107 protein-coding genes and 3 pseudogenes (2 of these 110 cut by a window edge) are annotated in these 115343 nt (G+C 38.4%); 43 read left to right on the top strand and 67 right to left on the bottom strand.

Annotated elements, in window-relative coordinates; translation table 11 throughout:
• Nucleotides 1–1079, bottom strand: the 5' portion of a protein-coding gene (gene cfa, locus Q7657_RS04680; RefSeq protein ID WP_053989089.1) for a cyclopropane fatty acyl phospholipid synthase. Its footprint begins 64 nt before the window's first position; 1079 of the gene's 1143 nt are visible here — the first part of the coding sequence; it begins with the start codon at nucleotides 1077–1079; its stop codon lies beyond the left edge, outside the window.
• Nucleotides 1080–1592: 513 nt separating this feature from the next.
• Between cfa and Q7657_RS04675 the strand changes: the two genes are divergently transcribed.
• From Q7657_RS04675 to Q7657_RS04655, 5 genes are all read left to right on the top strand, one after another.
• Nucleotides 1593–2549, top strand: coding sequence for an NlpC/P60 family protein (locus tag Q7657_RS04675; RefSeq protein WP_181319830.1), 957 nt, complete (start codon nucleotides 1593–1595; stop codon nucleotides 2547–2549).
• Between the two features lie 444 nt (nucleotides 2550–2993).
• Entirely contained in the window at nucleotides 2994–4061 is a 1068-nt protein-coding gene (gene wecB / locus Q7657_RS04670; protein ID WP_107165802.1) for a non-hydrolyzing UDP-N-acetylglucosamine 2-epimerase, read from the top strand.
• A gap of 3 nt (nucleotides 4062–4064) precedes the next feature.
• The gene (locus tag Q7657_RS04665; RefSeq protein WP_107165801.1) at nucleotides 4065–6263 is read left to right on the top strand and encodes a glycosyl transferase family protein; all 2199 of its coding nucleotides are present in this window, start codon (nucleotides 4065–4067) and stop codon (nucleotides 6261–6263) included.
• Nucleotides 6260–9274: an NfrA family protein gene (locus tag Q7657_RS04660; protein ID WP_181319828.1), complete on the top strand. Its 3015-nt coding sequence runs from the start codon at nucleotides 6260–6262 to the stop codon at nucleotides 9272–9274. The genes Q7657_RS04665 and Q7657_RS04660 overlap by 4 nt, the downstream gene beginning before the upstream one ends.
• Nucleotides 9196–10119, top strand: a complete 924-nt coding sequence (locus Q7657_RS04655) for a DUF4434 domain-containing protein (protein ID WP_107165799.1) — start codon at nucleotides 9196–9198, stop codon at nucleotides 10117–10119. The genes Q7657_RS04660 and Q7657_RS04655 overlap by 79 nt, the downstream gene beginning before the upstream one ends.
• A 670-nt stretch (nucleotides 10120–10789) precedes the next feature.
• Here Q7657_RS04655 and Q7657_RS04650 read toward each other — a convergent pair.
• The 3 genes and pseudogenes from Q7657_RS04650 to Q7657_RS04640 all read right to left on the bottom strand — a co-directional run bounded on the left by Q7657_RS04650 (nucleotide 10790) and on the right by Q7657_RS04640 (nucleotide 13323).
• Nucleotides 10790–11677: a hypothetical protein gene (locus Q7657_RS04650; protein ID WP_107165798.1), complete on the bottom strand. Its 888-nt coding sequence runs from the start codon at nucleotides 11675–11677 to the stop codon at nucleotides 10790–10792.
• Between the two features lie 142 nt (nucleotides 11678–11819).
• A pseudogene (locus tag Q7657_RS04645) lies at nucleotides 11820–12044 on the bottom strand (hypothetical protein); the annotation flags it as partial.
• A 682-nt stretch (nucleotides 12045–12726) separates the two neighbouring features.
• The gene (locus Q7657_RS04640; RefSeq protein WP_107165796.1) at nucleotides 12727–13323 is read right to left on the bottom strand and encodes a hypothetical protein; all 597 of its coding nucleotides are present in this window, start codon (nucleotides 13321–13323) and stop codon (nucleotides 12727–12729) included.
• A gap of 337 nt (nucleotides 13324–13660) precedes the next feature.
• Between Q7657_RS04640 and Q7657_RS04635 the strand changes: the two genes are divergently transcribed.
• Entirely contained in the window at nucleotides 13661–13960 is a 300-nt protein-coding gene (locus Q7657_RS04635; RefSeq protein WP_107165795.1) for an excalibur calcium-binding domain-containing protein, read from the top strand.
• Nucleotides 13961–13998: 38 nt separating this feature from the next.
• Complete coding sequence (locus Q7657_RS04630; protein ID WP_146146402.1) at nucleotides 13999–14310, top strand: hypothetical protein; 312 nt, start codon at nucleotides 13999–14001, stop codon at nucleotides 14308–14310.
• Between the two features lie 32 nt (nucleotides 14311–14342).
• Here the strand turns inward: Q7657_RS04630 and Q7657_RS04625 are convergent, their stop codons facing one another.
• The 4 genes from Q7657_RS04625 to trhO form a co-directional block, all read right to left on the bottom strand.
• Nucleotides 14343–15644, bottom strand: a complete 1302-nt coding sequence (locus Q7657_RS04625) for a type II toxin-antitoxin system HipA family toxin (RefSeq protein ID WP_107165793.1) — start codon at nucleotides 15642–15644, stop codon at nucleotides 14343–14345.
• A gap of 2 nt (nucleotides 15645–15646) precedes the next feature.
• Nucleotides 15647–15907, bottom strand: a complete 261-nt coding sequence (locus Q7657_RS04620; RefSeq protein ID WP_107165792.1) for a helix-turn-helix domain-containing protein — start codon at nucleotides 15905–15907, stop codon at nucleotides 15647–15649.
• A gap of 138 nt (nucleotides 15908–16045) precedes the next feature.
• Nucleotides 16046–16585, bottom strand: coding sequence for a porin family protein (locus Q7657_RS04615; RefSeq protein ID WP_107165791.1), 540 nt, complete (start codon nucleotides 16583–16585; stop codon nucleotides 16046–16048).
• A gap of 337 nt (nucleotides 16586–16922) precedes the next feature.
• Nucleotides 16923–17906 (bottom strand): oxygen-dependent tRNA uridine(34) hydroxylase TrhO, encoded by a 984-nt coding sequence (gene trhO / locus Q7657_RS04610; RefSeq protein WP_107165790.1) that lies wholly within the window; start codon nucleotides 17904–17906, stop codon nucleotides 16923–16925.
• 326 nt (nucleotides 17907–18232) lie between these two features.
• On the opposite strand from trhO, the gene Q7657_RS04605 reads away from it, so the two are divergent.
• From Q7657_RS04605 to Q7657_RS04595, 3 genes are all read left to right on the top strand, one after another.
• Nucleotides 18233–18697 (top strand): hypothetical protein, encoded by a 465-nt coding sequence (locus Q7657_RS04605; RefSeq protein WP_107165789.1) that lies wholly within the window; start codon nucleotides 18233–18235, stop codon nucleotides 18695–18697.
• Between the two features lie 117 nt (nucleotides 18698–18814).
• Nucleotides 18815–19210, top strand: coding sequence for a hypothetical protein (locus Q7657_RS04600; protein ID WP_107165788.1), 396 nt, complete (start codon nucleotides 18815–18817; stop codon nucleotides 19208–19210).
• A 379-nt stretch (nucleotides 19211–19589) separates the two neighbouring features.
• On the top strand, nucleotides 19590–20705 hold the full coding sequence (locus tag Q7657_RS04595) for an alpha/beta hydrolase (RefSeq protein WP_107165787.1): 1116 nt from the start codon (nucleotides 19590–19592) through the stop codon (nucleotides 20703–20705).
• A 95-nt stretch (nucleotides 20706–20800) separates the two neighbouring features.
• Here Q7657_RS04595 and lepB read toward each other — a convergent pair whose 3' ends face one another.
• Together lepB and Q7657_RS04585 are read right to left on the bottom strand one after the other, a co-directional pair.
• Nucleotides 20801–21691 (bottom strand): signal peptidase I, encoded by an 891-nt coding sequence (gene lepB / locus Q7657_RS04590; RefSeq protein WP_107165786.1) that lies wholly within the window; start codon nucleotides 21689–21691, stop codon nucleotides 20801–20803.
• 135 nt (nucleotides 21692–21826) lie between these two features.
• Nucleotides 21827–22216: a hypothetical protein gene (locus Q7657_RS04585; protein WP_107165785.1), complete on the bottom strand. Its 390-nt coding sequence runs from the start codon at nucleotides 22214–22216 to the stop codon at nucleotides 21827–21829.
• A gap of 104 nt (nucleotides 22217–22320) precedes the next feature.
• Here Q7657_RS04585 and Q7657_RS04580 point away from each other — a divergent pair, with 104 nt between their 5' ends.
• Together Q7657_RS04580 and Q7657_RS04575 are read left to right on the top strand one after the other, a co-directional pair.
• Complete coding sequence (locus Q7657_RS04580) at nucleotides 22321–22743, top strand: hypothetical protein (RefSeq protein ID WP_107165784.1); 423 nt, start codon at nucleotides 22321–22323, stop codon at nucleotides 22741–22743.
• A gap of 537 nt (nucleotides 22744–23280) precedes the next feature.
• Complete coding sequence (locus Q7657_RS04575; protein ID WP_107165782.1) at nucleotides 23281–24219, top strand: Gfo/Idh/MocA family protein; 939 nt, start codon at nucleotides 23281–23283, stop codon at nucleotides 24217–24219.
• 55 nt (nucleotides 24220–24274) lie between these two features.
• On the opposite strand, the gene Q7657_RS04570 is transcribed toward Q7657_RS04575, so the two are convergent.
• The 3 genes and pseudogenes from Q7657_RS04570 to Q7657_RS04560 form a co-directional block, all read right to left on the bottom strand.
• Nucleotides 24275–25054, bottom strand: a complete 780-nt coding sequence (locus Q7657_RS04570; protein WP_107165781.1) for a helix-turn-helix transcriptional regulator — start codon at nucleotides 25052–25054, stop codon at nucleotides 24275–24277.
• A 63-nt stretch (nucleotides 25055–25117) separates the two neighbouring features.
• Nucleotides 25118–25597 (bottom strand): YbhB/YbcL family Raf kinase inhibitor-like protein, encoded by a 480-nt coding sequence (locus Q7657_RS04565; RefSeq protein WP_008989324.1) that lies wholly within the window; start codon nucleotides 25595–25597, stop codon nucleotides 25118–25120.
• Nucleotides 25598–25794: 197 nt separating this feature from the next.
• Nucleotides 25795–27226 (bottom strand): annotated as a pseudogene (locus Q7657_RS04560) (amidohydrolase).
• A 265-nt stretch (nucleotides 27227–27491) separates the two neighbouring features.
• Here Q7657_RS04560 and Q7657_RS04555 point away from each other — a divergent pair.
• On the top strand, nucleotides 27492–27740 hold the full coding sequence (locus tag Q7657_RS04555) for a DinI-like family protein (protein ID WP_107165780.1): 249 nt from the start codon (nucleotides 27492–27494) through the stop codon (nucleotides 27738–27740).
• Between the two features lie 135 nt (nucleotides 27741–27875).
• The gene (locus Q7657_RS04550) at nucleotides 27876–28253 is read left to right on the top strand and encodes a cupin domain-containing protein (protein ID WP_107165779.1); all 378 of its coding nucleotides are present in this window, start codon (nucleotides 27876–27878) and stop codon (nucleotides 28251–28253) included.
• A 93-nt stretch (nucleotides 28254–28346) separates the two neighbouring features.
• Here the strand turns inward: Q7657_RS04550 and Q7657_RS04545 are convergent, their stop codons facing one another.
• Both Q7657_RS04545 and Q7657_RS04540 read right to left on the bottom strand, forming a co-directional pair.
• Nucleotides 28347–28697, bottom strand: a complete 351-nt coding sequence (locus tag Q7657_RS04545; RefSeq protein WP_053989069.1) for a hypothetical protein — start codon at nucleotides 28695–28697, stop codon at nucleotides 28347–28349.
• Nucleotides 28698–28746: 49 nt separating this feature from the next.
• Nucleotides 28747–29487, bottom strand: coding sequence for a GIN domain-containing protein (locus tag Q7657_RS04540; RefSeq protein ID WP_107165778.1), 741 nt, complete (start codon nucleotides 29485–29487; stop codon nucleotides 28747–28749).
• A 297-nt stretch (nucleotides 29488–29784) separates the two neighbouring features.
• On the opposite strand from Q7657_RS04540, the gene Q7657_RS04535 reads away from it, so the two are divergent.
• The gene (locus Q7657_RS04535) at nucleotides 29785–31227 is read left to right on the top strand and encodes a tyrosine-type recombinase/integrase (RefSeq protein ID WP_107165777.1); all 1443 of its coding nucleotides are present in this window, start codon (nucleotides 29785–29787) and stop codon (nucleotides 31225–31227) included.
• Nucleotides 31228–31341: 114 nt separating this feature from the next.
• Nucleotides 31342–31602, top strand: a complete 261-nt coding sequence (locus tag Q7657_RS04530) for a hypothetical protein (RefSeq protein WP_498826165.1) — start codon at nucleotides 31342–31344, stop codon at nucleotides 31600–31602.
• Nucleotides 31603–31607: 5 nt separating this feature from the next.
• Here Q7657_RS04530 and Q7657_RS04525 read toward each other — a convergent pair whose 3' ends face one another.
• Complete coding sequence (locus Q7657_RS04525) at nucleotides 31608–32849, bottom strand: Nramp family divalent metal transporter (RefSeq protein ID WP_498826161.1); 1242 nt, start codon at nucleotides 32847–32849, stop codon at nucleotides 31608–31610.
• 439 nt (nucleotides 32850–33288) lie between these two features.
• Between Q7657_RS04525 and rpoS the strand changes: the two genes are divergently transcribed.
• On the top strand, nucleotides 33289–34164 hold the full coding sequence (rpoS, locus tag Q7657_RS04520) for an RNA polymerase sigma factor RpoS (RefSeq protein ID WP_053989065.1): 876 nt from the start codon (nucleotides 33289–33291) through the stop codon (nucleotides 34162–34164).
• 102 nt (nucleotides 34165–34266) lie between these two features.
• Nucleotides 34267–34812 (top strand): YceB family lipoprotein, encoded by a 546-nt coding sequence (locus tag Q7657_RS04515; protein WP_107165775.1) that lies wholly within the window; start codon nucleotides 34267–34269, stop codon nucleotides 34810–34812.
• 115 nt (nucleotides 34813–34927) lie between these two features.
• On the opposite strand, the gene Q7657_RS04510 is transcribed toward Q7657_RS04515, so the two are convergent.
• From Q7657_RS04510 to chrA, 3 genes are all read right to left on the bottom strand, one after another.
• Nucleotides 34928–35236, bottom strand: a complete 309-nt coding sequence (locus tag Q7657_RS04510) for a hypothetical protein (protein ID WP_107165774.1) — start codon at nucleotides 35234–35236, stop codon at nucleotides 34928–34930.
• 104 nt (nucleotides 35237–35340) lie between these two features.
• Nucleotides 35341–35847 (bottom strand): GNAT family N-acetyltransferase, encoded by a 507-nt coding sequence (locus Q7657_RS04505; RefSeq protein WP_107165773.1) that lies wholly within the window; start codon nucleotides 35845–35847, stop codon nucleotides 35341–35343.
• Between the two features lie 79 nt (nucleotides 35848–35926).
• Nucleotides 35927–37078 (bottom strand): chromate efflux transporter, encoded by a 1152-nt coding sequence (gene chrA / locus Q7657_RS04500; protein WP_107165772.1) that lies wholly within the window; start codon nucleotides 37076–37078, stop codon nucleotides 35927–35929.
• 183 nt (nucleotides 37079–37261) lie between these two features.
• Between chrA and Q7657_RS04495 the strand changes: the two genes are divergently transcribed.
• Together Q7657_RS04495 and Q7657_RS04490 are read left to right on the top strand one after the other, a co-directional pair.
• Entirely contained in the window at nucleotides 37262–38194 is a 933-nt protein-coding gene (locus Q7657_RS04495) for a LysR family transcriptional regulator (RefSeq protein WP_107165771.1), read from the top strand.
• A 97-nt stretch (nucleotides 38195–38291) separates the two neighbouring features.
• Nucleotides 38292–38834, top strand: a complete 543-nt coding sequence (locus Q7657_RS04490; protein WP_237458809.1) for an OmpA family protein — start codon at nucleotides 38292–38294, stop codon at nucleotides 38832–38834.
• A gap of 36 nt (nucleotides 38835–38870) precedes the next feature.
• Here Q7657_RS04490 and Q7657_RS04485 read toward each other — a convergent pair whose 3' ends face one another.
• Nucleotides 38871–39986 carry a 1-acyl-sn-glycerol-3-phosphate acyltransferase gene (locus Q7657_RS04485; RefSeq protein WP_053989442.1) on the bottom strand — a complete coding sequence of 372 codons (1116 nt, stop codon included), beginning with the start codon at nucleotides 39984–39986 and terminating at the stop codon, nucleotides 38871–38873.
• Between the two features lie 259 nt (nucleotides 39987–40245).
• On the opposite strand from Q7657_RS04485, the gene Q7657_RS04480 reads away from it, so the two are divergent.
• The gene (locus Q7657_RS04480; protein ID WP_053989058.1) at nucleotides 40246–40926 is read left to right on the top strand and encodes an AraC family ligand binding domain-containing protein; all 681 of its coding nucleotides are present in this window, start codon (nucleotides 40246–40248) and stop codon (nucleotides 40924–40926) included.
• 102 nt (nucleotides 40927–41028) lie between these two features.
• Here Q7657_RS04480 and Q7657_RS04475 read toward each other — a convergent pair whose 3' ends face one another.
• A complete protein-coding gene (locus tag Q7657_RS04475) occupies nucleotides 41029–41550 on the bottom strand; it encodes a hypothetical protein (protein WP_258178239.1) in 522 nt (173 codons plus the stop codon).
• Between the two features lie 20 nt (nucleotides 41551–41570).
• The gene (locus tag Q7657_RS04470) at nucleotides 41571–42092 is read right to left on the bottom strand and encodes a nicotinate-nicotinamide nucleotide adenylyltransferase (protein WP_107165769.1); all 522 of its coding nucleotides are present in this window, start codon (nucleotides 42090–42092) and stop codon (nucleotides 41571–41573) included.
• Nucleotides 42093–42326: 234 nt separating this feature from the next.
• Between Q7657_RS04470 and nadE the strand changes: the two genes are divergently transcribed.
• Entirely contained in the window at nucleotides 42327–43163 is an 837-nt protein-coding gene (gene nadE, locus Q7657_RS04465) for an NAD(+) synthase (protein ID WP_107165768.1), read from the top strand.
• Nucleotides 43164–43267: 104 nt separating this feature from the next.
• Here the strand turns inward: nadE and Q7657_RS04460 are convergent, their stop codons facing one another.
• The 9 genes from Q7657_RS04460 to Q7657_RS04420 all read right to left on the bottom strand — a co-directional run bounded on the left by Q7657_RS04460 (nucleotide 43268) and on the right by Q7657_RS04420 (nucleotide 52299).
• Complete coding sequence (locus Q7657_RS04460) at nucleotides 43268–43792, bottom strand: HD domain-containing protein (protein ID WP_107165767.1); 525 nt, start codon at nucleotides 43790–43792, stop codon at nucleotides 43268–43270.
• 123 nt (nucleotides 43793–43915) lie between these two features.
• Entirely contained in the window at nucleotides 43916–44101 is a 186-nt protein-coding gene (locus Q7657_RS04455) for a YoaH family protein (protein WP_008989304.1), read from the bottom strand.
• 101 nt (nucleotides 44102–44202) lie between these two features.
• Complete coding sequence (locus tag Q7657_RS04450) at nucleotides 44203–45402, bottom strand: NnrS family protein (RefSeq protein WP_053989054.1); 1200 nt, start codon at nucleotides 45400–45402, stop codon at nucleotides 44203–44205.
• Nucleotides 45403–45497: 95 nt separating this feature from the next.
• Complete coding sequence (locus Q7657_RS04445; RefSeq protein ID WP_498826128.1) at nucleotides 45498–46361, bottom strand: DUF2861 family protein; 864 nt, start codon at nucleotides 46359–46361, stop codon at nucleotides 45498–45500.
• Between the two features lie 14 nt (nucleotides 46362–46375).
• A complete protein-coding gene (locus Q7657_RS04440) occupies nucleotides 46376–47035 on the bottom strand; it encodes a response regulator transcription factor (RefSeq protein ID WP_053989052.1) in 660 nt (219 codons plus the stop codon).
• Nucleotides 47010–48449: a sensor histidine kinase VxrA gene (gene vxrA / locus Q7657_RS04435; RefSeq protein ID WP_107165765.1), complete on the bottom strand. Its 1440-nt coding sequence runs from the start codon at nucleotides 48447–48449 to the stop codon at nucleotides 47010–47012. Before vxrA ends, Q7657_RS04440 begins: the two co-directional genes overlap by 26 nt.
• Before the next feature lie 168 nt (nucleotides 48450–48617).
• On the bottom strand, nucleotides 48618–50003 hold the full coding sequence (gene pntB / locus Q7657_RS04430) for a Re/Si-specific NAD(P)(+) transhydrogenase subunit beta (protein WP_107165764.1): 1386 nt from the start codon (nucleotides 50001–50003) through the stop codon (nucleotides 48618–48620).
• A gap of 15 nt (nucleotides 50004–50018) precedes the next feature.
• On the bottom strand, nucleotides 50019–51569 hold the full coding sequence (gene pntA, locus Q7657_RS04425) for a Re/Si-specific NAD(P)(+) transhydrogenase subunit alpha (RefSeq protein ID WP_053989049.1): 1551 nt from the start codon (nucleotides 51567–51569) through the stop codon (nucleotides 50019–50021).
• A gap of 448 nt (nucleotides 51570–52017) precedes the next feature.
• A complete protein-coding gene (locus tag Q7657_RS04420; RefSeq protein WP_107165763.1) occupies nucleotides 52018–52299 on the bottom strand; it encodes an HlyU family transcriptional regulator in 282 nt (93 codons plus the stop codon).
• Nucleotides 52300–52930: 631 nt separating this feature from the next.
• Between Q7657_RS04420 and Q7657_RS04415 the strand changes: the two genes are divergently transcribed.
• Nucleotides 52931–53875 (top strand): hypothetical protein, encoded by a 945-nt coding sequence (locus Q7657_RS04415; RefSeq protein WP_107165762.1) that lies wholly within the window; start codon nucleotides 52931–52933, stop codon nucleotides 53873–53875.
• A 61-nt stretch (nucleotides 53876–53936) separates the two neighbouring features.
• Here Q7657_RS04415 and Q7657_RS04410 read toward each other — a convergent pair whose 3' ends face one another.
• Complete coding sequence (locus Q7657_RS04410) at nucleotides 53937–55697, bottom strand: bifunctional metallophosphatase/5'-nucleotidase (protein WP_107165761.1); 1761 nt, start codon at nucleotides 55695–55697, stop codon at nucleotides 53937–53939.
• 205 nt (nucleotides 55698–55902) lie between these two features.
• Nucleotides 55903–56298, bottom strand: coding sequence for a VOC family protein (locus Q7657_RS04405; RefSeq protein ID WP_107165760.1), 396 nt, complete (start codon nucleotides 56296–56298; stop codon nucleotides 55903–55905).
• A gap of 143 nt (nucleotides 56299–56441) precedes the next feature.
• Here Q7657_RS04405 and Q7657_RS04400 point away from each other — a divergent pair, with 143 nt between their 5' ends.
• Nucleotides 56442–58082, top strand: a complete 1641-nt coding sequence (locus tag Q7657_RS04400; protein WP_107165759.1) for a DUF2813 domain-containing protein — start codon at nucleotides 56442–56444, stop codon at nucleotides 58080–58082.
• 106 nt (nucleotides 58083–58188) lie between these two features.
• On the opposite strand, the gene Q7657_RS04395 is transcribed toward Q7657_RS04400, so the two are convergent.
• Nucleotides 58189–58707: a hypothetical protein gene (locus tag Q7657_RS04395; RefSeq protein ID WP_107165758.1), complete on the bottom strand. Its 519-nt coding sequence runs from the start codon at nucleotides 58705–58707 to the stop codon at nucleotides 58189–58191.
• Nucleotides 58708–59095: 388 nt separating this feature from the next.
• Here Q7657_RS04395 and Q7657_RS04390 point away from each other — a divergent pair, with 388 nt between their 5' ends.
• The gene (locus tag Q7657_RS04390) at nucleotides 59096–59587 is read left to right on the top strand and encodes a hypothetical protein (RefSeq protein ID WP_107165757.1); all 492 of its coding nucleotides are present in this window, start codon (nucleotides 59096–59098) and stop codon (nucleotides 59585–59587) included.
• A 153-nt stretch (nucleotides 59588–59740) separates the two neighbouring features.
• Here the strand turns inward: Q7657_RS04390 and Q7657_RS04385 are convergent, their stop codons facing one another.
• The 15 genes and pseudogenes from Q7657_RS04385 to Q7657_RS04315 all read right to left on the bottom strand — a co-directional run bounded on the left by Q7657_RS04385 (nucleotide 59741) and on the right by Q7657_RS04315 (nucleotide 73215).
• A complete protein-coding gene (locus tag Q7657_RS04385) occupies nucleotides 59741–60253 on the bottom strand; it encodes a DUF3833 domain-containing protein (RefSeq protein WP_107165756.1) in 513 nt (170 codons plus the stop codon).
• 28 nt (nucleotides 60254–60281) lie between these two features.
• Nucleotides 60282–60848 carry a chalcone isomerase family protein gene (locus Q7657_RS04380; RefSeq protein WP_107165755.1) on the bottom strand — a complete coding sequence of 189 codons (567 nt, stop codon included), beginning with the start codon at nucleotides 60846–60848 and terminating at the stop codon, nucleotides 60282–60284.
• Entirely contained in the window at nucleotides 60848–61399 is a 552-nt protein-coding gene (locus tag Q7657_RS04375) for a DUF2878 domain-containing protein (RefSeq protein ID WP_107165754.1), read from the bottom strand. Before Q7657_RS04375 ends, Q7657_RS04380 begins: the two co-directional genes overlap by 1 nt.
• On the bottom strand, nucleotides 61387–62625 hold the full coding sequence (locus Q7657_RS04370) for an SAM-dependent methyltransferase (RefSeq protein WP_107165753.1): 1239 nt from the start codon (nucleotides 62623–62625) through the stop codon (nucleotides 61387–61389). Before Q7657_RS04370 ends, Q7657_RS04375 begins: the two co-directional genes overlap by 13 nt.
• Nucleotides 62618–63487: a DUF1365 domain-containing protein gene (locus tag Q7657_RS04365; protein ID WP_107165923.1), complete on the bottom strand. Its 870-nt coding sequence runs from the start codon at nucleotides 63485–63487 to the stop codon at nucleotides 62618–62620. Before Q7657_RS04365 ends, Q7657_RS04370 begins: the two co-directional genes overlap by 8 nt.
• A 2-nt stretch (nucleotides 63488–63489) precedes the next feature.
• Nucleotides 63490–64833 (bottom strand): NAD(P)/FAD-dependent oxidoreductase, encoded by a 1344-nt coding sequence (locus tag Q7657_RS04360; RefSeq protein WP_107165752.1) that lies wholly within the window; start codon nucleotides 64831–64833, stop codon nucleotides 63490–63492.
• Between the two features lie 2 nt (nucleotides 64834–64835).
• Entirely contained in the window at nucleotides 64836–65561 is a 726-nt protein-coding gene (locus Q7657_RS04355) for an SDR family NAD(P)-dependent oxidoreductase (protein WP_107165751.1), read from the bottom strand.
• Entirely contained in the window at nucleotides 65558–65998 is a 441-nt protein-coding gene (locus Q7657_RS04350) for a nuclear transport factor 2 family protein (RefSeq protein WP_053989034.1), read from the bottom strand. The genes Q7657_RS04355 and Q7657_RS04350 overlap by 4 nt, the downstream gene beginning before the upstream one ends.
• Before the next feature lie 19 nt (nucleotides 65999–66017).
• A pseudogene (phrB, locus tag Q7657_RS04345) lies at nucleotides 66018–67489 on the bottom strand (deoxyribodipyrimidine photo-lyase).
• A gap of 86 nt (nucleotides 67490–67575) precedes the next feature.
• Nucleotides 67576–68379, bottom strand: coding sequence for a MerR family transcriptional regulator (locus Q7657_RS04340; protein WP_107165749.1), 804 nt, complete (start codon nucleotides 68377–68379; stop codon nucleotides 67576–67578).
• A gap of 22 nt (nucleotides 68380–68401) precedes the next feature.
• Nucleotides 68402–68617 carry a TIGR02450 family Trp-rich protein gene (locus Q7657_RS04335; RefSeq protein ID WP_053989031.1) on the bottom strand — a complete coding sequence of 72 codons (216 nt, stop codon included), beginning with the start codon at nucleotides 68615–68617 and terminating at the stop codon, nucleotides 68402–68404.
• 55 nt (nucleotides 68618–68672) lie between these two features.
• Entirely contained in the window at nucleotides 68673–69620 is a 948-nt protein-coding gene (locus tag Q7657_RS04330) for a YbgA family protein (protein ID WP_107165748.1), read from the bottom strand.
• Between the two features lie 203 nt (nucleotides 69621–69823).
• A complete protein-coding gene (gene rlmF / locus Q7657_RS04325) occupies nucleotides 69824–70825 on the bottom strand; it encodes a 23S rRNA (adenine(1618)-N(6))-methyltransferase RlmF (RefSeq protein WP_181319826.1) in 1002 nt (333 codons plus the stop codon).
• A gap of 117 nt (nucleotides 70826–70942) precedes the next feature.
• Nucleotides 70943–71755, bottom strand: a complete 813-nt coding sequence (locus tag Q7657_RS04320) for a slipin family protein (RefSeq protein WP_107165746.1) — start codon at nucleotides 71753–71755, stop codon at nucleotides 70943–70945.
• Nucleotides 71756–71793: 38 nt separating this feature from the next.
• The gene (locus Q7657_RS04315) at nucleotides 71794–73215 is read right to left on the bottom strand and encodes an NfeD family protein (protein WP_107165922.1); all 1422 of its coding nucleotides are present in this window, start codon (nucleotides 73213–73215) and stop codon (nucleotides 71794–71796) included.
• A gap of 203 nt (nucleotides 73216–73418) precedes the next feature.
• On the opposite strand from Q7657_RS04315, the gene Q7657_RS04310 reads away from it, so the two are divergent.
• The gene (locus tag Q7657_RS04310) at nucleotides 73419–74606 is read left to right on the top strand and encodes a transporter substrate-binding domain-containing protein (protein WP_181319824.1); all 1188 of its coding nucleotides are present in this window, start codon (nucleotides 73419–73421) and stop codon (nucleotides 74604–74606) included.
• 71 nt (nucleotides 74607–74677) lie between these two features.
• Here Q7657_RS04310 and viaA read toward each other — a convergent pair whose 3' ends face one another.
• Both viaA and Q7657_RS04300 read right to left on the bottom strand, forming a co-directional pair.
• The gene (gene viaA / locus Q7657_RS04305; protein WP_107165745.1) at nucleotides 74678–76135 is read right to left on the bottom strand and encodes an ATPase RavA stimulator ViaA; all 1458 of its coding nucleotides are present in this window, start codon (nucleotides 76133–76135) and stop codon (nucleotides 74678–74680) included.
• A 76-nt stretch (nucleotides 76136–76211) separates the two neighbouring features.
• Nucleotides 76212–77870: an ATPase RavA domain-containing protein gene (locus tag Q7657_RS04300; RefSeq protein WP_107165744.1), complete on the bottom strand. Its 1659-nt coding sequence runs from the start codon at nucleotides 77868–77870 to the stop codon at nucleotides 76212–76214.
• A 302-nt stretch (nucleotides 77871–78172) separates the two neighbouring features.
• On the opposite strand from Q7657_RS04300, the gene Q7657_RS04295 reads away from it, so the two are divergent.
• Nucleotides 78173–79003 (top strand): phosphate ABC transporter substrate-binding protein, encoded by an 831-nt coding sequence (locus Q7657_RS04295; RefSeq protein ID WP_107165743.1) that lies wholly within the window; start codon nucleotides 78173–78175, stop codon nucleotides 79001–79003.
• 88 nt (nucleotides 79004–79091) lie between these two features.
• Here the strand turns inward: Q7657_RS04295 and Q7657_RS04290 are convergent, their stop codons facing one another.
• Nucleotides 79092–79967: a sulfurtransferase gene (locus Q7657_RS04290; protein WP_107165742.1), complete on the bottom strand. Its 876-nt coding sequence runs from the start codon at nucleotides 79965–79967 to the stop codon at nucleotides 79092–79094.
• Nucleotides 79968–80014: 47 nt separating this feature from the next.
• Nucleotides 80015–80851: a DUF5718 family protein gene (locus Q7657_RS04285; protein WP_107165741.1), complete on the bottom strand. Its 837-nt coding sequence runs from the start codon at nucleotides 80849–80851 to the stop codon at nucleotides 80015–80017.
• 193 nt (nucleotides 80852–81044) lie between these two features.
• Here Q7657_RS04285 and Q7657_RS04280 point away from each other — a divergent pair, with 193 nt between their 5' ends.
• Both Q7657_RS04280 and Q7657_RS04275 read left to right on the top strand, forming a co-directional pair.
• Entirely contained in the window at nucleotides 81045–82166 is a 1122-nt protein-coding gene (locus Q7657_RS04280; RefSeq protein WP_107165740.1) for a S1 family peptidase, read from the top strand.
• 123 nt (nucleotides 82167–82289) lie between these two features.
• On the top strand, nucleotides 82290–83228 hold the full coding sequence (locus Q7657_RS04275; RefSeq protein ID WP_107165739.1) for a siroheme synthase: 939 nt from the start codon (nucleotides 82290–82292) through the stop codon (nucleotides 83226–83228).
• Between the two features lie 83 nt (nucleotides 83229–83311).
• Here the strand turns inward: Q7657_RS04275 and Q7657_RS04270 are convergent, their stop codons facing one another.
• The gene (locus Q7657_RS04270; RefSeq protein WP_107165738.1) at nucleotides 83312–83803 is read right to left on the bottom strand and encodes a DUF1097 domain-containing protein; all 492 of its coding nucleotides are present in this window, start codon (nucleotides 83801–83803) and stop codon (nucleotides 83312–83314) included.
• Nucleotides 83804–84095: 292 nt separating this feature from the next.
• On the opposite strand from Q7657_RS04270, the gene nagZ reads away from it, so the two are divergent.
• Nucleotides 84096–85100, top strand: coding sequence for a beta-N-acetylhexosaminidase (gene nagZ / locus Q7657_RS04265; protein WP_107165737.1), 1005 nt, complete (start codon nucleotides 84096–84098; stop codon nucleotides 85098–85100).
• Between the two features lie 266 nt (nucleotides 85101–85366).
• Here the strand turns inward: nagZ and Q7657_RS04260 are convergent, their stop codons facing one another.
• The 4 genes from Q7657_RS04260 to Q7657_RS04245 all read right to left on the bottom strand — a co-directional run bounded on the left by Q7657_RS04260 (nucleotide 85367) and on the right by Q7657_RS04245 (nucleotide 90310).
• Nucleotides 85367–86959 (bottom strand): EAL domain-containing protein, encoded by a 1593-nt coding sequence (locus Q7657_RS04260; protein WP_107165736.1) that lies wholly within the window; start codon nucleotides 86957–86959, stop codon nucleotides 85367–85369.
• 776 nt (nucleotides 86960–87735) lie between these two features.
• A complete protein-coding gene (locus Q7657_RS04255; RefSeq protein WP_107165735.1) occupies nucleotides 87736–88650 on the bottom strand; it encodes a cation diffusion facilitator family transporter in 915 nt (304 codons plus the stop codon).
• Between the two features lie 312 nt (nucleotides 88651–88962).
• Nucleotides 88963–89454, bottom strand: a complete 492-nt coding sequence (locus Q7657_RS04250) for a hypothetical protein (RefSeq protein WP_053989016.1) — start codon at nucleotides 89452–89454, stop codon at nucleotides 88963–88965.
• 169 nt (nucleotides 89455–89623) lie between these two features.
• On the bottom strand, nucleotides 89624–90310 hold the full coding sequence (locus tag Q7657_RS04245) for a VC0807 family protein (protein ID WP_053989015.1): 687 nt from the start codon (nucleotides 90308–90310) through the stop codon (nucleotides 89624–89626).
• Nucleotides 90311–90440: 130 nt separating this feature from the next.
• Here Q7657_RS04245 and Q7657_RS04240 point away from each other — a divergent pair, with 130 nt between their 5' ends.
• Nucleotides 90441–90986, top strand: a complete 546-nt coding sequence (locus tag Q7657_RS04240) for an isochorismatase family protein (RefSeq protein ID WP_107165734.1) — start codon at nucleotides 90441–90443, stop codon at nucleotides 90984–90986.
• An 81-nt stretch (nucleotides 90987–91067) separates the two neighbouring features.
• Here Q7657_RS04240 and Q7657_RS04235 read toward each other — a convergent pair whose 3' ends face one another.
• Together Q7657_RS04235 and Q7657_RS04230 are read right to left on the bottom strand one after the other, a co-directional pair.
• Nucleotides 91068–91826, bottom strand: a complete 759-nt coding sequence (locus tag Q7657_RS04235) for a DmsC/YnfH family molybdoenzyme membrane anchor subunit (protein WP_107165733.1) — start codon at nucleotides 91824–91826, stop codon at nucleotides 91068–91070.
• A 170-nt stretch (nucleotides 91827–91996) separates the two neighbouring features.
• Nucleotides 91997–93346: an MDR family MFS transporter gene (locus Q7657_RS04230; protein ID WP_107165732.1), complete on the bottom strand. Its 1350-nt coding sequence runs from the start codon at nucleotides 93344–93346 to the stop codon at nucleotides 91997–91999.
• A 381-nt stretch (nucleotides 93347–93727) separates the two neighbouring features.
• On the opposite strand from Q7657_RS04230, the gene nagA reads away from it, so the two are divergent.
• Nucleotides 93728–94861: an N-acetylglucosamine-6-phosphate deacetylase gene (gene nagA, locus Q7657_RS04225; protein ID WP_053989011.1), complete on the top strand. Its 1134-nt coding sequence runs from the start codon at nucleotides 93728–93730 to the stop codon at nucleotides 94859–94861.
• A gap of 137 nt (nucleotides 94862–94998) precedes the next feature.
• Here nagA and Q7657_RS04220 read toward each other — a convergent pair whose 3' ends face one another.
• Nucleotides 94999–95421 (bottom strand): NADH:ubiquinone oxidoreductase, encoded by a 423-nt coding sequence (locus Q7657_RS04220; protein ID WP_107165731.1) that lies wholly within the window; start codon nucleotides 95419–95421, stop codon nucleotides 94999–95001.
• 638 nt (nucleotides 95422–96059) lie between these two features.
• Here Q7657_RS04220 and Q7657_RS04215 point away from each other — a divergent pair.
• The 5 genes from Q7657_RS04215 (at nucleotide 96060) to Q7657_RS04195 (ending at nucleotide 100677) form a co-directional block, all read left to right on the top strand.
• Entirely contained in the window at nucleotides 96060–97004 is a 945-nt protein-coding gene (locus Q7657_RS04215; RefSeq protein ID WP_107165730.1) for a chemotaxis protein CheV, read from the top strand.
• 497 nt (nucleotides 97005–97501) lie between these two features.
• Complete coding sequence (locus Q7657_RS04210; RefSeq protein WP_107165729.1) at nucleotides 97502–98167, top strand: hypothetical protein; 666 nt, start codon at nucleotides 97502–97504, stop codon at nucleotides 98165–98167.
• A gap of 132 nt (nucleotides 98168–98299) precedes the next feature.
• A complete protein-coding gene (locus tag Q7657_RS04205) occupies nucleotides 98300–99220 on the top strand; it encodes a polyprenyl-phosphate transporter (protein ID WP_107165728.1) in 921 nt (306 codons plus the stop codon).
• Nucleotides 99221–99371: 151 nt separating this feature from the next.
• Nucleotides 99372–99968, top strand: a complete 597-nt coding sequence (locus Q7657_RS04200; RefSeq protein WP_107165727.1) for an SCO family protein — start codon at nucleotides 99372–99374, stop codon at nucleotides 99966–99968.
• 448 nt (nucleotides 99969–100416) lie between these two features.
• Nucleotides 100417–100677, top strand: coding sequence for an Lpp/OprI family alanine-zipper lipoprotein (locus Q7657_RS04195; protein WP_008989251.1), 261 nt, complete (start codon nucleotides 100417–100419; stop codon nucleotides 100675–100677).
• A 489-nt stretch (nucleotides 100678–101166) separates the two neighbouring features.
• Here Q7657_RS04195 and Q7657_RS04190 read toward each other — a convergent pair whose 3' ends face one another.
• From Q7657_RS04190 to Q7657_RS04180, 3 genes are all read right to left on the bottom strand, one after another.
• Nucleotides 101167–102069 carry a L,D-transpeptidase family protein gene (locus Q7657_RS04190; protein ID WP_053989005.1) on the bottom strand — a complete coding sequence of 301 codons (903 nt, stop codon included), beginning with the start codon at nucleotides 102067–102069 and terminating at the stop codon, nucleotides 101167–101169.
• Between the two features lie 367 nt (nucleotides 102070–102436).
• A complete protein-coding gene (locus tag Q7657_RS04185; RefSeq protein ID WP_107165726.1) occupies nucleotides 102437–103570 on the bottom strand; it encodes a fatty acid desaturase in 1134 nt (377 codons plus the stop codon).
• Between the two features lie 93 nt (nucleotides 103571–103663).
• Nucleotides 103664–104146: a hypothetical protein gene (locus tag Q7657_RS04180; RefSeq protein WP_258178238.1), complete on the bottom strand. Its 483-nt coding sequence runs from the start codon at nucleotides 104144–104146 to the stop codon at nucleotides 103664–103666.
• Between the two features lie 205 nt (nucleotides 104147–104351).
• Here Q7657_RS04180 and msrP point away from each other — a divergent pair, with 205 nt between their 5' ends.
• The 4 genes from msrP to Q7657_RS04160 all read left to right on the top strand — a co-directional run bounded on the left by msrP (nucleotide 104352) and on the right by Q7657_RS04160 (nucleotide 108337).
• Nucleotides 104352–105368: a protein-methionine-sulfoxide reductase catalytic subunit MsrP gene (gene msrP, locus Q7657_RS04175; protein ID WP_107165725.1), complete on the top strand. Its 1017-nt coding sequence runs from the start codon at nucleotides 104352–104354 to the stop codon at nucleotides 105366–105368.
• Entirely contained in the window at nucleotides 105368–106036 is a 669-nt protein-coding gene (msrQ, locus tag Q7657_RS04170; protein ID WP_107165724.1) for a protein-methionine-sulfoxide reductase heme-binding subunit MsrQ, read from the top strand. Before msrP ends, msrQ begins: the two co-directional genes overlap by 1 nt.
• 214 nt (nucleotides 106037–106250) lie before the next feature.
• Nucleotides 106251–106877 (top strand): hypothetical protein, encoded by a 627-nt coding sequence (locus tag Q7657_RS04165; protein ID WP_107165723.1) that lies wholly within the window; start codon nucleotides 106251–106253, stop codon nucleotides 106875–106877.
• A gap of 122 nt (nucleotides 106878–106999) precedes the next feature.
• On the top strand, nucleotides 107000–108337 hold the full coding sequence (locus Q7657_RS04160; protein ID WP_107165722.1) for an MATE family efflux transporter: 1338 nt from the start codon (nucleotides 107000–107002) through the stop codon (nucleotides 108335–108337).
• 70 nt (nucleotides 108338–108407) lie between these two features.
• Here the strand turns inward: Q7657_RS04160 and Q7657_RS04155 are convergent, their stop codons facing one another.
• The 3 genes from Q7657_RS04155 to Q7657_RS04145 form a co-directional block, all read right to left on the bottom strand.
• On the bottom strand, nucleotides 108408–109802 hold the full coding sequence (locus tag Q7657_RS04155; RefSeq protein ID WP_107165721.1) for a peptide MFS transporter: 1395 nt from the start codon (nucleotides 109800–109802) through the stop codon (nucleotides 108408–108410).
• Between the two features lie 411 nt (nucleotides 109803–110213).
• A complete protein-coding gene (locus Q7657_RS04150) occupies nucleotides 110214–111170 on the bottom strand; it encodes an electron transfer flavoprotein subunit alpha/FixB family protein (protein WP_107165720.1) in 957 nt (318 codons plus the stop codon).
• Nucleotides 111170–112003, bottom strand: a complete 834-nt coding sequence (locus tag Q7657_RS04145) for an electron transfer flavoprotein subunit beta/FixA family protein (RefSeq protein WP_107165919.1) — start codon at nucleotides 112001–112003, stop codon at nucleotides 111170–111172. The genes Q7657_RS04150 and Q7657_RS04145 overlap by 1 nt, the downstream gene beginning before the upstream one ends.
• A gap of 146 nt (nucleotides 112004–112149) precedes the next feature.
• Here Q7657_RS04145 and Q7657_RS04140 point away from each other — a divergent pair, with 146 nt between their 5' ends.
• On the top strand, nucleotides 112150–113856 hold the full coding sequence (locus Q7657_RS04140) for an electron transfer flavoprotein-ubiquinone oxidoreductase (protein WP_107165719.1): 1707 nt from the start codon (nucleotides 112150–112152) through the stop codon (nucleotides 113854–113856).
• A 382-nt stretch (nucleotides 113857–114238) separates the two neighbouring features.
• Nucleotides 114239–115343 carry the start of a formate C-acetyltransferase gene (pflB, locus tag Q7657_RS04135; protein ID WP_107165718.1) on the top strand. Its footprint extends 1193 nt past the window's final position, so only the first 1105 of its 2298 coding nucleotides appear in the window; the start codon lies at nucleotides 114239–114241; its stop codon lies off the right edge, out of view.

The following is a 115343-nucleotide window of genomic DNA, read 5'->3' as shown; positions in this document are numbered from 1 at the left end:
TTTAAATCACGAGCGCGGAAAGCACCGGCACAACTTAATAGATAATAGCGCCACATACGGTGAAAACGTTCGCTGTATTGGTCTGAAATTTTGTACCAATTTTTCTCGAAGTTTTCACACCATGCCATTAGAGTGAGATCATAATCAGGACCAAAGTTATGAATATCTTCAATGTTCATTTTTCCTTCAATAGCCTGACTTAATTGGGCGATAGAAGGAACGACACCGTTCGGGAAAATATATTTATTAATCCAAGGGTCTGTTTGGTTTACAGATATAGGGTTACCAATAGTGTGCAGTACAAAAATACCGTCATCTTTTAAAAATCGATCTGCACATTGGAAGAATTCGTCATAATTGTCAGGCCCAACATGTTCAATCATACCGATGGAAACAACACGGTCGTATTGTTCTTTTGGTTGGTATTCACGGTAGTCTTGAAGAATAATCGTGACAGGTAAGCCTTTTTCATCTGCCAATTGCTGACCAAGTTTCATTTGCTCTTTAGATAACGTTAAGCCATCACAAATAACGCCATACTTTTCAGCTGCATAATTCATAAAGCTAGACCAACCGCAACCAATATCCAATAAGCGCATACCCGGTTGTAAATCTAATTTACGGCAAATTAGGTCTAATTTATTTTCTTGTGCTTCATTGAGGTTTGATGCGTTTTTCCAGTAGCCACAAGTGTAAACCATACGTTTATCTAACATATTAGTATATAAATCATTACCAATATCGTAATGAAAAGGGACGTCTTCTTTTACTCGGGAAACGGATTGGTGGTTAATGAAATTTTTTAACTTAGAAACCCCAATTTTTGCTGCTAATTTAAATTTCTCGGCATTGGTTAATTTTTCTTCTATATGTGAACGTAATAACTTGGAAATTAATATATCGATACGTTCACAGTCCCAAAGGTTATCCATATAGCCTTCACCGAAAGCAATAGTACCTTTAGTTAAAATATTATCGAATAATTGGTCATCGTGAACGGTAATATCCCAAGAACGGTCACCATTAATCTTAACGTCAGCTTGTTCTAATAATTTGGAGAAAAATGCTTTGTTTGCCATAAAAACACTCTTTTAATTAATTGTTTATGTTTAATTCATTTGTTTTATTAATATGTTACTCAAAATTCGGTTTTATAAAATTTAAAACGAGTTAAATAGACGTTAAGAAAACCTAAACATATTGATATGTAAAAATATAAAACATTGGATTATTAATAACAGAAGGGGAAAATTTAACCTCGATAACTCATTAATTAGAGATGGTAATTATCTATATATAAGCCGTTATTCAGTGAGTTATCTCACTATGGTGGTTAGATATAAAGCATTAAAAAAGAAAAAGGAATAAATAACGCACAATATGAAATTGTTTGGTTAAAAATAGAGTTTATACTTTAAATTGAGAAAAGTTTCTTTTCATTTTTGGAAGGTTAGTAATGAAAAATTCTAGTTTGTAGAGTTCGGAATATTATATAGAATTCAAGCCACAATATTGCTTCAGTTGATAGAAATCACTACAGGGTTGTTAATTTTAGATTTCTATTCGATAAATAAAAAATAACTTTTATTAAAATGTCTTTTTCTTCTCGCCACAAATTAAAAACAACCATAAGAACAACGCTATTAATGTCGATGATGGCGTTACCTACAGTAGCTTCAGCTCATACACAGCATAAAGTTGAGCATCACGAGAAGCATTCAGTTAAAGAAACTCACCACCATAAACAACAACACGTTTCTGAACCGAAACATAAACACGTTGAAAAACACGAACATCATCAGGTTCAATCTCATAAAATTGTTGCTAAGGCTGCTCATCATACAAGTCATGCACATCATACAGCACGTGAGCATGAACATAAGCCTGAAACGGCACATCATGAAAATCATCAAAAGCACACTTCAGCATCGACTAAACATGATCACCATCGTGTTAAAGAAGCGAAACATCATGAATTAAAAGAATCCAAGCATCATGTAACGCATACCATTAAACATGTCTCTCACCATGATGCTCATAAACATGCAGTAAAGCATACTCACCACCACCAAGTACCACGAAAACACGTTGTTCCTGTTGATTACTACACAACAAAAGGGCATTACGGACATCACCGTTCGGTGTGGTCATCATTAATGCACTTTAGGCTTACAAGTCATTTTAAATCAAAGATTTGGCACTCTTATGAGCACTGGGCTCACACCCCATACCGTTATGGTGGTACAACTCATCGAGGGATTGATTGTTCAGCGTTTGTAGGGCGTGTTTTCTCAGAAGTTTTCCATATCCATCTACCGAGAACATCGCTAGAACAAGTTAAGCTTGGGTTTAAAGTGAAAAAAGAGAATGCTCACTACGGTGATTTGGTTTTCTTTAAAACGGACGGTGGGCATCACCATGTGGGAGTTTACCTAGATCATGGACGTTTTGTGAATGCCACCAGCTCTCGTGGGGTGGCGGTATCTAATATTAATCACCCATACTGGCGAAAACGCCTATGGCAAATTAGACGTTTAGTCGCCGCTTAACTAAAAACGCAGCTATATCGCTGCGTTTTTTATAATGAATTTTAATAAAGAAACTTAACAAAGACTTATATCTCTTTGAATTGAGAATTTAAATGTTTAAGTTATTTTGCGCTGTTATTTTTTATTGAGTATTTAATAGTAATTATTCACTAATGATATTTATTCTTATCTGATTATTAGTGAGAAAAATCACTTCTTATTAACAGTAATTTGAAATAAGCAAAGGAATAATCGGCTATTATGCGTGTTGCTTTAATCGAGCAATGTTATTTTTTCGTAAAAACAATAACTTATTAATGGGAATATAATTTTTTATTAAGATTATATTTCATTTTTATGGCTAATTAATAAAAAGTGCTTTTGATAAAATTTTAAAGTAAGTAATTATTTGTGCACAGATATAATGTCTGCTTGTTTTTCTGTGTGTAATAAAGGAGAAGTTAAATGCCTAAAAAAACACTTATTATCACAGGAACAAGACCTGAAATAATTAAAATGGCACCTGTATATAATCAGTTTAAACAACAGGGACAAGCGATAGAGTGGTGTCATACAGGTCAGCACGATACGCTTGCTGAACAAACCTTTGAAGTATTTGATATTAAGCCAGATTATGTTTTTCAACGTCCTGCAGGTAGCACGCTAACAGACTTATTATCTGGTTTAATGACAAATATCCAACCGTTATTACTGCAGAATGCTTATGATTGCGTATTGGTTCATGGTGATACTAGCTCAACATTAGCGGGCGCAATGACGGCTTTTTATGCTCAAGTACCTTGTATTGGCCATGTTGAAGCAGGCTTACGCTCTGGCAATTTACAGCACCCATTTCCTGAAGAATCGAATCGCACCTTAGTCGCTCGTATCGCTAACTTACATTTTGCGCCGACAGAAATGGCAAAACAGGCATTATTGTCTGAAGGGGTTAATCCTGAAAGCGTGATGGTTACGGGGAACACTGCTATTGATGCGCAGAAACTGCTACTTGATAAAGGCATATTAAATCCAGAAATCAACAATACAGTCTTAGTTACAGCCCATCGCCGAGAAAATTGGCAATCAATTCCAACGATATGCAAAGCGATCAAACAGCTATCAGCACTTAAACCTGAATTACATTTTATTGTCGCCGTTCATCCAAATCCGACAGTAAAACAAGCCGTTATCGATAACCTAAATGGGGTAGAACAAGTCACAATTGTTGAACCATTGGATTATTTAGCACTACAACAGGTTTTAGCGTCATCAGTGCTTACCATGACAGATTCCGGTGGCATTCAAGAAGAGGCACCAACCTACGGTACGCCTGTCGTGATTTTAAGAGAAACCACAGAACGCCCTGAAGCCTTAAATTTAGGTTTATCAGTATTAGCAGGCGCAGAAGACAGTAATCGTATTGTTGATGCTGCATTAACTTTATTAACACGTGGTAAATCAACACAGTGTGTAAACCCTTATGGTAAAGGCGATGCATCAGAAATGATTTGCCAGCGTGTAAAAGAGTATTAATCCATGGATATGTTTGATTTCTTTCTCTATTACCTCTACGGATTACGTGTCGTGCTGTTTGTCACCATGGTGACGCTTTGTGTCTGTGGTATCGATGACTTGTTTATTGATATCTATTACTGGGTACGTCATTTCTGGCGAAAAGGAACAGTATATAGAAAGTTCTCGCGTAAAAACGTTAACGATCTTTATCAGAAAGAAGAGCAGCCATTAGCGATCATGGTGCCAGCGTGGCAAGAGTTCGGTGTGATCGACAAAATGGCAGAGCTGGCTGCTTCACGTTTAGATTACGAGAATTACCAGATATTCGTAGGTACTTATCCTAACGATCCTGAAACGCAAAACGATGTTGATCGTGTTTGTGCGCGTTTTCCTAACGTACATAAAGTGGTATGCGCGCGACCAGGGCCAACCAGTAAAGCGGATTGTTTAAACAACATCATTGCTTCAATTGTTGAGTTTGAGAAAAAAGCCAAAATCGAATTTTCAGGCTTTATTCTTCATGATGCAGAAGACATCGTGTCGCCAATGGAACTTCGTCTTTACAACTACTTATTGCCTGATAAAGATCTGATCCAGCTTCCGGTTTATCCCTATACCCGTAAATGGTATCAAATGACCCCGGGTCACTATGCCGATGAATTTGCAGAATTACATGGTAAAGATGTTGTCGTTCGTGAAGCGATTGCAGGTCAGGTACCAAGTGCAGGTGTAGGTACTTGTTTTAGTCGTAAAGCGATTACTAAATTATTGGAAGAAGGTGAAGGTCTACCGTTTGATGTTCAATCACTTACTGAAGATTACGACATCGGTTTGCGCTTAAAACAGTGGGGAATGAATGAGATTTTTGTTCGTTTTCCAATCATTGAAAAAGATCAGCAAACACTAAAAGAAGACTCATTTGGGGTATCACTACACGACGGTAATGTTGTCTGTGTTCGCGAGTATTTCCCAACCACATTTTCAACAGCTGTGCGTCAAAAAAGCCGTTGGATCATAGGTATCGTATTCCAAGGCTTTAAAAATCAGAAGTGGACTAGCGATTGGAAGCTAAACTACTTCCTATGGCGTGATAGAAGAGGCTTTATTAACAATACAATTGGCTTCTTATCTATGCTTATCTTTCTACAATTAGTGGGCTTAAGTATTTATTCCTACTTGGTGAAAGATGGCTACCATTTTATGTCAATTATTGCCAATGACAGAATTACGCACATTATCCTTGTCGTTAATACCTTGTTGTTAATCAACCGGTTATTCCAACGTTTCTTCTTTGTTAGCCAATATTACGGTTACTTGGAAGGGGTATTATCACTACTGCGTTTATGCTGGGGTACCGTTATTAACTTTGCAGCAAATGTACGAGCTATTCATCAGGTGATCCAGCAGGGGGATGCACGTCGTGTTGCATGGGATAAAACCACCCACGATTTCCCATCTATTGCTGATGAAACAAACAAAAAACCGATCGGTGAAATTTTAAAGCAGAATAAGAAGATCTCAGAAGAGATGCTTAACAGTTTATTAGAAAATATGCCGAAAAACCGCTTGTTTGGCTCTTACCTTGTAGAGCAAGGCATTGTAACTAATGATGATTTAAGTAAAGCCATTGCTGAGCAATATGATGCTGAATTTGAACACTGTGATCCTTTTGAATTGGATCCTGAGTTGATTGATTTATTACCTAAAAAGCTCGCATTGAAATACTCAGTACTACCATTACGTAAAGATGGTGAAATGCTCATTTTAGGTAAAGAGATGCCACTTAGCCCCGTTGCATTGGCGACCATTACGCGTCGTTTGAAGTGTCCCGTTAAATGTGTGATCACAACCAATGGTGCGGTGACATTAGGTTTACGTTACTGGTATTTAGATCAGAAAAATATCAACCCTTACCAAATCATCGAAGATGAAATAGGTGATGATGCGAGTTCTCTAGATAACTATAAGAAATTGATTGATAGATATTTTGCTAGTCAAAGTCAGCTCGGTCAGTGCTTATTGTTAAGCAATAAAATTGAACCTGCGGTATTAAATCAGGCAATTTTAGCGTTTGAAAAAGAAGAAGATAAAAGCTTTGGTGCTTTTTTGATCAGCCATCACTATGTTACTCAAGATGCGGTTAATGAAGCGCTTGAATTACAAATGGCTCAACAAATGAATGCCAGTAACCTTATTAATGAATGCAGACAATACTCATGAATAAAATAAAAAAAACATCACTTGCTATCGCCTGCGCATTCATGAGTATCAATGTGCATGCCAATGATATCTATGCTCATTTATCAGATTCTGAGCATTTTCGCACATATCCGTATATTGATAGGGCTTACGAAGAACAAGCAAATAAGCAATATGCAGCAGCATTGGCTGAGGTTGATCACGCTTTGATCATCGCTCCCAAGCACATACCGTTTTTAAAGTTTGCATATCAGTTAGCGGTCAGTGCCCAAAAGCCTGTCAAAACACAGCTTAAGTATTTATCACAGATCCCAAAAGATCAGCGGGGTGATGACATTCTTAATATGTGGCTACAAGATGCTAAAAAAGGCAAGTTTTACACCAATTCGCAATTGAAAAATATCGCGGATACATTAACTGAAAAACAAATGCGCAGCTTGTTTCTCGATAACTTATATAACCTTAATAAGCACCATGGAACTACAAGTGCATTGAAATGGAGCGAAGGAAAGCCACTGCAATATAAGTCGCTAGCCGCATTACGTTTTGAGGCCTATAACCTTTACGCCCAAAAGCAATATGCTAAGGCACAATCGATCTTAGAAGCGCTTCATCATGGTTCTCACAACAATGAAACTGATCTTAAGTTTTTAGCCTTAAACACATTAGCAAATGGTCATGAAAATAAAGCATTAAGTTATGGTGCGAAACTGACATCGGTAAGTGATCAGCAAGCGTTTTACGGTCAATACATTGAGCATTTACTTGCCACCTATCAATACAGTAAAGCCAAAGTTGAGCTTAACCAGTTACACGCTAAAGATGCGTTACCTGAATCCCTAGCGAAACAGCGTGATTACTTAAACTCACTTGATAAGCAATCGCTAAATGCATTCTCGGCAATGACACCTTGCCTGAAAACCACATTAACTGAGATTGGCGAGAATAAAAAAGCTCAAGCGATTCGACAACTTAAACAGTGTGATCCTCAAACAGATTCAACCATGTGGATCAAATTAGCGAGTGAGCTAGGTTTATATCACCAGATCGAAGCGATTGACTTTAAGCATGCAAGTGCGAAAAAGCTGAAAACGATGGTGTTATTAAGCCACTATAAACAGCAAAAGGCGTGGTCGAAAGTTATTAACTTACTGCACGATGACTACCATTGGGAATCGTTGTCTCGTGAGTTGGCTTACGCGTATTCACAACAAAGACAATACAAAAAAGCCGCGCAAATCTTATTCCGTATCTACAAAATCGATCACCACAATAGCGACTTAAATCATGCCGTATTTAATGCGTTAAAATTGCCAAATGGGGATGAATTAGCAGCATCAATGATAAATTATGGATTAAAAACCCATAAGCGTAAGTTACTCACTGATCCTCACGTAGTACAAAACATTATTGATATCGCATTACGCAAAGTTGAGCTATTTTCTCCGCAAATAGTAGCGGACGCCAATAAGATAAAAGTGACATTGTCACCTGAAGTATGGCAAATGCAACATCAGTGTCAGGTATTACAAGAAGCTACACCGACAACAGACTTCTTAAAACAAGCCACAGCGTATTGCCTTGCTGACAGCGATCCACTGAAAGCTGCCCAACATTACAGGGCATCATTGAATGGTCAGCCAACACAGCAACAAGCGTTAACGTTAGCTCAATGGTTTGCTAAAGGAGAAGACTACAACACCAGCGCAATATATTGGCATAAAGCAGTACGTACTAATGACGATTTAAAAAAACTCACCCCGTATTCTCGTTATTTGTATATTCAGACACTTAATGAGACAGGGCAAACAAAGCTCGCCAATCAGCGTTGGTTAGCATCGGATTTTGATCCGCATAATGAACAATGGTGGCAGCTTGGTATTGAAATTGCGAAAAATATGGGTGATCAAAACCTATTAATATCACGCATAGAGCAGGGTGCAGATAATACCCAGTCGTCAGTATTAACCAAAGACTTCGCAAGATACATTGCTAAAAACAACGATAAAGCATTGGCAGATCAACTGTTTAAACAAGATAAAACCGGTAATGCCAGTGCATTCTTGGGGTATCAAACGTATCAAGAAGATCCAGCATTAGCGCAACGTGCATTTGCCAGTGCGTATCAACATCCGAAATATAAAAAAGATGTCAATATGATTGCGCAATATGCTGATATTGTGAATAAAAACGGCGATACAGTACTTGCATCTCAGTTATATAAAGCAGCCATTGATCAAGAGCTAACCAAACCAGCACCAGACAAGAAGTTGTTAACCTACTTACAAAGTTCACATAAAAACATCAACTTAGGTTGGAAATACAATGTTGCTGGTTGGATTGGGACAGATCAACAGCAAGCAATGCCAGGGGTATCTAACAGCACAGGTAATTACTTCTTATATGGTGAAGCGAAATACTATTTTGAGCATCCTTGGTTGCCACGTTCTGCCGTTTCCATTGCTACATTAAGTAATGGCGGATTTGCTGATTCATCGTCGGATAACACCACAGATTTAGATTTATCGTATCAAGTTCAGCCGATTGCGAACTATGATACTTATTTAAAAGCCGGTGTACGCCAACGACTTATCGGTGATGATCATAAAACACGACCTTATATACGTGTAAGTTCAAACGTACTTTCAAACGATAAATGGTCAAAAGAATGGAAGCCTGATCTCAATCATTGGTTATATCAGAACCTTTATGCCGATGGTCTGTTATACCTAGATAATATACATGACTATATTTTGTTTGGACGTTACGAAATTGGTCAAACATTCAAGATTAAAAATGATTACCAACAAAGACTTACGCCATATACATTCATACAATGGGCGGATGACAGTAACAACACATCTACCGTAACTGGCTTAGGCGCAAGTTGGAACTGGAAATCACATAACACCAAATATAATGGGTTAGACGTAGATTCAGAAGTAGGTCTCGAATGGCAACACACATTACAAAGTTCACAGGTAAACAAGTCAGACGATGCTGTCTTACTGCGTTTTTCTTTTTCCTTTTAACTGGCTGTGAGCAAACAGTAGATAGTCACGATCTTGGTATTTTCTATCAACCACTTAACCAAGATCGTGATATTCCATTACAGCAATGGCAACACTTTGGGACAGAAATAAAAAGCATTGGTATCAAAAATGTCGTGATTCAATGGACAAAATACGGCAATGAAGCGTTCGGAGAATCACATGGTTGGTTAGCAAAGCGAATGGAAGCACTGCAAGAGGATAATATAAAATTATGGGTAGGGTTATATTCCGATCCCAATTACTTCCGTCAAATACATAGTGATGCAGCAACACAAAAAGCGTATTTAAATGAGTACTTTGCACAGTTACATAAATCATACTTACAGTGGCAAACGTGGTTAAAGATACACGCAAGTAAAGTGCAAGGATTGTATTTGCCGTTAGAGTTAACTGACTATGATTTCAAAACGCCAGCACAAAGGGAACAACTGGCACAAATCTTAAAACAGCAAGTAAAACTGTACGATGAACCGCTAATGATCAGCCTTTACTTATCTGGTCAATTACCTGAAAACCAGATAAAACAATGGACAGAACAGCTGACAGGTTTAGGTTTAATTGTCTACGTACAAGATGGCGCAGGAACGCAAGCGTTAGCAACGGATGAGCGCCATGCATACTTAAATAACTTGGGTTGTAATGTCGGTGTTATTCGCGAAATCTTCGTGCAAGACAAAGATGCCAAAACTTTCAAAGCTGATCGTGTCAGTAAAGGCAAACTCGACAGTATTTTGAATGAACAAACGTGTCATCCAAACACCATGTTTTCTCTACGTTACTTACCAATCGCATCCAATCCTTTAAAACTGGTTGGTGAAAAGTAAACAAGCCGCCAAGCGTAATTAAAACAGCCTCAAATTCTTACCGAGTTTGAGGCTGTTTTGCTTTTGGGTAATTCCAAATAATCCTTGTTCAAGAATGCATAGCGTTCGCAGAGCAAGAATTATTAATGGTAATTACCTATTTTATGGTAAATCCGCAATACTGTTAAATGACCCTGTAACGAACTAAAAAGCATGATGAATCAGTAAAGTAGTGGGGATTATGTGACAGTTATAAGTCAGCTATAAATGATACTATTAATCCAGATATCGTATTTAACTTATATGAACTGAATGGGAAGTTCATGGTTAGCTGTGTTTGTTAACCCTTGTATTATAATAAATAATTGATACTATTGTCTTGTACCACCAATAGTAGGTTCATGAATCAGTGTTTATATAGCTATATGAGGTGTTTTTCCCAATTTTATTTCTCTATTACTTCATGAACTACATACTGCACTTGATAAAGGCTTAGGGTGAGGGATGAGGATTTAATAGTATTCAACATTTAGTTTATAGATGTGATTCTATTTGTATGTGCGGCTTCTTTTTTTAGAAATATTTACATCTAGATCTACCACTTTCTAAATTATCTATCACTTCAGAGCCAGAAGATTCCCCCTGATGTCTGTTAAACAAAAAGGGGAAGGTATAATTTTTTATTTAAATATTACTTTGAGAAATCCAAAAATTTTTGTTGATAATGTTCATACAGAGAAGACCAGACATCCTCATTGACAGAATGTAATGGAATGTACTCTTCAAAAATTACACCATTTTCATTTGGGTAAGCAAGTTCGGTGTATGCATGTATTGGGTTATCTGCACATAATGCAAGCCAGCACTCAAGGCATTCCTCTTTAAATAATGTTATTTCAATTGGTTCAGAGTAATCCTCAAGCAAATGACGTAAGTTTTGCATGTCAAAAAAATCGTGAAATTCACCAATATTATCAAAAAGGTAGCTAGAAAATAAAGCGATTGAACGTTTATCCCATAGCCTATATTTGTGGTATTTTTGAGTGTAAATTTCTTCTACTCTATCAAGAAGGTAATTTGTTGTTAAAGCATATAAATATCCACTGCCATTTGGTATAGGTTCTAGATCATAATAATGCCTATAATCAAATAAATAGCGTAGAGTGAGTTTTTCTGCAATTGATTTTACTGAACCTTTTAATGCAATATCATTATTAGCTAGCTTTTGGGAAGAATAAGCTATTGTATTTGCGAGATCTCTAGATATTTTATCAGCGGCTGATTTTTCGCATTCAAAAAGCTTTGCAATCAGATATTCTTTAGCTGAAATTTCGAAAGGATCTTTTTTTTCAGAGGGGAGGCGGCAATAGGATAAAATCGATTTAATGCTACATTCTAACGATTGAAGTACTGATTGTTGGTCTAAATTGAGGTTATGATTTTCACAAAATAAGGCTAATTCTTCTTCGAAACTTCTGAGGATTTCTTGCTTTACGCTTTCAACTTCACAGACTTCTTCGCTTGTTAAAATTTTATCATACGTACAATTAAAAGGTTCAAAGACTTTATAGTCTGGCATGTTTATATCCTCTAGTTTTATTCGTTAAAATTTAATCAACGTAGCTTGTTAAAAAATCACTGATAATTTAGATTTTATTAAGATCATATTTCAATACCCTTGTTATTCAATTAAGGTATTTATGCCTTAATTTTAATACATTTTAATTATGAATGTATTGTAAGTGAATATGTGTTTGAGTATCACCACTCTCTGAAACCATTAGTGCATCTTCAATTTCGACACCAAGGTATTCAATCCTGCTTTCGAGCTTAGCATGACCAAGAAGTAACTGAATAGCGCGAAGATTCTTGGTTTTGGCGTAGCTCAAAGAAGCTTTGGTACTGCGTAGGGAATCTGTATCATATTGGGCTTTATCTAACCCAATATAGGGACAAAAGTGAGTTATCTTCGCTTAATTTCTATATTTTCGGCCACTTCCATTGGTCTTGATATTGTTCATAATATCGGTCTTTAAGCCACTGTAAATCATCTTCCCAGTTACGAATAGGTACACTCATATCTACACTTTTTCGCTTAGCATTGCGAATTAAGGCAGCCAATGTTTCTGCCATTTTTTTTAGTCGTCCAGCAGAACTAGGTTTGGCCCATTGTGCGATATATTCCTCACTTTCCACGAGAGGAAGGTACTGCGTATATACGTTTTTCAGAATCTCAATGCGTTCATTTTTTTAAATGAATTAAGAAATCTTGATTTAAGAGCTATTGGTAATTAATACCTAACTTGAAGAACAAGGCAAATTAACTATTTGCTGAAGTATCTTAAAGAAGGGTGATAATTACCTATTTTATGGTAAATCACGATACTGTTAAATTGAAGTCATGAACTTAACGTACTCCCAGAAACACCAAGATATGAAGTTATACGCAACCCTAACTAAAATCATTCAGATCCTAAAGGAGGGAGCTAAACCATTGATTTAATACTACTCATGAACTTAAAGTAAAACCCGAGTTATTTAACATAAGGTACATAATGCGCACTAATGTCATTATAACCAAGGTGAAGTTTTTCTAATGCAAAGCTAGACTATATCCAACAAGTAAATTTAATCAAAACTAACCATCGCATTGCTCTTATTTGCCAAAGTATTTTGGATTTTTACAATAATAGGCATTGTTCTCTGCCTTAAAATCCCGACGGTTTCAAGATCATGACTAAAGTTACATTTATCACCTTTAATTCTTTTACTACATATATTTGCCATAAATTCATAGAACTCTTTCATTACAACTGAAAGTTCTCCATGTTCATCTTTCATTTCTGGTAGATATAAATTTACAATTAATCTTGCTTTACTATATATATCATCTGGTTTTTCAATATTATCACCTACAATACAGTGGAAATACTCAACCATAAACGTGGGTAGTTTATCAAGGTAGATGTAATATTCTTCTATCTTTTCTCTAATAAGTTTGTCTGCTTCTTGTTTTTTCCAAACTTGATGCTTTATATCTTCCTTAACTTGCTCTGTTGCTTCTGCTAAGGATACTTGTTGTTCCTTGATTTCATTTAGGTTATCGGATATTACTTGTATTTCTGCATCTTTTTGAGCATATGTTTTCCAATAAATAGCAAAAGCACCAAGTAAAGCACCACCAACAGCGCTTACTGAGTGGGTAATAATTTCTTCTAATGACATAGCTTCTTCAGATAAAAGATAAAACACTGATACTATTGCAACTTACGATAAGTTAACATGTTTAATATCAATAAAAACATGTTGATGGAATCATTTGATAAACTATTCAAGTAATAGGCAACCATGACACCCCTTCCATTTCATACTGATACATCAGCGTATTACATTGCTGCTTACGTCTAGGATTCGACACATTTAGTATTTGCACCCTATTGTGATCACTGTTGTGTGACGGTTCACACAAATGCTCATATTCATTGTTTTGTATATTAAATCACTTTGGGACAGCAAGGATTGCTGTGGTTGGTTTAATGCTCTTCAGTTAATAAGGAATGATATGAAGAAGCTTATTTTACTCGCTGTTATTGGTTATGCCGCTTGGCATTATTATGAAAATCAAGGTTTTGATTTACGAGATAAGATAGACGTTGAATTGTCCGATTTAAAAATTACGAAAAAGTATGCGAGTAAAAGTGATAGCTTCGATCAAGATTCAAACTTTACTTGTGATGGTCGTCAGTATTGTAGTCAAATGACATCACGTAAAGAGGCTGAATTTTTCCTAGAACATTGTCCAGATACCAAAATGGATGGTGATTTAGATGGTATTCCGTGTGAAAACGATTCTAGATTCTAGTTATCACGTTAGCAGTAAAGCTAAGTAGGATTAACAATATGGCTAAACATCAATGTCCGCACTGTCACTCACCTATTGCTTTGAGCTGGTTTTTCTTTAGTGGCTTAAAAACCAAGTATCGTTGTGTGACGTGTTCTTCACTCATGGGATGGAATAGCCGAAGAAAAATGGTTGGAATGTTTACCTCAGCTTTAATACCTATGCTGATTTTTTCTTTAAATACATTTACGCAAAATATGGTGTTGAGTGTGTATATCCCCTTGGTATTAGCGACTTTCGTTTTATGGCGAGTACCAAAGCAATATGATTTGCTAGATGATGATAAAGAGAAAACTAAACATAAGGCATGAAAATAGTCGCTCATGCCTTTGCTTTGTTTGTACTAATCTAATAAACGCCCTGCTTGTTTTAACACGCCATTAAATATCGATTCGCTAATATCTATAGGAAAGTCTTGGGGTAATTGCTGACGGACTTTTTCTATTACACTTGGCGCTTGGCTTTTCATCTCGCTCATCAATTCATTAGCACGTTGAGTCGAAAATCCAACTGTTTTAGCTGTACTTAAAAAATGACGAGGCTGAATGGTTTGCCATTTGTAATATTTCTTGGTACCCGTTAATGCCATCGCCATTTTCGCTTTCTGTTTGGGAATACTTTTCGAGTCCATTAATGGATAAGCTGAAATAATGTCGTATAACGGTGTCATGCGATAACGGCTTTCAGGCTCTAAATAGACACTGAAGTTTTTACCATGACCATCAATGGCTGCTAATAACCAAAATAAGATCTGTGCTTTAAAGAACACTTCTCGATCATGGTTAGAGGTTTGCGAACCAAGTAAAAACTGCATGATGCTGGCAATGTTTGGCCCACCGTCAGATTCATATTTTAATGCAGGTGCTACACCTAATGCTTGGCACATGTCTTCTTGTGGTAAACGCATCAGCCAGCTACCGTCTTGTGACCATCGACGATCAAAGCGTGTCAGTGCCAATGCTTTTATGTCTTCAACTTGAATAATGTTGGCATCATTAACATCAAAGCCAAAGGCTGATGCGATTTTTAAACATAGCCATTCGTTTTCACAACTATCACTTAAGTCTATGTTTTTATGCGGTAAGATCCCGATTGGCAATTTTAAAATATGGCTAGTTGGTGTTGAACCTTGTGGTAAATGCCATTGATTTTGATACCACAGCAAGCCGGTTTTCTCTTGTGCGCCCGCAATGGAGATACGAAAGTCATCCATATCATCTAGCATGCCGAGTGGTGCATCACTTTGATAACCACGTAATACCTGTGCCATACGTGATTCGGTTAAGGGCTCTGCCTGTATTTGCCTCACATCCTGTAGGCTATGTTGTGGTGAATATAGCTGAATAGCACCAACACAATCGCCACCTATTTTACTTAGTAGATCAAAGGGACGCTTGGTTGCAGCTTGAAAGCGAGATTGTATACGGCTGCGTATTTCTTCGTTATCAGGCAATAAGTTATCGAAGAAGTTGTAAGGAATATCACCATGATAAGCATCGTGGCGTAATGGCATGGAGAGTGATATTGCACGAGCACCTGGGCGAGATAACCAGCTAGGATCGTATTGAAATGAAACCGCACCAGAGTTGGCTTTGGTTAAGCTGCCGACTAAAATCCCATTCATTGCAACCGTTAACACGTCCATGGTTACCACTCCTCATTCCACTTCTGTTGTGCGGTGTGTGGCTCGGTGTTTGTGTTACGAGGCTGAACATGCAGTTCTAGATCTAACGCGGCGAGTAACTTAAAAAGCGTTTCTAGCTTGGTGCTTTCTGGGTTATTTTCAAACGCAGATACGGTGGTTTGTTTAATCCCCACCAGTTTTGCGGTATCACTTTGGGTTCTGCTTTGTGCTTTACGTTGGTCTCGCACTGCATTGGCAAGCATTTTAGCTGATGTGATTTGCATGGTTTCCACTTTAAATTATCCGCTATAAAGGATATTTAAAGTATATCCCCTATAACGGATATTTTCAATTTATCCGCTATAAAGGATATCCCGGTATTATCCTCTACAGCGGATAATACGTTACGCTAAGTGAGGTAATTAAAAACGGTAGCTTGTGCCAACATAGAAATTGTTCATAGTTAAAATTGAGCTGTCAGCAAACTGGTAACCTACGTTGATACCCATTCCGTTATGGAAGCGTTTTTCCCAACCCACTTGCAGGTCGGCACCAACCTTACTTTCATTATGTTTTACGTTATTCATTTTGTAATCAACATCGTGATAAGCAACACCAACTTTTGCGTACAATGCATTACCATGACTTAATGGATATTGCCCGTACAGTGATAAACGTGGTCCACCGTATGACGATACATCAGCTGATGACAGTAAGCTGGTAAAATCGCTAAAAATACCATCATAGCTTCGTGTGTAGCCGGCTTCTACCCCCATGTAATCGCTCAGCATATGACGATAATAGATATCAAATGCAACGGTATCTCCATCATTCGCATCATATTTTAGTTTAAAGTTTTGGGTGCCATAACCAATAGAACCGCCAATGATATTCTCGTTCGCTACTGCAGTTTGAGATAGCAAAGTAAGTGATAATAAAGTGAAAGCTGTTTTTAATCGCATGTTATCTCCTATCAGTAAATAGGCTTACGTTATAAGCTTATTTATTGATATTTATATATTTTTTATAGTTATATGAATAAGTAAAAGCAGACGGTTTATCTACTACTTGAGTGACGCTATTTGTTTAGGTCGGCAAGTATATGAATAGATTATGAATGGAAACTGAACAGTGAATGATTTGTATTTGTATAAGGAATGTATAATTGGGTGTGGATTGATTATGTGTATGTAACATTAGGTGAAATATCAACACATAAGCTGAGTTATAAAAAAGGAATAAGCATTGCTACCTATTCCTTTTATGTTTGTACTATTTAAAAACGGATATGGTTTGATTTTACTTTTTAGCTGTACGTTGCTGCTCTTTATGGGCAAGTTTGGCTTGTTTACGTTGTTCGATAAGTTGTGATGCATCACCACCAACATGGGTTTCACCACGCGCATTAGCTAATTGCACTTGTTTTTCACGTTCGCGGAAACGGGCTTTCTGCTCATCGCTGTGTTTATCAATACATTTTGGACAACTTACGCCTTGTTCAAAATGCTCTGATGCTTTGTCTTGTTCTGTGATTGGTAATCGACAGGCATTACACACATCGTAATGACTTTTTTCTAATTGATGATTAACCGCAACACGACCATCAAACACATAACAATCGCCTTCCCATAGGCTTTCTTCTTGCGGTACTTCTTCTAGATATTTAAGAATGCCACCTTCTAGGTGATAGACTTCTTCAAAGCCTTGCTCTTTCATGTAAGCGGTTGATTTTTCGCAGCGAATACCACCTGTACAGAACATCGCAACTTTTTTATGCTTAGTCGGATCAAGGTTTTCTTTCACATATTGCGGAAACTCGCGGAAGGTTTCAGTATTTGGGTTTACTGCGTTTTTAAACGTACCAATATCTACTTCGTAATCGTTACGAGTATCAACCAGTACGACATCGGGATCAGAGATCAGTGCATTCCACTCTTTTGGTTTTACATAAGTTCCCACTACATGGCGAGGATCAATCCCTTCCACACCCATGGTGACGATCTCTTTTTTGAGTTTTACCTTGGTGCGATTAAATGGCTGCTCTGCATTGTACGATTCTTTATAAACCACATCTGCTAAGCGTGGATCTTGCTTAAACCATTGCAGTAAAGCATTAATGGATTCTCGTTTTCCAGCGACGGTACCGTTGATCCCTTCACTCGCTAGTAGCAATGTGCCTCTGATGTTATTGGCTTCTAATAGATCTTTGAGTGGCTGTTGGATTTGTTGGTAATCATCAAGTGCAACAAACTTATAAAGTGCACATACGACGTATTGTGTCATTGTTCTTCCCTCTGCGAGCTGGATCGTAAATCCAGAGCGATATCCATAGTATTTATAACCATAGCTTTTTTAAAAGCGGTTGCAGTATAAACAACTCGCACAACGACAAAAACCAACTAAAAACAGGGAGATAACTCTTTATTCTCTGTTTTAAATCCCTGATTTTTTAAACTCTTTTCACATTAATATCAAAGATGGTCTTAACATATTGATTTTTATGTTATTTATTAATTATTGATAACAATCAAGATTGTTGATCATATTGATTAAGCTAATGAATACTAAAAACAGACATATTTACGATTAAAAGAGATTCAGTCATTAAGATGAAACAGAATACGAAGAAAGAAATAAAGCCGCTTTATCGTAAAGTGAATACCAGAACCCGAGGTGTTCGGCATCGTCATGGTAGCGATTATAGTAAAACTCGGCACAGAGATGATGTGTTAACAGGGATGCGAAAAGGCATTCAACGAGGATTGGATTACACGCCTTTATATAAATTTCTACTGTCCAAAATTGGTGGTTGTTGGAATACGATCTACAGCGAAGCTGTTTCAAGATTAGATAAACCAGATCCTATTTTTAAGATGGTTGCTAAGCGATATGAATTAGGCAATGACATAATGCTTGTAAGTGAAAGCACTTATTTTAGTGGCTTATATATTGATAAAGAAGGCACACTGCAAGTGGTTAACCCTGATATAAATGAAAATAGCTTAAAGCCATTATGCAAATGTTGCACACATACATTTAATGGTATCCCCTTTAGTCAAAAATATACTGATTAATAAATAGATAAATAAACTAAATTTGAAAAAAGTTTGATTTTGGTGTGGTTTTTATGAGTTTTTTAACTCACATGCTCATTATATTAATGTTTAACGATTACTAAATTGATATGAAAAATGAGTATTAAACGATTATGTTCAGCATTAGTGCTTGGACTATTATTAACTGGTTGTGCTGACAGTAATGTTTCTTCATCTAATGTGCCTGATTTACCTATTAGTCAGCAAACTAAAGGGCGGGTTTATATTGTTAAATCTGATTTACCAGCTAACGTAAAGTACGAAGAAGTAGGTAAAGTTAAAGCTAATGCCAGATATGGTTATGACAGTGTAGTGACCTTATATCCACTATTGGCAGATGAAGCGAGAAAAATTGGGGCAAATGCCGTTATTGATTTATATGGCGGTCATACGGTTACTGCTTTTTCTTGGGGCGCACCTTATACCGGCGGCACCGCTATTAAAGTCGAAGATCTAGAGCAAATAAAACAATCTGATGTAGAGATCTATTAATCTTATTTATTGATATTTTTTCTTTGCTGTTTCTCTTTTATTGTTTGCCTGTATTGATCCATCAGTACAGGCTTTTTTTATTCCTAAGATAGCTAATTACAAATATTATCCAGAACAAAAAAGTGACAGTGTAATGTGCTCTACGATAAATTAAGTGACATTGTAACTATTGGTAGTATTGCTGGATGTTAGAATCACTTGTTGTTTTTAAACTTACCCCCCCCCTTTTTATATTGAAATTATTTAATTTAATATCAAGTAGTTACTTAAGGTTTGATTTTGGTTTGGTTTTTATGTGGTGATGGTTTAGACGGTTTTTAACGAAATCTATAACCTTGCCTCCATCAACACCAAACACGTAAACATGATCGAGGTTTTAATGAAATATTATAAGCAATGGTTACTTGCCGCAGCATTTTCTATTCTTGCTGGCTGTAATTCTGGTTCGGGTTCTTCAGATACAAAAACAGTAACCAGAGTAAAACCTGCAGCAGATTATAATTTTAATGAGGATGAAATTGCGAAGCTTATAAATGATCGTGAAACGTACCTTAATAGTATTGATCTTTCTTTTGACGGTACGATTTATCATCACGTTAAGTTCGCACACCCAGTGAGTGACGACCTCATGATTGTGAAATTAGCTGATAATTACGATAATGATATTGATTTAATGATTGATTTTAGTGATGACGCAACATGTGTTATTTATAAAAAAGATATGTACAAAGAATTTTTTGATTGTGGTGAGTTTAATAAATCCATAACAGATGATTCGACATTTATTCAATCAACATCAATACCACAAATGAATAATGTCATGCTGACTTATGAAAACGATAAAATTGAATATTTACCTGCTATTGGTTCAACCTTATTAACAGTTGAATATTATAGCGATCAAATTGATATTTTAACTTCATTTGCATTTAAAGATTTCTATAACGAATTCTTAAAAGATAATCAGGATATTACAGAGCGTGACCTTAATCGTTCATCGTTAGGTTTAACAACTTATCAGCAGTTATCTGATATTGTTCAAGACTATTACGGTCAGAATATGCTATTGAAGTTTGATAATCATATTGGTGGTAGCATGGATGATGATATTAATATGTATACTGGCTTGATGATTCGAAATAATCATATGTTAACAATGGTTACTCGCAATGGTTCTGTGTTTTCTGGTGGTACAGATTTGTTCACTGCAGGTGAAAAGCGCATTCTACAACTAGCGCAGCCTGTTACTAACATTGAGCTAACGAAACAAGTGGGTGTTCATAGTTGGGCTGAAGATGATAAAACAGCAAAAGAATTCCCTTTTACAGATTTAAGCCATCGTAAACAAGCGACCTACTTTGCAAAAATGTTGGGTAATAAAGGCGTTGATTTCTACCTATACACTCTAGATTCAGCACCTGCATCAGGTGAGCATTGGGTAACAAACGACGAATCGGCTAAATATGGCTTAATCTCAGGGACTTATTACGAATAAAAACACATTATAACCAATAAAAAACCGACATGTTTTGGCATGTCGGTTTTTTTGTTTTAAGTTAGGTGTTCAATAATCCTTTTGGTGTTCATCGCTTAATGAATGGCACCAATACGGTTGAATCTCACCCCATTTGGTAACCAACTTGGCCATGATGAATCAGGATTATGATTAAAGGTGAAACTGATCCAAATGAATGTCGCCTTACCAACGAGGTTTTGCTCTGGCATAAAGCCCCAGTATCGGCTATCAAGGCTGTTATCACGGTTATCACCCATTGCAAAGTAATGACCTTTAGGTACAACCCACTCGCCTACAGGAGAGCCTGGTTGTTGGTAATAGCGGTTATACATTTCAGGTAGATTAGGATCACGTAAAATACGATGTTCGACGTTACCTAAATGTTCTTGGTATTCATCTAAATCAGTACCTAGCTCAGTAAATTTACTTACGCCAATATACTTTTTAGGTACTTCGTAAGTGGCTGGGCACTCTTTCTGACCGTTACAAGCAGGCTTAATATATAAGGTTTTGTCACGGTAAATAACGGTATCGCCTGGCAAACCAACAACACGTTTGATTAAATCAATCTTAGGGTTTTCAGGGTCGATAAATACCGTAATGTCACCACGCTGAGGCTTACCCGTTGGTATTAGTGTTTTATGGAAAACGGGATCACGTAAACCATAAGCAAACTTTTCTACGCCAATAAAATCACCCGGTAATAACGTTGGTTGCATAGAACCACTCGGAATTTGAAATGGTTCTATGATAAATGAGCGAATGATTAAGATAGCAAAAAGTACAGGAAACATTGAGCGAGCTTGTGCTACCCACCCTGTTTGTTCTTCATTGGTAACGCCCGTTTCTTTCTCTCTTTGAGGTTGCCAGCGGTACTTATCTAAAAAGAAGAAGATCCCTGTTATCAGGGTTGCTAGCGTAAGTATGAGCGAAAACAATTCCGCTGAGTTAATAAATGAAAGCATGTTTTATCCAAGGGCAATGTATTGTTCTAATAATAGTTCTAGCGTATTGAACATGAATAACTTATTAAAGAAAACGCCCTGAATTCGCAAACTTTGATCCCACTTGCGCGGTATTTGATAAATGACCTGTTGCGGTTAATCCTCTTGCTCATGTGGGTATAAAGTAAAAGCAAAACCTAAGCCTAAATCCGCTAACTGTTTAATCACACTTGGTTTAATTTGCTCAATAAAAGCACGATGTGTTGATGAGGTATTGTAACCAACATTCATCACTTTATGGGAAATGCTATTCCACTCTGCTTTGACGCTATCTGGCATACTTTTAAGCCAATTACAGTGGTTTTCCAAACAACTATTGGCAGAGTTATAGTCATCAAAAGAGAGATTGGTTATCCATTGTGGATCATAATTATCTGGCGGGTAGATTTCAGTGCCTGAATACTTTTTATTTATAAACTCAAGCAATGCATAAAATGGCTGCTCTGCATGAAGCTCTAAATCGACAGTAATATATGTTGTTTTCATGATAACTACCTATTTTTGTTTTCTTCAGGTGTTTTTACTCAGTAAATGGCATGATGACTGCGTTAAGATTAGTTTTGAAGAAACGTAACAATATAAGGATAACGATGACTTATCAACAATGGGCATTAATTGCAGATATTTATACGCCAGTGATCGCATTGGTGTGTTTTATTTCAATTCTACGGGTGATGTTAAAAGGTAACATGCAGCAAGGGTTAATACGGTTAGGATTGGTAATTCTGTCGACTATATTTATCTATACCATGATGTTCATTGATAATATCTTGCATATTTGGCCTGCATTTGGACTTGATTACAGTACCCACACAGCTATCGCGCTTGTCTTTGTTTCGTATTTCATTGTCTATAAATCGCGATTAATGCACCTGATGGTGATATCAATGATTAGCTATGCCCTGCTCATGGTTCATCAGCATTATCATAGTGTTGCTGATATCGTTACCACCGCAGTGGTTATTTTGCCCATAACGCTGTTAATTCAATCTCAAAGGTTTGTTAAGTGTTAATCATATATTTCGATTATTTTGAAATCGGATAAAAAATGAGAGCAAAATATTACCTAGCTGTCTATTTTTTGTGTTACTAGGTGTGCTTTTTATAAATTAATGCATTTTGTTCTGTTATTAACTCATTTTATTATGTTAAGTTTGATGCATAGATGTTGATGTGAATTAGAGTGTATATATGAGATTGATAAAATTAAGCTACAAGATGTTTTACTATGCATCGTTGGCCATTACGATCTTTTACACCTACCATTTTTTTTCATTGGCTTTTAATCGCTATTCTGTGCTGCCGCAATGCATTATTTTGTCTCTATTTAAATGTGTAGCGAGTGGTGTTATCACGCTTGTCGTGTTACGTGCTAGTTATCGTGAAGAAAATAAGCACTTAAGTAAACGCTTCGCAAAATATGATCAGCGAGCTATTAAGCGTGATTATATGGATTAGTTAAATATACTAAATAGCGATATCTTCAGCTTATCTTCAGCTTTGTTACGATATAAAGCCAAAAGGAAGTAAGCCTAAAATAAGGGTAATAAATGAGAATTGGGGTTATTGGCTTAGGTGATATTGCACAAAAGGCATATCTACCTATCATGACGCAACTGAACAATGTCGAGCTTGTTTTCTGTACTCGTGATGCCTCTGTACTGGCTGCATTGTCTGAAAAATACCGTATCAAACATTGTTATAGTGATTACCGTGAATTAACAAAGCAACATGTCGATGCGGTAATGATCCATGCCGCAACCAGTGTGCATTTTGATGTGGCATTTTGGTTTCTCACTCAAGGTATTCCTACTTTTGTTGATAAACCTCTCGTCGATAGCGGTGAGCAAGTTGAACTGCTTTATAACTTAGCTGAGAAATACCAAACCCCTCTTTATGTTGGCTTTAATCGTCGTCATATCCCGCTTTACAATAAACACCTCCCTGAATTAGCTTCCGGTAATGTTGGTGAATTACTTTCACTGCGTTGGGAAAAGAATCGTCATAATTTACCCGGTGATATTCATACCTTTATTTTTGATGATTTTATTCACGCTCTAGACAGCGTTAACTTAAATTGTAAATCCACTTTAGAAGATGTTTACCTCACCCACCAAATGAGCGGTAACCAACTTTCTCGTGTTGATGTGCAATGGCAAGCAGGACAGTGTTTACTTCATGCCTCAATGAATCGTTTAACGGGTATTACCAATGAAACGGTATCGGCGACTTACTACAATCAGTCATATCAATTTCCAGCATTTACCCGAGGTCAACGTTGGCTCAATAATGAAGAGCGTATTCTAACGAGTGAAGATTGGACGCCAATGTTAGCAACCAAAGGTTTTGAGGCGATGATCAAAGATTGGTTATATGTGGTGGAGGAAGGTTCAATGCCAATGCATACCATTGAGCGAAATATTTCTTCTCATCAATTAGCTGATGCAATTTCTCACCAATTACGCAGCATTTTTAAAACTGACGCGTAATTAGTATGTTATTTGGTGACGTTGTCACTAGAGTGAAATACCATTAACGTTATGGTTAATGGTATTCAAATGTCTTTTGATATTGTTTTAGCGTTAAGCCAAATTGATGCTGAAATCGCTGAGCAAAACGCAATTCTGATTTATAGCCACAAAGGTTTGCCAACTCTATTTGTGAGTATGGTTTGTTTTGCAATAAGCTAAGTGCATATCCCATTCTCAGCTGAGCTAACACCTCTCTAAATTGAGTGTTCTCTTCTTTTAAACGTCTAATCAACGTCGATTTACTCAAGCCAAAATGCTCACAAACCGATTCAATTGAATGGTTAGCTTGAGGATCTTCATTGAAATACTGCGTAAGTTTATCTCGCCAACTTAAGCTACGTACCGTAAAAAGTTGATGTAATTGCCCGTCATTCGCTAAGTGCTCAAACAATGCATTAACGATATGTTTTTGTACGTTTGGCTCAATATCTTTTGGCATGGTAATGATACTTTGCCATAGGTATTTCGCAGTGCCGTTAATGCTATATTCCGGTGTTTGTTCTGCTTGGTGATTTTCTAACGAACGCTCAATTAACGCATCACTTGGTCGGATCATAAAGCTCAATTGCGTTGAGAAAAACTGACTTTGGTTTGGGTTATTGATAAAGGTTAACGAAGTATTACCGTGCGATAATAACCAATTTTTACTATTGAAACTGATCCAATCATTTTGCCACTGCAACTGTTTCTCCCCTTGCTGGATCCAGAAAATCGAAGGGTAAATAATCGGTACATTGCGTAGACGTTGCGGCTGGCTACCGTTGTAATAGCTAAGCTTAATAATACTATTCATAGTCTATACAAAAGCCCTGTTTACCTAGTTGTTAAGGTAAACAGGGCTCTTACTCTATCTTAATTAACGAGTGTAAGTCGCTGTAATTGTAGATTTACCTAGAGAAGTCATGTTTAGCATGAAGCTAACAAGTGCGCATGATGCATCATCTGGTACTTCTAATTTTTCTACTGGTAATGCCCATACCGTGAATTGGTAACGGTGCATACCATGACCTTCTGGAGGACAAGCACCGCCGTAACCGTTGAAACCGTAGTCGTTACGCATTTCAAGACCAGCTGCTAATTTACCTGAAGCGCCCTGCTCTAATGATGTTGTTGATGCAGGAATGTTGATCACTTGCCAGTGCCAGAAACCACAACCTGTTGGAGCGTCTGGATCGAAACAAGTTACAGCGAAACTTTTTGTACCTTCAGGTGCATTTGCCCACTCTAGCTGTGGAGAAACGTTATCACCATCGTGACCGAAGCTATTGAATGAAAAACGTTTTTCTTTTGGTTGACCTTCAGCAAGGTCGTTACTGCGTAGTGTAAAGGCTGTCATTTTCGATGTCCTATTGTTTTCTTGTTGAGATAATAATAAGACGAATCGACCAAAGATACACATCCAAAAGTGTCAATTTTAGTTTTTATTCCTAATGTTTGATACTTTCTGTATTTTATTTGATTAATATGTTGTTTTAGTGGGGAAAAGTAGCGCTTATCACATTGATAAAGGGTAATAAACGCTACTGATAGGTATTACTTCATAAGGCTTGGTGATTTGATGGCGTCTTTTGCCAGCTCTTTAGCAAAGTCTTGAATGTCTGCTTCTATCTTATCGATTTCGTGATTGATAGATCCCACATTCACGGTCTTCATTTCACGTTTTTCCATCACTACCTTACCGTTAACAATGGTCGTGTCCACGTTGCTTGGGTTTGCTTGGTACACTAAGGTTGCATACGGATTGTAATTAGGACGCATATTTGCTGAATCTGTTTCAACAATAATGATATCGGCTTTCTTCCCTGCTTCTAACGAACCAATTTGATCATCCATATGTAACGCTTTAGCTCCACCAATGGTGGCTAACTCAATGACCTGCTCTGGGATCATAATAGTGCGATCATCATGCTTTAGACGTTGCATGTTAGCGGCATAACTTAAGGTACGCCATAGATCGACTTGGTTAGAGCTCATTGGTCCATCTGTACCTAAACCCATTGGAATGTCTTGTTGATACATTTCCCATGCCGGTGCAATACCCGTTGCTCCTTTGGCATTTGCCATTGGGTTGTAAGCAATACCTGCACCTGATTGTTTCACCAATGCAATGTCATCTTTGGTTAAATGAATGCTGTGTGCCAGCACCATACGATCGTTTAATACCCCGATTTTATTTAGCCATGCAACAGGGCTAAGTTTGTCGGTATTATCTTGAATGCGCTCTGCTTCATTGCCAAATTCACTTACGTGGATCAACACAGGTACATCTAATTTTTTAGATAATACATTGATTTCTTGTAATTTATCCTCTGCTACTGTGTATACCGCATGTGGCGCAAAAGCTGGCGTGATCAACGGATCGTTTTTGTATTCACTGATAAATTGCTTGGCATATTCAATTCCACCATGAGGCTCTTTCGCATCAACCACTGGGAACTTAATCACTGTTTCACCCAGTACAGCACGTAAGCCGATCTCTTTAGTTGCTTTGGCCATTTCATCCATGTGGTAATACATGTCAGCGTAGGTCGTGACACCACTTTGTGCTAAATCCAATGTGCCTAAACGGGTTGCTTGATAGATAAGATTACGGCTTAATTTCTCTTTTTCTAATGGGAAGAAATATGCAAACAAACGGTTCGCAATCCCTTCTTCACCTAAGCCACGAAACGCAATCATAGGTAAGTGATTATGCGTGTTGATCATACCCGGCATAACAATGCCATCTTGAGCATCAATCACTTTGGTCGCTGAATATTGCTTAAGTAATTCACTTGAGCCAATCGCAATAATTTGATCATCTTTAACAACAACGACACCCTGCTTAATGATGTCTTTATTGCCATTCATGGTTAACACTTGACCGTTCTTAATGATCAGAGTGGCGTTAAAGGTTTAGTTGTGAAGTTTGAGAACAGGCAGAAAGCAGGCTTACAGCCAACAGTGAAAGCGTGAGTTTTTTCATAAAAAAGGATAAGCACAGTAAAGAAAGTGGCGAAAGTATGCCGATTCCATCAAATCAAGTAAACGTTTGCGTAAAGGTGTTACATGAGTTTTGTGATCTATGCATTTTTTGAACTTGAATAAATATATTAATGGTCAAAATTAGTCCAATAACGCTGGGTATTAATAAAATCAGTTAATTACGACCATTTAAATCTTGAATTGATGTTCTAAACTACTGTTTATAAAATCACTGTTGTTATATACAGTTGGATGTAAGTAATACTATGCGTATTGAATTAATGATTAACAAACTTAACTTATCTGAAGCTCATTTTACTAAAATCGATGAAGAATTTACTCGTCGTATCAATGCCGTTTGGCCTGATGCAAATGTACGTGTTCGTCTTGGCGGCAACAATGATCTGAGTGTTTTAGGTTGTTTAGCTGATGATAAAGAACGTGTTGAAGTGCTTTTACAAGAAATGTTTGATGAAGCAGATGAGTGGTTATACAACGATATCGACATGTATTAACTATCCATGTAACAAAATTGCATAGTTCATGTAGCACGGTTATTTGGTTAATTAGCTTGCTAATTTGTCTATCTATAAAGCAGTTTTCATCGCCTATAATAAACACATATTCATCAAACAGTTATGTGGTTTACTATGAGTGATTTTATTTCTAAGAATATCTGGTCTGATTTTACTAAAGATCCTGAAATGCCAGGATTTAGCTTCCGCGATACAGATGAGAAAAACGAGAACTGTGTAACTGCACTACTTGAACGTTGGGATGCAGGCACTTACGAAGCACCACACCATCACCCAAACGACGATATGTCGATCATTGTTAAAGGTGAAGTTGCGATTCAGTTTTACATTAAGCAAGACGGTGAATTAGTAAAAGATGGTGAAGAAGTGATTCTGAGTGCGGGTCAAACTGGCTACATTCAAGCAAATCGTATTCACAGTGTGCTATACAAAACAGATTGCGATATGGTTTATATTCAAGATCGTGTATTCGGTTTTGAAGCTGACGAATAAGCAACTTATACCGCTATTGGTTTTAAAAAATAGTTTAAATAGATTTTTAAAACAAATACTTAAAACAGCCATTCAATGAGTGGCTGTTTTTATTTATAGCACTATCCATGGTTCGTGATGAACCAATTCAAATTGGATGTTTTCACCTTCAACGGTGAAATGCAGTTTTTCGTTATAGGTATCTATTTCATCTTGGTTGTTACAAGGCCAGAAAAAATGAATACCATAACTGACTGTTGCGTAACCACTTTTCAAATCAGATGACATTTCAACCATGTCTACATTCAAACTGCCCGTAGCAAACTGATAACGTAAATCTTGTTGATCATGTTTAGTGAATAAGGCTGGTGAAAACTCGCTCTCATGCCCTTGCACATATTCAATAATGTTTTCAGCGACTGAGACTTCTTTATTGATTGCAAAACTAACTGCTTGTGTCGTCATAATGCACTCCTTATCTATGGCATCATCATTACACATTTAGCATAAAACGTCAGTCTTCGTAGCAAAAATTGATTTTGCTATTATCGTTGGTGGTTATTTTAGTTTCTGCCTCTTTGTTTACAACGATGGATGAATCATCTTCCATCACGCCATTGATAGTACTTTTCGATGTATTACACATAGTGGCGATCGAACGTTCTTTCATATCAAGCTCGACTTGATTCACTCTTGCTGATAATTCAAAAAGTGAATCTGTCATCAATGATAAGTTAAGTTTCCCCAATGCTTTTTTGGCATCGACAGATGATGACTGAAATGCAGTGACCGTCATATTCTCTGCAACAACATTCACCTTTGCATGCGCATTATCGGTTAATGTTATATCTAAGTTTGTTGTTGAACCGTGTAACTCCGCATATGATTTTTCAACCAAACTAGCAGTAAATCGAGTTGAATCTATAGCGCAATCATCGATATCTACATTGGCATGATTTTCAATAAGCATTTTTACAAGCGGTTTAGCAACGGTCACATTAGCAACAATATTTGTTTTTGGGTTTTCTTCGGTTGCTGAATAAAGTTTTAATGTTGCGTTGTACACTTGTAATTTAACATTTTCTAACTCATCCCCTTCAAACGAAATAGACGGCAATTTTCCACAACTAACGTTCACTGTTAAGTTATTTATATTGCTATCAATTTCATTAAATTGTTTTAAGTAGATATTCGTTGCACTAGCACTGGTGGAACAAAAGCAACAAAGTAAGATCAGGCTCTTTAATCGTTTCATACCCACACATCCTTTTCCCCCTAATAGTCTAAGTATATGTAATTACAACTTACTTCAGCGTATCAAGTTTACAACTGCATGTGACACCGTAACACTTTAATTGTTTTATATATGACGAGTATTGCATCGGTAAATTTATCAAAAATGGAGATATTTGAGCTCGATTTTTAATCTAATATGGCATTGTAAGATCATAAAATACGATCATTAGTTTTTATGTAACTAACAGATTTATATAGTAATTTATTCTCAGTCTTATATAATATCTCTTATAGCAGATCTAAAATATCATTCGTAATGCCAAATAATGTTCCAATTGATCCACGTTCCTTCTCTCTTAGAGCCACTTCGTTACGTCAACAAACAGAGCTTGCACAACGTGTAAACCAGATCCAATACGCATCATCAAACCCTGCACTTTCTTATATTTACTCTTTAGCTGCAACGGATACTACTGGCGGACAAGCGAATGCTAGGTATACGTTAGAACGATTAGCGCGTTATGTTATGGGCGATAGTTTTCAACTAATTGATTGGAAAGTATTATTTTTAGATCAAATAAAGCTATTTGATGCAGTTAGGGCTTTCTTAATTCTTCGTGCGAAGCAAAAGGCAAAGATGAAGAATCAGTTCTTTTCTGCTGAATTACCTTTAAAAAACTTACAAGTTAAGCCCCTGCTGAATGCATTGATGGCGGTAGCTAAAATGCTGCATTCTGAAAAAATCCTTTCTCTATCGGAAGTTAGCGAACTTGAAGATCGTATTGCCAAATTTAAACTGAGTGATAGTAAAAAAGTAAGTTTGGAGCAAGGCTGGTTACAACCTAATCCCCCACAGTTTTATCAATTCGAATTGACGACTCAATCTCGTGTCATGTTAGAAGCATTTAGCTGTTTTTGTATTAGAAGTTGTATTGAAAGGTTTGATTGGCTCCCCCTTCTGTATGCACCAGTACTTCAATCAACGATGCAATCATTCTTAATGGATCGAATTGAAAATACATTAGGCGATCAAAAGAAATCTTATGCGCCAGCTACTGCTGATAATTTACTTCGAATGTTACGTGGCGTTGCACAACATGCATGGTTAGCAGAATTGATCTCAGTTGAAACATTAGAACGTATCAAAGCGATAAAACTACCTAGAGGTTCTCGCCAATCAAGTGGTCGATATTTAAGTTATCAAGAATTAGATCACATCTCAGCACTAACATTAGATCAAAAAAATAAAGCTAAGGCGTTGAGAGATAATGCTATTTTTTGGTTGATGTATGAAGCAGGTTTACGTCGAGCAGAAGTGGTGAGTTTAAATATCTACGATATTGATATGGAGCGTTGCCAACTTCGGGTACTTGGTAAAGGTAATAAAGAACGCTATGTGCCTTTTTCGACAAAGAGTGATCTTTATCAGTCGATGCAGCAATGGCTTTTTATTCGTCAACAAAATAGCCATTTAGATAAGCCTGCACTATTTTGTACTATCAACCGTTATCAAGCTTTAACTCACCAAAGACTCACTACACAGACATTGAATGATTTGTGTAAGGGGGTGAATAAGAAAGGATTTAATAGAATAGTCTCACCTCATGATTTTCGACATTCGGTGGCAACAAACTTACTTCGTTCGGGATTCGATCTACTTTTAGTCAGTAAATTTATGGGACATAGCAGCATTACGACAACGCAACGCTACGATAGACGTACAGACGATGATCTGAAAGGTGTGATTCCAGGGCGATAATGTAACTGATTAATTCATCGTATTTATAAAATCATGTACGAACTCTCAATTTTGGACATATTCAATTTAATGCTTTATTAAATATGAAATATAATATTCCAGATAAAGGAGTTCATGATGAAAATGTGTGTTATTGCTTCAATTATTTCGATTATTTTACTTATTTCTTTCCCATCAGGAGCACGTAGTTTCGAACAATATGTAGAACAGTATAATGTTTTGCCATGTGAAGGATTAAAAGTTAAACAGGAAAGTTTAAAAAAACGTGCACCAATGATAAAGAATGTGTCATCAAATAAAGAAATTAAAACATTTAAAAATCAACAAAAAGCAGTTAGCTATCTGATCAAGAAGAAGAAATGTTCTTCTTCTTAATCAATTTAGGAAAGTGTCACTAAAAGATAAGCATTTAGGGCTACAACCAAAGTAACAATCACAATACCTGCATAATTTACATAGCTATTATTTTTGAACTCCCCCATTAACTTTTTACTGTTGGTGAAAATCAGTAATGGGATAATAGCAAGTGCAATACCAAAGCTAAGCACGACTTGGCTCATCACTAGAATTTCTGTCGTATTAATAGCTAATGCAATAACAATAAATGACGGAACCATTGTTACAACACGGCGTAATAGCAAAGGTATTTTGAACTTAACAAAACCTTGCATAACCACATCACCAGCCATCGTTCCGACTACTGTTGATGATAAACCCGACGCAATTAGCGAGACTGCAAACAATGTTGATGCTGCTTTACCAACAAGTGGTGTTAATGTTTGATACGCTGTTTCTATCTCAGCAATATGTTGATTACCTGAATAGTGAAATACCGCTGCTGCCATTGCAACAATCGCAATATTTACAAAACCAGCAATAACCATAGCAATCAGTACATCTACACGTGTTGATTTTAAACGTCTTTTTTTACTTTCGCCGTAAGTGTTTTTAAATAGGGCTGAATGCAAGTAGATAACATGTGGCATTACTGTCGCACCTAAAATACCAGCGGCAAGATAGATTTGATGCGAATTATCCAATGTCGGAATAATAAGCCCCTTCACCATTTCGTGTGTTTGAGGCTGAGCAAACAATAATTCAACAACATATACCACCGCAACAAGCAGTAATAATGAACCGATAACAACTTCTAATGGTTTTTGGCTTTTATTGTTAAGCATAAGAATGGCCATTGTCACCACTGCAGTGATCATTGCACCTTCCATTAAACTAACACCAAACAACAATTGAAAACCTACTGAAGCACCGATAAATTCGGCAAGATCTGTTGCCATAGCAATAATTTCGGCTTGAATCCAGTAAGGACCAATTGCCCATTTCGGTAGGTGATCACGCAGGTGTTCTGCTAAGTTCTTCCCTGTCACTATGCCTAATTTAGCAGACAAGTATTGGATTAACATCGCCATTAAATTGGCCCATAAAACGACCCAAAGTAATTGATAACCAAAAGCCGAACCAGACTCAATATTGGTTGCAAAGTTACCTGGATCGATATAGCCAATAGCAGCAATAAATGCAGGGCCCAGTAATAAAAGTTTTTTCTTTAGCTTTAGGCTAAAGCTAGCCATTTCAGGCTTAATAGAAATTGATGAACAGGCCATAGCTAACTCCTTATTTAGACTAAGCTATACTATCAACCTGTAAATGATAATCAATATCATTTAATCTCAATTATCGGTATGTTAGTTTACGCAAATAGATAAAAGATAACTAATAGTTAAATACTATCTAAAGTTTGATATAGAAAAACGAAAGTATAAAACAGCGTTATGAATTGCTAGAGAATAAACGCTATATAAATATATTTATTATTAAACAGTTAGTTAGTCGTTATTTATTTTAAATAAAATTATCAATAAACCATAAAAACCACAATTTGATGTATATGTAATATCAATTTCAAAATGTGATCATATACAATAATTTTATTAACAATTTAATAAAATAGCTGTATATGATATTCCTTTATGGTAGTGTGACCTCCGTTGCTTATGGAAATTTATAAAAAAGTAATCGTAAAAGGCATACCGAGGACGTTGTATGGATGTTTACAAGAAAGAAGATCTAGTTTCACAGGGTGGAGATATTGTCCATTTATACCTAAAGGATATAGCGGAGAAAGATCTACTAAGCAAAGAGGATGAAATTCTTTATAGCCGAAAAAGTTTAGCTGGTGATAAAAATAGCAAAAAAGTGTTAATTGAAAGTAATTTAAGACTAGTTGTTAGCATCGCTAAAAAATATCGCGGCAGCACGATACATATTAGTGATTTAATTGATGAGGGTAATATTGGACTTATTACTGCAGTCGAAAAATTCGATCCTGAGAAAGGCTTTCGATTCTCAACTTATGCTACGTGGTGGATAAAACAAACCATTGAGCGTGCTATCCATAACCAAGGCAGAACCATTCGTCTACCTGTGCATGTTTCAAAAGAAATTAATACTATTGTTAGAGCACACAAACAGTTGGTTAAGAAAAATAATCAAGAACCAAGTGCTGAACAAGTTGCTGATGTTTTAAATAAATCGCTGGATGATGTATCGACAACCCTTTCGTATGACACCCCTATTATCTCTTACGATCAAACAGTGAATGGAGAAACCAATGCACAATCAATGGCCGCATTGATTGCTGATGAAACTATAGCCAAGCCAGATCAACATGTTGATGATTTAGCCATTGAAAAAATCACTACTAATGTGCTCAATTGCTTGAATAAACGCGATAAAGAAATTATCTGTCGCCGCTTTGGCTTGTTGGGCTACGAAGCACAAACTCTGCAAGAAGTAGCTGAAGAAGTTGGCTTAACACGTGAACGTATTCGTCAATTGCAAGTCACCTCACTATCAAAGCTTAAAAATTCACTAACTAGAGATAATTACGACTTATCAGTTTTGTTTGCTAACGGTTAAGTTTTTCATTTGTTTCAAGAAGCACGTAGGTTTACGTGCTTCTTTTGTTTATCATGAGCTATAAGTAATAGAATCATTATTCACTTGCTATTAAGGATTTATATGCGTTTTAGAGCTCTGATCATCGCAAGCTGTGCATTTATTTTTGCAGGCTGTAGTAGTTACGGTGTCACTGAAAGTGAAATGCAAAACTACATCAATAAAGAAACAAATGTTGAACGTTCCGTTGGGATTCAAGGTATCGCCTACGCCACTGGTCGTTTAGATAAAGTCAAAGTAGGTATCGGTCGTGTCGCTGATAATCGTGTAAACGTTGACGCTACTGCAACAGCAAAGTTAGAGTTAGCCGGTCAAGCACCACAAGATATTGTTTTGAATGCTAACTTTAGTGCTATTCCTTATTATAATCCTGATGAAGGTGCGATTTACTTACGCAGCTTAAATATTGAATCACTGAATATTAAACCAGAAAGATTCAATAATATGCTAACTAAACCAGTGGTTACACCTTTTGTCTCCATCATCGGTCAAGTGCTATCAACTCAACCTGTTTATAAACTCGACGAGTCAGAAATGAAGCAAGCTTTACTTAAATCTACTAAGCCTGATCTCATTATTAAGAATCATCAATTAGTACTTGATTGGTAATTTTTAATTACTCCACTATATAAAGTTATAGTGCATTAGTTATTATATGAACGAAAAAAGAGGTACAATCGCTACCTCTTTTTATTATCAAAATAAAATACATATACTAGATAATTTATTTTGATATATCTTTGATTTTTAAATCGATTTGCTGTTTACAACAAGTTTTGTTATCACCCTTTAGTGGGCAACTTCTCCAGCCTTTTGGACAAGGAAAAACATAATTTGATGTACAGGTCTTAATGCTACCACCTGTACATTTTAATTCTCTTTCTAACGGACTTGCTTGAATATGCTGCTGAGGCGTTTCATTGTCAGGCTCAGGTACTTTTGACATATTAGCGTAACTAAGTTGGCTCATAAGCACTAAAGAAAGCATGACAAACAAATAACTTATTTTTTGAATAACGAGTTGATAATTCATAACTATATCCATAGTGATAGTTTTACAATCAAAACCTCTCTTAAAGATAATAGAATCAATAACTCATTCCTGCGACTCAGCTCTCCCCTAGCATACCGCCATGATTAATCGCCAAATTGATAACGATTATTACTCAATCCGTAAAGTTCTATCTTACCGATATTCTCAAATCCTAATTTAATAAGTAGCTGATTAGATGGAATATTATCAGGATATGTCACAGCTTGGATCTTCGTTAAACCATAACGTTTCATTTCATCTGCAATAACTGCTTCAGCCGCTTCAAAAGCATAACCTTTACCACAATATTGGCTCAAAAATGCATAACCTAAATCAGGATATGTTAGCTCTGGTCGCTTTAACAAACCACACATCCCTATCGCTGTATTCGTCGACTTCAAAATAACCATGTTTAAGCCGAATCCATTAGCCTCATAACATGCCATTGGGCCTTGAGTTAAATAACGAATAGCATCTTCGTGGCTACGTACAGCTTTATCTGCGATATATCGAATAAATGACTCTTCATTAAGCAAACGAATGATAAAGTCAGTATCCGTTAGTTCAAATTTACGAATCACTAGCGCTTCTGTTTCACAGACAATATGCATATAGGCTTCCTAAAAGAAGAAAGGATCTGGCTATGCACAGATCCTCTAAAATAATCATGATGTTATACGCTTATCAGGATCAAATCACAATCATATAATTGGCAACAAAAAGCAATATCGCCAACAACCACACCGGACATTTGAACTGTTTAAAAGCAATGAATCCCACTACGACTAACACGATATCAAACCAGGATTTTATCCCGCTTGTCATAATTGGCGTCACAAATGCACTTGCTAACAAACCTACTACTGATGCATTCACTAATGTAATTGAGTGCTTTAAACGCTGATGAGCAAATAGTGCTTTCCATGCTGGAACAAATGCAAACAATAGCAGTGCCCCCGGTAAGAAAACGGCTATGGTTGCAATAAGACTACCCACAACAGGATGCAATGAATCAATTGATGCACCAAGATAGCTTGCCATGGTAAACATCGGTCCAGGTACAAGCTGGGCAGAAGCATAAGCATTGATAAACGTTGACTCGCTGACCAACCCTTCCATCATTGGTTGTAATAACGGAAGTACCACATGACCACCACCGAATACAAAACTGCCCGCTTGGTAGAATATGTTAAACAGATTCAAGCCTTGGCTATAGCTTGCGATTAATGGCAGTACAACTAATAGGATAATAAATGTACTCAATATTCCCATGTGCGGTTTAATGCTAACGGCTTGCTGTGTTTTTGTTGGCTCGACATTTTTGTATGAAAGACCATAACCAATCGCAGCAGCAATACAAATTGGTAAGATTTGCCCTAGTAGGCCTGTGCTGAAATATACCCAGATTGCCGTTATAAAAGCGATCGTAATGGTCAGTGCTGAAGTAAGATTCTTCTTAGCCATTCCCCATAATGCGTCAGCCACTACAATCACAGCCAATAGTTTGGCTGCTAAAATTAAACTTTCAACAACAGAGTTTTGCGTCACGCTACTGCTTGCAATGGCAAGTGCCGTAAGCAGCGCAAATGATGGTAAGGTAAAACCAATAAAAGCGGCAACAGCACCAAGGTACCCCGCTTTTTTAAAGCCAATATACATGCCTAATTGGCTACTTGCAGGCCCAGGCAAAAACTGACACAAAGCAACAGCATGGTTGAAATCATCATCGCTGATCCATTTCTTCTCTTGTACAAATGCACGTTGAAAAAAACCGATATGAGCAGCAGGTCCACCGAAACTATATAGGCCTAAAAGTAAAAAAGTCGTGAAAACGGTTAACATGGGTTCCTCCATAAACTATCGCGTTATCATAGCGTTAACCTCTTCATTATTAAAATCGTTTAAAATGATGTTATTTATTGTTTTTACTAATAGTTATATTGATGTTTAGTAGGTAAACAACAATAATGCCTTGGTTATATATCCTGATTTTATTTAATGTGACACTGTCACTTGGGTTTGTGAATGCTTGATAATCTACAGCAAATGGTCATCTTGGCAGCGGTTGGCCATGAACAGAATTTTACTCGTGCAGCCGAGCGTTTAGGCATTTCTAAATCGCAAGTAAGTAAGCAAATAAAGTGCTTAGAGGATCGACTCGGTTGTCAGTTAGTACAGCGCAGTACCCGTACCGTAGTGCTTACAGAAATTGGGCTTCAATATGCTGATTATGGTCAACAACTTATTGATACCGTAAGTGAAGCCGAAGCGATGGTTGCAGGGTATCGTAATGAAATCACAGGTGTTTTACGTATTGGTATTGCACAATCATTCGGTAATATTCATATCACCTCAGCGCTTGCTGAATTCCAAAAACAAAATCCTAATTTAGAGCTTGAGATCAGCTTGTTTGATCATCGCCCTAACCTATTAGAAGAAGGTTTTGATTGTTGGATCGCGATTCATGAGCATCCACCGGAAGGCATGGTGGCAAGAAAACTGGCCAAATGTGAATTTGTTGTGGTTGCCTCTCCTGACTATATTGAGCAGCACGGTATGCCTGAATCACCAAGTGATTTGCGTCAGCATAATTGCATTACTTACCAAAGTCGGGAACGTAAATACGTTAATTGGGAATTCTGCCGAGATGGGATCAAACAATCGATTCGTGTCAGTGGTAATTACCGTATTGATAATGCACCTGCTGTGTTAGATGCAGCCATGAGTGGTTTGGGGATAGCTTATCTATCAACCTATTTACTCACCGATGAAATTCAATCTAATAAACTTGTAACTCTACTACCTGAATGGAAAACAACAGTAGATTTGCCAATTTATGCTGTCTATCCACGTCGTAAGTACCTAGCACCTAAAGTACGATGTTTTATCGACTTTATGGCTGAAAGAATGGCTCTTCCGCCTTATAAGAACAGCAACCCTATTCTTTTTAATCAATAGTGTACTGTTGTTGGAATAGTCAAATAAGGTGTATATATCAAAATAAGTTAGCTCAATATACTAGACTTGATAATAAAGCCTGTATATTGAGTCTGCTATGTGGTTAATTCCTCGATATTTTAAGCGTTCCTTCTCCTGTAATAGCTACCTTGCCAGTATCCTTTTACTGTTCGTTCTATTTAACTCAAAAACATGTTTTGCCATTCATAGCTTTAGCCAAACACATCCTATCTCTCATCCTTTGATGACAAAGCTTGATCATTTTCCAGAGCAAGCAATGTTAGTGGAATTTCCAACCCACTATGACGTAATTTACTTTGAAAATAACAGCAGCCAATTAACGGCAAGAATTAAAAGTATTCTCGATGAACTCGGCTACTTATTAGAGACTTACAAAGAAACATTTATTGTTATTACTTTGCATACAACAGGCGATTTAGCACATCAACGTTTATATGGCGTTGCTGATTACATTGCTATGCAATTTGATATTGAAGAAGAAAGGATACAATTGCTTCAAACCAGTGAGGAAGAAACGGCTCACTATAAACAATACGAACAAAACTGGATAAATAGCACCGAACTGATCATGCCACAAACGATTATCGTGACTTATGATCCGGAATTAGGCATGTACTAAAAAGAAACGGCACACTCGGTGCCGTTTGATTTAATATTACGATAGCTGTTGTTTTTTCAACGCTGGCAATGCATACATCTGTTTCAAAATGTCATTCACGCCTTCATTGTGATTTTCAAACTTCTTGTTAAACAGCGACTTTTCATCTTCTGTCACCAGATCAGAATCCATACCTGCAGCAATGTAATTTGCTGGGAATAAATGGTAATTCTGAGTAATTTGACGATCGATTTCTAATGCTAATTCTTCTGGGGTTTCTGGAGCATGGGTGATCACATCACCAAAGCTAATATGAATATGGCGTTTTTCACCAACGATGCCTTGAACGATACTTTCAATATCTTCAAATTCACCTTTCTCATAACTGCCCGTTGTTGCCTTCTGATGTAATTCTTCAGCTTTAGCCACGTCACAAGGATCGTTTTCGTAAGAAATCGCTACAGGCACAATGTTTAAACCACTCATAAAGTCTTCAAATGATTGTTTACGTTTTCGACCTTCCATATAAAACATTTTTAAAATTGCAGGATCAGTTTTATCGTTGCCATCTTTAGCACGACCTTCTTTCTGTGCAATCCAAATGTTATTGCCTGTTTCTAGCGAGTGTGAAATATAGCTTGATAGCAAACCTAACGACTTCATTAACTCACGCGGGCCTTTAGCCGAACGTTTCACAATAAAGCTCTTGTTTAAGCGCATAAGCTCTGTCGCACAAGGTTTCTTTAAAAGGTTATCACCAATTGCAATTCTTACTGTGCCCATTTTCTCTTGATATAGACACCAGTTAACCATCGCAGGATCCATTGCAATATCACGGTGATTAGAAACAAATAAGTAAGCTTTGCTTGGATCAAGCTTATCAAGACCAGTATAAGTTACACCATCACATGAATGTTCAATCGTGCCATTCATGTATTTAGCCACTTGGTCTTGCACGTCTTTAACCGTTTTAATGCCAGACCATTTCTTGACAAGAAAACGCTTAATTAAAGGAATAAGTAACCATCCAAACATGCCCGATGCATGAGGGAATCGGTATTTTAAAATGGCATTGATAAAATCTTTATCATCAATGAGGCGTTGAATCGCACCACTAACTTCATCGTCGTTATATGGGCGGATTTCTTTATAAATATCGTTATCTACTTGCACAGTCATGCTTCATCTTGAAAAAACTGGTTTATTTTACTTATAAAAAAACATTAGCCAAACAACCAGTGTCAATAACCGTGATGGTTGGAGGTCATACCTCATTATTTAGGCGAATTTTTAAACGCTTATTCGGCATTTTGCCCTAATTTGATCACATGTTGAATGTTATCTACAGTATTTAGTTATTACATTCCCCTCTGAGTTGACGCTATCAGAAAAAAAAACGAAGATGTGCAGGCTTATGTGTTAGAGAGTCACTATGAAACAAGCTATTGAGTTTTCAAACAACGAACATCCTTTTCTTTTTGTTGGTTCACGTCGTAAAAGCCATTGTTCTTACTTCATTATTGTAACTGACGGCAGTGTGCTGATCCGTTTAGGTAAACATGAACACATGGTCACTAAAGGCCATGGCTTTTGGGTGCCATTTGACTGTTTGCACGCTATTACTGTGCTTCCAGGTACTCAATATTACAAAGTGGCGTTTTCCGTTCGAATGACACAACCATTGTGTACTGATGCAGGCTTTTTTGTTGTTTCTCCTTTGATCAGAGCGGTTCTTGATGAGCTATCAAAAACACCTGTAGAAAAACATCAATGGGAAGGTGCTGAAGGTAGATTATTACGTGTCATTGCAGATCAAACAGCAAACCTATCGGTATCGACCCAATCGCTATGCCCTGCAATTAATAAGCAATATCACAATTCATTAGCCTTAATGCTATCAGGTAACAAGATCACTGAAAAAGCGACCATCAGTAGCCTTGAAGCAGTCATGAATATGACGGTTAAAGAGTGCGAGGCCTGCATTATGATGCGTGAAGTACTGAAGCTGAGTCGTTCAGGTCGTAAATTGCCACAAATTGCAGCTCAGCTAAATACAACCGAGCAAATGATTGAAGCCTTATCACTGCCTATTCTGGGTGAAAGCTTAAAGTAACCGATTTAAATACGCAGCCTGTTCGCATATTCAGTAAACAGGTGAAGAAAAGAAGAATAAGTAAAACGCCCACAACGGGCGTTTTTTATTACTTGGAAAAGGCTAATTAATAGGAAAATGCAATTGCATCGACACACCATCTTCAACATGGCTATTGTTGTGCCAACGATAATCAAACCTCACCCTCGGCGTATGCCCTTTTGGATCACCAAATCCTAAACTCATTTGTAAGCCATGATTTAAGATCCAACTTTCAGCCCCAGCTACATTTGAAAAGTCTTCTTCATCATATTGCTCCGGCATCCAAAAGCCTAAACCATAAAATGTCGAGGCACTGTGATCCATTAAAACGGGAGAATCGGCAAAGTCATCATTCCAATGTAACCAAAACTTACTGCCATAGTTACTTTGATCTAATTTCCAAAGTGATGAATTATCCTTAGCTTCTATCTTCTTAAGATCATGGTCATATGAAGCTATAGAGCACATCGCACCATAATTCTTATTAAAGAGGCTATTGGCAGACCCTTCTATATAAGAATCATTACAATTGAACGCCAACACTGACGAAGAAAAAATAAACGAAAAGCTACATATAATTGATAACGGGATTGTTTTAAGCACGCTGACATAACCCCTGCAACTTAAAATTGAAAACGCCCATCTGTCATCAGCAACTTACAAACACTTGGAGTAGTAAGTTCAGAGACATTTTCTCCCTTAGCCAACTTGTCACGAATTAAGGTACTTCTGATCGGTGACGTTTCAGGACAAGCTAATACCTGCCAACGGCTAAGTATTTCTTTTGACATGTAAAACTTACTAAAGTTCAAGAAATTATCAGGACCAACCACAAAAGTAATTTGATATTCAGGGTAGCGCTTTTCTAACTCTTGAAGAACCGCGAAAGTCGTTACCGCTTCATCGTCAATGGCAATCTCTTGCTCTAAGGTTGATAGTTCCAAATTGCTCTGCGAAATATCATTAATAAACGCAGAAACGAGCTGACAACGGAGTGAATAATCCAGCATCGCTTTACCCCAAGCATGGCTATAACTTGGTAATAAAAGAACTTTGTCATAATGCGCTAAGCGTTCTAACACAGAGCGATGCCCTAAACTTGGCGGATTAAATGCGCTACCAAAGACGGCGAGTGTTTGTTTCATCCATCAGACCTATCAAACTGTTTTTTCGCAAAGATTTTCTAATGATGTAACTATTATTTAAGCATTTCCAAGAAAATTGCTGACTAATTTTAGTTAAATCTATCTTTAGCATTGATCATAGTTAAGAGTTATCGCATGATTTTGAAAAAGGTGTAATGGTTTAACTCTCATTTCTCCATTATACCGTTTCAAATGATTAATATTTGGGCTAACGCCCTTAAGGATTCATATACCATGGAACAGCTTATCCGCACTGAAATGCGTGTGTTACCTGAAATTGACGTTGATTTTGAAATCCAACGCCGTGTGGCATTTATTCAGAAAAAACTTAAACAATCAGGCTGTAAATCTCTTGTGCTAGGCATTAGTGGTGGCGTGGATTCAACAACCTGTGGTCGCCTTGCTCAATTAGCTATTGATGGTTTAAACGCAGAAACCAATACTAATGATTACCAATTTATCGCTGTACGCCTACCATACGGCGAGCAACAGGATGAAGATGAAGCCCAGCTAGCATTACGCTTCATTAAGCCTAGCCACTCGGTTAGCGTGAATATTAAAGATGGTGTTGATGGTACACATGCAAGTACCCTTTTTGCTATTGAAGGTACCGGCCTTATCCCTGCTGATGAAGCAAAGGTTGATTTCGTTAAAGGTAATGTAAAAGCACGAACTCGTATGATAGCTCAATACGAAATCGCAGGGCTTGTTGGTGGTTTAGTTTTAGGTACAGATCATTCAGCTGAAAACATTACTGGCTTCTACACCAAATTTGGTGATGGCGCTTGCGATCTTGCTCCTTTATTTGGCTTAAATAAACGCCAAGTACGTAAGATTGCTGCAAAGCTAGGTGCACCTGAGCAGTTAGTATTCAAAGTACCGACAGCTGATTTAGAAGAACTAGCACCACAAAAAGCAGATGAAGATGCACTTCAAGTTTCTTACGATCAAATCGATGATTTCCTTGAAGGCAAGCCTGTTGAAGATTTCGTACGTGATCGTTTAGTGTCTATCTACAAAGTCACTCAACACAAACGTCAGCCAATCCCTACTATTTACGACGAAGAATAATCTTCTTCATGTCTGCTGCGAGTTATTATCGCGGCAACAAAAAAGCCTTTGGTTTAGTCTACCTAAACACAAAGGCTTTCTTTTATCAGTTATCTAACCAAGAATTAATAGCAATTAACACAGTCTTTTGTATGTATTAGTAAGTCTAATTCTTGCCAGATCTCATCGCATAAACCAGGACGGTATACCGCATGTTTAAACGCTTCATGCTCAGCTTGATACATTAAATAATGACGACGTGAACTATTACTACTTGAACGTACATTCGCTAATCGATCGCAAGCTTTGACAATCAATGCTAAGCGAGCAGCATCTTCAGCAGGATTAAGCGAGAATAAACGTTGGTTGATCTCTAATTTGCGCTTCGCTCTATCTTCTAACTTAACATCTGTTACGTAATTCACTGCATCAGCAATGGTGTAACCAAATACATCAGCTAATTCGTCAAATGTTGTTTCTGTGTCTTCAATAACATCATGAAGTTGGGCAACAATCATCGCATCGGTACCGTAAGGGCTTGCTAGCTCTGCTACCGCGTCTAGATGAATGTAGTATGGGTAATCTCCATATTTTTGTTCACCATGGCGTTCCTTCGCAAATGCTTGTGCCTTTAAATAACGGTCATTCATATCATTACCCCAAAATGTAACTACTAATTTATCTTTTATAATAAAAATTAATAATTGAACAGCCTTTTATTTGGAATGCTAGAATTCAGATATAAAAAAAGAGCCGCTAAGCTCTTCTTTTAATTACTCTTCTTCATCACTGAAAGATTCACCCGCCGCCTGACGACGTTTAGCATCTTCTTCACGAATTTGGTTAGCTACGATCATGATAGCTTCACCACTACTAATACCTTGAGCCATCAACTCATGAATACGCTCTGCCGCTTTTTGCTGTTCTTCGTGAGTGAGCGTTGGGGTGTGATTGTACATAACTTTCTTCTTCTTGATGAACGAGGCATTATTTTAGAGTGATTAATCAATAATGTCACTGATTATCAATCCAGCTAAACGCCAATCAAACTTGATTAAAATTAGCCAGGATGACCATCTACTCGAGGCTGTGTAAGGATTGGATAATAAACAATAGCAAAAATTGCAAACGCTAATGCCCATAAGCAAGCTGATAACACATAACCATCAATAGTTATACTTGGAAGCACTAGGATCAACACTACTCTAGCTAACAGAGATGCAAATAAAGCAATAAAAGAAATTGGCATCAACATATTAACTTTAAGCTTTCTACCAGTATGACCAAGCGACACTCGTGAGATCATCGATAAAATCATACCTCCAATACCGCCAATAGCCATTATATGTATAGCAATAGATACACTGATGTAATTGCTAACATAACTCACGCCTAATGCAAATAAACCTATGATTAGCGATAAATATGCCAAATGTAATGTCCACAGCAATGGATTTGATAAGGTTGACAACGTACGCCAGCGACTAAAACGCACAAAGTTAGTTAACGCTGTAATGATTGCAAGTACACCTATCCAATTAGCAGGTATCAGATTTGATGGTATCAGTGTCGCGAATAACAACAACCAAATAGGAATTAGAGCTGCATATTCAATCACTTTAACTCGTGTAATTTGTTCTGTTTGAGTACCACGCCAAGTAAAGAATGGAATAACTCGACCACCAACGACCAATGTAATTAAACTAACAACAAGAACAATAGGTAACGTCAGTGTACTGATCGCTGTACTGAGCATTCCTAGAGCGACTAAATGAAACTTCACGTTCATCATGCCAAACAATGCAAGTACAGGTATAAAAAACAGATTACGCCATTGTTTTACCTTCACAATGGGTATAGCAAGATAGTACATCGCAAGGAAAATCCAAGCAGTATCTATCACCAACCAGACGATGCTCAATGGTGCAAACATTAAACCTAAGCGCGCAATTAACCATAAACTGAACACAAGCAATAATCGTGTACCTTTAATACCAGTCTGCCCTGTCCAGTTTTGAACTGCCGTTAAAAGAAAACCAATAATAATTGCACCTGAAAAGCCAAATAGCATTTCATGGCTATGCCACCAAATTGGATTAGCATACATAACGCCAGCGAGCTGTGACTGACCAGACCAAAACAGTGCCCAAATGAGCATTGCAAATACAGAAAATGTGCTAGCACCGAGAAAGAAAGGTCTAAATCCTAAACGTAAAATAGCAGGTATTTTGTCTTCTTTAGTCTTATCTACAATTTGCATTTGTTTGTCCCAACCTTAAAGATGTATTAATTATACATGTTTAAGGTTATAAAAAAACCACCGATTACAGTGGTTTTTCTAATTCACTCACATCATCATCCTAAATAGTCGATGGGACGCGTAATGCTTTGAACATCGAGGATAGACAATTCACCCTGCCATCGACTCTGAATTAACCCCACATCAAGCCAATAACGACCTTCAGGGATATGTAATTTAGGAAGCTTCGTTGGTAAATGCGTATCCACCTCTTCACTCCATAATGGTCGCCAATCTGTATCATTCAAATCATACATCTTGACCGACAATATCGGTGATGGGCAGGTAGTATTAAGCTCTTTTACCTGATCAATACGCCATGAGTTACTATCTTTCCAGCCAAGGGTTTGTTTAGCTGGAGGCTCATTTAGCACCACCCATTTATTCCAAACTGGTTTACCTTTAGCCACAATAGATAACTTATAAAGCCCAGCTTCAACCTTATGATCGAGCTTATTAGCTTCTACCGTAAAATAACCGCCATCATCAATAACAGGAGCTTCATCAATCAATGAATAATTGGGGTATTTTGTAAACGTGATTTGTTCAATTTTTACTCGAGTCAAACCAACTATTGATAGCTTTAATATTTGCTGATTCAGGTTTTGAACAACAGCACGCTCAATGGATAGCTTAGATAACCAAGTGGGTAAAACTGTTTTATCTAAGCTGTGACCACAATCTTCAGAGATCGCAAGATCGAGTAAATTATTTAGATTAGTCTGTTGATCAACACTTGGCGACTGCTGCCAAGCTTCAACGATGGCTTCAAAAGCTTGATCGGTTCTGTTCTCCAACAAGTACTTATGCGCTTCAGTAAAAGTACTTTGGTTGATGAACCAGTCAGCATTGGCACTCGCTGTAAAAAACAGTGAGTGCGCAATGCCCAAACCACATAAGAAAGACGTTATTTTTCTCATTTTAACGCCAATTCTTATGGCTTCATGCGATAGCCAACACCACGTAATGTTTCGATATCAATACCTGGTAGTTTTTGACGTAGCTGAAGAATATGCGTATCAACTGTACGAGTTGTTGGGTAATGGTTATAACCCCACACTTGATCAAGTAATTCGTCACGAGTAAATACACGACCTGCATTTTTAGATAAGAATACAAGTAATTCGAATTCTGTACGCGTCAGAGTAATATTTTCATCACCAAATAACACTTCGCGGCTTTCTTGGTTAATGATGATATCACCAACTTTAATGATGTTTGCTGCTGCAGTATCTTCATCATCACCACGAAGATGAACACGTACACGGGCTAATAGCTCTTCTTCAGCGAAAGGCTTCGTTAAGTAATCTTTTGCACCTGAATCGAGACCAACGACTTTATCGTTGATTGATACCATTGCTGTTAACAAGATCACAGGTAGGTGCTTTTTCTTAAGCCATGCACCTAGGTAATTTAATGAGTCACCTTCTGGAAGTTGGCGATCAAGTACTACAAGATCGGCTTCTTTCCATAAAGCATCAACTTTACTTGCACAATCTGCATATAAGCAATTGTATCCAGCTTGCTTCAAGCAATCGAGTAAACCATCAGCAAGGTTGCGGTCATCTTCAACCAGTAGCAGAGTTTGATTCACACGGTATCTCCAATATAAACGTTGTTGGTGGGCCAGAGAGCTTCAATGTCCCTCCCATTCTATTAATCATCGATTCTACAATCGTTAAACCTAGACCTAAACCTTTCTCAGTAACGAAAGGTTTTCTCAAGCGAGACCAATCTTTGGCCGTTAAAGGACCTTGATCTTGCACGATAATCTTAAGCTTTCCGTCTTTGTATGATGACGTTAATGTAACTGGTGCTACACCGTATTTATGGGCATTTGATAGTAAATTATTTAAACACGTTGTTAGCCAATAAACATTAATATGAACACTTCGATCTTCAGAAAGATGCAAAGTAACATCATATTCTTCTGCAAGGTAAGTTAGCCATTCATTTAATGACTCCACTTCTTGCGTACTTAGTTGTTGCTGGTTAGCTTGCAAATAATCTTTACTTGCTTCTGCTAATTGTCTTAGACGTCTTGAATCGTCAGTTAAACGTCTAAATTCATCATATAAGCCTTCTGGCAGCTCATCAAAATGACGTCTAAAACCTTCAACCGTCATTGATAAACTTGCAATCGGCGTTCTTAACTCATGGGTCAAAATCTGCAGAACGAGCATACGTTCTTGCATATCACGACGGCGGATACGGAAGCGGTAAATCCCCCATCCTATAAGTACTAATGCATTACTTACTAATAAGCTAATCAGTAAATAATACGTTAAGTGCGATTTATTCTCTTCGCGCCAACAAATATTGCCATTTTTTGCTAAACAGAAATCATTACGACTAAAGCGCTTTAAATGTAACCCATGTTGTTCAAGCACTTTTAACCATGTCGCCTGATTATAAATATTATATTCATTACCGTTTCTTACCCATAATTCACCATTAGAGATGAAGTACTGTGAGCCCGAAATTAACACTTTGATCTCATCACTACTCATACGCTGTAAACGACCAAGTAGTGTTGAACTAGACGCCATTGCACGTTCTTTAATATGTAAGAATTTCTTTAGCTCAGATACCTTATCAGGGTGTTTTTCCAAATAACGTATAGCATAACTACCGCCACCGGGATGAATATAGCCTGAACGTCTAAACCAAGCATTTGGTAAATTTGTTTTATTACAGATAGCGCGAGTGAAGACGACGGGTTGTGTCACTAAGGGACTAAACGGCCATGGGCCTTTACATGTTAGCGAATTTTGATAGAGCTGACGTAATGCCGGTAATGGATATTTATTTGTTTGAGGCAATAAACTTGATGGATATAACAAAGCTGATGGATATTCACTTTGAAATTTCCGAAAGTCATACGTCTTAACCGGTGTACTTTCCAATAACTCTGAACGCACAGCTGCAAGGCGCTCAGGTAAAGAAGGTCCTTCTGCATGACTAGCTGCAGAGAATGCTAGTGTAAATAAAAGTACATACGTTTTCATTTGGCCAGTTTAACATTGTTTTTATGAGATTTGTCAATGTATTGTCATGTAAAACTATGCATTCAATACAATCAAATGCAATCATTATCATAAACTTAGCGTAAAGAATATAAATACAACAAAAAAAGCCACTCAAATGAGTGGCTTTGTCTTAGCGGAGATTATTTGTTATAGATGCTCTAAAATCTTCAAACAAGTATCTTTTGCATCACCAAACAGCATATGACTGTTTTCTTTGAAGAATAATGGATTCTGAACACCAGCATAACCTGTATTCATCGAACGCTTAAAGACAACTACCTCTTTCGCATTCCAAACTTCAAGTACTGGCATACCTGCGATAGGACTATTTGGATCTTCCATTGCTGCCGGGTTAACTGTATCGTTCGCACCGATAACAAGAACAACATCTGTTTCTGGGAAATCATCGTTGATTTCATCCATTTCCAATACCACGTCATACGGTACTTTGGCTTCAGCAAGTAATACGTTCATGTGACCAGGTAGACGACCCGCTACAGGGTGAATACCAAAGCGAACATCAACGCCTTTTGCACGAAGTTTTTCCGTGATTTCATGCACTGGGTACTGAGCTTGCGCTACTGCCATACCGTATCCCGGAGTGATAATCACAGAACGTGCATCTTTCAACATTTCTGCCACTTCTTCAGCGAAGATTTCACGGTGTTCACCGTACTCAACATCTGAAGAAACAGATATTTCTTGACCAAAACCACCGGCAATAACACTCACAAATGAACGGTTCATCGCCTTACACATGATGTAAGACAGGATCGCACCAGAAGAACCTACAAGTGCACCTGTTACGATTAACAGATCGTTTGCTAACATGAAACCTGCTGCCGCTGCTGCCCAACCAGAGTATGAGTTCAGCATTGACACAACCACTGGCATATCTGCACCACCGATTGAAGCAACAAGGTGATAACCAAATGCAAAAGCAATCAGTGTCATCACAATCAATGCAAACATGCTACCGTCAGCTTTCACGAAATAAATCATTAGCAGAGTAGAAATAACCACTGCAGCTAGGTTCATTTTGTGTTTGTGAGGTAGGTTTAACGGTGAAGATGAAATAATGCCACGTAGTTTACCGAATGCGACGATTGAACCAGTAAAAGTTACCGCACCGATAAACACACCTAGGAACACCTCTACCATATGGATAACGTGTTCAGTGTGAGCAAACTCGCCAGAGTATACAGGCGGTTCAAGATAGCTGTTATAGCCAACTAGAACTGCCGCCATACCTACAAAGCTGTGTAGAATTGCGACTAACTCTGGCATTTCTGTCATTTCTACGCGTTTGGCGTAGTAGATACCGATAGCACCACCAATGACCATTGCCAAGATAATCCAAGTAAAACCTTGAGAATATGGGCCAAAGATAGTGGCGATGAGCGCAATGCTCATACCTGCGATACCAAAATAGTTACCTGATTTTGCTGACGTTTGTTTTGATAAACCAGCAAGGCTCAGGATGAAAAAAAGTGCAGCAACAATATATGCCGCTTGTGCTAATCCTGCAGACATTCTTTGCTACTCCTATTAATCTTTACGGAACATTTCAAGCATGCGTTTGGTAACCGTAAAGCCACCGAAGATATTAATGCTTGCAATGAGAACAGCAATAAAGGCGAGGAAAGAAACCACCCCATTACCTTGACCAATTTGAAGTAGCGCACCCACAACGATAATGCCTGAGATCGCATTCGTAACTGACATTAATGGTGTGTGCAATGCATGTGTAACGTTCCAAACGACGTAGTAACCAACGACGCAAGCAAGAACGAATACCGTAAAGTGTGAAAGGAACGCAGGTGGAGCAACAGAAGCTACCCAACCAAAAGCACCTAAACCAACCACTAAACCTACTAATTTCTTAACTGGTGACGTTGGTTCTTCAACTTTCTCAGCGACAGGTGCTTCTTCTACTTTCGCTTGAGGCTGTGCCGATACCTGAATTGGTGGTGCAGGCCACGTTACTTCACCGTCTTTAATAACAGTAACACCACGTAGAACGACATCTTCGAAATCAATATCAATATTACCGTCTTTCTCTTTGCAAAGTAGTTTCAGTAAGTTAACAAGGTTTGTACCGTAAAGTTGAGATGATTGTGTTGGAAGACGACCAACCATGTCCGTGTAACCGATAACCTTCACACCGTTTGGTGTCGTTACCACTTTATCCGCTTCAGTGTAGGCACAGTTACCGCCGTTAGCTGCAGCTAGATCGACAATAACACTACCCGCTTTCATTGAATCGACCATCTCTTTGGTGATTAATTTCGGAGCAGGACGACCAGGAATAAGTGCGGTTGTGATAATGATATCAACATCTTTCGCTTGCTCTGCGTATAAACGCTCAGCAGCTTTGTTGAACTCATCAGACATTTCTTTTGCGTAGCCATCACCCGTTGAAGTGTCTTCTTTGTAATCCACTTCTAGGAATTCAGCACCCATTGATTCAACTTGCTCTTTTACTTCAGGACGAACGTCAAAAGAGCGAACAATTGCGCCAAGGCTACCAGCAGCACCGATAGCAGCAAGACCTGCTACACCCGCACCTGCCACTAAAACTTTCGCCGGTGGCACTTTACCAGCAGCAGTAATTTGACCGGTAAAGAAACGACCAAATTCATGCGCCGCTTCAACCACTGCACGGTAACCTGCAATATTTGCCATTGAGCTTAATGCATCTAGCGCCTGTGCACGTGAGATACGCGGCACAGAATCCATCGCCATTACGTTGATATTTTTTGAAGAAAGTTTTTCTAACAACTCTGGATTTTGTGCTGGCCAAATGAAGCTAACTAGGCTTGCGCCATCTTTAATAAGATCGAACTCATCAACACCATTTTCAGGGTTAACCTGAGGAGCGTTAACTTTAAGAATAAGATCTGATTGCCAAACTTCATCAGTAGAAACAACCTTTGCGCCCGCTTCTTCGTAAGCTGAATCATCAAAGCTTGCTAAGCGTCCGGCTCCTTGCTCAACGACAACGCTGAACCCCATTTTCAATAGCTGCTCTACCGTTTTAGGTGTTGCAGCCACTCGCGTTTCATGCGCGAGCACTTCTCTTGGTACACCAATCTGCATTATTATTCCCTGAACATTGGCTATAACATAATCATTTTGTATCCAACCCAAACGGCAATATCAAGCCTTTTGTAGTAAAAATACAAAAATCCCCACATCTATTAGTCAAAAATCGCACATTCGTAATTATTTAACTGAAATTAAAATACATTTTTGAGTATATATTCTATTTTTATCAGTTTTTAATGTGATGCAGTATCTTCTTTAATGCTTGCTTTTAGCTGTTAAAACATTAATGACTCGTTATACCCAATAAGCCACAAAATAATCGTGCAACCTATTGTTAAAAAACACCTAGCCGGGTTTTAAATCCATATAACTGACAAATCTAACTTTAACTTATTCACAAAAAGCATAACTATGCTGTGCGATATCCATCTTATGGTTAAAGAAGATACTGACATACCACCTTAATTGCAATGAAATTTGTTGAATATTACTACAATTTTCAATCAAACATTTTTTCGCCCATCTGATTGATAAACATTTCAGATTTTTTGATCATGAATGTTTCAGCATCATGACGAGAACTTAACAAGTCGGAGCGAATAAAGTGATGTGTCTTCAACTCTCCGTTGATCTCTTTGCAAATGCGCCCAGCAATCCTAAATTGTCCACCTTCTTGTTTAGGCTCTGGATAAATTAAGTAATCATTATAATGACTTGGCTCGACCTGTTCTGTTTGTGACTCTGATTTTTTTGAACCAAATAGCTTTGAAAAAAAGCCCATTTTTTTATTCTCCTAGTCAGCAATGAGTGACTATGTGTTTAATCAATACAGCAAAGAATTCTTTTATCTAGAAGTTAAAAAAATTCATTATTTTTGTAAGGTTATAGCGGAAATTAGTGCAAAAAAAAAGCCGACATTGATGTCGGCTTTTAAAGTTTCAATACAAAATATTATCGGTATAGGCCGATATCTTTCTGTAAATGTACTGGTAAATCTTCAATACTGTAAGCAACCGTCTTTTTTGATCGGTTAAATACAAGATCATACAGGTGTGCAATCAATCCTTTGATTGTAACGTCATAACTTCTCTTATCCTGAGCTGTAAGTGGAGATGCAGCGTCGATGTCGAAAGTATGTGCCATGATTGCCCCTAAAAATGCGTTGTTAAATCAGAAACTAGGAATAGTTTAATATAAGTATTACTTGGCTTTTAAATGACAATATTTCGAGATTGGGATTAGTTTTTCTTATGTGTTAATGCTTGATTAAACAGGATTTTTCAAATTAAGCACATTGCGCTACTAAGAACGATTACATTAATTTGCATGCGATATATTATTTCAAATTCAACGAGCTTCTATGTTTCAATAGGATTAGTGATAACAATAAGTTAACAAAGGATTTTTAACTTATGCTTTCTTTTATTAATAAACATTCTGCACCATTACTGATGGTAGCTGGCATTATTGGTTTTATTTTCCCTAATGTGAGTAAAACCCTCTTCCCTGCACTGCCCTTTATCTTGTTTTTACTCATGCTGTTTACACTACTCGGGATCAAACAAGAACAGCTTATCAAACAGTTAATGCGAGGATCTGTGTGGAGCTATGCTTGTCTTCATAGCATTGGTTTAACCCTGATTGCCATGAGTATCTTATGGCTACTCAATTCTCCCTCTTCGCTATTCATTGCAGTTACCGCCGTGACCGCAACAGGAACACTGTTTACAACACCTGCGATTGCTAAAACCCTTGGCTATGATGTTTTACATGCGATGGCACTCACCATTGCTTCGACATTAATGATGCCATTAGTGTTATTTATCAATTTAACGCTGCTACAAAACGATACAGTCAAGCTTGATCTGGTTGAATATATCCAGCGTTTAGTGATTTTCATTATTGGCCCAATGGCTATCTCTTCATTTTGCTATAACACCATTAAGCGCGAGAAATTAGCTTATATTCACGGTCAACTATCGAAATTCACGGTATTACTGATCTTTGCTTTTCCGCTAGGATTGGTAGCACCATTAAGAGAGATGTTTGATCGATCATTTTATAACGGACTGTATTATCTCATCCTAGGCATGTTGCTTTGCGTCGTATTTTTCACCATCACTTTCCTCTGCTATTACCGCTATAACAAAACTAACGCCACACTGTTTGCCATTACTGCAACTAATCGAAATGTGCTTTTAACTTACACCATAGCTAGCGGCTATTTAGGAACTGAATATCTTGCGTTAATGGCTGCAATTCAAATACCCACTTATGCATTACCAGTGATCGTAAAAGCCAGAGCGAAACTTAAGTCACATCAATCACCAAACGTAAAATACAAAAAAGCCGAATAACCTATTCATCATGAATGCGCTATTCGGCTTTTGCTATTTGTAGCAACAAATGTTGAGCGAGTTACGCTACGTCTTCATTGCCTGTACACGGAAAATAAATCGTATTGTTATTAACAGGAGCATCAAATGATTTCTTTTGCTTAGCGAAATCTTCAAACGCATCAGCCATGGTCACGTTAATAGGTTTAGGCTCTTTCACGTAATCTAATAACGGTGCATAGCCCTCTTTACCTGTTGCGGTATAACCAGAAGAAACAGAGGTATAGACTTTCTCATCTTCCACTGGAATCCAGACACCATCTTTTAAATGCTCTAAAGTTTCGATGCGTGTCCCTTTTACCGAGCAACAACGATAAGTAAAACGCAGATCTGCAACATAAGGGAAACTACCATCACCTGTGCCATCAACACCATTGCTGATTGCGTTATCGATAGCGCCTTCTAATGCTTGACGAATACGCTTACCTTTCACGCTATAAATCATAATGCCGATAGCAAAAGGCAGTAATTTACCAGCAATATCCGCAGGAGTGATCACACCAGGGTTTAGCGAGCATCTTACGCCACCAGCATTATGAATACCGAAATCAACATCATAGCCAAGCTGGCGTGCTTTCCAGACAAAGCTTTCCACTACCCAAGGGGCTATTTGGCTAGGCCCTCTGCCATCAGGAATACGAATATGACGTAATGGCTCATTAATCACTGCGACTTCTTCCGTTTGCAGCGCACGAACAGCAGGACGGTAATGCTCGTTTAGTATGTTCTCAATGATAGGATCTTTGACCACAAAGCGAATGTTATCTTGCTTGCTTAAGAAATCACGAACAATGTCATGTTCTTCACTTTCAAGATGTTCCGTACGCCCTGCATCAACGGTAAATTGACGACCAAGTAAAAGCTGGTTAGCACCAAATGCTTGTTCAACTTTACCGTCTTGTGCAAATTCAAGTGTAACGTGACCCACCGCTAATGCATTACAACCCGCTTGCACAACACAAGTGTTATTTACCATGTGAGCGTATTGGTCGGTTTTACCGTAGCCAATATTTGTAAAGTCACCTTGCATGGTATGAGTATGACCACCGATGATCGCACCAATACCATCCACTTCTTGTGCTAATTCAATGTCATGCTCATAGCCAAGGTGACTCAGCACAACAATTTTATTAATACCTTGCTGGTTTAAATACTGAACCGTATTTCGTGCAACTGTCGTTACATTCATAAAGTGAGTATCAGGATCAGGGTTCGCAATCCCTGCCATATTTTCAATCGCTAAACCAAAAATAGCGATCGGCTCACCGTGCACATCTTTAGTAATGTATTTTGCGGTTTGTGTTTGATTATCGTAGGCAAATACATTCGCTTTATCACGAAGAGGATTGGGTTTGGTTTGATCTTCTTGGGATAAATCCCAGTTACCAGCAAGCAAAGGGAAATGCGTCTGATCAAGGAAATCAGCAACGCTATTATTACCCATATCTAACTCATGATTACCCAATGCCATTGCTTCAACGCCAATCGCATTCAGTAAAACTGCATTAGCTACGCCCTTATACAACGAGAAATACAGCGTACCTTGGAAACAGTCACCAGCATGTAAAAACATAAATTCACGCTGATTTAAGAAAGCCTCTGATTTGAGTTCATTTACCGCAGACGAAATACGAGAAAAACCACCACAACTTGCATAAACAGCAGTATCTGTATTCAGAACATGTTGAGGCAGGTTGAGTGATATAGAAGATGGTTCAAAATTCGAATGCGTATCATTGATATGAGCAAATGTGATCTTTGCTTTTTTATTATTCTTCGTCATAAAAAATTATGTCTCTCCCTGAAAGACTCACACTAATGAGAGATTATTCGTAAGCTGTCACCTATTAAGCCCAAACCATACATGGAAAGACAAAATACTTGTGATAAATGTCAATATATCATAAATGAGAATATTAGACGTATTAATAGTAAGACGGTAATAAATAATACCGCCTTACATCACATTCGAACTCTATACTAAAAAGTTATTTGTAACGTCCGTGACGTTGTAGGAACTCAATTTTGTAGCCATCAGGATCTTGAACAAAGAAGAATTTCGCCAATAGCTGACCATCACGGAAGAACTCTTTGATCTCAAGTGGTGCATAACCACACTCAGCAAGCTTGGCATGTTCAGCTTCTAAATTCTCAACGGCAACAGCAATATGACCATAACCCGTACCGTGTGTATAAGGCTCTTCAGTGCCTTCATTCCAAGTTAGCTCAAGCTCCATATCGTTTTCTTCATTTCGAAGATAAACCAAACTAAAGCCGTCAAAATCCAAACGCTCTGCAATGTCCAAATCCAATACTTCTTTATAAAATTTTAATGACGCATCTAAATCAACAACACGGATCATTGAGTGGATTATTTTAGCCATCTAACTATTCCTTCAATCATTATTTATTTGAAATTGTTTAACTATTTGTAGTCAATCATGCTATCAATATGTGATCAGAGCTAGCCAATCAGCCTCTGATTTACTATATCGTATATGGGAAGCAACGAGGTTTATATAGTTTTATGCATTTAGAAAGCATTGAGATTTCAGGTTTCCGTGGCATTAAGCGTTTATCCCTATCATTCAATGAGCTAACCGTACTTATTGGTGAAAATGCATGGGGTAAATCCTCATTGCTGGATGCCCTATGTTTGGCGTTATCGCCAGATGCGAAATTCTATGATTTCCATTTTTCAGATTTCCATATCGACCATGCCTTAGGGAATGAGCGTTCGACTGAAATTCAAATTGTTTTACATTGGCAAGAAGATTACGAAGGTGAACATCTTGCGCGTCGTTATCGAGGCTTTCAACCGTTTCTGATCGATAAAGACGGTATTAAGCATTTCTATTACCAAATCCATAGCCATATCGAAAACGACAAGATCATTACTAAACGTCAATTTTTACAGCTTGATGGACATGGTATTACACACCAAGATACTGATAAGTTTATTCGTCAGCTTATGGTGCTACACCCTATTGTGCGTATTCGGGATGCAAGGCGTTTACATGATGGTGGGCATGAGCTTCAACATGATCAGCCACCAGCACAAACCCAGAAAGAAGCCCGTGTACAACGGCGATTAGATAACACTTGTCGTCGTTTAATGACACAGCCCGGTCACGTGAGTACTGCTGAGATCAAAAGTAGCATTACAACGCTACGATCGTTAGTTGATCACTACTTTGCTTTTGCGCCCCACCAGCGTAGTAAAGATCATTCGATACACTATCAATCCATTCATAATTCAAACCCGTTTGATCAGCTTATTCAACCAGCCATGACAAAACAGGCTCGTTTGATGTTAATGAGCTTATTAAACGAATATATTCGTGCCCGAGGGCCTGTAGAGCTTAAACGTATTTCTCGCCCTATTATGATCCTTGAAGATCCTGAAGGTCGATTACATCCGATCATGTTGCACCAAGCATGGGCGTTTATTCAAAGTATGCCGATGCAAAAGATCTTAACGACTAATAGCCCTGAGTTACTATCCTCTGCGCCTTTAACTGCGATCAAAAAGCTGATCCGTCAGCCACATAAGACTGCGGTTTATGGTGTTGATCGTGGTGAATTAAATAAAGATGACACCCGTAAAGTCACTTTCCATGTGCGAATGCATCGACCTAGCGCTTTTTTTGCTCGTGTGTGGTTATTAGTCGAAGGTGAAACCGAGGTTTGGCTATTTAACGAAATGGCAAGGCTGAACGGTTACAACCTTGCCGCAGAAGGTATTCAAATCATCGAATTTGCGCAAAGTGGTTTAAAACCGTTAATCAAGTTAGCGAAGTTATTAGGTATTGAATGGCACCTTGTTGCCGATGGCGATCCTGCGGGTAAGAAATACGCTGATAAAGTTCGTAATATGCTAGGCGATGATCCTGAACGTGTGCGCTTAACCGTGTTACCAGCAAGAGACATCGAGCATTTCTTATATCGTAATGGGTATGAGGCGCTATTTCGTCAATTAGCGAATGTATCAACTAATAATCCATTACCCATGAAGAAGATTATCTACAAAGCACTGCGTAAGAATGCGAAACCAGATATGGCGTTAGCAATTGTGAAATATACCCAAGAAGAGCGAGATGATCGTATTCCGCTTTTGATCCGTTGGGTGCTAAAACGCATCGTCGCTATGGCGCGAGGGTTTGGGTAACGATTAAAGCAAGCTGAGATTAGAGATGAACAAGCCTACAATGATGTAGGCTTTTGTTTTTGGACTGACTGACTCATTGTTGTACAGAGATCATTTAGCTTATTTGTTATGTGTTTTCATGGAAAATATCCCAGTCTCCACCTAAATCGATATAAAGCTCGTGCAGATTATATGAAATCTGCATAAACATTTCATGGAAGATGAATTCATCACATTCATCTAAGCTAGATTTGCCTTCCATTTCTTCAAGCGTTTGCATAAAACCATCTGTCATGTCTGAAAAGGAACTCTGCGCAAGGAGAACTATATTTTTGTATTCTATTATCGATGGCGTGTATGAAATTCGATGTGCTAACTTATTTCTCATCGTGTTTATAGCCAAAAGTGTTTCTTTCATTGGCTCATCTAGCTCACCTAATCCAAACACTAACTCCACAAGTCTCTCATGATTTAGAGTTTCAATAAGCTTGGTTAGAGTTGGTTGCTTTAACTCTGCGATTTTAACGAGAAGATACTCAGTCATGAGATGACCAAGTATAAACGACGACAAAAACGAATTATCCCTTATCCCTACAGCTCTTTCATACAGGTCTGTAAAACTGTTTATTCCTTTAGCTCTAGGCATAATTTAACCTCTATCTCTTCAAGCAGACAAATAGCTTATTAATCAGCATTCTTACTTTCACGCAAAAGAATGCCTACAAATTCCGACAATCATACTCCATCTATCTCATAAACATCATGAGCTTAATTACATCATTTTGTTTCAAATTATTTATTAAAAACACAAAGACTAAGAGTGATTTAATAAATTTGATCAATTATAAGCCAATGATTTAATGACTATTTAATTTCACACCTCATACTAGAAGCACTTATTCCCTTCAAAAAAAGTAGTTAACTTATTTGATTTATATTTGAGGCGTTTTTGAGTCTAAATTTAGGCTTTTTTAGCTTATTTTCATGATGATGGGTTCTCCAAATGTTGTTTAGAACCATATAAAGGAAAAAACATGTTAAAGCTAAAATCTATTCTTCTTCCTCTATCTTTACTTTCTGTAGCTGCTTTCGCTCAAACAGATATTTATAATCAAGATCAATCATCAACGTTGGAGAAATCCTATATTTTTCAAAACTCTATGGTTCCTGTTGGCTCTGATGTAACGAGTACAACACTCACGTTGATATCAGATAACGGATGTGAAAGTCACGGTTATGGCGATAATGACTTGAATGTTAACGGTACAGTCCTAGGTCATAATATAGGGGCGCTTAAAATGGAGCAGTTTTCAACTTGTAGCTTATCATTCCAAATTAATACTGCTGATAACATGATTCCTTTAACAGTCAAAGTAGAAAACGGGGCTTTGCAATATCCATCAATGACGCAAGATGACAAAGAGTTATTAACCAAAGAAAATATTTCAATTACATACTCGCACAATTACATGACTTTCCGAAGAGGAGATAAAGGTGAGTGTGTGGTTTGGAAACTAAAAGGCTAAGCTGAAAAAAATGACATCTTGGCGGATAACCATTTCTACTCTTTAGTCGTATAGCTAGGAATAACAGCTAAGATTCGATCGAAAAGGCCTACAGAGATGTAGGCCTTTATCTTTTAGAAAATAGATGAGCTAAAGAGTACTAAACACAATTACTTATATTTTCTTAAAAAACAGCGTCACTTTACCCACTTCAAAACCAAACTTGTTCATGGTGGCGATGTTGAAAACGTGCTTTTCGTCTTGGCGATACATCCAGTCGTTAAACTTGATGTTGTAGATTGAATCATCGACTGGAATCGCTAAGGTATATTGCCATTGCAGCGCATTCCCTATCTCAACGCCTTGAGCTTCACCAATCACATCATTAGCTTTGCCTCTATAAGTACCGTCCGAGAGTTTGTTGATCACCCAAATACGTTGTTGAGTTTCGCCATCATCAAACACGAAATCTTCGGTAAGGGTTAAGGTGTTATTTTCAATTGTGCCAACAATATCCACAGTAAAGCGTCGTGTTTGTTTACCTTTGTAATCTTGCAGCATTCCCCATGCAGTAATGTTACCTTCAAAGTAGCCGAACAGATCAAACTTAGGCTCGGTTTGTTGATAATCCGATGTTGAAACTGTGCAACCCGTTAGTAATAGTATTAAGGCAAATAACCATTTCATTGCACACCTCCAGATGTTGAGCTAGACATTATTGATTAATCAGTTGCTTACGAAGTTTGGGATAGTCAGTTTTAGGTGATAGCCAAATAGCGATAAAACTGCGTGTTAATGATTTCGACAATGGCTTACCTAAAGGTTGAGTCCCTTGGTAAAACTGTCCGATGCCATTACGTTGCACAAAGATAAGACGATCACCCTTTTTCACATTCGGCCAAATAGCCGATAAGGTTGTTAACCAAGGTGTGATTTGTTGTTTGCTATAACCTAAATGCAGCCATTGCTCGTTAGTCGCTTGTAGCAGATCATCTTTATCAATATCTCTTAGATAGCGAATAATTAGTGCTAAATCTGTGTCTAACCCACTGTACTTCCCTGTTGGTGTTTTTAGCTCTGAGTTATAAATATCCCAAAGCCCCCATTTTAATGTTGCTTGCCCCACGGTTTGCCATTGATACCAAGGATACTGGCTAGTAACACTCTTTATCGCTGGCTCTTTGATCGACGTTTCTCTCATCACAGAGGCTTGGTTTGAAGCTAACGCATAAGTTGAAGCAGGTATAACAGTGATACTTAACAGCAGCCATAACGCACGCATTAATTTGCCCTCTTATTGAAGATTGATAATAACCAAAGCATGTAACGTGTCAGCCCAAGCCAAATCAACATTAAGATCAAGCTGGTATCAAATACTGGTAATGTAAAGGATACGGCTTCTAACTTCATACCAGACCAATAACTCAGCGCACCACCAATACTGCCAGTCACCAGCAACCATTTAGTTGATATGGATGCAATAGTGTCTCGTATGCTCCACACAAAAGTGGTAAAGCCTAACCAAAGCATTATCAACCAAATGGGAATAAGCCCTACGGTTGTCAAGTCGATGAATAACGGCGTTCTATTGGGAATGGGAAATTCAAAGATATTCCACTGTTTAAGTAATGAATCGATAACGATACCGGGAAGCGCAGCCAGTAATGAAAAACGCCACGCTTTTGCTTCAAGAAACCATGTCACAAGTAAGATGAAAAACAGAATGTAGACAAAGCGATATTGACCCCACACGGCAAGTAACCAGTACAGGTTAAATACCATGCCTGCGAGTATGACTTTTAGCTTGTTGGCAAGTGGGTTTACTCTCTCCATTGCGGTCGGCTCGCTACAAATTGAATAGTGCTAATGGTTCGCTCTAAAAATCCACCTTCACAATAAGCAAAGTAGAATCGCCACATACGCATAAACCTTTCATCGTAGCCGTATTTCTCTAATTGTGCGGCATTGGCATCAAACTGATCTCGCCAGTCTTCTAGGGTTTTGGCGTAATCCAGCCCAATGTCTTTAATATCTCGAATAACAAAGTCGCTATGCTGGGTTAAATTATCCAGAAGTACAGTGACTGACGGTAAAAAGCCACCAGGGAAGATATGCTTTTGAATGAAATCAACACTACGGCTATAACTTGCATAACGTTGATCAGCAATGGTGATCGCTTGAATTGCCATTAATCCATTTGGTTTTAATAACGACTGGCATTTCTCGATATAGGTTTTCAAATACTGCTTACCTACGGCTTCTATCATTTCAATTGAAACCAACTTGTCGTATTGCCCTGTTAAATCACGATAGTCATCCATTAAGAGTGTTATACGATCAGATAAGCCTGCTTGTTCTACCTGTTGTTTCGCCCACAGATATTGTTGTTCTGAAATAGTAGTGGTAGTAACTCGACAGCCGTAATGTTTCGCAGCATGAATTGCCATACCTCCCCAGCCTGTACCGATCTCTAATAAGTGATCATCCGAGGTGAGCTTTAATTGACGGCATAAACGATCCATCTTGTTCCATTGCGCTTGTTCAAGGCTATCGTGATCGTTGAGATAAATAGCCGATGAATACAGCATGCTAGGATCAAGAAAGTGTCGATAAAGATCGTTACCAAGATCGTAATGTGCAGAAATGTTTTTACGGGCGTTTTGTTTATTGTTCTTTCTTAAAAAGTGACTTACTTGGCTTGATAACTTACTCACCCAACCCATTTTTGCTTCTAGCTTATCAAGGGTGGCTAGGTTCTTCGCTAATACACGCACTACGTTGGTCAAGTTTGGTGAGTCCCACCAGCCTTCAATATAGGCTTCACCTGCACCAATACTTCCTTCGCTTAATAGTCGTTTATAAAATAAAGGATTATGGACCACAATATTGGCTTGTAGTGACGCTTGCTTATCACCAAAGAAAACGGTGCCTTCCATAGGATCAGAGACACTTAACCCAGCATTACTGAGCTGATTTAATACCGTGAATAGAAGTTTCCTAGAGGCGTGATCAGAGGCTGAAACTGACGTTGTTGATTGTTGTAATTCGCTTCTAAGCATTATCATTCCCTCGTTTAATAACGTGATCATTACTTGATTGGATTTGATTGTTATTGGATGTGTTTTTTGCTGGATGATCGTAAATGGGTGCGCCTTTAATAAAGAGCTTTAGCGCTTGCCAATAGATACCGACGACCACCTTGATCGTCATAATGGGAGTAAGTAATAGTTGTTTAATTAATGTCTTGGAGCTAAAGCTGTGTTTGCGCATCTGCATGCTGGCATCAAATACTTTTTGATTGCGATTTTTTAAATCACTTTGATACTCACTCGGAGCGATGCTATCTATACTTTTGTTAACAGCCAAATGAACCAGCAAATTGCTATCAGGCTTCGTTAACCGCCAACAATACTCTTGTTTGATCGGATTAAACGGTGAGACATGAAATGCCTTATCATGGTTATAAGTTTTACCCGTCCAATATTGTGGTGCTGGCACTGCGTAATAATGTTTTTCATTCCAAGGTGTATTGCTGACTTCTGCTAATGTGTATTGCCAGTTGCCCGACTCATCATGTAAGTAGTAAAGATTAAGTGGACTGAAATACAAGCCACAGTAACGCAGATGACAAAGCATGGTGACATTGCCTTTAAACTGTTTTCCCGTCAGTTCGAAGACTTTATCTTTTACCGCTTTAGCAAGATCTTGATCGCCAGCAACATAATCATCACGGCGAAAACGCGCAAAGCTCATTACCGATAATCCAAAACCTGTGACTCGATGACTAAGTTGTGATAATTCAGCTAAGTCGATATAAACCATAAACATCGAGTAGGTAAAACGATGATCAACAGGTGTAAATCGACGATGCCGAACCCACCCTTGATAAATCCCGCTATTTAGCTGCTTATCTTGTTCCATCATTAGCAACTTCTTATTACGTTCTTGGTTGTAGATTCGATGCTAGAGGTAAAAGCAACCATATTGTGTGGCGTATCATTGCCACCCGCTAAGCGTTGGCTCTTTATAGCATTGACAACATCAAGCGCACTGCGTACCCCATCTTCATGAAACCCGTTATACCAATAAGCGCCACAGAACCATGTTTGATTCACGCCATTGATTAAATGTCGATTCTGCTGAGCAGCGATACTTTTGTTATTAAAGACTGGATGCGAGTAAACAAACTTACGTAAGATTTTGTCTTCATCAATAGCATGAGTTTGGTTAAGGGTGACGCAGAATGTTTCTGGGGCAAATATACCTTGTAAGATATTCATGTTGTATGTCAGTGAGGCTAAGTTTCGTTCTCGCTCGTCACGATCTTTAGGTAAGGAATAATTCCATGATGCCCATGCCATGCGTCGTTTAGGTAGTAAAGACGTATCGGTATGCAGAACCACTTCATTTTCTTGATAATAAATATCAGACAGTACATAGACTTCTTCGGAAGTGGCATCTGCCAGCATGGATAAGGCTTGATCACTGTGACAAGCAAAGATCACTTGATCAAATTCTTCTGGTTGGTGATTTGAAGTAACGATCACTCTGCCAGTTGTACGTTTTACTGAGCTAACTGGGCTATTTAAACGGATACAATGACCGATATGTTGCTGCATTTTTCGCACATATTCACGGGATCCTCCAGGGATCACATACCATTGCGGGCGATTAGTGATATCTAACAGGCCATGATTTAAGAAAAATCGCAGGAAGAAACCAAGCGGAAAACCACGCATATCTGACAAGGTAGAAGACCAAATCGCCGCCCCCATTGGCAAAATGTAGTTTTCAGCAAAATAGTCGCTGAAATTATGCTGCTCTAAAAACTGACCTAGGGTTTGTTCCATTAATGAACTATCACCGACGGTCTGTTTAGCCAGTTTATTAAACTGGGTGATTTCATATAAGAAGCGATAAAAAGCAGGATTGATTAGATTACGCTTTTGGGCAAACAACGACGACAGCGAATGACCATTATATTCAAGTCCAGTTTTCTTATTATGAACACTAAAGCTCATTTCACTTGGCTTGCCGGCAATCTCTAACTGCTCTAACAGGTTTTCAAAGTTGGGATAAGTGCGATCATTAAAGACAATGAAACCTGTATCAATAGCATATTCACCACTTTTAACCGTGACATCAACTGTTGCGGTATGGCCACCTACATAATCATTTGCTTCAAACACTGTAACATCATGCTCTTTGTGCAAATACCAAGCCGAGGTTAAGCCAGAAATACCGGAACCAATAATGGCGATTTTCATTATTATTTCCCCGTTATTTGTTTAATTACAGCCATCCGAAGGGTGAATGGCAAAAGCGCAATGGTTTTTAAAAATAATGTAAAAACAATAGGAAAATGAATTTCCTTTTTCCCAGTCTCAATGCCATGCCTTATTTTTTGAGAAGCAAATTCAGGCGTCACTAACATCGGCATCGCAAAGTCGTTTTTATCTGTCAGTGGCGTTTTTACAAACCCCGGATTCACTAAGGTGACCTTGACGTTTTTATGTTGTAGATCGAGAGCCAAGGTTTGTGAGATATAACTTATCGCTGCTTTAGAAGCGCCATAGGCTTCTGCTCGTGGTAACGGAATAAAACTCGCTGATGAACTGATGACCACTAAATGTGTTTGTTCTGTGAATCTGTCTTGTAACGCTTCAATACAGTGCAAAATCCCGAAAACATTAACGTTAAACACACGTTTAAATAGTGCTGTATCAATCACACCTTGGTCGATATATTCACAAGTCCCTGCATTTAAAATGATCAAATCAGGTAATTCCGTTAACTGTGACAAGGCTGTTTTGGTGTTTTCAATATCTGTTACATCAAATCGTAAACTCTGAATTGATGAATGATAATTTTCTAATTCATTCAGCCTTACTTGGTTTTGCCCACAAGCGATCACATTCCAATTGTTATCTGCATAATCACATGCAAGCTGTTTGCCAATCCCTGAGCTGGCGCCGGTGATCAATACCTGTTTCATGCTTGACCTAACCTCGCTTTAATATGGCGAATGATCCGTCCAAACATCGGCAACCCCTCATAAATCATTTCTCCCATGTCAAAATAATCTCGATGATAAATGACTTTCTCTTGCTCGAACTTAAGTTGAGTACAGCCTTCTAAGCGGCGTTCTTTACCGTTTTGTAATCGAGGATGAGAAAAATGCATGGTCCATTGCACAAAAGCTTCATGATCGTCTTCAACATAGCTATTGATCACAAAGTGACAACTATTAATGTTTTGGTAGAGATTGAAGAAATACGCTTCTAATGCAGTGAAACCTTCAATCTTATGAGCAGGATCTTCGAAGATGACCGAATGATGATAAACGTCCGCAAGCTTTTCTAAATTCTCTTTCCCTAGCTGTGCATACACATCAAAAAACTTGATTAATGCAGGATTGTTCACTGCGTCCATTTTTCATTCCTCCACCTCTTTATTGATGATTATCCATCACAACTTTCGCTTGTTTGAAAGCATCAATCGCTAATAACCGAGCTTGCTTGTGATCAACGACAGGTAATGGATAATCAAGGCATTCACCGCTTTCCCATTGATGAGGGGTGTGAATGTACTTATCGGGAACATTTGCCAGCTCCTCCACCCATGTACGAATGAAATCACCTTTTGGATCAAATCTTTGTCCCTGAAGGGTTGGATTAAAAACACGAAAGTACGGTTGCGAGTCTGTTCCTGTTGATGCCGCCCACTGCCAACCGCCATTATTAGAGGCAAAATCACCATCAATGAGATGTTGCATAAACCACTGCTCACCTGCTCGCCAGTCACAAAGTAAGTCTTTAGTTAAGAAGCTGGCGGTGATCATGCGAAGTCGATTATGCATCCAACCGGTTGCTCTTAGTTGTCGCATTGCAGCATCGACAATCGGAAAACCGGTTTTACCGTCTTGCCATGCTTTTAATAAAGTTGGGTTATCTTGCCAGCGCACATGCTGGGTATAGGCTTGAAATGGATGGTTTTTACTAAGCTCTGGATAACGATGCATTAAATGTCCATAGAACTCACGCCAGATGATTTCGCTTAGCCATGTAAATGCACCGCTATCTTTATTGATTTCTAATGCATTGGGGAAATGTTGCAGTAAATGGTAAACACATTGCCTTGCTGATAATGCGCCAATGGCGAGAAATGGTGATAAACAACTGGTGCCATCAATGGCTGGGAAATCCCGTTGTTGGTGATAATCCAGTGCTTTAGTGGCACAAAAAGTATCTAATCGCTGTAGTATTGCTTCTTCATCAACCGGCCAACGTACACTTTCAATCACCGGGTAACCTAACGATTGAATATCCGTATGCTATCCGCAAGCATGGCAGATGTGGTATCGCTAAGTGCGACGGCTTTGGTTGTAGTGACAGGGTAACTAGGTTCAGCAATAAAACGTTTTAGCCAAGCACTGCGATACGGAGTGAAAACTTTAAACAGCTCACCTTCCCGATTTAAGATTGTCTCAGGTTGAAGTACATAATTATCATCAAACAAACTTTGATTAATGCCTGAGTTGGCAAGCAATACCCCAAGTTGTTCATCGCGCAATTGTTCATTGCATGGATATTGTTTATTCGCAAACACATGTACCACACGATGTTGGAGGCAATACTCTACAACAGCATCGACAGACTCTCTAAAGTCATTACATTGGATCACGTGTAATGGGATATTCAGTGCTACAAGTTGTTGTTTTAATATTCGTAAACGTCGGTGAATAAAGTCAACTTGAATCGCGGCCACATGATGCTGATGCCATTGCATCGGAGTTGCAACAAAAAGCGCAATAACAGGAAGCCCCGTTTCAATGGCATGATTCAGTGCAGTGTTATCTAGAGTGCGTAAATCATCACGAAACCAGATAATGACGTGATCTTCATTTACGTTAGTATTGGTCATTATTTCTCCCTTTACCTTATGATCAATCACCGATTCGTTACATTGTCACTAAAAACGTGAAAAAGATGTCGAATATCACCTAATAGCTACACTACGATTTCTCCCTGATGGATGTTTCTTATACTGCCAATAAACTCACAAGCAATATCACATTCGCTCATCACGTTTTCTATTTCAGCTAACTGTTTGTTATCGAGTTTATTTTCACCCACGATATACATAGCGTTGATCTGCTTATCTTGGAGCAGTGAAGATAGCCCTGTTAATTTGCCCGAAATATCACAAAGCACCATCACGTAGTAACCGTCATAAGCTAATTTCAATGCTTGCTGCCAGACATGATGGTTATTCATCGAACCATAACTCATAACTAAGCAAGGTGTGTTTTTCTCGACATTCACTTTAGTAAAAATAGACACAAAACACTGCATCACTACAGTGCTCCAAATACTCATGTGTAACGCTCTAAGGGGGTTTTCAGTACGTGAGATATAGCGTTCAATCGGCTGAAGAAACTGCTCTTCTAGCATTTTAAAAGGATAGAGTTTTACGGCTTCACGCAGTCTCTTTTCTACTTGTGATAATTTACCTTGCTCAATAAAGCTCAAGGTGTCGTCCACCAGCTCGATTTTCTCTACATCAGATTGTTGATGCTCAACCGCACCATCGAGTAACGGCTTCACTTTACCGATAGACACCCCTTTATCTAACCATGCAAGAATGTCGTGGATCTTGGCAATATCATTATCGGTATATAAACGGTGTCCTTTTGGCGTGCGTTGCGGCACTAATAAGCCATAACGACGCTGCCATGCACGCAGGGTTACAGCGTTCACTCCGGTTAACTCTGATACTTCACTTATTGAATACAACTTCACTTCAACGTTCACTCTTTATCCTTGTTTAACATCATTATTTCCAGCCTTGATACCACACCAAGGTATTCTTTAATTCTTGCCAATTGACGCTAAATTCTCGTTTCGACATCACGGCTTCCATAGTGCAAAACAACACTTCACCACTTTCATTAGTTTCAACATCGGTGATAATAAAATGTTTCTCTTTATTCTTTGGCTGTGCTGCTGTCCATTTGCTATTGAGCAGTTTTTTCGGACTAAGCCTATTCATGCTGACCTCTATCACCTTGCTAAATTTACCCTCACCATTTGCCCTTAACACTGCCTTATAATGAATAACGTAACAGTAGTTTTTCAGGATACGGTGCTAAATACGCTTGCTGTGATAAATACTCATCTGGGTTTACAGTAAGGTGATGATTAATTAAGGTTAGTGGCGCAACCAGTGGTAACAAGCCTTCACGATAGCGCATGATCACATCACGCAGTTCTGCCTTTTGTTGCTTATCTAAATCACGCTTAAAGTAACCTTGAATGTGCATCAGTACATTGGTGTTATTTTTACGGCTGGCACGTTTCTTCAGTGCATCCATAAATTGCTGACGATAAGTTAAGAAAAACTCTATCAGATCCTCCCATTCATGGATTTTAGAAACTAAACGTCCTAACTCTCGGTAAGAGGCTTGGTGGTGTGCCATAAGACAGAGTTTATAGCGTGAATGGAATTTGATGATTTTGTCACGAGTAATACCACCTTCTACTGAGCGATATAAATCATCAAGAGCATAGACACGGAAAATGAAGTTTTCACGCAATACTGGATCGCACAAACGCCCATCTTCTTCTACTGGTAACCACGGCATAGATTCCATCAGTTGTTGCGTGTAAATCCCAATCGCCCCCCCGGGAATGGTATTACCGTTTTTCATATACAGTTTCACCCGCTCCATGCCGCAAGAAGGTGATTTAGCGCATACCACATAGCCACGTAACCACTCAAAACTAGGAATAATCGCATCAGCAAATGTCTTCATTTTCTCGGTATGATCGATACTGTCATCTTTGCTATCAACAAGACGTACTTCAATGCCGTTATCTTGTAATCTGATCACTGGACGAGGAACAGGCATCCCTATCGCCATTTCAGGACAAACAGCTCTAAAATCAAAATACTCGCTTAGATCTTCAGCCACAAAACGATTACGTTTATGTCCACCATCAAAGCGAACCTTTTCACCTAATACACATGCGCTAATACCAACAGGGATGCCCATACCGCCTCCAGACTTGTACAATTTTTTAATCTTGTACAATTACTGTAGACAATATTTTAAAGTTGTACAAGATTAAAATTATGTACAACTTTGTTTTTCAATACGCTAAATAAAAGTAGATACTTGGCATTACGGCAAACGACAGACATAAAAAAAGCGACGATAATCGCCGCTTGATTCAAAATATAGTTGTTAACTATCAGTTAGTTAGACCAACGTTCTTGACGCCACTCTTGTTGCTGTTCTTCGGTTAAAAACGTCCACGCCACAATACGAGAAATCTTCTGACCTTGTGACATTTCAATGGTTTTTACATCCGCTGCTTGCGCTTGTTGTAGCTGTTGGTAAATCGCAGGTAGGTTTTCTTTTTTAGACACTAACGTTGTAAACCAGAAACATTGACCAGCATGTTCAGCACTTTGTTTGATCATTTTTTGAATAAATGCGGCTTCACCACCCGGACACCAAAGCTCGGCTTTTTGACCACCAAAGTTTAATACAGGTTTAGCTTGTGCATTAAAGTTAGTTTGGCGTGGCTTTTGTTTCTTGTTGGCATTGGCTGCTAAGTTACGCACTTTACGCTCTGATCCTGCTGTCGCTTCTTCTAACGAGGCATGGAATGGTGGATTACAAAGCGTGAAATCAAACACTTCATCCGCATTGATCATACCCGTGAAGATGTTATCTGCATTTTTCTGTAAACGTAGTTTGATATTACCTTTGAGGCTTGGGTTTGCATCTGCGATGAATTTAGCTGATTTAATGGAGATAGGATCAATATCTGCACCAACGAACTGCCAACCATACACACGATGACCAATAATCGGATACACACAGTTCGCACCAACACCCACATCCAAACCACGTACAGCCTTACCTTGCGGAATGGTATTGCCATTAGATTCAGCCAATAAGTCTGCAATATAGTGTAAGTAATCTGCACGACCGGGAATTGGCGGACATAAGAAACCTGCTGGAATATCCCAGTAATTCACCTTGTAGAAATGACTCAATAAAGCTTTATTTAGGGCTTTAACTGCCGCAGGATCTGAGAAATTAACAGAAAGATCACCATAAGGATTTTCACTAACATGCTGAGCTAATTCTGGTGTTGATTGAATTAACTTGGCAAAGTCATAACGCTCACGATGTGGGTTACGTGGGTGTAAACCTTTTTTAGGCTGTGCGTTTTTCTTTTGGCTCATCTTTTTGCTACTCGCAGAATGGATCTTATCAAAGCGCAGCATTGTACATGGTTATGCGTCATATACTTAGTATTAAAGGTGTTAACTGACTAAATTACCCACGGTTCATGGCTTTAATTACTCACTTTTCGCATCATTCTGCTTATTCACTTCTTGCTTCACCTTTAATTTCGCCATTTCCAGTACATCTTCCCCGCTTAATTTATCAATCAAATTGATCGGCAGTGGAAATACAATAGTGGATGTTCGCTCGTTTGCCACTTCCGTCAGGGTTTGGAAATAACGTAGCTGAATCGCATTCGGTGATTTGTTTAGCTCTCTGGCAGCTTCTTGCAATTTAGCTGATGCTTCAAGCTCACCAGTGGCATGAATAACTTTGGCTCGACGAGAGCGCTCAGCTTCAGCTTGTCTTGCTAGCGCTCTTACCATACTGTCATCAAGATCAACATGTTTGATTTCCACATTGGCGATTTTGATCCCCCAATTATCGGTATGCTGATCTAAGATCCCTTGTAGATCACGGTTTAACTCTTCACGAGCTGACAGTAATTCATCAAGTTCATGTTGCCCTAGCACTGAGCGTAAGGTGGTTTGAGATAACTGGCTGGTGGCTTCGAAGTAGTTCTCGACATTGATAATCGCCATCTTGGGATCAACGACTTTAAAGTACACCACAGCATTAACATGCACTGATACATTATCTTTAGTAATTAAATCTTGAGTCGGAACATCAAGCACAATGGTACGTAAATCAACACGCACCATTTGTTGAATGATCGGCACAATAATAACCAGTCCCGGCCCTTTGACTTCATAGAAACGCCCTAGTAGAAACACCACGGCTCTTTCATATTCTCGCAAAATCTTAAACATGCTGAAGATCAGCGCCACCACGAACACAACGATGACCGCAAGTGAATAAGTGATCATACTTATCTCCTTTTAAGCGTATTAAGTAGCTCTATAGATTAAGGATCGATTTCAAGCCATAAGCCTCTGACTCCCGTTACAATCACTTTATCGCCCTTGTGAAAAACACCTGTGCTGGTGGCTTGCCACATTTCACCCGCCACAAAAACATGGTATTTACCTGCTTCATTATCGACATACATCACTGTGGCTTGCTGACCAATTAAGGTATTTATCCCTGTTGTGACAGGTCGTTTACGAGATTTCACCAACATGGCAATAATGACGAAGAAAAACAGTGCAGAGACAACGGTGAAACCAATGATTAACGGTGCAGCGATTTGATAACCGGGTAAATCAGTATCCATTAACATCACCGATCCCAATGCAAATGAGGCGATACCGCCAAGCCCTAAAATACCGAAACTTGGACTAAAGGCTTCCGCTACCATTAACATGACACCAAGAATAATCAGTGCTAATCCTGCATAACTGATTGGCAACATTTGCAATGAATACATCGCCAAGACAAAGCAAATCCCACCTAATACACCGGGTAAACCAACACCTGGACTATAAAATTCAAGCAGTAAGCCGTACATACCAATTAACATTAAGATATAAGCAACATTAGGGTTGGTGAGCACTGAGAGTAATTTGAATCGCCAGTCTTGTTCACGCTCAATAAAGCTCACGTTAGTCAATTCAATCGGTGTTTCAACACCATTGATCTTGACCATTCTGCCATTGGCTTTCTCTATGACTTGCTCTCGGTTTTGGGCAATGAAATCAATCACGTTTTCTTTAAGTGCGGTTTGTGCATCAATGCTGGCAGCCTCTCGTACTGCTTTAATTGCCCATTCAGGATTACGATTGTGTAATTTCGCTAAGCTTTCAATATAAGCCGCAGCATCATTGATGACTTTACTTTCCATTGCAGAAGGATTGCTTGTTGTAGGCGTTGGCTCTTTATCGTTTTCAGCACTGTTTTGCTTCTCTTCGCTGTCTGGTTGTTTGTTTTGAGGGTTATCAGAAGCATTGGTTGGTTTATCCTCATCACTTCCTGACAACGGATTACTACCGGCTTTACCGCCACCAATAGAAACAGGTGTCGCTGCACCTAAATTTGTTCCATCAGCCATGGTCGCTATATGGCTTGCCAGCAGAATATAAGTTCCTGCACTGGCGGCTCTTGAACCTGCAGGACCGACCCATGTTGCGATAGGTACTGGCGAGACAGTTATCGCCTGAATGATTTGTCTCATCGACGTATCAAGCCCACCGGGCGTATCAACTTGTAGGATGATCATCGCAGCATTGTTGTTTTGTGCTTCGGTAATTTCTCGAGTGACATAATCGCTGGTGGCAGGGCCAATCCCACCTTTAATACCAATCACCCACACCTCTTGCTGTGTTTGAGCAACCGCACTAAACCCCAATAGCATGATGCACAGAAATAAGAATCGAATAATCGTTTTCATCGCTTCACCCACCACTGTCATGAATAAAAGCTGAAACTATTAATACTGATACAAACAGCAGTTAATACTTTAACTATACGAGCTATAAGGAGATTTGGTTTTCTTAAATATGAATAGTTGACTTAAATACGATGCGTTAGATGCAAACATCAAAATAGAAGATACGACTTATACTTAATAATAAAAATAATAAGGATAGATCTATGTCCAATAAGACGTTAACGCTATTCCCCCTCTCAGCCCGTTCTATCTCATGCCTTATCAGGCTACTTTTGGCGTTAACATACTTGTGCTGTGGGATCTCTTCATCATTAGCGGCACAAGAGCAGACAACTGCAAACTCCCCCAAAATAATGCAAGCCACAGTAACGAATGAAGCCAATAAAAAGGAACTGCTCATTGGCACTTATTTATGTCCGCCTTTTGTTATGCAAGATCAATTCGGGGAATACACAGGGTTAAGTGTTCTGCTATGGCAGCAAATAGCAGAGAAATTACAGTTACCCTATCGTTTTCAAAATTACCCACTGAAAGAGTTATTACAAGCCGTTGCTAATAAAGAGGTAGATATTGGGCTATCTTGCTTATCGATAACCCCTGAGCGTGAGGAAATCATCGATTTTTCCCATTCTTTTTATGAGACTCACTTGGCGATCGTGGTGAAATCTGCAGGTTATTTCGATACGTTCAAAAGTATTATTACCAACCGACATTTGCTGACGATCATTGGTATTTTCTTCACCGCAGCCGCTTTAGTCGGAGGTTTGTACTATTTGTTAGAGCATAGAGTAAACGATAAGCTTTACTCTATGCGCTCTCGCCCTGCACAACTCATTGAAGGCTTTATTCTTGGCTTACTATTTATCACCAAAGGGCCATTTAATTACTATGAATTTAAAACATTAACCGGACGAGTTTTAACCGTTTGCCTTGCCGTCTTTACCACGCTTTTTATTGCCAGTATTACCGCTGTATTAGCTAGTACTTTTACCGTTGGTTTGATCAGTAATGACATTAAAAGCCCTCATGATTTAGCCAATGTCACTACAGGCGCAAAAACAGCCTCTACTTCATCTCAGTTTCTCACCCGTCATAGCATTGCTCATCGTCAATACGATACGGTTCCAGATATGCTTGATGCATTAGACAAAGGCGAAATTGAAGCGGCTGTTGGTGATGATGCGATAGTGAAATACCGCATAAAAATAGCAAAAGAGAAAGGAAAATACGAAAAGCTTAACGTGTTGCCATACCAGTTTGAAAAACAAAACTACGGTATCGCTTTAACTGAAAAAAGCCCGTATGAAGAGTCGATAAATCGAGAGTTATTACAGTTTAGACAAACCAATGAATGGCGAAATGCTTTATTAGAGTATTTTAAAATCAAATAGATAAAAGAGAGTAAAGAGAGCCACGCTATATTCCAAATAATCATCACTTTTGAAATATAGCGTTTTAACTTCTAGCGAACCTTAAATAGCTTACCTAATTGGCTCAGTTTTGATGGATGATACGACCAACAGTGATCGAACATTTCAAGTAATTCAGGGTTACCATACTTCGACAAATTCACCGCATGAAAACGGTTCTTCTGCGCTTTTAGCTTTTCAACCCTTGTTAACATTTCATCAGGTTGGCTTGGTGCAATAAAGTCCGATAACACCACCAAATCCGCGTTTTTATATTTACCGTCACTCATTAAATCAATAGATTGATCAAGCACAGGTCCCAAGTCCGTACCACCGTGGAAAGAGTAAGATAAGAAGTTAACCACTTCACTCAAACCATCTTGCTTGGTTAGCTCGTAAGTGATTTGCTGAGTCGAGAACATGATCACGTAGCAATCACGCTCATCCGCTAACGCAATCTGCATTAAACCGTAAGCTAAAGCTTTAGCACAGTTCTCAGGAAAACCCGACATAGAGCCTGATGCATCAATACAAACGATAAACGGCCCTTTATCTTGATCAACACGCTTGGTTTGTCGCTTATAAGCTTTAACCTTACGCAGTTTTCGCTGAGTTCCCTGCATCCGATAATTCATTAAGCGTTTATCTGCTAAGTGTTTATAAAACACCACTTCAAGCTCAGGGTATGCCAAGAACATCGCTTCGTTGGGTAGCAGTTTGGCAAGATCATCACTTTCATAAATACCGACGATATCATCAGTGACATTGTCACTTACCTCTTCCACCAGCTTAAATTCTTCTGCTTTTACACGTTCTTTATTGGGATCATCTACCTCACTCGCCATTCGCCCTAACTTCTCTGCAATGTCTTGTAAGCCATTATTCTTTTTCAAGAACTTGGCTATTTTCTTCATTACATCAACATCAGTTTGGGTCAGTTTGGCTTTTGCCATATCCCATAAACGCCCTGCTTTGGTCTCATCACCAGCTTCGGTAACTTCTTCCATTTGCTTTAATGTTTCAATGCGCTGATACATATCTCTCAGCAAGGCTTCTTTATGTTCTTCAATCTCTGATTCTTGCGCTTCAGTTAAAGCATGAGCAATGTACTCATACCATTTATTACAGAAGAATCGTTGGAACATCGGGTTATGTTTTTGATGCTCTTTTGCAACAAGGCTTTTTGCTTTGAAGTAAAACGAAGATTGCCCTTCAAGTTTTTTTACTAACTCGTCAGCATGTTCGATGAAATAGTCTTGATCCCACTTACAGGCTTGCTGATACAGTTCAATCTCGTCATGAAACCGCTCTTCCACTGTCCCTTTTGCGGTTTGCCGGATCATCTGTCCACGCCATTTCATGACTTGGTTTTTCATGGCGGTTTTAATGCCGGGACTTTGCTCTGCTGCCATTAATAGTTGCGGTCTTACCATGACCTCGTGCACAGCGCTATCAATGATGCCCGACTCAGCGAGCATCATTGCAAAGTTTAATCCTTCAGAGACTGGCATACGCTATTCTCCTCTTTCCATGCTTAATATCAGCTTGGCTTGTTCTATTGTTACTAAACACACTGATTATCAAACACTATTTAGCAAAATATTCAGAAAGATGGTTTATGCGGAAAGCACTTTTCTCAACTAAGCCTTTAAGCTCAGTTACTTTATCTGCTGCATCACTGATACTTTGTTCAATTAGCGCAGGAAATGAATCATTAATAAAGTTATGTGGTAGTGCACCGTGGAACTGGGAGCGACACTTCATAATGCTATGCTCAGCATCCACAATCTTCGCCATGGCGCTATCTACAGCTTGCTGCCATGTTTGTTGCATGCTCTCGGTAATGCCTTTATTACCCGCAATCCCTACCAGTACAGCACGATTGGCAATATCTTTGATGGTTAAGCGATTCTGCGCATCAATTTCAAACTGTAAACGACACAGATGGGTATTCTTATTAACAAAACCGTAGATATCGCATTTGCCGGTGCGGATCTTCTTATCAAATTCATCACCATCCACATAAACCCAACGGCTATCGCCCGGCTCTTGCTCAGAAACTGATGGGTTCTGTTGCAGCATCACTAATTTGATCATGCGTGGATTGTTATTAACGTTAAAACGAGCAGCTGTAGCAAAGTTATACTTAAACCACTCTTTACGCATGGTGCTTTCTTTGGTGAAGGTAATCGCAAGTTTCTCTGCTACATCATCGTTAATAGTGTTAATGATGGTTTCTGCTTCATTGGCATCTAACGCAGATTCTTTTTGATTAAACGCATACTCAGCCGCAAACTTATCAACGATATTACAGATCACGTTGCGTGATTCTGGGCTATGCCATAAACAATCTTGTAGCAGTAATAAATCAAGTGGGTTGATTTCATCTCGACCATTAAAGAAAGCGCTGGCTTTTAATAAGCGTACTGATTTCTTCCAACGACGATCTGAAATGTAAAGCTCATTGTCGCTATCAATCACATCACCTTGGTTCACTTTGTTTTCAACCATGGATTTCAATTGATAGATTTGCTCAAAAATCGCTTCACTTAACTGAACATCATCAATGTGCTGCTGCCAGTTAATGTATTCCTCATCTTTAATCGTAAGACTTGGATCGATTTCTTGTAACGTTGGGCCTTCGCCCATCAACATGGCTTTAAAGTTTTTCTTCTCTTGAATACGGTTAACAAACACACGAACTAACATACGATCGTATAGGGCGTCTAAACCGCTATCTTCATCTGGTAATTCGTTAGATGCCGTGATCAACAAGCGCATTGGTACAGGCAGCACATCTTGACCATTTTTGAATGTGCGCTCGTTCACCACTGTTAATAAGGTATTAAGAATAGCAGGACCAGCTTTCCAAATTTCATCAAGGAAAACCACTTGTGCAGTCGGTAGATAGCCATCAGTTAAACGTACATATTTACCGTTATCTTTTAATTCTTGAATAGATAGAGGACCGAATACTTCTTCCGGCGTTGAGAAACGCGTCATCAAGTAATCAAAGAATTTACTGTCATCAAAAGCTTGGATAAGACGTTTCGCAATTAAACTTTTAGCAATACCAGGAGGACCTAGTAGAAAAACACTTTCCCCTGCTAATGCAGCTAGCAAACACAGCTTTATCACTTCTTCGCGTTCGTAAACGCCATTTGAAAGCCCTTTGATCAGTTTTTGAATACGTTCAGATAAAATTGCTTTATTCGGAGTTGTTGCTGTTGTTGCCATTGTGAGCATAAAACCAACCTTGTTTGTAAACCCTACTTACGCTTTAACTGCGTCTATATCACTGAGAGCACAGCTCTACTTTTAATGTTATATCTATAAAACGACTTTATCATTGTAACAAGTTGATTCAAAATTTTATCTTGTAATCACTCACTTATTAGCCATATAGATTCATATACTTAACGTTTTTTAGTGACTATTCCTAGCTTAAATTTGACTTTATACCTCTTTGATTCTGTGTCCTATTCACAAGATTGTCACAATATTGAAATAAGATACAGCGCGAAATAATTAAGCTCATGGAGTAAAAAATGCTTAAAACAATAATTAGCCTGCTGACATTAGGGCTATGTGTCACTTCAGCAACTGTACAAGCTAAAGAAACAGTTACTGTTGCAGGATCGACTTCAGTTAGCCACATAATGGATGTGCTAGCTGATACCTATTCATTAACCCACCAAAACACAACTATTGCGATCCAAGGAACAGGTTCGACCGCTGGAATCACTGCTGTAAAACAAGGTGCAGCTGAAATTGGCATGAGCTCTCGTATTATTGAACCATCAGAGCTTGACGGTAACTACAAAACCGTCACCATTGCTCATGATGGTATCGCGCTAGTAGTAAATAAAGATAACCCTGTGTCTAACTTAACTCACCAACAAGTGATGGATATTTACCAAGGTAAGATCACTAACTGGAAATCAATTAACGGTCATGATTTAGACATGGCTGTCGTTAGCCGTGAAAATGCCTCAGGCTCCCGCTTTTCGTTTGAACACTTTATGGGGTTAACCAAGAAAGTTTCTGAATTTACTGTTTCAGACATTAGCCCACGTGTTTTAGTGGTTAGCACTAATGGCATGGTGAAAAGCTTAGTTTCTCGTAATAAACATGCGATTGGCTATGTATCACTGGGATCTGTTGATGATTCTGTTAAAGCAGTTTCTTACGATAATGTTTTCCCAACCATTGAAAAAATTGAGTCAGGTGAATATAAGATCGCTCGCCCATTCCTGCTGATGTTCAAAGAGAGCAAACTAGACAAAGATGCGCAGCAATTCATTAAATTCGTATTATCAAATCAAGCACAAACCATTATTCGTGATAAAGGTTATGTCTCTATTGATGAGAATGTATAACAACGCAGCGAGTCTCTAGCTGACAAAATAAAAGGCGAACAGCAATGACATTCAGTCAACTGTTCGCCTTTTTATATTGATATATAAACTACTTCACAACAGGGTAACGTTCGTTAGCGCCCCATTCAGTCCATGAACCATCATAAACAGTGAGCACTTTACGGCCAATGCGATGTGCAGCCAACGCTAAAATACAAGCGGTAATGCCGGAACCACAGCTAAAAATCAAACGCTGATCGGGACGAGAAATACCATCAAACTTGGTTTGAATATCGGCTAATTCAATAAAATGTCCATCATTCAGCAACTCTGCAAAAGGCAAGTTCTTCGCATTAGGCATATGACCACTGCGGATCCCTGCTCGTGGCTCTTTTACTGAACCAAGAAAACGGGCTCTTGGGCGAGCATCAATGACAGCAACACTATCATCTGCTAATAACTGATTTAAACCATCAGCATCAATCACCCACTCAGGCTGTAGCTCTGCATTAAAGGCTGTTGGCATAATAGTAGGTAATTCGCCTGACTCAGTGTTATAACCAGCTGCAATCCAAGCTGGTAGACCACCATCCAGTACAGAAACTTTATTGTGCCCCATCGCTTTAAACATCCACCAGCCACGTGCTGATGAAAACATGCCTAAACTATCGTAAACCACGATATGGGTATTATTACTGATCCCTAGCTTGCTAACTTCATTAGCAAATTGCTCAGCCGATGGCAGCATATGAGGTAAATCAGTATTAGGTGCTGCCAGCCTTTCATTAATATCAAAAAAGCGAGCACCTTGAATACGCTTATCAATAAGCTCTTGCTCTGCGTTACGATCAACGCCTGGCATAAACGAGCTAGCATCTAATACAACAAGATCTTGCTGTGCGTCACTCGCATGTACTTGATTTTCTAATGCTTGGTGTAACCATTGTACCGAGACTAAATCTTCATGCTGATTAGGTAACGACATTGCTGATCCTTATTATCTTTAAATAACTAACTCGTTTATTTTACTACTTAATCAACAGTTTGTACTAACACAGACAAGCCATCACTTTGCCAATCATTGTTTTCAACCATGCTAACAATGTCATCATGGTTATATAGTGTACCGTCATAGACTACAACGATACTGGTATCACCAGATTGCAAGAAATGCGTTTCACCATAAGGAGTGTAGCGTGTGGCACCAATACTGATAATGGCTTGTTTCGGATGATCAGCAACATTCAATAATGCTTTAATATTTTCTGTTGGACCAACATCTTGCTGATAGTTCATACGCTCAACAACCCAATCAAGCAACTTCTGGTGGAAGTAGCTATAACCAATAATAGGGCTATCTTCACCATAGGTATGCAACTGACCGTTATGTTGATGGAAACTGGCGATACGGTAACGATCTAAAATGCCATCTTGCTCAAACGTATCAATATCAATCAGAGTTTGTGAAATTCCCTTACTGTTCGTACCCCAGTTCTTTTTCTCACTAATTTTGTTCGCATTAGGCTTACGAATAGAACAATCGTTATAAGCGGCAAATTGACGTGGAATTAAAGCTGCAACGTTAATATCGCCATCAATAGATGGTGTATATTCAATATCACAAATCAACGCCACTTCTGGTTCAATTTGCAGATTATAAGCATCATTGGGTGGCGTAATGTTAGTCGATGATAATGGATACACCGTCAGAAATGAATCGACATTAGAAGGCAGATAAAAAGGAAAAATCGCTTTGGGTTGAACAGCTTCTTTTACTTCAACTTTTAAGAAATCAGCCGCTTCCCCAGCTTGTTCAAGATGACCCGCAAAATTGCCAGCAACCCCGAAACCAATACAAGACTTAAACATATCTCATCCATTAAATAATAAAATTATCCATATTTTAAAGGCTTCAACACATCGAAACTGTAATCAACCTTGCATTATCATGTATCAAAATTAATACAAATTCACTTTTATGCGATCAATATCTTATATCAAGTCATTTTATTGACACTTATAGCTACGCTTAAAGAAACATCAGTTCAAGGCGGAGCTGCATATGACAGTACAATTTGGGGTAAAATTCATCTTCTGCACGTTTTTCTTTTTTATTGGTTCTTATTCCTTCGCATATACTCATTCTCAACCTGTTGCCAAAGCCATAAATGGCACTGAAGTAACACAGTATGCCCCTCTACTAATGCCGTGGCAGGCTGCATTGAAACAAAAAAATTATGACAGCGTCAGCTGTGGTGCTGTAGTGATCAGTGAATATTGGTTATTGACTGCCGCGCACTGTAATACTTCCGATATTGATGATGTTGTAATTGCAGGTACCAGCTTAATTGAAGACGGTAACTTCAATAACTTAGACGAGCGCTTCTTTTTTAATGTCGTTAAGCGGATCAGTCATCCCGACTATAATGAAAAAAATTTCCTGAATGATATTGCGATAATTCGTGTCGAACGCTCTCTATTTGATGTGGCACAGCCGATTAAAATCGTAACCCACGATGAGCAGATAATGGCTGATCTTAACTTCGATAATTCATGGATAACAAATGCCGATTCCCCCGTCACAGCAATTGCTTCTGGCTGGGGAGACACATTAGAAGAAGGCTACCCAACTACATTACAATTAATTACTTTAGCGGGTGTGCCCGACGATCAGTGTGTCGGGCTTAATATTGACGATCAATACATGGTTTGTGCTGATTCTAATATCAACGGCCTGATCAAAGATGTATGTAGTGGCGATTCTGGTGGGCCACTTATTTGGCAAAATGCACAAGCGATTGCTAATAGTGATTTAGGGATCAGACTTATCGGTGTCACGAGCAACGGCGCCAAATGCTCATCACGAAGCAGTAACCCTGAAAATCAATACAATCAACTGACGGGTCAATATACCCAAGTTTCTACTTATCGCACTTGGATCGAAAATCAAATTCAAGCATATGACAACAACCCTGATTTCTCCCTCGATGATGACTCTCTACAACCAAACATACTAGTTGATCCCTTCTCTGTTGCGAAAGAAGACTCTATCAATAGAGACACTGCACAAGCAGTTGTCACTGTTGCAGCAGAACAAAATGGTGGTGGTGCTATCACATGGTTCAGTATATTAATTGGATTAATTGCTGTAAGTTGGCGCCAAAATCAAAGCAAAAGCTATTAACCTTCGTACATGTCCAGATAGGCTTGCTCTTAGTGATCTTTTCGTGATACTAAAAGATCAGTTTATAAACATTTAGTTACTATAAGCGCACGCATTTTGCGAGCCTTTATATTGGACATCGAAATGGATTTTTTCCCAGTATTTCTCAAATTAAGCCATAAAAAAGTGCTTGTTATTGGTGGTGGTGAAGTGGCTTGCCGTAAGGTTGATTTACTTCTTAAAGCCAATGCTAATATCACTCTTGTTTCACCACAATTACACCCACATCTTGCCGCGCTTTTGGAAAATGGGCAATTTACTTACATCCAAGCAGAATACGACAAATCGCAAATTACAGATTTTGATCAAGTTTGGGCTACAACGGATGTTAAAGCCCTTAACCATCAGGTTTATCATGACGCTAATGCATTGCAAATTTGGACCAACGTCGTTGATGATCCTGATTTTTGTGACTTCATTACACCATCCATGATTGATCGCTCACCCATTCAAGTTGCGGTATCGAGTGGTGGCGCATCCCCAGTTCTGGTGCGCTATATTCGTGAACAACTGGAAACTCAACTTCCACAAAACCTCAGCTTACTTGCTAGTTTTTCAGGTCAGCAACGTGGGCGTATTAAGCAACACTATAAAACGGTTGATGAGCGTCGTAAGTTTTGGGAGCGTTTCTTCCGCTCACCTGCCGTTGAAGCAGCAACAACTACAGAACAACTGGAACAGATTTTCACTGAGTTATTAGAAAACCATGAAGATACAGGTGCGAATCTATATTTAATTGAAACAGGTAACGATCCTGAGTTGTTAACAATTAAAGCATTACGTTTAATGCAACAGTCTGAATTTGTCCTTTATCCTGAAGATAAGAATGATATTTTCGTTGATCTATGCCGCCGTGATGCCGACCGAGAAAGTTATCAATACACCAAGCTTGTTGAACGAGTAGAAGCACTGCTAGCAGAAGGGTTACGTGTTTGTGTATTGGCACCTAAAGATCAGCATCGTCCAACATTGAAGAAACTTTGCACGGAACGAAATGGCATCTTTGTTCCCAGCCACGGATAAGCTAAGTACCCCTTAGCTAGCTATAAAATAAAAGCCGCTGATATAACACTTAATATCAGCGGCTTTACTCAATCCAAACCGTATTAATCTGAAATAGCTTGTCGCTCAGTATCTGCAGTTTTTTTTTCGGCTAATTTAGCATGAAGCCATAAACCCGTGCTTTTCATTAAATAGCCAAACACCACGCCCAATACTAAAGATGGCACCACTAGCTGCCAATTACCATTCGCTGCAAATGTTGCACATGAACCAATGAAGGTACCAGGAATAAAAGATAACCAAGACTTTTTCGCTTGTACACACATCATAAATGCAACAATAGCAGTGACAACGTAACCGATAATATCAAGACTGACCATTGACGACAGCTTAATGATCACCATTGCCCAAAACACACCACTAAGATTAGTTGCGATGCTCAAGCCAACGCCCTTAATGCCATCACGCTGAAGAGCAAAATATGTCGTACAGCCTAGAAATCCGCCCCAGCTTAATAAGCCGAGTGATACTGCAATCCATCCCCAGATCCCAGATAAAATTCCGGTAGTTATAGCAATCGCAACAAGTACAGACATAATTTTACTCTTAACAACACCTAATATGTTGCTAAGTGTAACGTATGATTAAGAGGAATTAATCAACAAAGATCACAGAGAGTAAAAGTTATTACACTTGTAATCATTTTATGTGTGATTCTAATCATGTATATATTTTCATTTAAAATAATCAAATGTCAGTGATTCGTTAATAATGCTCAGTCACTAAACAATCACCGTAATATCAATAAGTAAAAGTAGATTATAAATTGCGGATAAAACTCACTATGGTAATTTAATTGCCTTACCTAATGTTACTCGGAGCACCGTCATGGGACCTTTAATGCTTGATGTATCAAGTTACGAACTTGATGCAGAAGAACGCGAAATTATTCAACATCCTACCGTTGGTGGCATCATCTTTTTCGCACGTAATTATGACAACCGTGAACAACTTCGTGCGTTAGTAAAAGACATTCGTAAAACCGCTAAACGCCCTCTTCTGATCGGTGTAGACCAAGAAGGTGGTCGTGTTCAACGCTTCCGTGAAGGCTTTACACAACTACCACCAGCCCGTGCATTTGCCGCATCAGAAAATGGTGAAGCCCTAGCAAAGCAAGGTGGTTGGTTAATGGCAGCTGAACTATTAGCCATGGATATTGATATCAGTTTCGCCCCTGTACTTGATCTGGGCTACGACTGTAAAGCCATTGGTGATCGTGCTTTTTCTGATAATCCGCAAGAAATTATTCGCCATGCAAGCCAGTTTATCCAAGGTATGGCGCAAGCAGGTATGGCTGCAACGGGTAAACACTTCCCAGGTCATGGCGGTGTAATTGCCGATTCTCACTTAGAAACACCTTATGATTCTCGTGACAATATCAAACAACATGATATGACAGTATTTAAACATCTTATCGAGAACAATTTACTGCAAGGCATGATGCCAGCACACGTTGTATTTGATGCTTATGATGAAAAACCAGCAAGTGGATCTGAATACTGGTTAAAACAAGTCTTGCGTAAAGAGCTTGGTTACCAAGGTGTGATCTTCTCTGATGATCTTAATATGAAAGGTGCTGACGTATTAGGCAGTTACAGTGAACGTGCTGTGGCAGCACAGGAAGCTGGTTGTGACATGGTAATGTTATGTAATAACCGTGAAGGTGCTGTGCAAGCCCTTGATGGCCTACCTCAAACACAGGTTCCTATTTTAGAAACGCTACTGAAAAAACCATCAGGTGAGTACAGCGATCTGATTAACACGCGTATGTGGCAAGAAACACAAGCAACCATTTCTCGCTTAGCTCAAGAGTGGAAAGAGAAAAACGCTTAATCAAAGCTAGTACACTAAAGCCGACATCATGTCGGCTTTGTTATTTAAATCAACCTGACTAAATGCAAGTTAAACGCAGATTCAAGATCGGCAGAAGTACACTAGATCGATAAGTAACAAAGTAGTGAAATATACGATAACCAACTTTGTTGTAATTGAATATCTTTCGCTTTGATTTGCTTTAACTCATTGTTTTTTATTTTATCTATTAACATAGTAATCACGTCAAATAAGAGTACACCATTCACTTTAGCCACAAGATCTCACTAATTAATCAATATGCTGTGACGTTGTTGAATTTCTTGGTTATACAAAGAGAACTCTTCAGCATCCATTGGCATACCAAAGTAATAACCTTGCTGTAGGTAGACATCACGTTCTAGTAGATACAGAGATTGCTCTTTGGTTTCGACGCCTTCAGCTATCATCTCCATCCCCGCTTGTTTACCAAAGGCTATAATCGAGTCAAGTAATGACAATTTGATGTCAGTGGTACCGATATTTTCAACAAACATCTTATCGATTTTTAAGCTGCGTAAGTTAAGCTCTTGAATATAGCTAAAACCGCCATAGCCTGTTCCCGCATCATCTAGTTTAATATCAATCCCTTGAGATTTAAGATATTCAATGACTTCAGAGGCAATTGTTAGATTCTCAAACTGCTTTCGTTCTGTAATTTCAAATGCTACCTGTTTAACCGAGATCTTCGAGTTGGAAAATAACTGCAATGAGTTATTCATCAACTCTAAGTTTTCTAGTTGTTGTGGTACGAGGTTTATACTGATCACTCGATTAGTTAATTGCCAATTAATAATGCTGAGATCTTTTATGGTTTTCTCTATCAACAAATTAGTAATTGGAATTATCTGACCACTTTTTTCAACATAAGGAATAAACTCCATCGGTGATATTAGCCCTGCTCCTTTCTTCTTCCATCGAGCTAAAACCTCACAGCCATAAAGCTCATTGGTTTTTACATTGACGATCGGTTGATAATAAGGAATGAATTCACGTTTAGTGATCCCTCGCTGTACTAATGCATGTAAAGATAAACGACGACGTATTAATGAACGACGTAATAAAATTAAAAATGCAGCAGTTGAACACCCTAATAAAAATAAGGGCATTCGTAACTCTTGACATATTTTATCGATAAACTCAGGTTTTATATAACTAGAAAGACGTAAACCGTTAGGTAATACAACCTGATAAATTGGCTCTTTAGAATAAAGTTTTATATCGCCCTGCCATGCAAAGTTTTCATTTTGATCACTTGTAGTAACGGAAGTTAATACACAATCAGAGCAATATTTATTTCTTAATATTTCTTCAACTATTGGCTCTAAAGAAACAACTAACTCACCTTTTTCTCCTTTCCAATGCACTTCAAATATTCGCTGTAAGCTATCTTTTTTAGAAGAAAGCCATAACGACATATTATTACCATAACTGCTTATTTTCGTTGAGTCTAAGCCATGTAGGTTTTGTTGCTCTTGATAACTAGAACATGAGGTTTGACCTGACGGTGTCAATGATATTTTACGGATCAAGTAGTTACTATAAGCAACACGAGTCAATTGAGTACGTTCTTGGTCACTACACGTAAAGTCAAAATTGCGACTCAAGTTGTTTATAAAAACATGATAATCGCCAATGTTTTTAATATATGTTTGTACTAATTCTTCTGTATCTGACTCTATTTTACTTGAAATCTGTTTGGTCGCGAAATATGGCGCTAAGGTAGTAAAACCAAAGCCAATTAATATGACAAAGAACATTAATCCTATGCCTATCTGCCCTGAGAATCGCATCAAAAGAATATCTGTAATACTCTTTGTGATTTTTTCGCTTTTAATCATCCTGAAAACCATTATTAAAATTACGGTTACTTTTATATAAAGATAAATGTAACATTTTATTTCTATATTAAAGTTAAGATCTAATCGTCACTTAAACAAGACACATTGAAAATTAATTATTGGTATGGATCACAGGTTTTAATATGTAAATTGCATGAATTAAAAATAGAATACATTTATAAATAACAAAAAACACCGTAAATATTATAAATTTAAAATACCAATTACAAATACATTATTTGTTTTACTATTTTACAATAAATATAAATAGATTATTGTTTATTTTTTTGATTGATAATATGTAAGAGAATTAAATAAAGTTTGATAACTATCACATTCATTTATTTGTGAACTTATTCAAACAAATAAAAAAGCGCGTAATACGCGCTTTTGATTAATCAATAGAGATTATAAATAGAATGATGATTATAAGCTTTCCTTGCTATAATCAATATTCTTAGTACATTTTTTTTCTTTCAGAATAATATAAAACGCACCCACAATGAACGCTAATACTAAAGCGGTATCCATGACTCACCTATGTTAAAAATAATGATTTTTACAATGGCTAAAAATTAACTCTTAAAATGCAAAGATAATTTTTAGAACGAAGAAATGATACAAGAATGCATAACTGATTGCATTAAGGTGGTTAATATTTTGTAAACTTCGATAAAAAATTTTAGAAATGTAATAATTTGTTAGCGATTGTTAGGATAATCTCTATTATATAGAGAATTACCCTAATATCTTTACTGCAGAAATTTGAATCTATGCTATAGCCAACGCTCTTGGGCTGTAAAAGTCACAGATAACCACGTTTCACCTAAATCATCTTCTAATTTATCCCAGATAATTTGACGGATACGATCTTGCTGCTTTGTCGTCCATTTATTTTCATCTTTGACTAAGATGTTTATTTCGAGATCATATTGACGACCGATTTTCGCAAAATGATGTGTGTAATCATCAAAATCGTATTTCTCTGACAACTCTGCGATGACTTGATCTACATGCTCTTGGGCACTATCTTGCGGTGCAACGAGTAACACTTCTTTCAAGTTTCTTCTTAGCACTTTGATTGGTAATACCGATGCAGCAATAGAAAGTGTAGTTACAAGAATTGGATCGACGTAAGCATTCCATTTTGAATACCCCATCGCATCAAATATCACGACTAAAATAAAGCCAACCAATATAGCGGCACTCAAGATGGCATCTACCAGCCATTCTTGGGAGTCAACACGCACTAGTTCAGAATCGACGCTTCTTGCAATGTATGTCTCAAAGAAGTAGATCGAAAAACAACTTACTGTAGAAAGTACTGCATAAATAATCGCGTCTCCCAATACAATGTCATGGCCACCATGCATGATTGTTTGTACGCCAGTAATAAATGCAAATAAACAGGTGATTAAAATCAGTAAGCCGTTTACTACGTTTATGAGTGGTTCAAAATGGGCATAACCAAATTGAAATTGTTCATCATCGGGCTTTGATACCAAGTATGCGGTGTAAAGACTTAGCCCAGTCATCCCCATACTTAAGAAAGAAAACATACCATCAAGTAGAATGGCATTAGAACCTACATATAAGCCATATCCGATACCAAGCGAGGCAACAAAAATAGTACCCGCTAACGATATCTTCAGAGCCATTCTCTCTTTACTAATTTTACGGCATGTAGCCATAATATCCTCCTAGTTTTTACTTAAAATGTTATGTAACTATCCGTCACATTTATGTAATTACGATTAAAATTGCACCTATATTTAATAATATAGATACTAATACAATACCATTAAAAGTGGTTTTAGGAAAAATTTTGATATTTATTCAGCATTAAATAATGCTAATTACATTCCTTTAAAAACTAATTTAGTTTTGTTTACTGGTGAGGCCAAACTTAAAGAAATGCAGGTAAGAGATTAATTTAAAAGGAGTTAGCGATAATTTTCCCATCGTCCTAATACAAAATATCGCTATCATGGGAGAGGCTACTACTACGGGTTTTCTCTGACTAGTTCTAAACGTTCAACATCACTGTAAAACGACACCATTTTCACTCTGCTTAAGTCAAATTCGAAGCTACTTTTATCGCACATGGTTTGCTTATCAATATCAAGCTTAGTTCGGTTGCGCTGTTGCTTATTATACGAAGAGATATACTGCCCTTTGATGTACTCGCATCGTGCTAACTTTTCGCACGCTTGATAGGTTTGCAAGTTCAGCATTTCCCAATGGTCATTAAATTGTGACAACGCAACATGTAATTCTTTATAGTTTTGCTCACTGATAAAACCTTTGAGCTCTTTTACTTTTTGATATTGCTTATCAAGAAATGAATTAAAGAAATGTGATTGGCTTTTCGCCTGCAAATCACTACATTGCTTGTCGACAAATTGTAAACCTTCTTTATCCGATGAATTAGCGATATCAATACTTGAACAAGCAACAATGAAAAATGATGCGATGATAATTGAGGTTGGCTTCATAACATGTCCATTATCAAATCTACATGTATAAATTATTACTCAAAAGTTCATCTTATGTTTTAGACATTATATTTATCTTATATGTAAGACACTTATCGCTTGTTAGTTATGATGTAAAAACAAAAAAGCAGCGGTTTACCCACTGCTTTTATTCCCAATCAGCACTGATTTATTGTGCTTTAAAAATTTGCGCTGTTTCTAATTGTGTCATACGGCGGATCTGACGCCACACGAAGTAGAAGATACCCATCATCATTATCATGGATGGAATGGCAATCATTGGATAACTCAATAGTGTTAGTCGACCTAACTCTTCATTAAACGCTTCTGTTCCTGATTTACTGGTTACAATTACGGTAGCCAAGATGTAGTTCATTACTGAAGAAAACAGAAAAGTACTTGCAAACATATAATTAGATTGCGTTAAACAACGATCAAACAAATGCTCGTTATTATTCTCTTTAAGACGTTCATTAATTAGCCCTAAATTTAATACGCTATCATTAAGTACTAATTTACGCACAACCGGAAACTTAGTGAAAGTTGAACCAAAGACCACGATACCAATTAAGCCAGGAATCAACGCTTCTTTGATGGCTAACCATTTAGTATCTAGCTCTAATAAACCAATACCACCCGTTAAAAGCACACTGACAATACCGAGTAAGGCAATGAAATTATATTTTTTATAACGAACAAGCTCATAACCACCGAAAGCAACAGGAAATGCTAACGCAACAAGCAAGCCCCCTACTGCACCTAATTGCTCTTCACCACTGAATTTCATTAAGATCACTGAAGGCACAATAACGTTAAAAACAATTTCACTTAACGGATTCGATTTCTTTTCAGCCATGTCTGACGCCACTTCCTTTGTTTACATTTATTTTACGTTGTCTCTTTGCATTGTTCCGTTTCTCTACAACACTGTAAAGAGCTATATGGTTACAAACCATTAAATTTTTAACCAACAAAAGGAATAACGCATGCTTGATATCCACAATTCCGTGTTGGTTGTGATTGACATTCAAGGCAACCTTGCACACTTAATGCATAAAAAAGATGACTTCTTTCATCATGCTGAAATCATGGTCAAAGGCGCTGAACTATTTGATATACCCACACTTTGGCTTGAACAATTACCAGATAAATTAGGGGCAACTATTCCACAAATCGCCGCCCCTTTACAGCAACAAGGTTTTACACCTATTGCAAAAGAGACATTTAGTGCCTTTCAAAATATCAGTTTCCTTGAACAGCTTCAGTTAAAACAACGTAAATCCATTATAATTATAGGTATTGAAGCACATATTTGTGTCTATCAAACGGTGATCGATCTTATTGCAGATGGTTACCACGTCACCGTAGTCAGTGATGCGATTAGTTCTCGAACGGAAGAGAATAAGCTTGTTGCGATAAATAAAATGCAACGTGCGGGAGCACAAATTAGCTCAACTGAAATGTTGTTATTTGAATTACAACGTGTGGCGAGTGGTGGGCGTTTCAAAGCCCTGCTAAAGCTCATTAAATAGTAATAAAAAGGCCTTAAACACACTTTAAAAACTAAGGTGTATGTAAGGCCTTTATTATATCAATTCGCTAAAAGAGAATAACTACATAGATAGCGCTGCTGTTATGCTTGCGAGACTCATTACAGTCGTACTTAAAAACATCATAGCAGCAACAGGTTTGCTTTTTGTCACTAGCGGCATTAACCATAAACCTACAGCGATTAACAACGAGCCAATGCTAACGGCTCGCAAGATAAAGCCAGCAATAGCACCTTGTTCAGCTTGCTGTACTAACTCGCCGATGCCGTTAATATTAGCTATAACAGCAATCAGTGCTAATACCGCCCCACATAAAGGCAACACACGGTTTAACGCAGTGAGTTTATGCTCTGCTTTTACTAACATGCTGTGTGCCAAAAGCGCACCACCTAAAAGTACTGCCAAGATAAACTGCACAACCACTTGTAGCTGAACAGCATGTGCTAACACACCGTCAATAAAATAACATCCACCCCAAACTACAATAATAATAAGGAACAATTTTCGCCACTTATCACTACCGACCAGCTGCTTTTCACAGAACCAATATGTAATTGTCAGAATAATAAAGCTCAGCGCAAAAAAGGTCTCTAAACCAAAACTTGATACGCTATTCACTCCGCCGAACATCAGCGTTCCTTCACGTAACAACATTGCGATGATCAATAACACCCAAATAATAGGTAATGTTTTTAATACCCTGTCACTTTGACCAAAACATAATTTTCCAGTCAGCATAATGCCGCCTAAAATGATGAATGCGCCAATAGAAAACTGTGTTAATACCTGAGAAATGATAAATGGCCAGTCAGTCCACTGCATTGATGACTCCTGTACTGCATGAGAGTGCTGCCAATTCCCTAATAATTGATTTGATAGCACAATAATTGATAAGGGCGCTATTTTGCAGAAAAGCCAGATTAAGTGCAAAGAAAAGGGATAGTAATTCACTATCCCTTTTCTTCATTTAAATACCTACTTACCTTAACGAATTAATCTAATGATCGACTCTTGAGTATCCATAACGTCAGCACCATAGCCAGCGCAGCAATACCAGCCATAGTAAGATAAGTTAAATTAAACCCATGCTGCAAAATCAGCACATCGACTTTTTGTGATATATCAGCGGTTGGTACTTGGCTGTGAAAAACAGTGGAGCAAATAGCAACACCAATGGCTCCGCCTAATTCACGTCCAAAACTAAACATCGACATTCCAATGCCTCTATCTTTTGGCGGTAACACATGCTGAACAACAACACTCAATGCTGGCAAAGTAAAACCTAATCCAAGCCCAGCAAACACTAAAGATAGATGAACGCTCCACCCCATATATAATTGCACTAAAGCCCCCGTAGCCAAACCAAAACCAATCACGGCTACGCGCTTATATAAGCCTGACTTTGCGATGTATTTACCGGAAAAATACGCTCCAGTTGTGATACTAAACATAAAATAAACCATGATCAGGCCACTTTGTGACACTGTCACGCCCTGTTGCCATTGCATCTGTAACGGTAAATAAACTAATACAGCAAACATCAAAAGTTGTGAGCACATGATCAAAAAAACGCTTATTGCATATCCTGATAACCTCACCAGCTTATAAGGCAAAATTGGATCGGCAACCCGTGACTCAACAATCACGAGCAATAGAGAAAAAACACATAACATCCCAACTAATAATATTTTAGAAAAATGCGATTCAGGTGAGATCACTAGTAATAACAGCGTAGTAACAACCATAAGCAGCATCGCACCGATCCAATCAAAGCGGCTCTTTCGTCTAATATTTAGATGACTTAAGTTCTTATTTATCAACCAAACAGCTAACAAACCGAGCGGAATATTGATCCAGAAAACCCAACGCCAACTCAATTGCTCAGTAAAAAAGCCACCTAGTAATGGACCTGCGATACTCGAAACGGCATAAACCGCTGAAATATAGCCTTGGTATTTACCCACTTCCTTTGCCGGAATCGTGTCTGCTATCACTGTAAACGCAAGCGCAATTAAGCCTCCGCCACCAATCCCTTGTAGTACACGTGCTGCAATCAACATATTTATGTCTTGCGATAACCCACATGCAATAGCACCCAAGACAAACAGTACAATGCTGACATTAAGCATTCTTACCCGACCAAACAGATCACTTAGCTTTCCATATAGCGGTAACACTGCGGTAGAAGCGAGTAAATAAGCCGTAACAACCCAGGTCAAAAGCTCACCTGCTTGTAATTCTTGCCCAATCATAGGTAAAGGGGTCGTAACAATACTTTTTTCTAATGAGCCTAACGCTATTACTAACGCTACACTGCCAAAAATCGTTTTAGGGGTAGTCATATCTCTCTCCTTCCCCTATAAGATACTGTATCTGCACTATTGTTGAAATAAAGTGATGATTTGTATGTTAATTACTATACAATCGAACGCCTTGCTATATTATCTGGCTTATTATCTAAATAAAAAAATCGTGTCAATTCATACGTTGTGTGAATAACTAAAAACCAATTATGTCTGATTCTGCTGTTTTTTTAATGAAATGATTTGACGAATCAAGGATTAAACAGGTATCTTATTTCACATAAAAAAATAAGATTTATTTTTAAGATTTTAGTCGATGTTTCGTTACGTATTTAAGCGAAATTGACGAGGCATTGTAAAAGAAAAAGGATTAACTGAAGCAATAGCAGCTTCAGCTCAGAAATTACAAGTGAGAAATCAATGATCGCAATTATTAATGTCAATGTATTTGACGGACAGAACACGCTAAACGATCAAGCAATCTTCGTTCAAGATGACGTTATTCAACGCATCGTTCCTATGTCAGAAGTGAATCAAGCAGAATTACCAGAAACAGTTGTTGATGCTAAAGGTATGTTAGCTTCTGCAGGTTTTATTGATCTTCAGCTAAATGGTTGTGGCGGTGTACTGCTAAACACAGCTATCAGCACTGAAACGCTGCAAATCATGAATGAAACAAACCTTAAGAGCGGTACAACTCAGTTCCTACCTACTTTCATCACGAGTGACGGCGAGTCTCTTGTTGAAGTGATCGAAATGGTTGAAGCAACTGAGAAACCAGAACAACTTGGTGTACTAGGTCTTCACCTTGAAGGTCCATTCATCAGTGTTGAAAAGAAAGGTGCTCACCGTGAAGAGTTTATCCGCCAACTAGACGAGAAAACGGCTCACTACCTAGCAGACAATGCAGACAAGATCTGTGTACTAACTGTTGCACCAGAAAACACGCCACAATCTGTTATCGATATCGTTCGTGAAGCAGGTATCACGGTTTCTCTTGGTCATACTAATGCTACTTACGATCAAGTTAACGAGAAAAATGGCCTAACAATGGCAACTCACCTGTACAACGCAATGACACCACTAGGTTCACGTGAGCCAGGCGTTGTTGGTTACATCTTCGATAAAAAACCACATGCAGGTATCATCGTTGACGGTATCCACGCATCATTCCCATCTGTACGTATTGCACATGAAATCATGGGTGAGAAATTATTCATGGTAACAGATGCTGTTGCGCCAGCAGGTACAGATATGACTGAGTTCGATATGGCGGGTCTAAAAGCATTTGTTACTGATGGTAAGTGTCACTACGCTGACGGTACTATTGCTGGTGCTGCTGTAACGATGATCCAAGGTCTAAACAACCTGATCGACCACGTTGGTTTATCTCGTGAAGAAGCACTACGTATGGCTACACTATACCCTGCAAAAGCTGTAAACATTGATAACGAGTACGGTATGCTAAAAGCAGGTTACAAAGCGAACATCACACTGCTTTCAGATGACAACCAAGTTAAGCACGTATTCCAAATGGGTAAGCACGTTTTCTAATTTAAACGTTTCTTATTTCAGCAGAATAAAAAAAGAGGGCTATATGCCCTCTTTTTTGATTAGTTTATTTAATCTTCATTAACGGTACTAAGCACCACATCACTCTTAAGTAATCCGTACAATAATATGTATTAATTTTATACGGTTTGCGATGTTAGTGAAGGTTTGGCTTCTGGCTGTTCTGCACTCGCCTTCTGGCTAGCTAATACAATTGCACGCTTTTCTGCCATTGCCATTTGAAATTCTCTTAACTTGAAGTAACCGTAAGAAACAACAATCAAGAAGAATAAATAAGAAAGCGAGAAGATAAATGGAGAATTAATAACGTCCGCTTTTAACCCCCACATAACACCAGTCACTGTTACAGCCAGTTTTGCCACCATTCCTAATAACAGAAGTAATACTGCCAATTGTGGATAACGAGTTGATCTAAACGCTAACCAATAAGCGACTCCTACCGATACTGCTGCAATACCAAAGCCAGCAATAAAAGAATGAAAATGCTCACCAGAAAGAACGCCACCAATTGATGATAGTAAAAAAATCAACGCTAATTTCATAAATGCCTCTCTGAATTCCGGGCTAAAAGTGCTCAATATTGCTGTTTGGTATATTTTCTCACTTTGATAGCAATATGTATATATGCATTGAAAGATTTCACTTTTGCAAAAATGGCATTAATTCGTGCCATTATAAAGAGTTAACTATCAACTGATTGATTTTAAATAACCAAAGCAATAATAGTAAAAGAATTGTTAAATAACTAATTTAATTAACAATATACATAAAAGGAATTATTTTAGAGAATTATAAAGAGAAGCAGGCATAAAACAGCTTAAACGATCATAGAACAATCAATATCAAGTGAGTTTATTAGCTGAATATATCAAAATTTCAATAATCGAATATTGATAACAAACTTTTATTTCCATCGATAACAATCGTTGATTAGTTGTAGTTTCAGCATCAGTTAATCCCTATCCCCTAACAGCTAGCATATACTGCCAAATGTTTTCTTTTTTGATTCAATGATTATTTATGTCATCTATCAAAAATGACACCATGAAGTTAAGATCTAGCTCACTTTTTACAGATTAAAATCATAACCTTAGTCGTATTTAACTTAATAAATTAATGAATTTGTCGATACTATGAGTTATTCAATGACGTCAGCATCGCTAACTAAGGACAGTTAAACATGGCTACGATTTTAGACAGTGTGAATCAACGGACCCAACTTGTAGGTGAAAATAGGTTGGAGTTATTGATCTTTAAACTCAACAGTCACCAACTATTTGCCATCAACGTATTCAAAGTTAGAGAAGTCGTCAAAGTACCTACTTTAAATTGTCTTCCGGGCTCTCACTCACATGTAAAAGGTGTTGCTTCAATTCGTGGAACGTCAATCCCAGTAATCGATTTACGCGCCTCTATTGGTATGAGAGCAACAGATGTTAATGAACTGAGCAACCTGATCGTCACTGAATACAATGGTAGCGTACAAGCTTTTTTAGTTGGTCAAGTAATGAACATCGTGAACATGACATGGAAAGATATTCAACCACCTCCCGATCAAGTAGGTAAAAACAACTTCCTGACTGCTATCTGTCAAATCAAACGTGAAGATGAAAACCAGTTGGTAGGCATTATTGATGTAGAAAAAGTGTTGGCGAACATCATTGACTATAATATTAAGATCTCAGATGAGTTACTAAATAATGAAGTTAGCCAACAATTACAAGGTCACAAAATACTGATTGTTGATGACTCACCGACTGCTCGTAATCAAATTAAATCGACTTTAATGCAATTGGGTATCAAAGTGGTTGAAGCAAAAAACGGGCAACAAGCTTATGATCTACTCGACCAATGGTGTCATGAAGGAAAAACAATCACAGATGAAATACTTATGATGTTCACTGACGCTGAAATGCCTGAAATGGATGGTTATCGTCTGACACATAAGATCCGTCACGACCCACGTATGGCTGACTTATATATAACGTTAAATACATCGTTAAGTGGCAGTTTTAATGAAGCAATGACAATAAAGGTCGGTTGTAATAGATTCATTTCTAAATTCCAACCTGATCTTATCGTTGAAGTGGTACAGGATCGATTACTTGAAAAGATAGCGAGTTAATTAATGCTCGATAAACTCTCTCAAATGCCAATAAGGCAATTCATTTTGCTTTATTGACCTTTGATAGAGTTGAATTTGCTACTCAATGAGCAACCATAATTAAAAACACACTAAGCGCAATAATAATAGCACTCACTATTAATAACACTTCAAATACGTGCTCTGACATATAATTCCTAAATATTACAATGTAATATACACAATCCGTTGTTTGAGTTGAAAATGGAAAACATCCCATTTTCTATCTTTAGTATAATTTCATAATCTAAATATAACCTGAACATACCTAAGGTCTTTATTTATATACTTGCCTGTTTTGTAAGACTTTCTTTTAATTTGCGATCACAGACAAAGTTTTTACCGCATACAGTAACAGTATTAAAAAAATACTTATCTGATGATCTCATTTCTAATCCATAAAAATTGAAGTTGTTAATGAATAAAGTGATCATGGCACTTCAATGTCACATAATGGATTGTTGTGAAGAAGAATATTTATGGGTAATTTAACAAAAGTATCGCTAGCATTTATTCCTTTAATCACTTCATTTCATACCCAAGCCGAAGTTAACACTCCTCGAATTATCAAATTATCGCCAGAGAAACTCACTCAACATAATATTGATCTACCATTAAACCAATTTAAGTCCTTAGAAATATTAGCAACCAAGAACGTGAGTAGCAGCCAAGTCCCCCGCCCTTATCAGCAAGATGACACATCAGTTAATGGCTCTTTATTTGGCGTCGATCTTAATAACAACGGTATACGAGACGATTATGAGCGAATGCTACTAAAAAGTTATCAACGTTCAGAATACGTCGCGATGGGTATTTTAGCCGCTGAACGCTGGGACAAATTACTGCGTCTTTTACAGTCACAAGACACAGTAAAAACACAGTATCAGGCATTAGAACTTTTTAATGATAATATCGCTATTAATCAGTGCTATTACTCTTTACAACAAATTGACAAAACACTTGTCTCACCCGTATTGAGCTACTTCAACAATGAACAATTGCTAGAAGCAAAGTACCAAGCGGAATTGTTACTGCTTGATATTATTGGTAACAAACAAACAAGTTTTACTTTCCATCAAGAACCTTGCGAGCGATTTGCTGAATTTGCTAGGAAGTCGAAAACAACCAAATTTGCAGCCTTATAACACACTCTGCTCATATAATGATTTTGCTTACAAATAAGCCAAGTTATCAAGTCAGTGATTTGTGGTAGTATCTCTGCTCTTACTTGTATAATACGCCAAATATTATTGGCTATCATAGAGATACATAATCTAATGAATAAACTTTTCACCTTTCTAAAAGGCATGGCTATGGGTGCAGCTGATGTTGTACCTGGTGTTTCTGGTGGCACCATTGCTTTCATCACTGGCATCTACGACACCCTGCTTGAGAGTATTCGTCGTGTTAACCCTTCTCTAATTGGTATTATTCGTAAAGATGGTATTAAAGGTGCTTATGAGCATATTAACGGTACCTTTTTGATCTGCCTATTCGGCGGTATCCTTACCAGTATCTTTACCTTAGCAAAATTCATTACTTGGATGCTTGAAACCCATCCAATTCCACTATGGTCTTTCTTCTTTGGTCTAATCATCATTTCTGTTATCCATATGTTCAAACAAGTGGATAAATGGACGATTAACCGCTTCATTGCCATTGTTTTTGGTGCCGTGTTTGCTTATGGCATTACAGTGCTTCATCCAGTTGCGATGGAACCAACACCAATTAACGTATTAATTGCAGGCGCTATTGCCATTTGTGCCATGATCCTACCAGGTATTTCAGGTAGCTTTATTTTGTTACTACTTGGTATGTACGCACCGATCCTTGCAGCAGCAAAATCATTTGATGTTGTTACACTTGGTACATTCGCAATCGGCTGTTTGGTTGGCTTATTGAGTTTCTCTCATTTCTTATCTTGGCTACTTCGTAGCTACCGAGATCTTGCTTTAACTTTTCTAACCGGTTTAATGATCGGCACATTAAGCAAAATCTGGCCATGGAAAGAAGTCGTCAGCTGGCGTGTTAACTCACACGGTGAGCAAGTACCACTGCTTGAGCACAACTTATCACCATTTAGCTTTGAACAAGTAACAGGACACCCTGCTTTAATCACTTATGCAGTCATTGCCATGATCTTAGGTATTGCTGTGGTATGGGGATTAGAGAAGTTTGCAGCGGCAGAGCAAAAGTAATATCAAATAAACAATATCTAAAGGCAGCCAATGAGCTGCCTTTCTTTTATCTTTAAACCCGACCTCACAAAAGTATAAAACTTGCCTACACTTATCTTTAAGCTAAACACATAATCGAATTTTACTGTTGTGCTTGTTTAAGGATAAACAAATGAAATACCAATGGATGATTCTGTCACTCGCATTAATTGCTGGACTAACTACCAGCTATATCCTTGATAGTCGAGATCCAAACCTTTCTAGTGAGCCTGATTACCCAATCAATATATTAGAGTCTGGCGATACTGCTGTTGACCTGTATAACCCTACAGATAGCAGAGTTCGTCTAGTGTATTTTGGCTACACACAATGCCCTGATGTTTGCCCGACTTCGCTTGCAGTCATGTCTGCCGCATTAAAGCAGCTACCATCAGAACAATTAGCGCAGATCTGGCCTGTTTTTATTACCTTAGATCCTGAGCGTGATGACGCCACGACAAGCGCTAATTATGCAAAACATTTCCATCCTATGATTTCAGGTATGACAGGTACCAATAAACAAACAGAAGCTTTAGTAGAAAAATATGGCGTACTAAAAATACGAACAGAGCTAAAAGATTCAGCTCTTGAATATGCAATTGATCACAATTCCTATTTTTATTTCTTATCACCAGAAGGTGAACTCATTGAGAAAATTCCACATCTTCTCAACCCTGCACCATTGGTTAATGCAATACCTGATATTATCAAACAAGTACCTAGCTCATAATTTGATCAAACGATAACAACAAAATGCACAATGATTCATAATCCAAAAAGATGGATGTCAATTTTAGTGATTAGCGGTTTTAACGTGTGTGTGAAACATCTCACAAAAATCGTTTGCATTTTCGTTCATTTATTCGCCTGTTATGTTTCATTTTTTTTTAATCGTATTTTTTTACATAACGCTGACTTATTATTTTTGTAACAGTCATAAATATGCCTCCAGCCCTTATTACAAGCGGTGTTGCGCATAGTTAGTCACAAATACAGTATGAAAATTTAATGTTAGATTTGTATATTTTTTATCCGAAAAATCATATTGAACGCGATTTTTTTGAACTTAGCCAAAAAAATTAATGAGCAATTTTAAGAAGTTATGCCATAATGAATTTGCCAACTCAAACTTTCACACTCAGTTGTAGTGGCAAAATCAATATGGAGATTTATAAAAAATGAAACGTACTGTATCTATCTTAGCTGGTGTTCTACTATCTGCATCTCTAGTAGGTTGTTCAAGCACTGACGCAGACCAAATGCAACAACTAACTAACAAAGTTGACACTCTAGCAGAGCAAGTAAGTGCACTACAAGGTCAACAAGACCAAATCGTTAGCGCAGTAAACGATTCTCGTGCAGCATCAGACGCAGCTTACCAAGAAGCAATGCGTGCTAACAAGCGTATCGACAACATTGCTGGTTCTTACACTAAGTAATTTGTCTTAGGCTAGATACTTAGAGAGATGGCTTTTATGCCATCTCTTTTTTTGTCTTGAATAAATAGCCTTTCAAACCATTCACCATACCTATTTCGCATTAATGGTTGCCATGTAATATCATGTTACTACAAACATTAATATGCCTTATTGCTTCTAACTCAATATAAAATACGGCACAAATTTAGCTTAAGATGTAATAAATTAGTCTTTTATTGCGCAGCTAAAAAACGAGCTTTATGACTTCCCTGCAGTTACTGCTTACTCATTTTTTCCGAATAACAACGCAACGATTATCAGCTTAAACGCCCATATAACAGCATTTCAATTTTGCCTAACATAATCGTATGCAATGCTCTCTACGCACTTATTAGAACATTAAGCTAGGCTGGTACGTACAAAATAAAAAGTACTTTAGAAAGCGTTTCACGTTATTGAAAGCAAAAAAAACGAGAGCATCAGCTCTCGTTTTAGATATCAATGAAAAAATCAGTTTAATACTACTGGAATACCAGATTGTTCATCTAATGCTTTATTTAGGACTTGGTAAGCATCATTGTCATAGTTTAGATCTTCAATTAGCTGCTTCGGTGCAGTTACCACTTTCTTCTCACCGATTTGAGACTCATCTTTTGACAATGGTGAATGCACTTCTACGATGATCTTACCATTTGGCTCTACTGAATATTTTACTGGCTGGTTGATAATACGTACTTGTGTCCCTAATGCGACATGAGGGAACAACCACTCCACATCCCATGGGTTCATACGAATACAGCCACCACTTACACGCATACCGATACCAAAATCTTTATTCGTACCGTGTATCAAATATTCACCATGACCATAAGCCAAACGCATTTTGTAATCACCAAGTGGATTATCAGGCCCTGCTGGAACAACAGCAGGAAGAATATCACCACGTGCAGCATGTTCTTTACGGATAGATGCTGGCGGTGTCCACGTTGGATTTTTCACCTTTTCATTAATTGTCGTTGTCATACTTGGCGTTTCACGCCCAACTCGACCGATACCAATAGGGAAAATATAAACTTTTGATGCATCGTCTTTGGGGAAGTAATACAAACGCAGCTCGGCGAGGTTTACAACAATGCCTTTATGAGCCACGTCAGGTAACACAACTTTGGTAGGGATCTCTAATAAACGTCCAGGAGCAGGAAGAAACGGATCAATGCCTTTGTTTGCAGACATCATACCAAGGAAACCAACATTATACTTGTTGGCGATATCAGCAAGGCTGTCTCCCTTTTGTACTTCGTAGTAATTAGGTGTACCAACGATATTACTACCATCGGTTGGTAACTGATATTCAATTGCATTTGCTGCAGATGAAACCAAGCAAGTGAGTGAAAGAAGTAATGCGCGGTACAAAACGACGTCTCCGTTAATAATTTTCTGAGTGTTGCAACAAATCAATTATTGCTGTTATAGCGAGTAAAACACTTAACTACTAACTATAAACAAATCTCTACAATCCATAGTACTTTATAAAGACCAATTCTACTAGCATAGCAATATGCAGAACATTAGCCTAATTCTGTATAGTCAATCATTTACATAGCTTAACTATACAGCTAAGTGTGATTATATCTTTATAACTACGTAACTTCGAGATATGAAATTCAGTATATTGAAGTCACTTAAGGGTATTACTATACCGTTAATATGAAAAAAGAGCTGTTAGGTTACGGTTAAACCTCAACAGCTCTTCATTTTATTTCACTTTTTCTTGAATAACTTACAGCGCATATTGCTGAATAAGCCCTTTCCACTCGCGTCGTTGTAATTCTAAACGCTCTTTCATCGACTTATATTGCTGCACAAACTCAAAATTATCATAACTGCTTGCAAGTTTCTGTTTTTCTAGCTCAAGTAAACGTTTCTTTGCTTGGTAGTAATCTGAAATTTTGGCTATCAATGCGTTATATTCATCTTCTAAATGCGACATCCTAGCCATGCTGTTTGGCATTGAGCTTAGGTGCTGCTGAATACGAGTAAACTGCATTTTCGCTTTGGTTTTCTCAATACGATCGGCCGGCGTCACTTTTAAGTTCTTTGTCCAACCTATCCATGAGCATGATTTGATCAACCATTTCGTTGGATCAAACTGCCACCAGCAAATACCATTTCGATAATCATTCTCGAAAATATGATGGTAATTATGGTAACCCTCACCAAAGGTTAATAACGCCAGAAATCCATTATCACGGGCGGTATTTCTATCAGTGTATGGCTGAGAGCCCCAAATATGTGCCAGCGAATTAATGAAAAATGTCGTGTGATGACTTAATACCAAACGTAAAACACCGACAAGCAATAATGCGCCCCATACATCACCATGGATCAAACCAAAAGCTAATGGGATCCCTAGGTTAGTTGCAATCGCTAACGGTAAATAATACTTATGCTGCCACATCACGATGCTATCTTTTTGCAGGTCTCGGCAATTATCATAATCATGATAACGGCTTGCTTGATATGCACGAAGCATCCACCCGATATGGCTGTAAAAGAACCCTTTTTTCGCTGAATACGGATCTTTATCGTTGTTATCAACGTGACGATGATGGATTCGATGATCTGACGACCAATGCAAAATGCTATTTTGCAACGCAAACGCACCACCAATTGCAAAAATAAAACGCAAAACTGCATTCGCTTGATACGTCTTATGTGACCATAAACGATGGTAGCCTGCTGTTATTGACATGCCACAAAAGCTAAATGCCAAAAACAACATCGTAATTTGTAACCAATCAAAACCATAGTGATAGGCATAAAGCGGCACACCCACTAAAGCAACCAAGAAGGTCACACTAAATACGGCTACGTTTAACCAAATGACAGGAGGTTTTGGCTGTTGAGTTATCATCCTTATTCTTACTCTATACTCAGCGTACACATGTAAGCCAGAATATAGGTAAATTTCAGACTATCAAGTGACAAGCTGTTATTTACACTAAGGCTATTTTACTAATGTGATACCTGCCACATCGTAGCGGGCAGTATTTCGCTGATAATAATGACTATTTGTCTGATAGAAGCTCGCTGGCATCGCATCTTTCAAACCTTGTTTATCCAATATTGAATGTTCAATTCGAGTCAATACGACATATTTCAGCTTTTCATCAAGCAGTTGACGTAGCCCTTCAATAGTTAAATCATCATCCCTTACCATGGTTTTCATCATTCCAACTAACACTGAAAATGGCACCAGCATATCTCTTACTAGCAATTTACGATCCACTACACCTTGAGATTGTGTTGTCCTAATGCCGGTATCAAAAATCGCTTCCCAATCAGGCTTATCATTTTTCGTTACGGCTCCATGCGTAAAACAATAATATGCCTCGATAAATGTTTTTAAATGATGATAACGCTCGGCATACACTTCCAAATATATGTGCTGTAATTCCAAATCAGCATTAAATTGGCTCACACTTGCCATAGTTTCCTCAACACTCAATAAACAATTTATTTTATACATTAAACGGCAAACAGATTTGCTAGTTCAACTACTACAACAGCACAAAAGATTATTAGCTCAATTAAATAGCATTATTTGCAAAAATTTTAACTTTTCTGTGAAAGATAATCGGTACTCGGTAGGTCTATTTACTTGTACCGATTATCAGAATTAGAAAAGGAACGCTATGTTAATTAAGAACACAAACAAGTGGGATTTGCGTGAAAGCGATGTCACGCCAGAACCTATTTACCGCCAACGACGTGATATTCTAAAGAAGTTAGGTATTGCTGCGGCTACCCTTCCGTTAGCGTCAAATGCTACAGCGGGTATTTTTGATGTGTTCAGTTCAGATGATCAAACAAATACTATCGATAATCGTCGCTCGTTAACCACGATAAAATCATCATTATCCGATCCAACACTCTCACTCACACCTGAGAAAAAAATTCTTCAGTACAATAATTTCTATGAGTTCGGTACCGATAAAACCGATCCAGCAGAGCGCGCTAAAAACTTTATTACCAACCCATGGCAAGTAAAAATCGATGGATTAGTTAATAAACCGCTAACGTTAGATTATGACGATCTATTCTCATCATTTCCGTTAGAAGAGCGTATTTATCGCTTACGTTGTGTAGAAGCATGGTCAATGAATATTCCGTGGATTGGCTTTAGCCTTGCAGACATCATCAAGCGTGCCGACCCTACCAGTAAAGCCAAATATGTTGCTTTTCAAACCTTATACGATCCTAAACAAATGCCAGGACAAGCTTCACGTTCGCTAGGTGGTGGTATTGATTATCCTTATGTCGAAGGTTTACGTTTAGATGAAGCGCTTCATCCTCTAACCCTACTTTCCGTTGGCTTATATGGTAAAACCTTACCACCTCAAAACGGAGCACCACTACGTTTAGTTGTACCTTGGAAGTACGGATTTAAAAGTATTAAGTCGATTGTTCGTATTACTTTAACTGACAAACAACCACCAACTACATGGAATATCCTCGCACCGAACGAGTATGGTTTTTATGCCAATGTAAATCCTAACGTCGATCACCCTCGTTGGAGTCAAGCCAGCGAACGTTTTATCGGTGAAGGCAGCTTATTTAGTAGCCGTCGTCAGCCAACGGCTATGTTCAATGGTTATAGCGATGCTGTTGCTAATTTATACCAAGGCATGGATTTGAAAAGGAACTACTAATGACAAACACAAGCACTTATAACCGCAGGTTTAAATTAAAGCCAGTGCACATTACTTGGCTAAAAGTGGTAATTCACGCTATAAGTTTATTGTTTGTCGCTATACTGATAATACAAACATTCAATGGTGGTTTTGGTGCAGATCCTGTCAAAGGCATAGAACATTACACTGGGAAGGCCGCACTAAATACACTATTTCTCACTCTTCTTATTAGCCCAATTGCGCGTTGGGGAAAACAAGCAACACTCGTTAAAGTGCGTAGAGTACTCGGCTTATACAGCTTCTTTTGGGCGCTACTCCATTTAAGTATTTATGTATCACTGGATTTAGGATTCGATTGGGCATTAATTGGTGAAGAAATTATCCAACGCCCGTATTTAGCTATTGGCGCTATTAGTTGGATCATATTGTTGCTTCTCACGCTGACATCAACGCAAAAGATACAAAGAAAGTTAGGGGCTCGCTGGCAACAATTACATAACTGGGTTTATGTTGCACTGTTTCTAAGCCCTATACATTATCTTTGGTCTGTGAAATCTGGTATTACTGAACCTGTTATTTATCTTATTATTGCTTGCGCCCTACTGTACTGGCGAAAAGACAAACTGAAACGCTGGCTATTTAAATTGGGGAGTAATAGAAATCAAAAAAACTCGATAGCTAGTTAAAAGACAACCGAATTAAACCGATTTAAGTGAATGCTTTTCACTGTCTAGTAACCTGTACCTAAATCCCAATTGGTACAGGTCTTTTTTTTGAATTCTCTGTCAAAAATTATCAAATCTTCATGTATTACATGACATTACAAAATTATATGCTACGATGAATATCTCGCATTTTGAGTATTTATTGTGTTTAGTTATCCCATGCAGGTCATTCATTTTGTTCAGTGATATTTTAGCAACCAGTGTTGAGCAACTCGCTCATGACTGTATGTTGCTATGTGAGCAACACTACCCGACCATTCATAGCCGTGGGATGCAGGAAAACCACCTCGCAAAAACACTGTGTCGTCGTATTATCACTAACGCTGCGCAAAAAAATATCCCCTTAACAGCCAAACGTATTGAAGATAGCCATTTGATCTCACAGGCGATTTATCGTCTTCAACACGGTAACACCTGTATTTGGGTGATTGCACATCATTTTGTTAGCGCCAATAAAGCAAGACGTGAAGCCTTACTCAACACCATCGCCCTATTGCAGCAAAACTTCGCTCCAGATGAGCAACATTATCTTATGATCGTGGCTGATCATTGGTTTGATCGCAGTAAAGCGAGTAAAGAAATCCCCGCTTGGTGGATAGGTGAGTTGCCAGCTAATCATCAAGACTACGCCACTGTTGGAATTAAACTTCAAGCTTGTGATGATTCATTAGCAAATAGCGTAACGCAACGCTTCAACTACTCAGGTGGAAGTATGGCATTACAGCATCCCTTTCAAAGAACAGATGATCACTCGCCTGTTTTACGTTATCTCTTCCTAACAGCAATTTATAAGATTGACTAAGTTGTAATAACCATCGAAAATGCGCCAACTTTTTGGACTGATCGACTGAATAACGTTTATTTCCTACATTATTCATCGGTTGCTAGTGCGATATTTCACTATCGCTTTACACGGAAGTCTTTATGTCTGGCTCATTAGCGCAACCTTTATCCCTACGCGACGATTCTATATTTCGCTTATTCTGGCGTTACACCCTTCCTACCATTGCAGCCATGTTGGTTACAGGCGTTTACGTTGCCGTTGATGGTATGTTCGTTGGTCACTTTATTGGTGAAGACGGCCTTGCTGCCATTATCCTCGGTTACCCAATTGGCTCTATTCTTTATGCGCTAGGTGCATTAATTGGTATGGGTGCTTCTGCATTGGTATCAATTAAACTCGGTGAAAATAAAACAGAAGAAGCGCGAAACATTGTCGGCAATGCCTTCAGTCTTTGTTTAATAGCTTCTGTGATCTTTTGTGGCTTGGGCATTAGCTTCGGTAAAGACATTCTGCAATGGGTCGGTGCTGAAGGTAAAATTCTCACCATGGCAACAGATTACCTATTCTGGTATTTCAGCATGGGCTTCTTTGCCATTCTTTCAATGGCATTTTCATCACTATTACGTAACGACGGACAGCCCAATCGTGTCACCTATATTATGATCTTTGGTGGTGTCCTGAATATCTTCCTTGATTGGCTACTGATTGTTGTGATCCCTTGGGGCTTAACGGGAGCAGCCATTGCGACTATGCTTTCACAAGCAGCAACCAGTGCACTGTGTTTACAGCACTTCTTTAGTGATAAATCGTCACTGCGTATTCACTGGGATAGCCTAAAGCTAAAACTTGATACCTGCCTACAGATCTTAAAACTCGGTACATCAAGCTTATTAATGTATATGTACCTTTCTGTGGTACTGATCCTGCACAACAAAGCTTTTTTGATGGTTGGTAAGCCAATTCATGTCGCAGCTTACGGCATAGTGAGTTATACAGAAGCGTTTTTCTATTTGATCTTCGAAGGCATTGCATTAGGCACTCAGCCAATCACTAGCTTTAATACCGGTGCAGGATTAAAAGATCGCGTCATCAAAGCCCGTAATCTTGCCTTTGCCGTCACTCTTGCGGTTGCAGCCATTGGTATTGCTGTACTTTATAGCTTCCCAGATTATGTGGTGTATTTGTTTGCTGGTGATAATGCATTACTACAACCTGTCGCAACGAATGGCATGTTCCTTTACTTCTGGGGGTTACCATTTGAAGGCATGTTACTTGTAGGCGCGACTTACTTCCAATCGATCAACATGCCAAAAGAAGCCTCAATCTTAACTGGCGGCAAGCTGTTACTGATCTCGATTTTTATCTTTGTTTTAGCTCATCTATTTGGTGTAAACGGTGTTTGGGTAGCATTACCTATCTGTAGTTTGCTGCTGACCAGTTGGATGATTTACAAGTTAAGATCGCATCGAAATAGTTAGTATATTTCTAAAACAACAAAGCCTGCGATAATCGCAGGCTTTGTTTTATCTATTAACTGAATACTATCAATTAATTCGCTTCTGCAAGTTGCGCTTCAGCTTCTTTCATTTCAGTTGTTGGCTGACCTTCAGCACCGTGCATCCAATCAATTAGCTTACCTGAGAACAAGATAAGAATTAGGCCAGAAACCGTTGCTGCTGCAGCAATACCACCGAAGATAGCTAGTGCACCTGCATCACCAATGTGAGAACCGATAATACCTGCTAGGTAGTTTGCTAATGCATTAAACGAGAACCACACACCCATTAGTAATGAACATAAACGTAGCGGTGCAAGTTTGGTCACCATAGATAAACCGATTGGTGATAGACATAACTCACCTAATGTATGGAAGAAATATGCACCTACAAGCCATAGCATTGATGTTTTCACTGTTAAGTCACCGCCTTGCTCCATTGCAGCACCTACCATAAATAGGAAACCAATAGCTAGGAAGAACAATGCTAAAGCAAACTTAATTGGTGAGCTTGGCTCTTTAGGACCCATTTTCACCCATAGTGATGCGATAACCGGTGCTAGTGTAATAATGAAGAACGGGTTAAGTGATTGGAACCACTCAGTTGGTACTGTAAAGCTACCAATAACACGGTCAGTGTATTGCTGAGTGTAAATGTTCATCAGACCACCGGCTTGCTCAAAACCAGCCCAGAACACAACAACAAATAGACCCATGATCATGATTACTTTCAGGCGATCACGTTCAACTTTGGTTAATGGCTCTTTCTTACCCGATTTATTCTTCGCAGCATCACGCTTTGCCGCTGGCTCAATACCAATGTTACCAAGGAAGCGATGAGCAAATAGCATTTGCAGTGTTAAACCAATACAGATACCAATACCTGCTGTCGCAAAACCTGCTTTATAGCCCCAAATTGAAACTGCTGTACCTGCGATAATACCCGCAAGTAGCGAACCCAAGTTGATACCCATATAGAAAATAGTGAATGCACCATCACGACGGTTATCACCCTCTTCATATAAGTCACCAACCATGGTTGAGATATTAGCTTTAAACAGACCGTTACCAATAATCATTAAAGTCAGGCCAGCATAGAAAACATGCAGTGCAGAATCACCAACAACGGAGTTAGGCAATGCCAAAACAAACTGAGCGGCAGCCATTGCTACACCACCAATCATCACACATCGGCGCTGGCCTAAAAAGTTATCGGCAATCCACCCACCAATCAATGGCGTTAAGTAAACAAGGCCAGTGTAGGTTGCGTATAAACCCAAGGCATCTTTCGTTGTCCAGCCAAAACCACCATTCATGGTTTTCTCTGTAAGGTAAAGAACGAGGATGGCGCGCATGCCGTAAAAACAGAAGCGTTCCCACAATTCAGTACCAAAAAGTAAGAACAGCCCTTTCGGGTGCCCTAATAAAGCGCCTTGGTCTTTGCTCATAACTATTCCTTTTAATCTCAATTTTATTCAATAAATGAATACCAGGAACGTTATAAAGCATAGTGAGTTATCATTCAATAAAGGATAATATCGCTACATTGTATAATTTATATAACCACATGTTATAAAAGCAATTAATTAAAAAAGCCCAAAAACCATGAAACATTGTGTTACATTTATCTTTCAGACTATAAGACTAAACAAATGCTTAAAAAGTAAAATATAAGACCGCAAAATAAACATAATGCAGTTAATAAATCCAAATTTGAGATTATTTTTTAACCTTAACAACAAAATGCATCATGCGTAGCAAAAAGTCACTATCAAAAAGTTAAATACGAATTATTCCACTATGATACCAATAGATATGCTGACATTACTCTGACAATCAATACGCTATGCTAAAAAACATTATTCATATTTATGAATAAAATCAGGGATCAGTTCAAATAGATCTCCCACTAATCCATAGTCCGCATAACTAAAAATTGTAGCTTCAGGATCTTTATTGATAGCCACAATGACTTTGGCATCTTTGATCCCTGCAATGTGTTGAATCGCACCTGAAATCCCCGCCGCAATATACAGATCGGGGGAAATTATCTTACCCGTCTGCCCTATTTGGTGATCATTTGAAATATAGTCAGCATCTACAGCGGCTCGTGATGCCCCCACCGCACCACCTAACACATCGGCTAGTTGTTCGATCAATACAAAGCCTTCCTTACTTGCAACACCTCTACCACCAGCGACCACGACATTTGCATTGGCTAACTCTGGACGTTCACTTTTAGATGCCTGTAACTCAACAAAACGTGTCGATGTACTCTCAAAAGCCTTATCAAGATGAACAATTTCAGCACTACTATCACTACTATTACAGGCATCAAAACTTGCGGCACGAATGGTTGAGACGATATAAGAATCACTTGAACTCACTTCCGCAATCGCATTGCCTGCATAAATAGGACGAACCACAGAATGTAGAGATGTAAATCCCATCACATCTGACAATTGTTCAACATTCAGTTTTGCTGCAATACGAGGCAGCAGATCTTTACCTTGAGTACTTGAGCTTATAAATAGATGCGTATATTGAGAGGCGATGTCGGCAACCAACTTTGCAATATTTTCAGCAAGCAAATATTGATAACACGCATCATCAGCAACCAATACTTGCTCTACACCCTCTAAATACGCAGCTTGCTCTGCCACATTCGAACAATCGCAGCCAGCCACCAGCACAGAAATAGTGACGTTGTCACTGTATTGTTTTAATGAATGGGCCGCAGTTATTGTTTTACGTGTGGCAATAGATAGATTCACCTGATCATGTTCAGCAATGATCAATACTTTAGTACTGTCCATTAGATCACCTTCGCTTCCTGAGTAAGTTTATCAATCAACTCATCAATGCTTTCCACCATCACACCTGCACTGCGCTGCTGGGGCTTACTGTATTTAATAATGGTTTGAGAAACTGGTTTAGCTAATGACGCTAAATTGGGATATAGCGAGATATTGTCATCAATGAAAGTAGCTAAAGAAGAGCAAGTAAGCGATTTAGATTTCGCCTTCATGATATTAGGCAAAGACGCAAAACGGGGGGTGTTTAGTCGAAGATCGCAGCTAACCACGCAAGGTAAATCGACCGATAAGATTTCAAGCCCAGCATCGACTTCTCTTGTAACTAATAACGCAGGATTATCACGATTTGGATCAGGCTTTATTTCTGAAGCAAATGTGGCTTGAGGCCAATCTAATAAGCCAGCCAACATTTGTGGCGTTTGATTATTATCACCATCAATAGATTGTTTTCCCATCAACACCAAATCACAGTCTTGTTGTTGTGCCAATACAGCTAACACATTCGCGATTTTTAATGGTGTAAATAGGCTAACACTAGAACTTGCAGCATTATCTGATAGAAAATCAGCAGTATTAATATGAATGGCACGATCGCCACCTAATGCCAATGCGGTTCTTAATGATTCATTACAACTGTCATCGCCAACACTTACCACAATGATTTCTTGTGCTAATCCTTGCTCTTTCATTTGTACCGCTTGTTCAAGAGCAATAGCGCAAAACGGATTAATGGTCATTTTCGTATTGTGATCATCAATACCACTGTGATCGTCTTTGACACGAATAGCCACATACGGGTCTATTACTCGCTTAATCGCAACAAGAATTTTCAAACTAGACTCTGCCATATCGCACACCTCTTATAAGAAGTCGTTGATTTAACGGCTAATACTGGAATGTGTTACTTTCTTTGAGCCTAGTTGAATTTACGTTTACGTCAACTGGACTATAGTTAAATGAAACAGTAAAGGAGCACGCAATGGCAGAAGAAAACAGTACGCTAGAAAGTATTTCTTTTGATGTTTTGATTGTCGGAGCAGGCCCTGCGGGGTTATCAAGTGCAATTCAATTAGCGCAACTTGCCAAAGAGCATCAACGCCCACTCTCCATTGCTGTTATAGAAAAAAGTGCCGACATTGGCGGTCATATCTTATCGGGGGCACTGTTTGATCCCCACGCATTAAACGAGCTTATTCCCGACTGGCAACAAACCGATTGCCCCGTTACCACTAAAGCAAAACAAGACGATTTCTACTGGCTTACTGATGATCACGCATCAATCACTATTCCTGCCCTTTTTCGTCCGAAAAACACCGACAATAAAAACAGTTACGTGATCAGTTTAAGTGAATTATGCCGTTGGCTAGGAAAACAAGCAGAGCAACTTGGTGTGGAAATTTACCCCGGTTTCAGTGCAGAGAAAGTGTTGTTTGAACATCAAAGAAGTGACATTGTCACTGAAGATAATGCAGATCTACCAATCTATATGAGTAGTGTTAAAGGGATCATTACCAAAGCCATGGGAATAGATAAGCAAGGCGAACCTAAATCGACCTATCAACCCAGTATGATAATTAATGCTCGCTATACCATTTTTGCCGAAGGTAGCCGAGGTCATTTGGGTAAATCACTGATCAAACAACTGAAATTAGATAAACATAGCCAGCCGCAACACTATGCACTAGGCATTAAAGAAGTGTGGCACGTGCCTAAACATCATAAAGCTGGGCATGTCATTCACAGTCTAGGTTGGCCTTTGAGTGAATCACAGACCACTGGCGGCGCTTTTATGTATCACATGGATGATGAACATATCGCTGTTGGCTTGATCACCGACTTAAACTATCGCAATCCCTATTTAAGCCCATTTGATGAGTTTCAACGTTTAAAGCATCACCCAGTTTTTGCCACCGCACTTAAAAACGGCAAACGGATTGAATACGGTGCAAGAGCGATTACCAAAGGTGGTTTAGCCTCCCTACCTAAACAATCATTCCAAGGCGGTGTACTTATTGGTTGTGATGCTGGCACATTAAATATGAACAAATTAAAAGGTTGCCACACCGCCATGAAATCCGGCATGTTAGCAGCAAGAGCGATATACAGTGAATTGATGAAAGATCACAGCCATACCGAACCTTGCTATCAAGCCTTATTTGAAAGTAGTTGGCTATATGAAGAATTACATCAAGCCAGAAACACCTGCGCTAACATTCAGAAATTCGGACAACTTACAGGAGCTTTTGCAACGTTAATCGAGCAGAGCCTCTTTAACGGTAACGCCAAATGGCAACTTACTCACAGCAAAGCCGATCACCAATGTTTACTACCTATTTCCGAAGCCACGCCCATTCACTACCCCAAACCTGATAACCAATTAAGTTTTGATAAAACATCGTCGCTGTATCTTACCTCGATTAATCACCCAGACGATCAACCCTGCCACCTTTTATTACACGATGCTTTAATTCCAATACAGCAACACCTCACCAAGTTTGATGAACCCAGTCAACGCTACTGCCCAGCAGGTGTTTATGAAGTAATAGAAGAAAACAACCAAGTACGATTTCAAATCAATGCAGGGAACTGTCTACAGTGCAAAGCCTGCGATATAAAAGATCCATCACAGAACATTTCATGGATACCACCCGAGAGCGGATCAGGGCCTAATTATAGAAAAATGTAATAAGCCCAAACTTTTTTTGAATGTAAAATCCCTCAAACAACAAAATGCTTCTAATGTCGCACAGACAAGTAAAAACAATTAAAGTACTGTTTTTAAATGATAAAGTAATTATCCTTTCAGCTTAACCATAACCAATATGCACAAAATGCATTTAAAAAATGAAAAGCATTCATTTTACTCATACACTTATAAATCATAGTATTTGCCTCAAGCCAAGAAGCAGCAAAGACAGCGAAATAACGCCTGTTAATAATCAAAAAAAGCTTCAAAAGCAGTGAATTAAAATCAGCCGATCGTGCTCAACACACATCAGATTTTAAGTTTATGGTGAGTCCATCTCATCATGACGCATTCGCATATATCACCTATTGAGGTAAACATTATGACAATCCCTACTACTGAAATGCTAGAAGCATGGAAAGGTTTTAGTGCTGGTAACTGGCAGCAAGAAGTTAATACGCGTGACTTTATCCAAACTAACTACACGCCATATGAAGGGGATGAGTCTTTCCTAGCTGATGTAACGGAAACAACAACATCACTATGGAATACCGTTCTAGAAGGTATTAAAGAAGAAAGCCGCACTCACGCACCGGTTGATTTCGATACTGATTTACCATCAACAATCACATCTCACGATGCTGGCTACATCAACAAAGATCTAGAAAAAATTGTAGGTCTACAAACTGACCAACCACTTAAGCGTGCAATCATCGCTAACGGTGGTATTCGCATGGTTAAGAACTCATGTGAAGTATATGGTCGTCAACTAGACGAAAACGTAGAGAAAATCTTTACTGACTACCGTAAAACACACAACAAAGCGTGTTTCGACCTATACACCAAAGAAATCCTAGCATGTCGTAAATCAGGCATCATCACAGGTCTACCAGATGCTTACGGTCGTGGTCGTATTATTGGTGACTACCGTCGTCTTGCACTATACGGTATTGATTTCCTTAAAGCTGATAAGCAAGAACAATACAAATCAACTCAAGCATTCCTAGAGCAAGGTCAAGATCTAGAAAAAACACTTCGCCTACGTGAAGAGCTAGCAGATCAAGTACAAGCACTAGAAGACATCCGTCAAATGGGCTTGAAATACGGCATCGACATGTCAGCACCTGCTCGCACAGCACAAGAAGCGATCCAGTTCACTTACTTCGGCTACCTAGCAGCAGTTAAATCTCAAAACGGCGCAGCAATGTCACTAGGTCGTACATCAACATTCCTTGATGTATTCATCGAGCGTGATATTCAAAATGGCTTGATCAACGAGCAAGAAGCGCAAGAGATGATCGACCACTTCATCATGAAGCTACGTATGGTGCGTTTCCTACGTACACCTGAGTACGATTCACTGTTCTCTGGCGACCCAATCTGGGCAACAGAAGCAATGGCGGGTATGGGTGTTGACGGTCGTACACTAGTAACGAAAACAACATTCCGTTACCTACATACGCTACACACAATGGGTCCAGCGCCAG

The sequence above is a fragment of the Candidatus Photobacterium acropomis genome (genome assembly GCF_030685555.1).
GTDB classification, from domain to species: domain Bacteria; phylum Pseudomonadota; class Gammaproteobacteria; order Enterobacterales; family Vibrionaceae; genus Photobacterium; species Photobacterium lucens.
This window is presented reverse-complemented; position numbering and strand designations above follow the sequence as displayed.

Bases quoted from the DNA above. Each gene is read 5' to 3' on its own strand.
- Q7657_RS04205 (WP_107165728.1), top strand. From the start codon at position 98,300: ATGAATAAACTTTTCACCTTTCTAAAAGGCATGGCTATGGGTGCAGCT.
- Q7657_RS04540 (WP_107165778.1), bottom strand. From the start codon at position 29,487: ATGAAACGATTAAAGAGCCTGATCTTACTTTGTTGCTTTTGTTCCACC.
- Q7657_RS04525 (WP_498826161.1), bottom strand. From the start codon at position 32,849: ATGGCCTGTTCATCAATTTCTATTAAGCCTGAAATGGCTAGCTTTAGC.
- Q7657_RS04410 (WP_107165761.1), bottom strand. From the start codon at position 55,697: ATGACGAAGAATAATAAAAAAGCAAAGATCACATTTGCTCATATCAAT.
- Q7657_RS04455 (WP_008989304.1), bottom strand. From the start codon at position 44,101: ATGTACAATCACACCCCAACGCTCACTCACGAAGAACAGCAAAAAGCG.
- Q7657_RS04605 (WP_107165789.1), top strand. From the start codon at position 18,233: ATGAAACAGAATACGAAGAAAGAAATAAAGCCGCTTTATCGTAAAGTG.
- Q7657_RS04370 (WP_107165753.1), bottom strand. From the start codon at position 62,625: ATGCTTAGAAGCGAATTACAACAATCAACAACGTCAGTTTCAGCCTCT.
- Q7657_RS04280 (WP_107165740.1), top strand. From the start codon at position 81,045: ATGACAGTACAATTTGGGGTAAAATTCATCTTCTGCACGTTTTTCTTT.
- Q7657_RS04360 (WP_107165752.1), bottom strand. From the start codon at position 64,833: ATGAAAATCGCCATTATTGGTTCCGGTATTTCTGGCTTAACCTCGGCT.
- Q7657_RS04660 (WP_181319828.1), top strand. From the start codon at position 6,260: ATGAATAAAATAAAAAAAACATCACTTGCTATCGCCTGCGCATTCATG.
- Q7657_RS04350 (WP_053989034.1), bottom strand. From the start codon at position 65,998: ATGGACGCAGTGAACAATCCTGCATTAATCAAGTTTTTTGATGTGTAT.
- Q7657_RS04565 (WP_008989324.1), bottom strand. From the start codon at position 25,597: ATGACAGCCTTTACACTACGCAGTAACGACCTTGCTGAAGGTCAACCA.
- Q7657_RS04195 (WP_008989251.1), top strand. From the start codon at position 100,417: ATGAAACGTACTGTATCTATCTTAGCTGGTGTTCTACTATCTGCATCT.
- Q7657_RS04330 (WP_107165748.1), bottom strand. From the start codon at position 69,620: ATGGGCATCCCTGTTGGTATTAGCGCATGTGTATTAGGTGAAAAGGTT.
- Q7657_RS04300 (WP_107165744.1), bottom strand. From the start codon at position 77,870: ATGCTCACAATGGCAACAACAGCAACAACTCCGAATAAAGCAATTTTA.
- Q7657_RS04570 (WP_107165781.1), bottom strand. From the start codon at position 25,054: ATGAATAGTATTATTAAGCTTAGCTATTACAACGGTAGCCAGCCGCAA.
- Q7657_RS04285 (WP_107165741.1), bottom strand. From the start codon at position 80,851: ATGTTTAAGTCTTGTATTGGTTTCGGGGTTGCTGGCAATTTTGCGGGT.
- Q7657_RS04275 (WP_107165739.1), top strand. From the start codon at position 82,290: ATGGATTTTTTCCCAGTATTTCTCAAATTAAGCCATAAAAAAGTGCTT.
- Q7657_RS04390 (WP_107165757.1), top strand. From the start codon at position 59,096: ATGTTAAAGCTAAAATCTATTCTTCTTCCTCTATCTTTACTTTCTGTA.
- Q7657_RS04515 (WP_107165775.1), top strand. From the start codon at position 34,267: ATGCGTTTTAGAGCTCTGATCATCGCAAGCTGTGCATTTATTTTTGCA.
- Q7657_RS04550 (WP_107165779.1), top strand. From the start codon at position 27,876: ATGAGTGATTTTATTTCTAAGAATATCTGGTCTGATTTTACTAAAGAT.
- Q7657_RS04240 (WP_107165734.1), top strand. From the start codon at position 90,441: ATGCTTGATATCCACAATTCCGTGTTGGTTGTGATTGACATTCAAGGC.
- Q7657_RS04185 (WP_107165726.1), bottom strand. From the start codon at position 103,570: ATGATAACTCAACAGCCAAAACCTCCTGTCATTTGGTTAAACGTAGCC.
- Q7657_RS04405 (WP_107165760.1), bottom strand. From the start codon at position 56,298: ATGGCTAAAATAATCCACTCAATGATCCGTGTTGTTGATTTAGATGCG.
- Q7657_RS04595 (WP_107165787.1), top strand. From the start codon at position 19,590: ATGAAATATTATAAGCAATGGTTACTTGCCGCAGCATTTTCTATTCTT.
- chrA (WP_107165772.1), bottom strand. From the start codon at position 37,078: ATGTTAACCGTTTTCACGACTTTTTTACTTTTAGGCCTATATAGTTTC.
- Q7657_RS04235 (WP_107165733.1), bottom strand. From the start codon at position 91,826: ATGCAGTGGACTGACTGGCCATTTATCATTTCTCAGGTATTAACACAG.
- Q7657_RS04385 (WP_107165756.1), bottom strand. From the start codon at position 60,253: ATGAAATGGTTATTTGCCTTAATACTATTACTAACGGGTTGCACAGTT.
- Q7657_RS04505 (WP_107165773.1), bottom strand. From the start codon at position 35,847: ATGCATATTGTCTGTGAAACAGAAGCGCTAGTGATTCGTAAATTTGAA.
- Q7657_RS04260 (WP_107165736.1), bottom strand. From the start codon at position 86,959: ATGATTAAAAGCGAAAAAATCACAAAGAGTATTACAGATATTCTTTTG.
- Q7657_RS04460 (WP_107165767.1), bottom strand. From the start codon at position 43,792: ATGAATGACCGTTATTTAAAGGCACAAGCATTTGCGAAGGAACGCCAT.
- Q7657_RS04655 (WP_107165799.1), top strand. From the start codon at position 9,196: ATGGCAACACACATTACAAAGTTCACAGGTAAACAAGTCAGACGATGC.
- Q7657_RS04320 (WP_107165746.1), bottom strand. From the start codon at position 71,755: ATGATCACTTATTCACTTGCGGTCATCGTTGTGTTCGTGGTGGCGCTG.
- Q7657_RS04600 (WP_107165788.1), top strand. From the start codon at position 18,815: ATGAGTATTAAACGATTATGTTCAGCATTAGTGCTTGGACTATTATTA.
- Q7657_RS04310 (WP_181319824.1), top strand. From the start codon at position 73,419: ATGTCCAATAAGACGTTAACGCTATTCCCCCTCTCAGCCCGTTCTATC.
- Q7657_RS04615 (WP_107165791.1), bottom strand. From the start codon at position 16,585: ATGCGATTAAAAACAGCTTTCACTTTATTATCACTTACTTTGCTATCT.
- Q7657_RS04450 (WP_053989054.1), bottom strand. From the start codon at position 45,402: ATGCAAATTGTAGATAAGACTAAAGAAGACAAAATACCTGCTATTTTA.
- Q7657_RS04335 (WP_053989031.1), bottom strand. From the start codon at position 68,617: ATGAATAGGCTTAGTCCGAAAAAACTGCTCAATAGCAAATGGACAGCA.
- Q7657_RS04445 (WP_498826128.1), bottom strand. From the start codon at position 46,361: ATGAGAAAAATAACGTCTTTCTTATGTGGTTTGGGCATTGCGCACTCA.
- Q7657_RS04380 (WP_107165755.1), bottom strand. From the start codon at position 60,848: ATGCGTGCGTTATGGCTGCTGTTAAGTATCACTGTTATACCTGCTTCA.
- Q7657_RS04250 (WP_053989016.1), bottom strand. From the start codon at position 89,454: ATGAAGCCAACCTCAATTATCATCGCATCATTTTTCATTGTTGCTTGT.
- Q7657_RS04245 (WP_053989015.1), bottom strand. From the start codon at position 90,310: ATGGCTGAAAAGAAATCGAATCCGTTAAGTGAAATTGTTTTTAACGTT.
- nagZ (WP_107165737.1), top strand. From the start codon at position 84,096: ATGGGACCTTTAATGCTTGATGTATCAAGTTACGAACTTGATGCAGAA.
- Q7657_RS04665 (WP_107165801.1), top strand. From the start codon at position 4,065: ATGGATATGTTTGATTTCTTTCTCTATTACCTCTACGGATTACGTGTC.
- Q7657_RS04220 (WP_107165731.1), bottom strand. From the start codon at position 95,421: ATGAAATTAGCGTTGATTTTTTTACTATCATCAATTGGTGGCGTTCTT.
- rpoS (WP_053989065.1), top strand. From the start codon at position 33,289: ATGGATGTTTACAAGAAAGAAGATCTAGTTTCACAGGGTGGAGATATT.
- Q7657_RS04510 (WP_107165774.1), bottom strand. From the start codon at position 35,236: ATGAATTATCAACTCGTTATTCAAAAAATAAGTTATTTGTTTGTCATG.
- Q7657_RS04415 (WP_107165762.1), top strand. From the start codon at position 52,931: ATGCTTTCTTTTATTAATAAACATTCTGCACCATTACTGATGGTAGCT.
- Q7657_RS04630 (WP_146146402.1), top strand. From the start codon at position 13,999: ATGGCTAAACATCAATGTCCGCACTGTCACTCACCTATTGCTTTGAGC.
- Q7657_RS04395 (WP_107165758.1), bottom strand. From the start codon at position 58,707: ATGCCTAGAGCTAAAGGAATAAACAGTTTTACAGACCTGTATGAAAGA.
- Q7657_RS04530 (WP_498826165.1), top strand. From the start codon at position 31,342: ATGATGAAAATGTGTGTTATTGCTTCAATTATTTCGATTATTTTACTT.
- Q7657_RS04580 (WP_107165784.1), top strand. From the start codon at position 22,321: ATGACTTATCAACAATGGGCATTAATTGCAGATATTTATACGCCAGTG.
- Q7657_RS04200 (WP_107165727.1), top strand. From the start codon at position 99,372: ATGAAATACCAATGGATGATTCTGTCACTCGCATTAATTGCTGGACTA.
- lepB (WP_107165786.1), bottom strand. From the start codon at position 21,691: ATGCTTTCATTTATTAACTCAGCGGAATTGTTTTCGCTCATACTTACG.
- Q7657_RS04365 (WP_107165923.1), bottom strand. From the start codon at position 63,487: ATGGAACAAGATAAGCAGCTAAATAGCGGGATTTATCAAGGGTGGGTT.
- Q7657_RS04675 (WP_181319830.1), top strand. From the start codon at position 1,593: ATGTCTTTTTCTTCTCGCCACAAATTAAAAACAACCATAAGAACAACG.
- Q7657_RS04535 (WP_107165777.1), top strand. From the start codon at position 29,785: ATGCCAAATAATGTTCCAATTGATCCACGTTCCTTCTCTCTTAGAGCC.
- Q7657_RS04315 (WP_107165922.1), bottom strand. From the start codon at position 73,215: ATGAAAACGATTATTCGATTCTTATTTCTGTGCATCATGCTATTGGGG.
- Q7657_RS04495 (WP_107165771.1), top strand. From the start codon at position 37,262: ATGCTTGATAATCTACAGCAAATGGTCATCTTGGCAGCGGTTGGCCAT.
- Q7657_RS04180 (WP_258178238.1), bottom strand. From the start codon at position 104,146: ATGGCAAGTGTGAGCCAATTTAATGCTGATTTGGAATTACAGCACATA.
- Q7657_RS04480 (WP_053989058.1), top strand. From the start codon at position 40,246: ATGAAACAAGCTATTGAGTTTTCAAACAACGAACATCCTTTTCTTTTT.
- Q7657_RS04490 (WP_237458809.1), top strand. From the start codon at position 38,292: ATGTGGTTAATTCCTCGATATTTTAAGCGTTCCTTCTCCTGTAATAGC.
- pntB (WP_107165764.1), bottom strand. From the start codon at position 50,003: ATGTCTGCAGGATTAGCACAAGCGGCATATATTGTTGCTGCACTTTTT.
- Q7657_RS04150 (WP_107165720.1), bottom strand. From the start codon at position 111,170: ATGGACAGTACTAAAGTATTGATCATTGCTGAACATGATCAGGTGAAT.
- Q7657_RS04355 (WP_107165751.1), bottom strand. From the start codon at position 65,561: ATGAAACAGGTATTGATCACCGGCGCCAGCTCAGGGATTGGCAAACAG.
- Q7657_RS04215 (WP_107165730.1), top strand. From the start codon at position 96,060: ATGGCTACGATTTTAGACAGTGTGAATCAACGGACCCAACTTGTAGGT.
- Q7657_RS04545 (WP_053989069.1), bottom strand. From the start codon at position 28,697: ATGACGACACAAGCAGTTAGTTTTGCAATCAATAAAGAAGTCTCAGTC.
- Q7657_RS04230 (WP_107165732.1), bottom strand. From the start codon at position 93,346: ATGACTACCCCTAAAACGATTTTTGGCAGTGTAGCGTTAGTAATAGCG.
- Q7657_RS04295 (WP_107165743.1), top strand. From the start codon at position 78,173: ATGCTTAAAACAATAATTAGCCTGCTGACATTAGGGCTATGTGTCACT.
- Q7657_RS04255 (WP_107165735.1), bottom strand. From the start codon at position 88,650: ATGGCTACATGCCGTAAAATTAGTAAAGAGAGAATGGCTCTGAAGATA.
- Q7657_RS04140 (WP_107165719.1), top strand. From the start codon at position 112,150: ATGGCAGAAGAAAACAGTACGCTAGAAAGTATTTCTTTTGATGTTTTG.
- Q7657_RS04155 (WP_107165721.1), bottom strand. From the start codon at position 109,802: ATGAGCAAAGACCAAGGCGCTTTATTAGGGCACCCGAAAGGGCTGTTC.
- Q7657_RS04400 (WP_107165759.1), top strand. From the start codon at position 56,442: ATGCATTTAGAAAGCATTGAGATTTCAGGTTTCCGTGGCATTAAGCGT.
- wecB (WP_107165802.1), top strand. From the start codon at position 2,994: ATGCCTAAAAAAACACTTATTATCACAGGAACAAGACCTGAAATAATT.
- Q7657_RS04575 (WP_107165782.1), top strand. From the start codon at position 23,281: ATGAGAATTGGGGTTATTGGCTTAGGTGATATTGCACAAAAGGCATAT.
- Q7657_RS04160 (WP_107165722.1), top strand. From the start codon at position 107,000: ATGTCTGGCTCATTAGCGCAACCTTTATCCCTACGCGACGATTCTATA.
- pntA (WP_053989049.1), bottom strand. From the start codon at position 51,569: ATGCAGATTGGTGTACCAAGAGAAGTGCTCGCGCATGAAACGCGAGTG.
- Q7657_RS04625 (WP_107165793.1), bottom strand. From the start codon at position 15,644: ATGGACGTGTTAACGGTTGCAATGAATGGGATTTTAGTCGGCAGCTTA.
- Q7657_RS04650 (WP_107165798.1), bottom strand. From the start codon at position 11,677: ATGCCAGACTATAAAGTCTTTGAACCTTTTAATTGTACGTATGATAAA.
- nadE (WP_107165768.1), top strand. From the start codon at position 42,327: ATGGAACAGCTTATCCGCACTGAAATGCGTGTGTTACCTGAAATTGAC.
- Q7657_RS04290 (WP_107165742.1), bottom strand. From the start codon at position 79,967: ATGTCGTTACCTAATCAGCATGAAGATTTAGTCTCGGTACAATGGTTA.
- Q7657_RS04585 (WP_107165785.1), bottom strand. From the start codon at position 22,216: ATGAAAACAACATATATTACTGTCGATTTAGAGCTTCATGCAGAGCAG.
- msrP (WP_107165725.1), top strand. From the start codon at position 104,352: ATGTTAATTAAGAACACAAACAAGTGGGATTTGCGTGAAAGCGATGTC.
- rlmF (WP_181319826.1), bottom strand. From the start codon at position 70,825: ATGAGCCAAAAGAAAAACGCACAGCCTAAAAAAGGTTTACACCCACGT.
- Q7657_RS04270 (WP_107165738.1), bottom strand. From the start codon at position 83,803: ATGTCTGTACTTGTTGCGATTGCTATAACTACCGGAATTTTATCTGGG.
- Q7657_RS04375 (WP_107165754.1), bottom strand. From the start codon at position 61,399: ATGGAGAGAGTAAACCCACTTGCCAACAAGCTAAAAGTCATACTCGCA.
- Q7657_RS04555 (WP_107165780.1), top strand. From the start codon at position 27,492: ATGCGTATTGAATTAATGATTAACAAACTTAACTTATCTGAAGCTCAT.
- Q7657_RS04635 (WP_107165795.1), top strand. From the start codon at position 13,661: ATGAAGAAGCTTATTTTACTCGCTGTTATTGGTTATGCCGCTTGGCAT.
- trhO (WP_107165790.1), bottom strand. From the start codon at position 17,906: ATGACACAATACGTCGTATGTGCACTTTATAAGTTTGTTGCACTTGAT.
- Q7657_RS04640 (WP_107165796.1), bottom strand. From the start codon at position 13,323: ATGTCATTAGAAGAAATTATTACCCACTCAGTAAGCGCTGTTGGTGGT.
- Q7657_RS04210 (WP_107165729.1), top strand. From the start codon at position 97,502: ATGGGTAATTTAACAAAAGTATCGCTAGCATTTATTCCTTTAATCACT.
- msrQ (WP_107165724.1), top strand. From the start codon at position 105,368: ATGACAAACACAAGCACTTATAACCGCAGGTTTAAATTAAAGCCAGTG.
- nagA (WP_053989011.1), top strand. From the start codon at position 93,728: ATGATCGCAATTATTAATGTCAATGTATTTGACGGACAGAACACGCTA.
- Q7657_RS04620 (WP_107165792.1), bottom strand. From the start codon at position 15,907: ATGCAAATCACATCAGCTAAAATGCTTGCCAATGCAGTGCGAGACCAA.
- Q7657_RS04420 (WP_107165763.1), bottom strand. From the start codon at position 52,299: ATGGGCTTTTTTTCAAAGCTATTTGGTTCAAAAAAATCAGAGTCACAA.
- Q7657_RS04470 (WP_107165769.1), bottom strand. From the start codon at position 42,092: ATGAAACAAACACTCGCCGTCTTTGGTAGCGCATTTAATCCGCCAAGT.
- vxrA (WP_107165765.1), bottom strand. From the start codon at position 48,449: ATGAAAACGTATGTACTTTTATTTACACTAGCATTCTCTGCAGCTAGT.
- viaA (WP_107165745.1), bottom strand. From the start codon at position 76,135: ATGCCAGTCTCTGAAGGATTAAACTTTGCAATGATGCTCGCTGAGTCG.